Here is a 108,107-nt window from a genome sequence, read left to right as displayed (position 1 = left end):
GACATATGGTCCGCGAGGCCGGTGCGCGCCGCCGACTGGTTGTTGTTGCCCCACAGCGGTGTACTCAGCCGAGGAACCAGTACGAAGGCGGCAAGCGCCAATGGCAAGGAGGCACCCAACAACCCCAGCGCCGGCAGCAATTGGCGCGGCAGCGCGGGCGAAGCCTGCGTGGGTTCGAGCGAACGCCAGGTCGTCAATGCCGGCAGCAGGCCGAGCGCTACCACGAAGGTGGCCACCATGCCTTGACCGAACAGCAACGCGGCCATCAACAGGAAGCATGCGAAGGCGGCGGCGACGCGCGCATCGCGCGGCGCTTCGCTTTCGGTGAGCTTCAGGACGAGCAAGCCCGCGGCGAGCGCCGAACCGGGCTCGCGACCGAACAGGTTGCCGTAGCCAAGCACGACGGCGCCGACCAGCACGGCCAGCAGCGGCAGTTTCAACCAGCCGGGCACGCGTGCAGGCCGATAGCGGCGCTGCCACCAGCGCAGTGCAAGCGCCACGAACAGCCCCAGCGTCAGCCCGATGGGCAGATGGCTGGCGTGAACCGCCAGTACAAAGGCGGTAGTGATGCATAGCAGATCGAACGTGCGGTCGCTGATCCGCTCCTGCACATGAGGCTTGGCCTGCCGCCAGCGGATCATGGAATCACGGCCAGTGCGCTCATGCAGCGCGCGTAATGCGAGGGGCCACCGCCGATGCCGATCGCCTCGCTGGGCAACCACAGGCTCCATTGCCGCCCTTGCGCCTGGGCTTCGCCCAACCAGCGCGCGAGCCGCGCGATGCGCGCTTCGTTGTCGAGCCCGCGCAGGTGGCGCCAATCCAGCCGCCATTCCTGATTGCCCTGGGGTTGCTCGTAGTCTTTCACCAGCAGGTTTTCATGCCGAGCGCTGGCCTTCCATGCAACGTGGCGCATGGAGTCGCCGCTACGGTAATCGCGCAGCGAAGCGAGGTCTTCGCCACGATGCAGGCGCTGCCTGCGGTGGTCTTCCAGCGGCAATGCCGGAGCAGGACCGCCGATTTCCGGCCGTGGCCACACGAGCACCGCGTAATGCGGGTTCACCCAGCTCCATGCGCGAAACAGGCCCATCGGCCAGGTGGTCCAGATGCGCAGGCGCGGTATCGACAGCCAGCCGCGATGTTCGGTAAGGATGCTGACGGTGACGTCGGCACGGCCGTTCACATCGAAAGCCTGTGTCACCTCGCCGATATCCAGCCGCACGGCCTGGCGCTTATGCCGGGCTTCGACATCGAACGTCACGTCGATCGGATCGCCTGCCACGGCATGGCCCGCGCGCACGCCGCGTATGCGCAGACCGTTCAAGGTGCGAAACGCCACCAGCATGCTGATCGACGTCGCTGCACCAAGCAGGCAGGTAAGCAACAGCCCTGCGTTGTTCGAATAATTGAGGCTGCCGACCATCATCACCAGCAACAGCAGGGTGAACGCCATGCCGAATCCGGTCGGCACGATGTAGATGCGCCGGCGATGCAGTTCGATCGGCAGGTCTTCCTGGCGCCGATGCCGGGTCAAGGCTGGCAAGCGACGTTCGGCCCAATGCTGCAGGCGCTGCCACTCGGTTCGTATCGACATGTTTCCTCAGTCGACGGCGACTTCGTTCAACAGTGTACGGGCGAGGGTGTCGCCATTCGCGCCGCGGGCGGCTACCAGCCGGTGTGCGGCCAGCGGCACGAACAGTGCCTGCAGATCTTCCGGCAACACATGGCCGCGATCGCTGAGCATGGCCCAGGCACGCGCGGCGGCCAGCAACGAAAGACCGGCGCGTGGCGAAAGACCCACGCGAATCTCCGGATGGCGGCGGCTTGCCGCCAGCAGGGCCTGCAGATAATCGAGCAGGGCAGGGCTGGCGGTGATGGATTTCGACTGCCGATTCAAGGCAGCGAGATTGGCGGCATCCAGTTGTGGAACCAGATGGGTGAGCAGGTCGCGTCGATCGCTGCCGATGAGCAGTTCGCGCTCGGCGCTGGCGTCGGGGTAATCCAGCGAGACGCGCAGCATGAAGCGATCCAGTTGCGAATCGGGCAGCGGGAACGTGCCGGCCAGGTCGAGCGGGTTCTGCGTGGCCACCACGAAGAACGGATCGGGCAAGGCATGGGTCTGGCCATCCACCGTGACCTGCTTTTCGGCCATCGCTTCCAGCAAGGCGCTTTGCGTTTTCGGCGTGGCGCGGTTGATTTCATCGGCAAGCAACAGGCCGGCGAATACCGGGCCGGGATGAAAACGGAACTGTGCCGTCTCGCGCTCGTACATGCTGACCCCGATAATGTCGGACGGCAGCAGATCGCTGGTGAACTGCACGCGCTGGAAGTCCAGTGCGAAACTCGCTGCCAGCGCATGCGCCAACGTAGTCTTGCCGACGCCCGGTACGTCCTCCAGCAACAGGTGGCCGCCTGCAATCAGGCAGGTGAAAGCCAGCTTGACCTGGCGTGCCTTGCCGAGCAGCACTTTGTTGACTTGGGCGATGGCGGCGTGAAGGCGCTTTTGCAGGTTTTCATCACGAAGCGGAGTGATGGCTGACATGGGTTTGCGGGAACCGAGGACAGATGGGGAAGGCGATGCCAGTGTAGTCGCCAGTATCGCGCGCTGGCGAGCGGCTTTCGTCACAGTGTTCCTTGCTCTGTCGGTGGTGAAGCTGCTGCTTGTCCTGAGCGTCCAGCCGTTCGGGGACGAAGCGTTCTACTGGGAAGAAAGCCGCCACCTTGCCTGGGGCTACAGCGATCTGCCGCCGTTGACGGCCTGGCTGATCCGCCTGGGTGAGAGCGTGGCGGGGCATGGACTTCTGGGCATGCGCTGGCCGTTTCTGTTGTTGGGCGGTGCGTTGCCATGGCTGCTGGTGTTGTGCGGCCGTCGTGCCTTCGGTGCGCGGACTGGTTGGCAGGCTGGCTTGCTGTGCCTATGCCTGCCGTTGGCCGGCAGCCTGGGCGTGATGGCGATGCCCGACGTACCGCTTACCGTTGCGGGACTCGTTGCCATGTATGCGCTGCTGCGTGGGATGGATGAGAATCGATGGCGCGATTGGCTGCTATTGGGCATGGCCCTCGCATGTTGTTGGATGAGCCACTATCGCGCGGCCATGTACATGCTCGCTGGCCTGCTGTTGATGTTGTTGACGCCGCGTGGACGCATGCAATGGCGGCGAGAGGGTTTCTGGTTGGCGATGTTCATTGGAGCGCTGGGCCTGGTGCCCTTGCTGATATCCAATTGGCAGCAGCACGGCGCCGGTATTGCCTTTCAGTTGATCGAGCGCAATCCGTGGCGTTTCCACGCCGATGCGCTGGTGCAGCCGCTGGAGCAGGCGGTGACGTGTACGCCGCTGTTGTATGCATGTTTGCTATGGGCCGCGTGGCAATGCTGGCGTCGGCGTCGTGAAGGCGCTCCGTGGGATGTGCTGGCGTGGTTGTCGCTCACTTTCATCGTTGTTTATTTCGTGGCCGGATTGGTTGCCGACAACGAACGTTTTCGTGTGCATTGGCCGTTGCCAGGTTATTTGCCTTTGCTGGCGGCCTTGCCGGCGCTGCTGGATCGATCGACAGGTAGTCGCGCTTGGCGCGTGGTGGCGATATGGGGAGCGCTGCTTGCGCTGCTGGTGCAAGCGGCAGGATTGATTTGCCTGGGACTGACTGCGTTTCCAGATGCGGCAAAGACAACGGGTGCTGCCCGTATCGTGCCGACGGCTTTCGTCGGTTGGCATGAAAGCGCCAGCGTCGCCCGGCAGCAGATCATGCTGCAACCGGCCTTGCTGGTCGCAGACAATTTCATGATGGCTGCCGAGCTGGATTTTCAGTTCGACGGCAAGCGCGAGATCTACACACTCGACCATCCGCTCAACGTGAAATACGGACGCGCGCCGCAGCTTGCGATATGGGCGATGGATGAAACCGCGCTTCGCCGCGAACATGCTGGTGCTTCGATGCTGCTGGTGGTCGATGAAAACGCTGCACGCGGACGCGAGCGTGAGGCATGGCTGGATTCGCTATGTGCGCGTATCGATGACTTGCGGTTCGTGCAGCGTCTGAGTCTGCTGGATGGGCGCAAGCGTGTTGCGTTTTATCGCGGACAGGTTGCGCATGCTATGCATGCAACCCATGCGGGTGATTGCGTGGCATGGAAGGCCTACGCTTCGGACTTGTAGGCTGGATTTCCCCAACCTATGGAGGTGCTACGGCACATCAAGGCCAGCTTCGCGCAATAGTCTCGCTAGCGCCATCAACGGCAAGCCGATCAATGCGGTTGGATCGTCGTTCTCAATGCGCTCGAACAAGCTGATGCCGAGTCCTTCGCATTTGAAACTTCCGGCGCAATCCAATGGCTGCTCGCGCTCGATGTAACGGCTGATTTCTTTAGATGGCAGCACGCGAAAATGCACGCGCGTGAGATCGAGATGCGTGCGTTGCTGTGCGTTGGCGGTATCGAGCACGCATAGCGCCGTGTGAAAGGAAACGATGTGGCCGGAGCAACTGCCCAATTGCGCATGCGCACGCTCTACGGAGCCGGGCTTTTCCAGTAGCAGGCCCCCGAGTTCAGCAACTTGATCCGAGCCGATGACCAGGGCATCGGTCAAGCCGTTGCCCGCGTCCGTGGCTTTGGCGATGGCCAGCCGCATGGCGCGTGCGGCTGGCGCTTCTCCGGGCAGTTCGGTTTCAGACGTGCCCGGTGCCCGCTGTTCGAAGGGCAGGCCCAGTCGTCCAAGCAAGCCGGCGCGGTAGCGGGAAGTGGAGCCGAGCACCAGCCGTCGCTGGTGGCTCATGAATGCGAGTCCTGGCGGATGTGTTCGCGCATGGCGCTGTCCAGCTCGTCCTGTGCCTCGCCGAGGGCCTGCAGCAGCGGGCGGAGCCGATCGCGGGTCTGGCCCATGGCCTGCGCGGCGGCGTCCAGTTCTCTCAGGCTGGCGGTGGGGGCATGGTCGCGGATCCAGATGCGCTGCTGCAGCAAGGCACGCAGGCCGGCGTCCACCGCGTTGGCGGCTTCCTGCTCACTGGCGGCTGGGAGATCAGGGTTCGTCGACATCACCGCGTGGGCCTGCTTGAGTTTGGCCCGGCAGGATTTGAGATCGGCCTCGACTCGATCGGCAAGCTCGAGCAGGCGCCTGAGGCTGGCGTTGCGCCGGTTCAGCCGGCGCAGCAGAAAGGTGCCGACGAGGGCGACGGCCACCAGAATGAACAGAGCGATCAATCCGATCGTGAGGGAAGTGTCCAAGGGAGGGCCGGCGTAGGGCTTAGGATGCGCGCAGTCTGCCGCATGCGTTCGGTTCAGGCAAAGCACGCAGTCGGGCGATGTGATGGCTTGCGCGGTTGACTTAACCTCCGGGGAAACTTACTATTTCCCGGTTATGTCCGCGACACTGCCAGAGTCCGTGGACGCTTGGCGCATGGTTTCCGCGCGGCGTTCGTTCCAGGGGTCACTGCCCATCGCCGCAATGCCTCGCCTCAGCGAGGCGCTGGCGGATGATGCAGGTTTGGCCCAGTACCAGCTCGACTTCGGTCGGGACGAGTTCGGCACCGCCTACGTCGAAGTTCGCGTCCAGGCGCCCTTGTGGCTGGTCTGCCAGCGTACGCTCGATCCGTTCGTCATGCCCATTGCGGTGGATAGCCGTCTGGGCCTGATCCGTACGGAGCAGGAGGAGGCCGGGCTTCCCTCAGGGGTCGAACCCTTGCTGGTCGCCGAGGACGGCAAGCTGAATCCGATCGATGTGATCGAGGACGAACTGTTGTTGGCGCTGCCGCTGATACCGGTCAATCCGGACGCTGCATTGCCTGAAGAAGTCACACGCCCGCCGGCGGAAGCGATTCCTGCCGAAGAGCGTCCCGATAACCCGTTCGCGGTGTTGCGCGAACTCAAGAACAAATGATTTAGCTGGAGAAACCACCATGGCCGTTCAAAAGAGCCGCAAGACCCCGTCCACCCGCGGCATGCGTCGCTCGCACGACAAGCTGAGCACCGTGCAGTTGGCCACCGACCAGACCAGCGGCGAAGTGCATCGTCGTCACCACGTGACCGCCGATGGCTACTACCGCGGCAAGAAGGTGATCGACACCAACACCGCGGTGGTCGACGAAGACTGATCGGTCGAAACCTGTTGGTTTCGTTCGCAAAGCGGCGCGGCAACGCGCCGCTTTGCGTTCTGCTACGCCGGCGTGCCTATTGAATGGGTTCCCACGGCAACGTAACGTTGCGGGTCTGGGTGTTCGGGTCACCGTGCAAAGTGGGTGACATCAGGCACCTTCGCCCGCTGATGGATATTCAATGACCCAGATCTATTCCCGCATCGTCGGCACCGGCAGCGCCTTGCCGGAGCGTGTTCTTACCAATGCCGATCTCGAAAAGTTCGTCGACACCAGCGACGAATGGATTCGCGAACGCACCGGCATTCGCCAGCGCCACGTCGCTGCCGATGGGGAAACCACGGGAGATTTGTCCACGCTGGCCGCGCAACGCGCGCTCGATGCGGCTGGCGTCAAGGCATCCGAACTCGATCTGATCGTGCTGGGCACCACCACGCCCGACATCATTTTCCCTTCCACCGCATGCCTGGTGCAGCATCGCCTTGGCGCCAACGGTTGCGCGGCGTTCGACGTGAATGCCGCATGCTCCGGTTTCGTTTACGCCCTGGGCATTGCGGACAAGTTCATCCGTAGCTGCCAGTCGAAGAAAGTGCTGGTGATCGGCGCCGAAACGCTGACGCGCATGGTGCACTGGGAAGAGCGCGAAACCTGCGTGCTGTTCGGTGATGGTGCCGGCGCCGTGGTGTTGGAAGCCGCCAGTGAACCCGGTATTTACGCCACCTGCCTGCATGCCGATGGCGGCTACAAAGAGTTGCTCTGGAATCCGGTCGGCGTGTCCGTCGGTTTCAAGGATGACGAACCCAACCATGGCGTGCGCATCCGCATGGCCGGACGTGAAGTGTTCAAGGTTGCGGTGAAGACGCTCGATTCGCTGGTCGAGGAAACGCTCACTGCCGCCGGCATGGAGGCATCGCAACTGGATTGGCTGATTCCGCATCAAGCCAATTTGCGCATCATCGAAGCCACGGCAAAGCGTTTGAACATGTCGATGGAGCAGGTGATCGTCACCGTCGACAAGCATGCCAATACCTCTGCCGGCTCCGTGCCGCTTGCATTGGATTTCGCGGTGCGCTCGGGCAAGGTACGGCGTGGACAGAACCTGTTGCTGGAGGCCTTCGGTGGCGGATTTACCTGGGCCTCGGCCTTGTTGCGCTACTGATCCGAGCAAAGCAAAACTGCGTTGCCTATCTGCACACGCAGCCGAATACGGCTGCGTACGTCGTGCATTGATGGCACCATTTCGTTTTTCCTGATGGATTGCGCCTGTTCATGACCCGATCGTCCGCATCGCTCGCTTTCGTTTTTCCCGGCCAGGGTTCGCAGTCGGTCGGAATGCTGGCCGAACTGGCCGCGGCCCATGGCGAAGTGAAAGCCACGTTCGACGAAGCTTCTCAAGGCGCCGGCATTGATCTGTGGGCGCTCAGCCAACAAGGGCCGGAGGATCAACTCAACCGCACCGAGAACACGCAGCCGGCCTTGCTCGCGGCCAGCGTGGCGGTGTGGCGCGTGTGGCAGAAACTGGGCGGTGCACAGCCGTCGCAGTTGTCCGGTCACAGTCTTGGCGAATACAGCGCGCTGGTTTGTGCGGGCGCTTTGTCATTGCACGACGCAGCAGCGCTGGTGGCCGAACGTGGTCGTTTGATGCAAGCCGCAGTGCCGCCCGGCGTGGGCGCGATGGCTGCGATTCTTGGCGGCGACGATGCGCAAATCGCTGCGGTGTGCGAAGAAGTTGCGCAAGGGCAGGTGGTGGCGCCGGCCAACTACAACTCGCCCGGCCAGCTGGTGATTGCCGGCAACGCCGAAGCCGTCGATCGCGCGCTGGCGAAGCTCGCCGAGCAAGGCGTCAAAAAAGCGGTGAAGCTGGCGGTATCCGTCCCCTCGCATACCGCGCTGATGCGCGAGGCCGCCGACAAGCTGGGTGAGCGCATGGCATCCATCGCGTGGCACACACCGGCGATTTCGGTGGTGCAAAATGCGGAAGCACGCAGCTACGCCTCCGTGGAAGATATTCGCGGCGCCTTGCAACGCCAGCTTTACCTGCCGGTGCGCTGGACCGAATGCGTGCAGGCGCTGATAGCCGGCGGCGTCACGCAGCTTGCCGAATGCGGTCCAGGCAAGGTGCTGACCGGGCTGATCAAGCGCATCGACAAGAGCGTGGAAGCTCGCGCCATGGGTACGCCTGCCGATCTCGATGCCGTGCGCAGCGAGTGGGCCTGACGTTTTCTCTTCTTCGAATCACGCCTCACCGAAGGACACAAGCATGAGCACACTGCAGGGTGAAATTGCACTGGTTACGGGCGCCAGTCGCGGCATTGGCGCGGCGATCGCCGACGAACTTGCTGCCATGGGCGCCACCGTGATCGGCACGGCCACCAGTGAAGCCGGCGCCGCCGCCATCGGCGAACGGCTGGCTCCGCATGGCGGCCATGGACGTGTATTGAACGTCACGGATGCCACCTCGGTGGAGGCGCTGATTGACGATATCGCCAAGCAGCACGGCGCCGTATCGATCCTGGTCAACAATGCGGGCATCACGCGCGACCAGCTGCTGCTGCGCATGCGCGATGAAGACTGGCAGGCCGTTCTCGACACCAATCTCACATCGGTCTATCGCCTGTCCAAGGCGGTGATGCGCGGCATGATGAAGGCGCGCAAGGGCCGCATCATTTCGATCGCTTCGGTGATCGGTCTTACCGGTAATCCTGGCCAGGCCAACTATGCGGCGGCCAAGGCCGGCATCATTGCGTTCTCCAAATCGCTGGCTCGCGAAATCGGTTCGCGCAGCATCACCGTCAACGTGGTGGCTCCGGGCTTCATCGATACCGACATGACCCGGGGCCTGCCGGAAGAGTCCAAGCAAGCCCTGCTGGGCCAGATTGCGCTGGGCCGGTTTGGCGAAGCCAGCGACATTGCCAAGGCAGTGGGCTTCCTGGCATCGCCGGCGGCGGCGTACATCACTGGCGAGACATTGCATGTGAATGGCGGCATGTACATGCCGTAAGCGGTTGAGCCGAAAGGCCTGGCTTGAAAAGGGCGCGACCGGCTCAAGCTTGAGCTGTGTCGTGGCTCATCCCGTTTGAAATTGGTTACGGGCCGAAATCATCCGCAACAAAAAGTCGTCACGGGGGCCGTTTTGGGTGACAATCGCGGTTTCGCGCCGTGTGAAACCCGCGGCGGCTTGTATTCCTGGCATAATTGGCGGCTTCGCGGCTTAGCCACTACAATGCCGCAGACTTTGCCGGCGGAATCCGGCAAACGGACTAATTTCCCCTTGGGAGGCAAAGGCAACATGAGCACCATCGAAGAACGCGTCAAGAAAATCGTCGTCGAGCAGCTTGGCGTGAAAGAAGATGAGGTCCAACCGAACTCTTCGTTCGTAGACGATCTGGGCGCGGATTCGCTGGACACGGTTGAGCTGGTGATGGCGCTCGAAGAGGAATTCGAAACCGAAATTCCCGACGAGGAAGCCGAGAAGATCACCACCGTGCAGCAGGCTGTCGATTACATCAAGGCCCACACCAAGGAGTGATCTGCGTGGCGGGGCGCATACACTGTCGTCCCATGTACCACGTCGTGAATATCGGAAGCTGCGCCATCTCGGCGCAGTTTTCGTTTCTGCATTTTGCAACGTCCGATCCCGTATGGTGTGCGCGGTCGGCATGCATCGCGATAAGCCGGAAAGTGATGCCTAGGAGCCTTTCGGATTTGAGTGGTCGAGGCGAAAATTCGACTGCACGAGGCCAGGTTTTCGGCGATGTGCAGACCCATAGTGGTTCTATGGGTCAAGCATCGACGGAAATACGGACCGCGCAGGCGGATTTGCAGCCCGGCCAACTCAAGTCCGACCGGCCCCCAAACGCTGACCTTTCCCGAACCAGCTAGGAATTCGATCCATGAGCAAACGACGTGTGGTAGTGACCGGCATGGGCATCATTTCGCCGGTTGGCAACGACATCGCCACCGCCTGGAACAACATCCTCAAGGGCGTTAGCGGCATCGGCCCGGTCACGCACTTCGACGCGACGGCATATGCCACGCGCATCGCCGGGCAGGTGCGCGATTTCGATCCTGCGCAATGGATCGCGCCGAAGGAAATCAAGAAGATGGATCCGTTCATCCACTACGGCATCGCAGCGGGTACGCAAGCCCTGCGCGACTCCGGCCTGGAAGTGACGGAAGCCAACGCGCCACGCATCGGCGTGGCCGTGGCGGCAGGCATCGGCGGCCTCAACACCATCGAAGACACATCCATCGAGCTGCACGAAAAGGGGCCGCGCCGCGTGTCGCCGTTCTTCGTGCCGAGCTCGATCATCAATATGGTGTCAGGCCATCTGTCGATCATGTTTGGCCTGAAGGGGCCGAACATCGCCTGCGTGACGGCATGCACCACCGGTACGCACAATATCGGCCTGGCCGCGCGCATGATCCAGTATGGCGATGCCGACGTGATGATCGCCGGCGGTGCGGAATTCGCCACTACGGGTACCGCCATGGCTGGCTTCTGCTCGGCCAAGGCCATGTCCACCCGCAACGATGAGCCCACCAAGGCGAGCCGTCCTTGGGACAAGAGTCGCGACGGTTTCGTGCTGTCCGATGGTGCCGGTGTGCTGGTGTTGGAGGAATACGAACAGGCCAAGGCGCGCGGTGCGAACATCTACTGCGAGTTGGTTGGCTTTGGCATGAGCGGCGATGCGTACCATATCACCGCGCCCAGCGAGGGCGGTGAGGGTGCGGCGCGCTGTATGGCAGCGGCCCTGCGCGATGGCGGCATCAATCCCACTGACGTGCAGTACGTCAATGCGCATGGCACCTCCACCCCGCTAGGCGATCTGGGCGAAGTGCTGGCGGCCAAGAGCGTGTTCGGTGATCACGCCTACAAGCTGGCGATGAGCTCCACCAAGTCCACTACCGGCCACCTGCTGGGTGCCGCGGGCGGCGTGGAGGCAATCTTCAGCATTCTCGCCATGCGTGACCAAGTACTGCCGCCCACCATCAACCTGGATGAGCCGGGCGAAGGCTGCGATCTGGATTTCGTGCCGCACACCGCGCGCGACGCGAAGATCGACATTGCCATCTCCAACTCGTTCGGCTTCGGCGGGACCAACGGCACGCTCGCTTTCCGTCGACTCTGACCTATCGAGTGGGCTGCGTCATTCGCACCTTTGCCGGCCGGCGCGACCTTCTCGCGCCGGCCGCTGCATTTCCGGAGCGTTATCCGGCATTGCTGGAAAGCGTGACGCGCGCGAATGCGCACGCGCGCTACGACATCCTGTTTGCGTTTCCGCAGTCCACGCTGATGCTGGCTTCCGATGGCCTGGTGCACGAACCGGATGGACGCGTGCACGCTGGCCGCTTCCTTGATGCGCTCGATGATGCATGGCGTGCGGAGCGCCTGGCGCAAGGCATCGATGACGGATTGCCGTTCCACGGCGGCTGGGTGATGTTGCTGGCGTACGAACTGGCGGCGCAAATCGAGCCGACGCTGCGCCTGCATTATTCGCAGCAGTTGCCGGTGGCGCTGGCGCTGCGTTGTCCGGCGGCGATCATCGTCGACCATCTGCGCGAGCGCACCATCCTGGTTGCGGAAGCAGGGCGGGATGCATTGCTCGACGCAATGGAAGCCGATCTTTCCGTCACGCCGGAGATAGCGCCGCTGGCAGTTGCCGAAGGGATCGAGGAAGACGCGCCGGCGCGTTTCCTCGATGGCGTGGCGCGCGTGCACGAACACCTGCGTGCCGGCGATCTGTTCCAAGCCAATCTTTCGCGCGCATGGCGTGCCCGTTTTGCACAAGCGCCATCCGCCGCCAGTCTCTACGCCGCCCTGCGCCGCGCCAACCCCGCGCCGTTCGCAGGCTTGTTGCAGCAGAGGGGTTGGGCGGTGGCCAGCTCGTCTCCGGAGCGTCTGGTCGAAGCACGCCGCGGCATGGCGCAGACGCGCCCCATTGCCGGCACGCGGCCACGTGTGGACGGTGACGATGACCTGGCGCGCATCCGCGAGCTTGCCGCGCATCCCAAGGAACGCGCCGAACACGTCATGCTGATCGACCTGGAGCGCAACGACCTGGGTCGTGTGTGCAAGCCGGGCACAGTGGAAGTGAACGAGCTGATGGCGGTGGAAAGCTACGCGCACGTGCACCACATCGTCTCCAATGTGCGTGGACGGTTGCGCGAAGGCGTCACCCCGGGCCAAGTGATCGCGGCGACATTCCCGGGCGGCACCATTACCGGTTGCCCCAAGGTGCGCTGCATGGAAATCATCGCCGCCCTGGAAGATGCGCCGCGTGGCGCTTACACCGGCGCACTGGGCTATCTCGATCGCAACGGCGATCTGGATCTGAATATTTTGATCCGCACGCTGAGCTTGCATGGCAAGGAAGTCAGCCTGCGCGCGGGTGCCGGCATCGTGGCCGATTCCGATGCAGCAAAGGAACTCGATGAAACGCGCGCCAAGGCACGTGGCATGCTGCGTGCGCTCGGGGCGGCCGGCTGATGATGCTGATCAACGGTCAATCGGACGATAGCGTCTCGGTGCTCGATCGCGGCTTGAGCTATGGCGATGGCCTGTTCGAAACGATTCGCTTCGAGCAAGGCAGGGCGCCGTTATGGGCCCGGCATATGCAACGCTTGGCATGGGGATGCGAGCGTTTACGCCTGCCTGCGCCCGATACCGCGCTGCTTTGGCAAGAAGCACGCCAAGTGACAGGTGCGCAGGCGCTATGTGTTTTGCGCATCACCATGACACGCGGCCTTGGCCAACGCGGTTACGCATTGCCGGTGCCTGTTTCCCCCACACGGATTGTTGCTGCGTTTCCCATGCCAGCCGTCTGCGGCACTCTCTACACCCACGGCATGCGCCTGCATCGCTGTCGCACCACGCTTGCCGATCAGCCTTTGCTCGCCGGCATCAAGCATCTCAATCGTCTAGAGCAAGTGCTGGCACGCGCCGAATGGAGCGATCCGGATATCGGCGAAGGCTTGGTCTGCGACAGCCATGGGAATGTGATTTCCACGACGGCTGCCAATCTTTTTGCTGTCATCGATGGCATGCCCGTGACGCCCGCGGTGGATCGTTGTGGCGTGGCGGGCGTAGCTCGCGCGGCCATGCTGGACGCCTTTCCCAACTGCCAGGTGAGGGATTTGTCCTTGGACGAGGCCATGCGCGCCTCGGAGCTCTTCCTCAGTTCCAGCGTTCGCGGCATCCTGCCTGTTCAGGCCGTGGGCGATACCGTGTACGCTCCCGGTCCGGTTGCTCGTGCGATGCAGCAGCATTGGCGCGAGTTGGGTTTCGCGGTGGAGTGCGCATGAGTCGAGGCGATACACAAAGGGGGCGCGTATCGTGGCGCCTGCTGCTGGTGGTCCTGCTGCTGGCGCTGGTGAGTGCCGCGGGATGGTTCTGGCACGATTTCTCGCGCTTTGCCGTCACGCCGCTGCGGGTCAATGCCACGAGCGAGAGCGTCGACATAGGGCGCGGAACCAGCTTCAAAGACATCGTGCATCAATTGCGTGCGCAACATCTCACCACGTCCTCGCCGCTGTACTGGCGTCTGCTGGCTGAAAAAATGCACGTCGCCGGCCGCCTGCACGCTGGCGAATATGCTGTCACGCCAGGCATCACGCCGGCGCAACTGCTCACCGCCATGGCGCAAGGCAAAGTAATGCTGCGCGACGTCACCATCGTCGACGGCTGGACTTTCCGTGAAGTCCTGCAAGCCCTGGACAAGGCCGACAAACTCAAGCATGAAACCGATGGTCTCGACGACGCGGCCATCATGCAGAAGATCGGTGCGCCCGGCGAAAAACCGGAAGGACGTTTTCTGCCGGAAACCTACGCCTACGTAAAAGGCGACAGTGACATCGACATACTCCGCCGCGCCCACGAGGCGATGAGCAAAACGCTAGCCGCGCAATGGGCGCAACGCGCGCCCAATCTGCCGCTGGCCACGCCGTACGATGCATTGATTCTCGCCTCCATCGTGGAAAAGGAAACCGGACGAGCGGATGAGCGTCCACGCGTGGCTGGTGTGTTCATCCGACGCTTGCAAAAGAACATGCTGCTGCAGACCGATCCCTCGGTAATCTACGGCATGGGCAGCAGCTACGCCGGCAACATCCACAAAAGCGATCTGGCAACAGATACGCCATACAACACCTATACACGCCCGGGCCTGCCGCCCACGCCGATCGCCATGCCTGGCAAGCCAGCGATCGAGGCGGCGTTGCATCCGGCCGCTGGCGATGCGCTGTATTTCGTAGCGCGCGGTGATGGCACGCATGTGTTCGCCAGCACGCTGGAAGAACAGAATCGCAATGTTGCCTGCTATCAATTGAAGCGTTGCCAATGAACCGACGCGGACGTTTCATCTCCCTGGAAGGCGGCGAAGGCGCGGGCAAGAGCACCTTGCTCGGCGGCCTGCGCGACTATCTGCAGCAACATGGTGTGCAACTGCTGCAGGTGCGCGAGCCGGGTGGTACGCCGCTAGGCGAGGCGATTCGCTCGCTGGTACTCGATCCGGCGCATGCGTCGCTCAGCGCGGAAAGCGAATTGCTGTTGATGTTCGCCTCGCGCGCGCAATTGGTGCGCGAGCGTATCCAGCCGGCGTTGGAGGCAGGGCAATGGGTGCTGTGCGATCGCTATGTGGATGCCAGCTATGCCTACCAGGGCGGCGGGCGTGGCCAGCCGGTCGAGCGCATTGCGGACCTGGAACGCTGGGCGTGCGATGGCGTGAAGCCGGATCTCACGTTGCTGCTCGATCTGCCGGTGTCGACCGGACGTGCGCGTGCGGCAGGGCGGGGTGCCGCTGACCGCATCGAGACGGAGGCCGACGCGTTCTTCGAGCGCGTGCGTCAGGCGTATCGCGATCGTGCACATGCAGAGCCGCAACGTTTCCGCGTGATCGATGCCAGCCTGTCGCCGGACCAAGTACTGCAAGCGGCGATCGCGGCGACGACGCACCTGTTGGAGGCAAGCCGATGAGCCATCCTTCCTGGCATGCCGAACATTGGGCGCGCCTGCAGGCGCGCCGCCAGCGCGATGCCTTGCCGCATGCGTTGTTGCTGTGCGGCCCACAAGGCTTGGGCAAACGCGATTTTCTTCGCCGCTTCGTACGCGGTCTGCTTTGCCAGCATCCGCAGGAAGGCGATGCCTGCGGTACGTGCCGCAGCTGTCTGTTGTTCGATGCCGGTACGCATCCGGATGTCGTCGCGCTCAGTTACGGTCTTCGCAAAGATGGCGTGCAGCGCCAGGAGATCGTGGTGGATCAGATTCGCGAATTGTCCGCGCGTCTGGCCACCGCCAGTCAGTTTGGCGGTTGGCAGGTCGCCAGCATCGATCCGGCCGATGCGATGAACGCTGCTGCGGCCAACGCCTTGCTGAAAACGCTGGAAGAACCCGCTTCGCAAACCATGCTGATGCTGATCGCAGATGCGCCCTGGCGGATGCCGGCGACGATCCGCAGTCGCTGCCAGCGCATCGAATTCCAACTGCCCAAACATGAAGAATCCCTCGCCTGGTTGCAGGGCGTTGGCCTGCGCGATGCCGAAGCGGCTCTGGCCGCGGCGGGCGGCAATCCCGGTCTCGCACGGATGTGGGCGGAAGAGGGCGCGCTCGCGCAGCGCCAGGACGTTCGCAAGGATCTTGCCGCGCTGGCATCGGGTCGTGGTGATGCCATCGCGATGGGCAAGCGCTGGCTCGACGATGCGCCGGAGCAGCGACTGTGGTTTGCCGCGCAGGCCGTGGCGGAGGAAATGCGTGCACGCGCTACGACGCAAAACCCGCCGTTGTCGAGTTCGCTGGATGGCGAAGGGCTGATGGCGTGGTACGACGCCGCCAACCGCGCGCGCGAGGCGCTGCGCGGTCCGCTGCGCGGCGACCTGTTGCTCTTGGAGCTGCTGGGGCGCTGGCGCTGATGCAGCAATCGCTCGTCTGCGCGCAAACCCGCCTGCTGGTGGTTGCGCCGCATCCGGACGACGAGACACTGGGCTGCGGAATATTGCTGCAGCAGGTGCTGGCTGCTGGTGGCGAGGTGTGCGTCTTGCTGCTGACGGATGGCGACAATAATCCTTGGCCGCAGCGGTATGTGGAGCGTCGCATCTCGATTGACGATGCAGCACGCCAGCGCTGGGGCGCACGGCGCCGCGAGGAGGTGATGCACGCGCTGGCGCGCCTGGGCGTGCCGGCGTCCGCGGTGCACGCGCTAGGCTGGTGCGACATGGAGATAACCAGCCGCCTGCGTGATGAGGCGACCAAATCGACAGCTTCGATGCGTGCCGTCATCGAGGCATTCCAGCCCAATCTGGTTTGCGGTCCGGCACTGCGTGACAGTCATCCGGACCACGGCGCCGCGCATGTGCTGTGCCGGTTGACGCTGGCGGGGATGGAGTCGGCGCCCAGATTGCTTGCCTATCCCGTGCACGGCGGTGACACGTCGGATTGCACGCTATCCGTCGGCGCCACCGCGGAGCAGCGGCAGCGCAAGCTGGCGGCGCTCGGCGAGCACCGTACCCAGATGGCACTCAGCCGCGGACGCATGCTGCGCCTGGCAGATAGTCCCGAGCGTTATATGCCTGCGGACGGCAGGGGTGGGGATGGGCGTTTGCCCTGGCAGCCATCGGCGATATTGCAACCGTGGTTGGGATTGCTGGTGGCGACGCCTGCCGGCGTGAAGGACTGGTCATGGCCATCGGCACCACTGGCACGCGGCGCCGACGGGACGTTCCGGCTGCAGGAGCGCGAGGCGCAACCGACCTTCGTGAAACTGCACCTGGATTGGCCATCGCCCTGGATTTTCGATCACTGGGGCTGGTGGGAAGTTTGATGTCCACGCAGGCCGGGACGAAAATCCTGGCTTTCTCTGCAAGCCTTCGATGCTGGAATAGCCGCCTGGCCTGCGAGCTGCGCATCACGTCTTTGCGCACACCCGGCGGCATGGTTAGGATGTACCTCCACCACTCGCCGCCAGCGCTGTATCAAGGGGAGCAGGCATGAACCCGGTCGCCGCCCGCCAGGGCATCATCTCGTTGAAATTCAAGGACACGGCGTCGCTGTACAACTCGTACATGCCGTTCCTGAAGCATGGCGGCCTGTTTGCACCTACGGCACAGCGCTATTCGCTGGGTGACGAAGTGGTGCTGTTGATCAGCCTGATCGATGAAAGCGAACGCCTGTCAGTGGCCGGCAAGGTGGTGTGGATCACGCCGATCGGCGCGCAGGGCAACCGCACCGCCGGCATCGGCGTGCAGTTCAATGATTCTTCCGATGGGGCGGCGGCGCGTGCCCGCATCGAAGCCTTGCTGGCAGGCGTGCTGAATTCCGAGCGCGCCACGCAGACGATGTAGACAAGCGCTACCGTCGGCTCTTTGGCCTTTGGCAGGATTTTTTGCGTACAGGACGCGTGGTGCGTCCGTGCAGCGTTGTTGCACGCCCTGGCGACTGTAGGTTTATTGCAAGAAACATCCCATGGTGCACCACACAAGGCTTGTCGGCCCACCCATGCCCGCTGATACAATGTCGTGATCCCCGGGCTCGCCCTGAGGAACGTCGAGCGCCCACATCTGCCTCCACAGAGCTGGACAGCCCGCTGATTTGAACTTCCAGACCGGTTGCCCCCAACGGTCGCTGATGCACTCATGTGGTGCGGAGGTAAGTTAAACCGTGCTTGCCGAATATTGGCCCGTTCTCCTGTTCCTTGGCGTTGCCACAGGGCTGGGTGTCGTACTCCTCATCATCGGTCTGCTGGCCGGTCCCCGCCGCCCGGAGTCGGAGAAACTCTCGCCGTACGAGTGCGGCTTCGAGGCCTTCGAGGATGCGCGCATGCAGTTCGACGTGCGCTACTACCTCCTCGCCATCCTCTTCATCATTTTCGATCTGGAAATCGCCTTCCTGTTTCCGTGGGCGGTGGTGTTCCAGCACATCGGCATCGTCGCGCTGATTGAAATGGCGCTGTTCCTGCTGCTGCTGGTGGTCGGTTTTGCTTACGTGTGGAAGAAGGGAGCACTGGAATGGGAGTGATCTCCTCCATTGACCGGGTGATGCACAACCCGCAGCCGTTGAACCTGGTGGATGACATTCTGCGTCCGGCAGGTGACAACCCGGTTCTTCGCCACGGTGCCGTGACCACCACGGTCGATGCTCTGATGAACTGGGCCCGCACCGGTTCCATGTGGCCGATGACGTTTGGTCTCGCCTGCTGCGCCGTGGAAATGATGCACGCCGGTGCCGCGCGTCTCGACCTTGACCGCTACGGCGTAGTGTTCCGTCCAAGCCCACGCCAGTCCGACGTGATGATCGTGGCCGGCACGCTGGTCAACAAAATGGCCCCTGCGTTGCGCAAGGTCTACGACCAGATGCCCGACCCGAAATGGGTCATCTCCATGGGTAGCTGCGCGAATGGCGGCGGCTACTACCACTACTCGTATTCCGTCGTACGCGGCTGCGATCGCATCGTGCCGGTGGACATCTACGTGCCGGGCTGCCCGCCCACGGCCGAGGCGTTGATCCACGGCATTCTGCAATTGCAGAAGAAGATTCGTCGTACCAGCACCATCGCGCGTTCCTAAAAGGCGCAGTCAGTCATGAGCGATACGCAAACTAACTCGCTGGCCGAGCGGCTTGCCGCGCGATTCGGCGACAAGCTCGCCGTTTCCACCAGCCATGGTGCTGTGACGGCAGTGGTGGATGCAGCCAACCTGCTGGCTGTTGTCACCGCACTGCGCGACGAAGCGGGCTTCCGTTTCAGCGAACTGGTCGACTTGTGCGGCGTGGATTATCTCGGCTACGGCCAGACCGAGTGGGATACCACTGACGTATCCGGCAACGGCTTCTCGCGTGGCGTCGAGGGCGAGGCGATCGGCCGCTTCAGCTGGGATGACCGTCCGCGCGAGGTGTCGATCCCGAAGCGCTACGCGTCGGTTTTCCATCTGCTGTCGATCGAGCTCAATCAGCGTTTACGCGTGCGCGTGTTCTGCGACGATAACGATCTGCCGGTGGTGCCGTCACTCACCGGCATCCATCCGGGTGTGAACTGGTTCGAGCGAGAGGCGTTCGATCTGTTCGGCATCATCTACGAAGGCCATCCGGATCTGCGCCGTATCCTTACCGACTACGGTTTCGTCGGCCATCCGTTCCGCAAGGACTTCCCGCTGATCGGCAACGTGGAAGTGCGCTACGACCCCGAGCAAAAGCGCGTGATCTATGAACCCGTGTCGATCGAGCCGCGCGTGCTGGTGCCGCGCGTGATCCGCGACGACGCCGACCTGATGCAAGCGAAGGCGGAAGCCGCCGATCATTGGCGGGAGAACTGAGCATGGCGAGCCAAGAAATTCGCAATTACACGATGAACTTCGGGCCCCAGCATCCGGCCGCCCACGGCGTGCTGCGCCTGGTGCTGGAAATGGATGGCGAAACCGTCGTCCGCGCCGATCCGCATATCGGCCTGCTCCATCGCGGCACCGAGAAGCTGGCCGAATCCAAGCCGTTCAATCAATCGATCGGCTACATGGACCGTCTCGACTACGTGTCGATGATGTGCAATGAGCACGCTTACGTACGCGCCATCGAGACCCTGCTGGGTATCGAGGCGCCGGTTCGCGCGCAGTACATCCGCACGATGTTCGACGAGATCACCCGCATCTTGAATCACCTGATGTGGGTCGGTTCGAACGCGCTCGACCTGGGTGCGATGGCGGTGTTCCTGTACGCCTTCCGCGAACGCGAAGAGTTGATGGACTGCTACGAAGCAGTTTCCGGCGCGCGCATGCATGCCACCTACTATCGTCCTGGCGGCGTCTATCGCGATCTGCCGGGAAAAATGTCGCAGTACCGCGAATCGCCCTGGCATAAAGGCAAGGACCTGCAGCGCCTCAACAGCTGGCGTGAAGGTTCCATGCTCGACTTCCTCGACGCCTTCACCGCCGACTTCCCCAAGAAGGTCGACGAGTACGAAGAGTTGCTCACCAACAACCGTATCTGGAAGCAGCGTACCGTCGGTATCGGCGTGGTCTCGCCCGAAATGGCCCAGCAGTGGGGCATGACCGGCGTGATGCTGCGCGGCTCGGGCATTGCCTGGGACCTGCGCAAGAAGCAGCCGTATGCCAAGTATGCCGACGTGGATTTCGACATCCCGGTCGGCGTCAACGGCGACTGCTACGACCGTTACCTGGTGCGCATCGAAGAAATGCGCCAGTCCAACCGCGTCATCAAGCAGTGCGTGGACTGGCTGCGCGCCAACTCCGGTCCGGTGATGGTGGAGAACTTCAAGGTCGCGCCCCCCAAGCGCGAGGCCATGAAGGAAGACATGGAAGCCCTGATCCATCACTTCAAGCTGTTCACCGAAGGCTACGGCGTACCAGCCGGCGAAACTTATGCAGCGATCGAAGCGCCGAAGGGCGAGTTCGGCTGCTACCTGGTTTCCGACGGTGCCAACAAGCCGTTCCGCGTGCACCTGCGCGCGCCGGGTTTTGCCCATCTTTCGTCGATGGATGTCCTCGTACGCGGCCACATGCTGGCCGACGCGGTGGCAGTGATCGGCACCTATGACCTCGTGTTCGGCGAAGTCGATCGCTGAGCGGAAGAGGATAAGCACACATGAAAGCCACCGGAAATTACGAGCAGGTCAAGCACGTCGACCCGCTCGCCGTGCTCACCGAGCACACCCGCCATCACATCGATCATTGGCTGACCAAGTTCCCGCCGGATCGCAAGCGCTCCGCGCTGATCCAGGCGCTGTTTGCCGCGCAGGAACAGAACCACGGTCATCTCACCGACGAGCTGATCACGGCGGTCGCCAAGTACATCGATGTGCCTGCAGTGTGGGCCTACGAAGTGGCCAGCTTCTACTCGATGCTGGAAACCGTGCCCGTGGGACGCAACAACGTTGCGATCTGCACCAACATCTCCTGCTGGCTCAATGGCGCCGAAGACCTCGTGCGCCATTGCGAGAAGAAGCTCGGCATCAAGCTGGGTGAGAGCACGCCGGACGGTCGCGTGTATCTGAAGCGCGAAGAAGAATGCATTGCTGCGTGCGTATATGCGCCGGCGATGACGGTCAATGGTCATTACCACGAGCGTCTCACGACTGAAAAGGTCGATGAGATTCTCGACGGTCTCAAGTAAGGGCAGGGCAATGGCAGTCGGACCCGCACCCCAAGAGCATCAGGTCGTCTACACCACGCTGCATTTCGACAAGCCGTGGTCGATGGACAGCTACCAGCAGGCGGACGGTTACAAGGCGTGGCGAAAAATACTCGCCGAGAAGCCCGATCCTGCTTCGATCGTCGAGATCGTCAAAAGCAGCAACCTGCGCGGCCGCGGCGGCGCAGGCTTTCCCACCGGCTTGAAGTGGTCCTTCATGCCGAAGGGCAACATGCAGAAGTACATCCTCTGCAATTCCGACGAGTCGGAACCCGGCACGGCGAAAGACCGCGACATCCTGCGCTATAACCCCCACTCGGTGGTCGAAGGCCTGGCCATTGCTTGTTATGCCACCGGTTCCACCGTGGCGTACAACTACCTGCGCGGCGAATTCCATCACGAGCCCTTCGAGCATTTCGAAGAAGCGCTGAAGGAAGCCTACGCCGCAGGCTTGCTTGGCAGGAACATCCAGGGTAGCGGCATCGACGTGGACATCTACACCGCGCTCGGCGCCGGTGCATACATCTGCGGCGAAGAAACCGCACTGATGGAATCGTTGGAAGGCAAGAAGGGCCAGCCGCGCTTCAAGCCGCCGTTCCCGGCCAACTTCGGCCTGTACGGCAAACCCACCACCATCAACAACACCGAGACCTATGCCTCGGTGCCGGCAATCCTGCGCAATGGCGCCGAGTGGTTCTTGAATCTCGGCAAGCCGAACAACGGCGGCCCGAAGATCTTTTCGGTGTCCGGTCACGTCAATAAGCCCGGCAACTTCGAGATTCGCCTTGGCACGTCCTTCAAGGACCTGCTCGAGATGGCCGGCGGCGTGCGCAACGGCAACAAGTTGAAGGCCGTGATTCCCGGCGGTTCCTCGATGAAGGTGCTGCCTGCCGACATGATGATGGAATGCACCATGGACTACGACAGCCTGCAGAAGGCAGGGTCGGGCCTGGGTTCGGGCGCCGTGATCGTGATGGACGACACCACCTGCATGGTGAAGGCCTGCCATCGCATCTCGCGCTTCTACTTCAAGGAGTCCTGCGGCCAGTGCACGCCGTGCCGCGAAGGCACCGGCTGGATGTACCGCGTGTTGACGCGCATCGTCGAAGGCAAGGGTACGCAGGACGACTTGCATCGCCTCAAGGCCGTGGCCGGCCAGATCGAAGGCCATACCATCTGCGCGTTCGGTGAAGCAGCCGCGTGGCCGGTGCAGGGCTTCCTGCATCACTTCTGGAACGAATTCGAATACTACGTGCAGCACGGCCGCTCGATGACCGAGGACCGTCTCGCCGACACCCGTGGAGTTGCTGCATGAGTGCGCAGCCAGCCAATACCGCACCTGACGTCGTCAATATCGAGATCGACGGCAAGCCCACGCAGATCCGCAAGGGCGCCATGATCATCGAGGCGGCCGACAACGTCGGCATCGCCATCCCGCGCTTCTGCTATCACCGCAAGCTGCCGATCGCCGCCAACTGCCGCATGTGCCTAGTGGACGTGGAAATGGGCGGCCGCATGATGCCCAAGCCGCAGCCGGCTTGCGCCACGCCGGTGGCCGAAGGCATGAAGGTCATCACGCGTTCGGACAAGGCGCTGAAGTTCCAGCGCGACGTGATGGAATTCCTGCTGATCAACCATCCGCTCGATTGCCCGATCTGCGATCAGGGCGGTGAGTGCGAACTGCAGGACATCGCGCTGGGCTACGGTCGCAGCGTGTCGCGCTACACCGAGCGCAAGCGCACCATTGCCGACGAAAACCTCGGCTCGCTGGTCGCCACCGAAATGACCCGCTGCATCCAGTGCACGCGCTGCGTGCGCTTCACCAGCGAGATCGCCGGGACCTACGAACTCGGCGGCATGAGCCGCGGCGAGAACCTGCAGATCGGCACCTACATCGGCAAGGCGCTGGAAACCGAACTGTCGGGCAACGTCATCGACGTCTGCCCGGTCGGCGCGCTCACCAACAAGCCCTTCCAGTTCAAGGCGCGCGCCTGGGAACTGATTGCCAAGCCTTCCGTCGCTTATCACGATGCGCTCGGCTCCAACCTGTGGTTGCATACGCGCCGCGGCGAGGTGCTGCGCACGGTGCCGCGTGATAACGAAGCCATCAATGAATGCTGGCTCTCCGATCGCGATCGCTACAGCCACGAAGGCCTGTATGCCGCCGATCGCTTGCATGCGCCGGAGGTGAAGCGTAACGGTCAGTGGCAGAAGACCACCTGGGACGACGCGCTTGCCGTCGCCGTCGAAGCGCTGAAGAGCGTACCGGGCAGCGAACTCGGCATGTTGGTGCACCCGGCCACGACCAGCGAAGAAGGCGAGCTGCTGGTTCGCCTCGCGCAGGGCCTGGGCAGTGCGCACATCGACCATCGTCTGCGCCAGCTCGACTTTGCCGACAACGCCACTGCGCAAACCTTCGCCATGTCGGTTGCCGACGTGGACAAAGTCAAGGCGGCGCTGCTGGTCGGTTCCGACCTGCGTTACGAAATGCCCTTGCTTAACCATCGCATCCATCAGGCGGTGAAGAAGGGTGCGAAGGTCTACGCCGTCAATCCGGCTGAATTCAACTTCAATTACAACCTGGCCGGCGAAGCCGTGGTGCCGCCGCACCACCTGGTCGACTCGCTGCTGGTGCTGGCCAAGGTGTTGATCGAAAGTGGCGTCGCGCAGCCGGGCTTCATCTCGGGTGAATCGCTTGCGCCTTTGCAGGTGAGCGACAAGGCGCGCGAAGCCGTCGAAGCAATGAAGTCCGGCCACGCCGTGATCATTCTCGGTGAAGCGGCGGTGACGCATCCGCAGGCGTCCTGGCTGCGCGCCGTGGCGCGCTTCATCGCCGAAGCAACGGGCGCTGGCTACAACGAGCTGCCGGTTGGCGCGAATGCAGTGGGCCTCACCAAGGTCGGCGTGCTGCCGGGCAACGGTGGCTTGAATGCACAGGCCATGCTGGCGCAGCCGCGCAAGGCTTACCTGTTATACGGTCTGGAATTTCCGCACGACTTTGCTGATGGCGCGGCTGTTACCAGCGCGCTGACTGGCGCGCAGCACGTCGTTGCCTTCAGCGCGTTCGCCAACGCAGCGTTGCGTGAGGTGGCCGATGTGATCCTGCCGATCGGCCTGCTGCCGGAAATCGCCGGCACGCTGGTGAACGTGGATGGCCTCCTGCAACGCGTGGAAGCAGGCGCCAAGGCACCGGCCGAAGCACGCGCGGGCTGGAAGGTGTTGCGTGCGCTGGGCGGCCTGATGAAGCTGGCCGGCTTCGAATTCGACGACATGGCTGGCCTGCGCGAAGGCATGACCGAGCGCAAGCCTGCAACATTGCAGAGCCTGGCCGAGCGCAAGCCGGCCCAAGGTCTGAGCCGTCTTGCCACCTTGCCGATCTATCGCAGCGACGCGGTGGTCCGCCGCGCGAGTTCGTTGCAGGCACATCCGCTCAACCGCGCGCCGGCCATCCGCTTGAACGCGAGCGAAGCACAGCGTCAGGGACTGGGCGAGGGCGACAAGGTCAAGCTCGCGAATGCGGTCCTGCCGCTGGCCATCGATGCCACGTTGCCCGACGGCGCCGTGTGGATCGAGGCCGCTCACGACCAGACCGCGACGCTGCCACCCTATGGCGCAGTCATCACCTTGAGCAAGGCGTAACCCATGGGCGATCAACTTATCCATCAGCTCCTGCTACCGCTCCTCTACACGATTGCGGTCGTATTGCCGCTGGTTATCGCAGTGGCCCTGTACGTGTGGTGGGAGCGCAAGGTCATCGGCTGGATGCACGTCCGCATGGGACCCAATAAAGTGGGACCGTTCGGTTTGCTGCAGGCCTTCGCCGACGTGGTGAAGCTGTTGTTGAAGGAGGTGATTCTCCCCAGCAACGCAAACAAGGCGCTGTACTACCTCGCGCCACTGATCGGCCTGGTGCCGGCGCTCGCTGCATGGGCCGTTATCCCGTTCGACAACAAGGTGGTGCTGTCCAACGCCAACGCCGGCCTGCTGTATTTGCTGGCGATGACCTCGCTGGGCGTGTACGGCATCATTCTGGCCGGTTGGTCGTCCAACTCACGCTACGCGCTGCTCGGCGCTATGCGCTCGGCGGCGCAGGTGATCTCCTACGAACTGGCCATGGGCTTGTGCCTGGTGTGCGTGCTGGTGCTGGCGGGTAGCCTGAACCTCACCGACATCGTGCAGGCGCAGGGTGGTCACAAGGGCATCGCGGACTGGTTCATGTGGCCGTTGCTGCCGGTGTTCGTCGTCTACTTCATCTCCGGCGTCGCCGAAACCAACCGCGCACCGTTCGACGTGGCGGAAGGCGAGTCGGAAATCGTGGCCGGCTTCCACGTGGAATATTCGGGTTCGGCGTTCGCGCTGTTCTTCCTGGCCGAATACGCCAACATGATCCTGGTCAGCTTCCTGGCCTCGATCCTGTTCTGCGGCGGCTGGCTGAGCCCGTTCCCGGACAGCATCCCCGTCCTGGGCGCCGCCAACCCGGTGTGGCTGGCGATCAAGGTCTTCGTGTTTGCCACGCTGTTCCTGTGGTTCCGTGCCACCTTCCCGCGTTATCGCTATGACCAGATCATGCGCCTGGGCTGGAAGGTGTTCATTCCCATCGGCATCGTCTGGGTGCTGGTCGCCGGCTGCATGAAGTACTACGGCTGGGTCCACGTCGGCACGGGAGGCTAAGGAAAAACCATGTCCCGCGTTACCAATTATTTCAAGAGCCTGCTGCTCATCGAGCTGCTCAAAGGCATGGCGCTCACGCTTCGGTACATGTTCCTGCCGAAGTACACGATGCGCTACCCGATGGAGCACATCCCCAAGTCCAACCGCTTCCGCGGCCTGCATGCGCTGCGCCGTTACGCCAACGGCGAAGAACGCTGCATCGCCTGCAAGCTGTGCGAGGCAGTGTGCCCGGCCTTGGCGATCACCATCGATTCCGCGCCGCGCGAGAGCGATGGCCAGCGCCGTACCACGCGCTATGACATCGACTTGTTCAAGTGCATCTACTGCGGCTTCTGCGAAGAAAGCTGCCCGGTGGACTCGATCGTCGAAACGCACATCCACGAATACCACTTCGAACATCGCGGTGAAAACGTGGTGACCAAGCCTCAGCTGCTGGCCATCGGCGACCGCTTCGAAGCGGACATCGCGGCGGCCCGCGCCCAAGACGCGGCTTACCGCTAAGGACATCCCATGATCGACACGTCCTTATTCCAACTCGTCTGTTTCTATGCCTTCGCCGCGGTCACCGTGATCGCGGCGCTGTCGGTGATCACGCTGCGCAACTCGGTGCACGCCGTGCTGGCATTGGTGCTCACCTTCTTCAGCACGGCCTGCATCTGGATGTTGGCCGAGGCGGAATTCCTCGCCATCGCCTTGATCGTGGTCTATGTCGGCGCCGTGATGGTGCTGTTCCTGTTCGTGGTGATGATGCTCGACATTGACCAGGAAAAGCTGCGCGAGGGCTTCGTGAAGTTCCTGCCGGTCGGCCTGGTCGTCGCGGTGGTGATGCTGGTGGAAATGCTCGGACTGATCGGCGTGCGCGTGATGCACGTGCAGACCATGGGCGAGAACCCGGCCACCGCCGCAGGTTTGTCCAACACCGCATGGCTGGGCATGGCGCTCTACACGCAATACCTGCTGCCGTTCGAGATCGCTGCGCTGATCCTTACCGTCGGCGTGATCGCCGCCGTGGCGCTGACGCTGCGTCACCGCACCGGTGCGCGCAAGCAGCATCCGAGCGAGCAGGTGGCCGTCAAGGCGACCGATCGCGTGCGCATCGTCAAGATGGCGGCGGAGCGCCCGGTTGAAACCCAACCCGCCGCGCCGGCCCAGGAGCCCAAGCCATGATTACGCTTTCGCATTACATCGTGCTGGGCGCGATCCTGTTCTGCATTTCGGTGGCCGGCCTGTTCATCAACCGCAAGAACGTGATCGTGCTGCTGATGGCGATCGAGCTGATGCTGCTCGCGGTGAACATCAACTTCGTGGCGTTCTCCCGTTTCGGCCACGACGTGGCGGGGCAGGTCTTCGTGTTCTTCATCCTCACCGTGGCCGCGGCGGAATCCGCGATCGGCCTGGCGATCCTGGTCCTGCTGTTCCGTAATCGCAGCACGGTCAACGTTGCCGAAATCGACAGCATGAAGGGCTAAGCAATATGGAACTTTCCTCCTCCATCCTGTTGACCATTGCGCTGGCGCCGCTCGTCGGCTGCTTGTTTGCGGGCTTCCTTGGCAAGCAGATCGGCCGCGCCGGTGCGCACAGCGTCACCATCCTCGGCCTGCTGATCTCCTGCGGCCTGTCGTTCTACGTGCTGTACCAGATCGTCTTCGCCGGTGCTCCGGTCTACAACCACAACATCTACACCTGGTTCGAGATCGGCAAATACACCGCCACGGTCGGATTCCTCATCGATCATCTCACCGCGATGATGATGGTGGTGGTGACCTTCGTGTCGCTGCTCGTGCATGTGTACACCATCGGCTACATGGCGGACGATCCGGGCTACCAGCGCTTCTTCAGCTACATCTCGCTGTTCACCTTCTCGATGTTGATGCTCGTGATGAGCAACAACTTCCTGCAGCTGTTCTTCGGCTGGGAGGCGGTGGGCCTGGTGTCGTACCTGCTGATCGGCTTCTGGTACAAGCGCCCGACGGCGATCTTCGCCAATCTCAAGGCATTCCTCGTCAATCGCGTGGGCGACTTCGGTTTCCTGCTGGGTATCTCGGCCGTGCTGTTCTTCCTGGGCACGCTGGATTACGCCACCGCATTTGCCACGGCGCCGACCTTGGTGGGCAAGACGCTGACGCTCACCCAGAACATCCACTGGGATGCGGCCACGGTGATCTGCATCCTGCTGTTCATCGGCGCGATGGGTAAGTCCGCGCAGGTGCCGCTGCACGTGTGGCTGCCTGACTCGATGGAGGGCCCCACCCCGATCTCCGCACTGATCCACGCCGCGACGATGGTGACGGCCGGCATCTTCATGGTGGCGCGCATGTCGCCGCTGTATGAGCTGTCGGAAACCGCGCTGAGCGTGGTGTTGGTGATCGGCGCCACCGGTGCGCTGTTCACCGGCCTGATCGGTATCGTGCAGAACGACATCAAGCGCGTGGTGGCGTACTCCACGCTGTCGCAGCTGGGCTATATGACGGTCGCGCTGGGCGTGTCCGCCTATGCCGGCGCGGTGTATCACCTGATGACCCATGCGTTCTTCAAGGCGCTGCTGTTCCTGGGCGCAGGCTCGGTGATCATTGCCATGCATCACGAGCAGGACATGCGCTACATGGGCGGCCTGCGCAAGTACATGCCGATCACCTGGATCACGATGTGGATCGGTGCGCTCGCGCTGTGCGGCGTGCCGTTCTTCTCGGGTTTCTACTCGAAGGACGCGATCATCGAGGCCGTGCAGCATTCGCATCGCTGGGGTTCGGGCTACGCCTACTTCTGCGTGTTGCTCGGTGCGTTCGTCACGGCGACCTATACATTCCGCCAGATGTACCTGACCTTCCACGGCAAGGAGCGCTTCCGCGTCGAGCATCACCATCACGATGCGCATGGGCATGATCAAGGCAAGGACACGCATGCGCACGAGCATCCGCTGCATGCCGACGTCCATGCTCCGCACGCGCATGCGATGACGGACGATCCGGCCAAGCATGGCGGTCACGGTGGCCATGAGCCGGGTGTGCTGGAACATGCGCCGAAGGAGTCGCCGTGGGTGGTCACGCTGCCGCTGATCCTCCTGGCGATTCCGTCGCTGGTGGTGGGCTGGTTTACCGTCAAGCCGATGCTCTACGGCGGCTGGTTCGGTGGCGCCATCCACGTCAACGAATCCAACGACGTGCTGGGCGAGATGGCAAAGGAGTTCGATGGCTGGGCCTCGGCCGGCCTGCATGGCCTTACTCAGGTGCCGTTCTTCCTGGTGCTGGCGGCCTTTGTCATCACGACCTACATCTACCTCTTCAATCCGTCGCTGGCCGGCAAGATCAAATCCGCGCTCAAGCCGTTCTGGGTCGTCCTTGACCGCAAATACTGGGTCGATGACATCTACTTCGCGATCTTCGCGCGTGGTGGCGTGAAGCTGGGCCGCATGTTCTGGAAAGGTGGCGATGCGGCCGTGATCGACGGCGTGCTGATCGACGGTTCGGCCAGCCTGATCCAGCGCATTGCCGCAGGCGTGCGCCGCGTGCAGTCCGGTTATCTGTATCACTATGCGTTTGCGATGATCCTTGGCCTGATCCTGCTTTTGGGCGGGTATTGGCTGGTCGGGCAGCACTAAAGGGAAGCGCTCCATGTTCAATCACTTGCTCAGCCTGCTGATCTGGCTGCCCATCGTTGGCGCGGTGCCCGTGTTGCTGGCCGGTTCCGGCCGTCCCAACGCGGCGCGCTGGATCGCCCTGTTGATGGCCATCCTCACCTTCGCCATCAGCCTGTTCCTCATCCCGCAGTACAACGCTGACGTCTCCGGCATGCAGCTGGTCGAAAGCCATGTGTGGATCGAATCGCTCAACGTCCACTATGGTCTCGGCGTCGACGGCATTTCCGTCGCGCTGATCCTGCTGACCACCTTCGTGGGCATCCTGGTGATCATCGGCGCCTGGGAAGTGATCCAGGACAAGCCGCACCAGTACATGGCCGCCATGCTGGTGCTCGAAGGCCTGATGATCGGTGTGTTCTGTGCCACCGACGCCTTGCTGTTCTATGCCTTCTTCGAGGCGATGCTGATCCCGATGTTCATCCTCATCGGCATCTGGGGCGGCCCGCGTCGCGTCTACGCCACCCTGAAGTTCTTCATCTACACGTTCTTCGGCTCGATCTTCATGCTGATCGGCCTGATCTACCTGTACCTGAAGGCAGGCACGTGGGATCTGCACGCGCTGCAGGCGCTGCCGCTGTCGCTGACCGAGCAGAGCTGGCTGTTCTTTGCCTTCCTGATTGCCTTCGCGGTGAAGGTGCCGATGGTGCCGGTGCACACCTGGTTGCCGGATGCGCACGTGGAAGCGCCGACCGGCGGTTCGGTGGTGCTGGCGGCGGTGATGCTGAAGATCGGCGGATACGGCTTCCTGCGTTTCAGCCTGCCGATCGTGCCGGATGCCTCGCATCAATTCGCATGGGTCGTGATCCTGCTCAGCCTGATCGCCGTGGTCTACATCGGCTACGTGGCGCTGGTGCAGGAGGACATGAAGAAGCTGGTGGCGTATTCGTCCGTGGCGCACATGGGCTTCGTTACCCTCGGTATTTTCATCGCCTTCATGCTAGTGCGCGACCAGGGCAATACCGATGCCGCGCGCCTGGGCATGCAGGGCGCCATGGTGCAGATGATTTCGCACGGCTTCGTCTCGGGCGCGATGTTCTCGTGCATCGGCGTGTTGTATGACCGCCTGCATACCCGCCTGATCAAGGACTACGGCGGCGTGATCAATGTGATGCCGTGGTTCGGTTTCTTCTACGTGCTGTTCGCGATGGCCAACTGCGGCCTGCCGGGTACCAGCGGATTCGTGGGCGAGTTCATGGTGATCCTGGCCAGCTTCAGCGCCAATCCGTGGATCGCGCTGTTCGCCGCCTTCACCCTGATCATCGGCGCGGCGTACACGCTGTGGCTGGTCAAGCGCGTGCTGTGGGGCGAGGTGACCAATCCGCACGTGGCCGAGATGAAGGACATCAACGGCCGCGAGTGGCTGGTGCTGGGTGCGTTCGCTGCATTGACACTGATCATTGGCGTGTGGCCGGAACCGCTGACCCACCTGATGAACACCTCGGTGAACCAGCTCGTGCAAGTGCTGGCCATTCACAAAGTTTGATCGAGAACGACCATGCCGACTATCAACGACATTCTCATCATGCTGCCGGAATTCTTTCTGGTTGCCGCGGCGTGCGTTCTCCTGCTGGCCGACGCTTTCATGAAGCCGGCCGAGCGCGTGTACCTGCACTGGCTCTCCATCGGCGTGCTGGTGGTCACCGGCTACCTGGTGCTGCGCTATCAGCCCGAAGGCGCGGTCACTGCGTTCGGTGGCATGTTCATCCGTGACGGGCTGAGCACGATCCTCAAGCTGTTCGCGATCCTGTCCACCATCCTGGTCTTCATCTACGGCCGTCCGTACATGGTCGACCGCAAGCTGTTCGTGGGCGAGTTCTATACGCTCATGCTGTTCGCGGTGATTGGCGTGATGTTGCTGGTGTCGGCCGGCAGCCTGGTGATGGTCTACCTGGGCCTGGAATTGCTGACGCTGTCGTCCTACGCACTGGTGGCGCTGAACCGCGATTCCAGCTTGTCGTCCGAAGCCGCCATCAAGTATTTCGTGCTGGGTGCGTTGTCGTCGGGCCTGCTGCTGTATGGCATGTCGATGATCTATGGCGCCACCGGCACGTTGGGCCTGGCGCAACTGCATGAAGCCATTCCCCACAGTGCGATGCCGCATCTCCTGATTTTTGGCCTGGTGTTCCTGGTGATCGGCGTGGCGTTCAAGCTGGGTGTGGCGCCGTTCCACATGTGGATTCCGGATGTCTACGAAGGCTCGCCTACGTCAGTGACCGCCTTCATCGGTTCGGCTTCCAAGCTCGCCGCGTTCGGCATGGCGTTCCGCCTGCTGGCTACCGGCATGGGTGATTTCTCGCAGCACTGGCAGATCATGCTGGCCGCGCTGGCGGTACTGTCGCTGGCTATCGGCAACATCGTGGCCATCGTGCAGAGCAACCTCAAGCGCCTGCTCGCCTATTCGACCATCTCGCACATGGGTTACCTGCTGCTTGGCTTGGTCAATGCAGGCCCGGAAGGTTATTCGGCCGCGATGTTCTACGCAGTGAGCTATGCGCTGATGTCCACCGCAGCCTTCGGCGTGATCCTTGCGCTGAGCCGCACCGGTTTTGAATGCGACAACATTGATGACTTCAAGGGTCTCAACCAGCGTGCGCCGTGGATGGCGTTCCTGATGATGCTAGCGCTGTTCTCCCTGGCCGGCGTGCCGCCGCTGTTCGGTTTCTTCGCCAAGCTGCTGGTACTGCAGGCTGCGATACACGCCGGCATGTTGTGGCTGGCGATCGTGGGTGCTGTGTTCGCCATCATCGGCCTGTACTACTACCTGCGCGTGGTGAAGGTAATGTACTTCGACAAGCCGGATGCCGGCACCGAAGTGCGCATCCAGCCCGATTTCACGCTGCGTCTGGTGTTGTCGCTGAATGCGTTGGTGCTGCTCGGACTTGGCTTGTACTGGGGGCCGTTGCTGAGCTGGTGCAAGCAGGCATTCGTGGGTTGAGAAAAAATTTCTTCCGCGAAAGAGAAAAAAATAGCGATCATGGTCTTGCAAGAATTCGGCCAAGTCGCTAACATTCTCGGACTCTGATGCGGGGTGGAGCAGTCTGGCAGCTCGTCGGGCTCATAACCCGAAGGTCGTAGGTTCGAATCCTACCCCCGCTACCATGTTCATAAAAAAAGCCAGCGATCGTCGCTGGCTTTTTTTATGCCTATGGGAAATCCGCGCCTGATGACAGCGATGGGTTGTTTGCATGGCGGGAAGGGCGATAAATCATTGCGTTGCACCGTCCTGTTACGTATACTTTCCGAACTCTGTAGCGGTCAGAAGCGCGTCATACAGGCGTGAATCGGCAGGCGACCAGATCTTTCTTGGACAAGAAAGCCTCCTTGCGAGGCTTTTTTGTTGGGCGCAAGGATGCGTATGCGTCGTGCCGGGTGATAATCACCGGCTTGGGACGCACGGAAAGGCTCTGGTAGAGCGGGACATCGGCAAGGTAAGGGAATGGGCCGTCAGAGCCCATTTTTTGTTTCCGGCAACGGTATCGAGAGAGAGTGGACACACAGGCGCTAGCACAACGCTTCACTGACGTTTTGGCGGATCTCCAGCTGGAATGCATCGGCGTGGAATTCAGCCCTTCACTGGGTCAGAGCACGCTGCGCGTCTATATCGATACCGAAGGGCGCGAGGTCACCCTCGACGATTGCGAGGCGGCAAGCCGCGAACTCTCGGCGCTGCTCGACGTGGAAGACCCCATTCCTGGTCATTACGTGCTGGAAGTGTCCTCGCCAGGTATCGATCGCCCGCTGTTCACTGCCGCACAGTTCGCCAAAGTGACCGGGCAGGAAGTGAAGGTTCTGCTGAAGGCGCCATTGGAAGGACGCCGCCGTCTGCGCGGCAAGATCGTTTCGGTGGAAGGCGAGCAGATCAGTCTGGAAACGGAAGGCAAAGTATTTCAGTTCGAGCACGATGCGGTGGAAAGCGCGCGCATCGTGCCGGATTGGGCCGCGCTTGGTTACGTGCCGCAGCCCAAACCCGGCGGTCGCAAGCTGGGCGGGAAAAAGGGTAGAACTTAAGGTCAATCTGTGATGGAACGCTGGACAGCGTTCACGGAGTGGTTGCAATGAGCAAAGAGCTTTTGCTGGTCGTAGATGCGGTTGCCAACGAAAAAGGTGTGTCGCGCGATGTGATCTTCCAGGCGATGGAAGCTGCGTTGGCGTCCGCTGCAAAAAAACGTTATCCGGATGAAGACCCGGATATCCGCGTCAGTATCGATCGCAACTCGGGCGACTACGAAACCTTCCGTCGCTGGGAAGTCATCGCTGACGACGGCGAAATGGAATCTCCGTTCCGCCAACTGCGCCTGATGGATGCCGAGGACGAGCGTCCCGGTGCGCAGATCGGCGAATTCGTCGAGCAGCAGATTGAAAACGCCGAATTCGGCCGTATTGCTGCGCAGGCCGCCAAGCAGGTGATCGTGCAGCGTGTGCGCGAAGCCGAGCGCCAGCAAGTCGTCGATGCGTTCAAGGATCGCGTGGGTGAGTTGGTTACCGGCATTGTCAAGCGCGTCGAACGTGGCAACGTCTACCTCGATCTCGGCGGCAATGCCGAAGCCTTCATTCCGCGTGACAAGACCATCCCGCGTGAATCGCACCGCGTCGGTGACCGCGTGCGTGGTTATCTATTCGAAGTGAAATCCGAAGCGCGCGGCCCGCAACTGTTCGTGTCGCGCGCCGCACCGGAATTCATGATCGAGCTGTTCAAGCTCGAAGTGCCGGAAGTAGGCCAGGGCCTGGTCGAGATCAAGGGCTGCGCTCGCGATCCGGGCGACCGCGCCAAGATCGCCGTGGTGGCGCACGATAGCCGCACCGATCCTATCGGTGCCTGCATCGGTATGCGCGGTTCGCGCGTGCAGGCGGTATCGAACGAGCTCAACGGCGAGCGCGTGGACATTATCCTGTGGCACGAAAATCAGGCCCAATACGTGATCAACGCGATGGCGCCGGCCGAAGTGCAGTCCATCATCATGGATGAAGACAAGCACTCGATGGACATCGCAGTGGCCGAGGACAAGCTGTCCCAGGCTATCGGCCGCGGCGGCCAGAACGTGCGCCTGGCCAGCAAGCTCACCGGTTGGCAGCTCAACGTGATGACCCAGGACCAGGTCGCCGCCAAGAGCGAGGCCGAGCAGGAGTCCGCTCGTCAGCTGTTCATGGACAAGCTGGAAGTGGACCAGGAAATCGCCAACATCCTGGTGCAGGAAGGCTTCTCCAGCGTCGAGGAAATTGCCTACGTGCCGAGCGCAGAACTGCTGGCCATCGAAGGCTTCGACGAGGACATCGTCGAAGAGCTGCGCGCCCGCGCCCGCGACTCGCTGCTGACCGAAGCGCTGGCCGTCGAGGAAAATCTCGACGAGCACCAGCCTTCCGAGGAACTGCTGAACATGGACGGCATGGACGAAGCGACGGCTTACGCGCTGGCTGAGCGCGGTGTCGTCACGATGGACGATCTGGCCGATCTCGCGGTCGACGACATGATCGACATCGACGGCATGGACGAGGATCGTGCTGCGGCACTCATCATGGCGGCACGTGCGCCGATGATTGCGCGGCTGGAGAAGGGCGGCTAACCGCGGGCGGCAGCGTCCCGGATGGGCGCGCCGGGAGACCGATTTTGGTCTCCACCAAGGACGGAGGTGGCCGTGCAAGAACATGCCTCATAGACAGGTTTTGTACGGACGATAAGCGCGGGAACGGCGGAGAAAGAATCACGATGTCGGACGTCACAATCAAACAACTCGCTCAGGTTCTGGGCATGCCCGTCGACCGGCTGCTGACGCAGCTCGGTGAAGCCGGTATGAAATTCTCGAACCCGGAGCAGGTCATCAGCAGCACCGAGAAGGTGAAGCTGCTGGGTTTTCTGCGCCGTACGCACGGCAAGGCAGATGCCACCGTCGAAGCCGAGGATTCCTCGCCGCGACAGATCACGCTCAAGCGCCGCAAGATCAGCGAACTGAAGGTTTCCACGCCGGGCGGCCGCGGCACCTCCAGCGCCAAGACGGTGAACGTGGAAGTGCGCGCCAAGCGCACCTACGTCAAGCGCAGCGTGATTGCCGAGGAAGCAAGCACGGATACCGAGCGCGAAGAAGCGCTGCGTCGACTACAGGAATCGCAGCAGCAGCGCGAGCACGAAGAACACGAGCGCGTCGAAGCTGAACATCGGCGCCAGGAAGAAGCGCGTCAGCATGCTGAAGAAGAAGCTGCGCGCCGTGACGCCGAAGCAGCCGAACGCGCACGTCAGGAAGAAGCGGCTGCGCAGGCCGCCGCCGAAGCGCAGGCCGCTGCACAGCAAACGCAGCAGCAAGCCCAGCCTGTCGAAGCACAACAAGAGCCGGTACGCGTTCCCGAGCCGGTGGTTAAACCCGAGGAAGAAAAAGTGGCCGAATCCCCGGCCGTGCAGCGTATCGATCCCAACTCGCTGGGCATGATCCTGCCGCGCATCCATGAACCACGTAAACGTGAGAAGAAGCCCGTGGCGGCGGTGCCTGCGCCGGCCCCGGCCCCCGCTCCCGCTCCCGCGCCGACCCCTGCGCCGAGTAGCGGCGCCGATCGCGGCAAGACCAAACATGGCGGCGGCTTTCGCGATCGTGAAGACGTGGCCGGTGGCAAGCGCTTCGCCGCCGGTGAACTGCATCTGTCCGATGCCGACCGCGCGCGCCGCTCCAAGCGTGGCAAAGCGAGCAGGTCTGCGGTGCGTGAAGCACCGCGTGGCGGCGCGCCGTCCGCCGGTCCGCACGGCTTCTCCAGGCCCACGGCGCCGGTCGTGCGCGAGGTCGTGGTGAGCGACGCCAACGTAGTCGCCGAGCTTGCGCAGAAGATGGCGGTCAAGGGTTCCGAAGTGGTCAAGGCGCTGTTCAAGATGGGCGTGATGGCTACCATCAACCAGACCATCGACCGCGATACCGCCATGCTAGTGGTGGAAGAACTGGGCCACAAAGCCGTGGAGGCCAGCGAGCAGGGCGCCGAAGCCGCGCTGGCTGCGCACACGCAAAGTGCCGAGCTGGAAGGCGAGCGCACACCGCGCCCGCCGGTAGTCACCATCATGGGTCACGTCGATCACGGCAAGACCTCGCTGCTCGACTACATCCGCCGCACCAAGGTGGCGGCTGGCGAAGCGGGTGGCATCACCCAGCACATCGGCGCGTACCACGTGACGACGCCGAAGGGCGTGATCACCTTCCTGGATACGCCCGGCCACGCCGCGTTCACGGCGATGCGCGCACGCGGCGCGCAGTCCACCGACATCGTGGTGCTGGTGGTAGCCGCTGACGACGGCGTCATGCCGCAGACGCAGGAAGCCGTGCAGCATGCGCGCGCGGCCAAGGTGCCGCTGATCGTCGCGATCAACAAAATGGACAAGTCCGACGCCAATCCGGACCACGTCAAGCAAGGTCTCGGCAATCTCGAGGTGATTCCGGAAGAGTGGGGCGGCGACACGCCGTTCATCCCGGTATCGGCCAAGACCGGCATGGGCGTGGACACCTTGCTTGACGCCATTTCGGTGCAGGCTGAAATCATGGAGCTGACGGCGGTCGAAGACGGCCCCGCTTCAGGCGTGGTGATCGAATCGAGCCTTGATCGCGGCCGTGGTCCGGTGGCGACCGTGCTGGTGCAGCAGGGTACGCTCAAGCGCGGCGACTTCGTGGTCTGCGGCATCGAATACGGCCGCATGCGCGCGCTGATCGACGAGACCGGCAAGACCGTGCAGGAAGCCGGCCCTTCGATTCCGGTACAGGTGCTCGGCTTGTCCGGCGTGCCGGAAGCGGGCGACGATTTCGTGGCCGTGGCCGACGAACGCCTGGCGCGCGAAGTGGCGGCAGAGCGTCAGTTGAAACGGCGCGAGACGCGCATGGTCAGCAAGGCCAATCGCCTGGAAGACATCATGGCGCAGATGGGCCAGGCCACCGAGCAGCAGACGCTCAACATCCTGGTCAAGGCCGACGTACAGGGTTCCGTGCAGGCTTTGCGCGATTCGCTCAGCCAGATCGGCAACGAGAACGTGAAGGTGAACGTGATTGCGGCCGGCGTCGGTGGCATCACCGAATCCGACGCCACGCTGGCGGCCGCATCGAAGGCGCTGATCATCGGCTTCAACGTGCGAGCCGACGCGTCGGCTCGTAAGGTGATCGACACCGCCGGCCTGGACGTCCGCTACTTCTCGATCATCTATGACGTGATCGATCAGGTGAAGCAGGCCGCTTCCGGTTTGCTGGGCGTGGAAGTGCGCGAGGAAATCATCGGCATTGCTCAGGTGCGCGATGTATTCCGCAGTTCCAAATTCGGCGCCGTGGCCGGCTGCATGGTGACGGAAGGTATCGTCAAGCGCAGCAAGCCGATTCGCGTGCTGCGCAATAACACCGTGATCTTCCAGGGCGAACTGGAATCGCTGCGCCGCTTCAAGGAACTTGTGGACGAAGTGCGGGGCGGCATGGAATGCGGCATCGCCGTGAAGCAGTACAACGACGTGAAGGTGGGTGACCAGATCGAGTGCTTCGAACGTATCGAAGTCGCCCGCACGCTGTAATTCGCACCACCATGCCCTCTCTTTTCGAGGCGAGGGCAGCAGGGCCGCATAGGCTGGGATATCAATCCCAGCCGTCCGGTGATTTCCCTGTGCTGGGATTATCATCCCAGCCTACGCATTTTCCGTATCGGCGATTATTCATCCATGCCATCCCGCGATTTCAAACGCACCGACCGTGTAGGCGCCGAACTCCGCCGCGAGTTGGGTACCCTGGTGCACGCCGCCGTGCGCGATCACGGCCTGCCGTCGTGCAGCGTGTCGGACGTGGAGGTCACGCGCGATCTGGACTGGGCCACCGTGTGGGTTACCGCACTGCTGCCGCAGCAGTCCAAGGAAGCGGTGAAGGCGCTCAACGAACTGGCCATGGAATTTCGTCGCTCCCTGTCGCGCACCATGCGCCTTCGTCGCGTACCGGAACTGCGTTTCAAGTACGACGATTCAGTCGACAAAGGCGAGCGGATCGAGCAACTGCTGCGACAGAGTCCTCCGCAAGAAGCGGATCACAGCGAAGACTGACGCCTCTCTCCGCATAGGAGGGGCCGACTACTGCACACCATGAGCCGTCGCCGCCATCGCCCCGATGCCCGTGACCTGCACGGCATCCTGTTGCTCGACAAGCCGCTAGGCATGAGTTCCAACAAGGCGCTGCAGATGGCGATCGCCATTCTGCGCGCGGCAAAGGGTGGCCATACCGGGGCACTCGATCCGCTCGCGACAGGCTTGCTGCCGCTATGTTTCGGCGAGGCCACCAAGATTGCCGGCAACCTGCTTGGCTCGCGCAAGGCGTACTTGGCCGAATGCCGCCTGGGTATCACGACCACGACGGCCGACCTTGAGGGCGATGTGCTCGAGCAACGGCCGGTGCCAACCTTGGACGACGCCACTCTCGAAGCCGCATTGGCGACGTTGCGTGGCCGGATCATTCAGGTGCCACCGGTGTACTCGGCGCTGAAGCAAGGCGGTGAGCCGCTTTACCTCAAGGCGCGTCGCGGCGAAGCCGTGGAGGCGCCGCCGCGGGAGGTGGATATCCATCACCTGGAACTGGTTTCTCGCAGGGAAAATACCCTGTCGCTGTACGTGGAGTGCGGTTCCGGCACCTACGTGCGCAGCCTGGCCGTGGATCTTGGCGCAAGGCTTGGCTGCGGCGCGCACCTCAGCGCGCTGCGCCGATTGTGGGTGGAGCCTTTCCGCGCCCCGGTCATGGTGACCATGGATGAGCTGCGAGCAGCGGCCGAACAGGGCAGCGACGCCGCAGACCGGCTGGTGCTTCCGCTGTCGGCAGGCGTTGCCGACCTGCCGGCGTTGCACCTGGATGCCGCTGCCGGCCAAGCCGTCTCACAAGGGCGCCAGATCGAATGGCCAGCCGGCCACCCACGCGCGTATTCGGCGGCTTTCGCTGACGATGGATGCCTGCTGGCACTGGTCGACTGCGACGAGCAGGGCCGTATCCGTATCCTCCGTGGTTTCAATCTACCCACTCAATGCGCCCTCTCCCCTTCGGGGAGAGGGGTGGGGTGAGGGGGCAAATCTTCCCAGGCACTGTCGCAAGTGCAGCCCCTCACCTCAATTCTCTCCCCAAAGGGGAGAGGAGGCGAACGCAAAACGCCCAAATTATTATGGTCTTGTTGCAATCCACCGCCCCTCGGTACAATAACCCGCTTGATTCAGACTTTTCTCTCAACCTGCCGGAGCTTGCGCAACGTCATCAAGCGGTGACGTTGCGCAAGTTCCGCACCTGTTTTTTTAAGGAAGACACACATGTCCCTCACCGTAGAACAGTCCAGCAAGATCATTGCTGACTTCGGCCACGCGCCGAATGACACCGGCTCCACGGAAGTGCAGGTTGCCCTGCTTTCCGCCCGCATCGAACACCTCACCGATCATTTCAAGACGCATAAGCAGGATCATCACTCACGTCGTGGTCTGCTGAAGCTGGTTAACCAGCGTAAACGCTTGCTCGGCTATCTCAAGGACCGCGATTTGGCTCGCTACCAGAGCCTCATTGAGCGCCTTGGCCTGCGTCGCTGATCGGACGAGGACACCCAAAGTGGCGAAAGTAACCAAGTCATTCCAGTACGGTAATCACGAAGTCACACTGGAGACGGGCGAAATCGCCCGCCAGGCTTCGGGCGCCGTCATGGTCAGCATGGGCGGTACCGTGGTGCTGGTCACCGTGGTCGCCGCGGCCAAGGCGAAAGACGGGCAGGACTTCTTCCCGCTCACCGTCGACTACGTCGAGAAGTTCTATTCCGCCGGCCGCATCCCCGGTGGTTTCTTCAAGCGTGAAGGCCGTCCGACGGAGAAGGAGACGCTCACCTCGCGTCTGATCGACCGTCCGGTCCGCCCGCTCTTCCCGGAAGAGTTCAAGAACGAAGTGCAGATCATTGCCCAGGTGATCTCGCTGAACCCCGAAATCGATGGCGATATAGTCTCGATGATCGGCGCCTCTGCCGCGCTGTCCTTGGCGGGCATTCCGTTCAAGGGCCCGATCGGTGCCGCGCGCGTGGGCTACGCCAACGGCCAGTACCTGCTCAATCCCACCGTTACCGAGCTGAAGACCTCCGCTCTGGACCTGGTCGTTGCCGGCACCGCGAACGCCGTGTTGATGGTGGAATCGGAAGCCAAGCTGCTCAGCGAAGAAGTGATGCTGGGTGCGGTGATGCACGGTCACAAGCAGATGCAGGTGGTGATCAACGCCATCAACGCATTCGTCGCCGAAGCTGGCCGCAAGCCGTTCAAGTGGGAAGCGCCCGCCCGCAACGATGCGCTGTTCAACGACATCCAGGGTATCCTCGGCAATCGCCTGGAAATGGCGTTCGCCATCCGCGACAAGCTGGAGCGCCGCGATGCCATCGCCGCGCTGAAGGCCGACATCAAGACTGGTATCGCTGAAACCGCCGCGGCGCACGGCTGGTCCGACCTCGACATCAACAACGCCTTTGCCGAGATCGAATACCGCACCATGCGCGACGGCGTGCTGAAGACCAAGATACGCATCGACGGCCGCAAGCTGGACGATATCCGCCCGATCTCGGTGCGCGTGGGCGTGCTGCCGCGTACCCATGGTTCGGCGCTGTTCACCCGTGGCGAAACCCAGGCACTGGTCGTGGCCACGCTGGGCACCGCGCGTGACGCGCAGATCATCGACGCGCCGGAAGGCGAGTCGAAGGATCCCTTCCTGTTTCACTACAACTTCCCGCCGTTCTCGGTCGGTGAAGCTGGCCGCTTCGGCGCGCCGAAGCGGCGCGAGATTGGCCACGGCCGCCTTGCCAAGCGTGGCGTGCAAGCCGTGAAGCCGGCGATGGAAGAGTTCCCGTACGTGCTGCGCGTGGTGTCTGAAATCACCGAGTCGAACGGTTCTTCGTCGATGGCCTCGGTGTGCGGCTCCTCGCTGGCACTGATGGATGCTGGCGTACCGCTCAAGTCCCCGGTGGCGGGTATCGCCATGGGCCTGGTGAAGGAAGACAACGACTTCGTCGTGCTGTCCGACATCCTGGGCGACGAAGACCATCTCGGCGACATGGATTTCAAGGTGGCCGGTAGCGCCGACGGCGTCTCCGCGCTGCAGATGGACATCAAGATCGAAGGCATCACCGAAGAGATCATGAAGCTCGCGCTGGAACAGGCCAAGCGTGGCCGTCTGCACATCCTGGGCGAAATGGCCAAGGTGATCAGCCAGCCGCGCGCGGAAATGAGCGAATACGCACCGCGCCTGCTCACCATCAAGATCCATCCGGACAAGATCCGCGAAGTGATCGGCAAGGGTGGCGCCACCATCCGTGCCATCACCGAAGAAACCGGCACCACCATCGACATCAGCGACGACGGCACCGTGGTGATCGCCTCGGTCAATCGCCTGGCGGCCGAAGAGGCCAAGAAGCGCATCGACCAGATCGTGTCGGACGTCGAGCCGGGCCGCATCTACGAAGGCAAGGTTGCCAAGTTGATGGACTTCGGCGCGTTCGTGACGATCCTGCCGGGCAAGGACGGCCTGGTGCACGTGTCGCAGATTTCCAACGAGCGCGTCGAGAAGGTTTCCGACAAGCTCAAGGAAGGCGACATCGTCAAGGTGAAGGTGCTGGAAGTGGACAAGCAGGGCCGTATCCGCCTGTCCATGAAGGCGGTTGCCGAAGACGAAAACGCGAACGTGTGAGCGTTTTTCTGACAAGCTGATCCAACGAAAACGCCCGGTTCCATAGCCGGGCGTTTTCATTTTCGAAAGCTCGTATTTGATACGATCCGCGCTTCACCTCGAGGATGCAGGCATGCACGACCAGGCGAATGATTTTCTTAAGGACTACCAGGCTTTCGCACAACAATCCTGGGATACCTGGATGCGATATCTGCAACAGCAGCCAGGACAGTCGAATCCTTTCGGCATGGGGATGGGCATGGGTGCGGCAGCCATGCCGCAGAACGACCTGCTCACGCGTAGCCTCGCCAGCCTCCAAGCCTACGGCAGTTGGTTGCAGCAGGCCGCCACGGGAGTGGGGCTGGGGCAGCACAGCAATCCATGGCAGCAACCTGCCGCCATGCAGTCATTTCTTTCCGCTTTTACGCAGCCCTTTCAACAAGCCGTTGCGGGCATCGACAGTGCCTCCGCCTTCGGCATGGAGCATCAATGGCAGGCGTGGCTGCAAGCCATGCAGCAGGCTGGCATGGCGGCGGCCATGCCAAACGGCCAGATGGCGACCTTCGGCATTACCCGTGAATTCCAGCTCGACCAGCAGGCCCTGCAAGCGGCCATGCAGGAATACGCACAGACCAGCGCGCGCTACCATGCGCTGCTGCAGAAGGTGAACGCGCAAGGCATCGCCAAATTGCAGGCGATGCTGGGTCAGCATGGTGAGCCCGGCAAGCAGGTCCAATCGCTCAAGGCACTGTACGACCTGTGGGTCGACGCAATGGAAGGCGCCTATGCCGAAATGGCGCTTTCGGAGGAATACCGCGACGTGTTCGGTGCGTTGGTGAATGCGCAGATGCAGGTGCGCAAGCTGCAGCAACAACATACCGAACAGGTGTGCCGTGAGCTTGGCATTCCCACGCGCAGCGAAGTGAACAGCCTAGGCCAGCGCGTGCAAGAACTGCGGCGTGAATTGAAAGCGCGCGGGCATGTTGAATCGAATGTGGATGCTTCGCTGGTCGATTCACTGCAGGCCGAAATCGCTTCGTTGAAGCATGAGCTCGCGGCAAGCAAGGTGGCAAAAGTGCATCCGATCGAGCGCAAGAGCAACGGCGAAAACAGCAAAACCCCTTCGCAACGCACGAAAGCCACGCGCTCCGCCGCCGGCAAGCGGAAGTAAGGAACCAGCATGCAGAATCCTTTCCCTATCGATCCGCAGCAAGCCTTCAACGAAATCGCCGTGTTCCAGCGCAAGCTTGCTGCTGGCTTGCAGAACCTGCGTGGCCTGGGCGAACAGGACTACGCCAACACGCCGCGCGAAGCGGTGTATCGCGAAGACAAGCTCACCGTCTGGCACATGAAGGGCAACCACACGCCCACTGCTCGCGTGCCGGTCCTTGTCGTGTACGCGCTGGTCAACACGGTGTGGATGACGGACCTGCAGGAAGACCGCTCGCTGGTCCGCAATCTGCTGGAGCAGGGCGAAGACGTCTACCTGATCGACTGGGGCTATCCGGACGGCGCGGATCGCTGGCTCACGCTGGATGATTACCTCAATGGCTATCTCGATCGCGCTGTCGATGAGATCTGCCAGCGCCATGGCCTGGGTGCGATCAACCTGCTCGGTATCTGCCAGGGCGGTACATTCTCGCTGTGCTACACCGCCATGCATCCGGAAAAGGTCAAGAACCTGGTCACCATGGTGACGCCAGTGGATTTCCGCACGCCGGACAACATGCTTGCGCATTGGGTGCAGGGCATGGACGTGGATTTGTTCGTCGATACGCTGGGCAACATTCCGGCGGAATTGATGAACTGGGTGTACCTGATGCTCAAGCCGCTGCGCTTGAATCAGCAAAAATACGTCAGCATGGTCGACATTCTCGACAACCCCGCAGAACTGAAAAATTTCCTGCGCATGGAGCGCTGGATCTTCGACTCGCCCGACCAGGCCGGCGAAGCCTTCCGCGAATTCATCAAGGCATTCTTCCAGCAGAACAGGTTGATCAAAGGCGATCTGCAGATCGGCAGGCAGCCCGTGGATCTGGGCATGGTGACCCAGCCGGTGCTCAACATCTACGCCACGCAGGACCACCTCGTGCCGCCGGATGCCTCACGCGCGCTGCAACGCCATGTTGGCACGACCGACTACACCGAGCTGGCCTTCAAGGGTGGGCATATCGGCATCTACGTTTCCAGCCGTGCGCAGCGCGAAGTGGCGCCATCGATTCATCAGTGGCTGCGGGCACGTAGTTGACAAGCACAACGTGTGTACGCAGGTGGGGTTGACGAACGTAACCCAGCCTCCTTTGTCCCTTTCGTGACAACTCGCTCGAAAGGGTCTGCCAAACCATTGCTGCTAAACTACGGCGATGATTAGTCTCGCATCCGCTCACGACACCATCCGCGCCGTGCAATGGCGTGGCGACCATCTCCGCCTGCTGGATCAGCGCTTGCTGCCCGCCGAGGAAAAATGGCTGGATTGCCGCGACTACACGGCTGTCATCCACGCCATCAAAGATCTGGCCGTGCGCGGTGCGCCAGCCATCGGCATTGCCGCAGCCTGGGGCGTTGTGCTTGCTGCGCAGCAGGACGTAGCGATGGAGCCGGCCTTGGCGGAACTTCGTGCGGCACGCCCCACCGCCGTAAACCTGATGTGGGCGCTTGATCGCATGAAGGCGCACATGGCAGCAGGCGTCGATGCGGTCGCCCTGGAGCGTGAAGCGCAGCTCATCCAGGATGAAGATCTCGCCGCCAACCGCCATATGGGTGAACTGGGCGCGGCCCTGATCGCCCCGGGCTCCGGTGTGATGACCCATTGCAACACCGGTTCGCTGGCCACCTCCGGCTATGGCACGGCGTTGGGCGTGATCCGCGCCGGCGTCGCGGCAGGTCGTGTCAACCAGGTGTTTGCAGGCGAAACGCGCCCCTGGCAGCAGGGGGCACGGCTCACCATGTGGGAGTTGGTGCGCGATGGCATTCCCGCCAAGTTGATCGCCGATTCCGCGGCGTCGCATCTGATGAAGTCCGGGGCGGTGAAATGGGTCATCGTCGGCGCCGATCGCATTGCCGCCAACGGCGACACCGCCAACAAGATCGGCACCTACCAGCTCGCCATCGCCGCCCGCCACCATGGCGTGAAGTTCATGGTGGTGGCACCGTCCTCCACCGTGGACATGGCGACGGCGTCGGGCGAGGACATCGACATCGAATTGCGTGATGCCGCGGAACTGCTCAGCGTTGCAGGCCGCCGCACGGTGGTCGAAGGCGCACAAGCCTGGAATCCGGTTTTCGACGTCACGCCGGCTTCGCTGATCGATGCGATTGTCACCGAGCGTGGTGTGATCGAACATCCCACCCTCGAGCACATGCGGGCTGTATTCGCCGCATGAGGCTGCGCCATGAGGTGATGCTGTTTGCGATCGGTGGGGCGATCGGCTTCGTCGTCGACGCTGGCATCGTGCAGACGCTGGTCACTTTCGCGCACTTCAATCCTTATGCTGGCCGAGTGATTTCTTTCCTGGCGGCTGCCACGGTGACATGGTGGTGGAACCGTAGCCATACCTTCGCCGCACGCCATAGCGGGCGTTCACTAATTGGCGAATGGCTGCACTGGATGGCATTGATGAGTGGCGGCGCAGCGGTGAATTACGCTGCCTACGTCGCCTGCCTGATGGCATTTCCGAGCTGGCATAAGTGGCCCGTGTTCGCGGTTGGCGTCGGCTCGGTTTTCGCTGCCGTGGTCAATTTCGCGAGCGCCCGCATGCTGCTTTTTCGGCGTGCCAAAACTGGCTAGTAACTTATTGATTGAAAAGGCTAAATTTAAGCCTTTTCAAGTATCGCTGTGATACAATTGCCGCCTACCGCCTGACCCTCCAGGACACGCGCCCGGCGCGCCTGTCTCGGGGCTCTTATTTGCTACCAGGGAAGCCGATTGATGGCAGATCTCGCCAAAGAAGTCATCCGCGTCAATATCGAAGACGAAATGCGCCAAAGCTACCTCGATTACGCCATGAGCGTGATCGTGGGACGCGCCCTCCCGGATGTCCGCGATGGCCTGAAGCCCGTACATCGCCGCGTGTTGTTCGGCATGTACGAGGCCAACAATGTCTGGAACCGTCCTTATGTAAAGTGCGCACGCATCGTCGGTGACGTGATGGGTAAATTCCATCCGCACGGCGACAGCTCCATTTACGATGCGCTGGTGCGCATGGCGCAGGATTTCTCGCTGCGTTATCCCTTGGTCGACGGTCAGGGCAACTTCGGTTCGATCGACGGCGATGCTGCCGCGGCGATGCGTTACACCGAATGCCGCATGGAGCGCCTGTCATCCGAACTGCTGGCCGACATCGACAAGGAAACCGTCGACTTCGTACCGAACTACGACGAGAAGGAGCTCGAACCTTCCGTTCTGCCAACACGCGTTCCCAACCTGCTGATCAACGGTTCGGCCGGTATCGCCGTCGGCATGGCCACCAACGTGCCGCCGCACAATCTCAGCGAAGTGATCGCGGCGACCATCGCGCTGATCGACGATTCGTCGCTTTCGATCGACGACCTGATGCAGCACGTGCAGGGGCCGGATTTCCCGACCGCCGGCATCATCAATGGCGCAGCGGGTATCGTCGAAGCCTATCGCACGGGTCGTGGCCGCATCCTGGTGCGTGCGCGTACCGAGATCGAAACCGAATCCAACGGCCGCGAGACGATCATCGTCCACGAGCTGCCGTACCAGGTGAACAAGGCGCGCCTGATCGAGAAGATCGCCGAACTGGTGAAAGAGAAGCGCCTCGAAGGCATCTCCGAACTGCGCGACGAATCCGATAAGGACGGCATGCGCATCGTCATCGAGATCCGTCGCGATTCGATGGCCGATGTGGTGCTCAACAACCTGTTCCAGCAGACGCAGCTGCAGGTCACCTTCGGCATCAACATGGTGGCCCTGGTCGATGGCCAGCCGCGCACGCTCAACCTGAAGGAAATCCTCGAAGCGTTCATTCGCCATCGTCGCGAAGTGGTCACGCGCCGCACGATTTTCGAGCTGCGCAAGGCACGCGCTCGCGCGCACATCCTGGAAGGCCTGGCCGTCGCGCTCGCCAACATCGACGAGATGATCGAACTGATCAAGACCTCTGCCTCGCCGCAGGAAGCGAAGGAGCGCATGCTCGCACGCAAGTGGCAGCCGGGCTTGGTGTCCGCGCTGATGGGCGCGGCAGGAGCGGAAGATTCCCGCCCGGAAGACCTGGATCCGCGCGATGGGCTGAAGCCTGATGGTTATCAGCTTTCCGAAACGCAGGCGCAGGAAATCCTGGCCATGCGCTTGCACCGCCTGACCGGGCTGGAGCAGGAGAAAATCTCCGACGAATACCGCGAGATACTGGAAACCATTCGTGGCTTGATCCTGATTCTTGAAGATCCCGCACGCCTGCTTGCGGTGATCCGCGACGAACTCGAAGTGATCAAGGCCGAATTCGGCAACGCACGCCGCACCGAAATTCAGCCTTCGCAGGAAGACCTCAACGTTCTCGACCTGATCGCGCCGGAAGACGTGGTGGTCACGCTGTCGCACGCCGGGTACGTCAAGCGCCAGCCGATCAGCATCTATCGCGCCCAGCGCCGCGGCGGCAAAGGCCGTTCTGCTTCGGCCTTGAAAGAAGAAGATTTCGTCGAACAGCTGTGGGTGGTGAACACGCACGACACGCTGCTCACCTTTACCAGCACCGGCCGCGTCTATTGGGTCAAGGTGTACCAGATGCCGGAAGCTGGTCCGAACGCGCGCGGCAAGCCGATGGTGAACCTGCTGCCGCTGGCCGAAGGTGAGAAGGTGCAAGCCGTATTACCGGTGCATGAGTACAGCGCGGATCGCTATGTGTTCTTCGCCACCTCGCAAGGCACGGTGAAGAAGACGCCGCTTACCGAATTCGAATACCAACTGCAGAAGGGCAAGATCGCCATCAACCTGGATGGCGGTGATGCACTGGTCGGCGTGGTGCTGACCGACGGCAACAGTGACGTGCTGTTGTTCGCCTCGAATGGCAAGGTCGTGCGCTTCGACGAAAGCGAAGTGCGCCCGATGGGCCGTACCGCCACCGGCGTGCGCGGCATGAAGCTCACCGACGAGGCAAAGGTCGTGTCGCTGGTGGTGGCGCAGGAAGGTGACATTCTCACCGCCACCGAACGCGGCTACGGCAAGCGCACCGAGCTTGCCGAATTCCCGAAGAAAGGCCGTGGCACGCAAGGCGTGATCGGCATCCAGTGCTCCGAACGCAATGGCGCGCTGGTAGCCGCCATCCAGGTGAGTGATACACATGAGCTGATCCTGATTTCCAACCAGGGCACATTGGTGCGTACGCGCGCGATGGAAGTGTCGCAGCTTGGCCGCAACACCCAGGGCGTCACGCTGATCCGTCTGCCGGCGGAAGAAGCGTTGGTCAGCGTAGTGCGTGTGGATGCGGACGAAAGCAACGGTGACGACGCCGAAACGGATGAAGGCGAAACACCTACGCCAGAAGCACCCATTGATACATCGCCGAACGAGTAAATTCGGCACCATTGAACGAAAAAGCCTCGGTTCTTCCGAGGCTTTTTTCTTGGCGCTGACTGCAGTGATAGGCACATGCCACGTCACTGATAGCTTACGCTGACGAGCTTGGCGCCTGGTTTGGCGTATTGTGCGTAGTAGTCCAGCAGATCGCTGGCTAGCCGAGGCTGGGCCTGTGATAAAGGCTCGACAGTGGTATTCGTTGACGGATCGGCCTGAGCCGGCGTGGCCGCCATGACAGGCACGGAAGTAGGTCGCACGATCGAGCCGGTGAAGGTGATAACGCCACCGCTGCCGGATCTTGTGGCATGTGCAGGCGTTGAAGAAGCCTGGGTCGTCGATGACAAAAGACATGCCACCAGCAATGGCATGCAAATGTTGTGATATTTCACGAGGAATCTCCCGCACACCCGGTAGACGTGACGACGCTTCCGTGCGCGCGCCGGCTGGGCATGGCCGGGTTACCGGGTCGACTATGACGCCCTAGCGTCTAATTTGTAGGAGATTTCTTGTAGTTGATGTGATCTAAAGCTCGTAGTTTTGTAGGAATTACTGAGGCAGCGTTTCGAGCATCGCCTCGGCCGTGGTTACGCGCAGCTCGCCGGGGGATTCGACATGCAGCGATTTCACCATGCCGTTTTGCGCATACAGCGAAAAACGGCGTGAGCGCATGCCCATGCCGTAAGCGCTGCCGTCCATCTCCAGCCCGAGTGCTCTGGTAAGCGCCGCATTGCCGTCGGCCAGCAGCTTGAGTCCGGCCGGCACGTGCTGGGACAGCGCCCACGCTTTCATCACGTAGGCATCGTTCACGGCCAGGCAGTAGACGTCCACGCCATGTGCTTTGAAGGCCTCGTAGTGCCGGACGTAGCCGGGCAGGTGGCGTTCCGAACAAGTAGGCGTGAAGGCGCCCGGCACCCCGAACAACACCACCTTGCGGCCGGTGAAAAGCGGGGCGGTGGTGATGCGCTGGATGTCGGTGTCGCCGTCGATCACCGCGATCGGCATGTCTGGTAGAGCTTGCCCAATTTGAATGGTCATAAGGGTATCCACTTAAAGCCATGACAACGTCGGGCATGGTATCGCCGGATCTGCCTGCCTGTCGCCTTGAAACGTATCGGTGAGGAACCTATGTGGCTGTCAAGCGGTGAACGCACCGCAACTATTTTGAGGAATACAGCCATGCATCCCAGCCGAAATACCTTCTGGAGCAGCAGCACCTTGCCAGCCGATTTTCGCCAGGCGTTTGAGCGTTTCTTCCAGAACGAAGAAAGCGACGGTTCCAGCGTCGTCACCAGCCAGTGGGCGCCCCGTGTGGACATCAAGGAAGAAGAGCAGCGCTTCGTGATCTTTGCCGACGTACCCGGCGTGGACCCAGCCAACATCGAAGTGAGCATGGAAAAGGGCATTCTCACCATCAAGGGCGAGCGCACGGTCGAGAAGCAGGAACAGAACGGCCGCTTCACGCGCGTCGAGCGCACGCAAGGCAGCTTCCACCGCCGCTTTGCCTTGCCCGATAGCGCCGATGCCGACAGCATCAGCGCTACCGGCAGGCATGGCGTGCTGGAAATCGTGATTCCGAAGAAGGCGGAAAAAGCGCCGCGCCGCATTACCATCAACACGCAGTAAGCGCGCATCGTTCCATGTTGCGTTGACGGCTCGCCGCGGACCATGATCCGCGGCGGGCCATTTGCGTTGCGGCCGACATGTTGGGGCAGACATGAGCATCGGGCAATGCTGCTCGATCCATCCTGTTGAGGAGTGGCAGTGGAATTCAAAGACTATTACGACGTGCTGGGCGTCAAGCCCGATGCCAGCGAGGCCGATATCAAGGCCGCTTATCGCAAGCTTGCGCGCAAATATCATCCGGACAAGAACAAGGAAGCCGGCGCGGAAGAGAAATTCAAGGCGATCAACGAAGCCAACGAAGTGTTGCGCGACGGCGAAAAGCGTCGCGCCTACGATCAACTGCGCGCAGGCGGGTACCGTCCCGGCGAGCAGTTCCGGCCACCGCCGAACTGGGGCCAGGGGCAGGGGTTTGATTTCGGCGATACCGGCGACGGCGATTTCAGCGACTTCTTCGAAAGCCTGTTCGGCCGCGCTGGCGCGGGCGGGCGCCATGCGCCGCGCGCGCGCCGGGGCCGCGATGTCCGCGCCCAGGTGCAGATCGACCTGCAGACCGCTTTCAGCGGTGGCCGCACCCGCCTGAACCTGGACGACGGCAGCGGCCAGGAACGCGTGCTGGAAGTGAAGATTCCCGCCGGCATCCAGCCGGGCCAGGTGATCCGGCTAAGCGGCCAGGGACACCCTGGTGGAGGCGGCGGCCCGAATGGCGACCTGATGCTGGAAGTAGGCATCCGCGATGATGCGCGCTTCAAGCTGGACGGCCGCAATGTGCTGCACGTGCTGCCGGTCAGCCCGTGGGAGGCGGCGCTGGGTGCTACGGTACCGGTGCCAACGCTGGCGGGCACGGTGGACCTGCGCATCCCGGCCGGCACGCAATCGGGCCGCAAGTTGCGTCTGAAAGGTCGTGGCATGCCAGGCCCGGCGCCCGGCGATCAGCTGGTCGAAGTGTCGATCAGGGTGCCGCTGGCAGAGAACGATGCGCAGCGCCAAGCCTATGAAACGCTGCAGGCGCAATTTGCGCATTACGATCCGCGGCAGTGAACATGCTTGGGACACGGAAACAAAAAACGGCGCCGCAATGGCGCCGTTTTCTTGTTGAACACAACCTGCGGTTCGCCATCAGGCGGGCAGCAATTCCTTCAATACTTTCACCAGTTCATCTTCCTTGATCGGCTTGGTGACATACGCCTTCGCGCCCTGGCGCATGCCCCACACCTTGTCGGTTTCCTGGTCCTTGGTGGTGACCAGCACGATCGGAATATGCGCGGTTTCCGGATCCTTGCTGATGGTGCGCGTGGCCTGGAAACCGTTGAGGTTCGGCATCACCACGTCCATCAGGATGAGTGCAGGCTTTTCCTGCTTCGCCACCGCCACACCCGCGGCACCGTCCTCGGCGGTCAGCGTTTCATGGCCGAGCTTCTCGACGATGCGCTTGATACCGAGGAGCTGCGACGGCGAATCGTCGACGATCAGAATGCGTGCCATAAGGTGGGAATCCCCTAGTCGTTTCGTTAATTCTATGTCGCCGTGGCGACGCTTCCAAGCATAGCCTGCGTTAAACGTGATCCATGCGCACTATCGTGCGGCCGAAGGATTCGCCTGCCAGCATATGCTCGAAGACTTCCGGAAGCTGCGCCAAGGTAATTTCCCGCGTAGCGATGCGGTCAAGGTGGCGCGGCTTCCAGTCGCTGGCCAGATGGTGCCATACCCGCCCGCGAATAGCCCGGGCCGTGCCGGCCGAGGCAATGCCCAGCAGACTGACGCCGCGAATGATGAACGGCATCACCGTGCTTTCCAGGCCAATGCCGCCAGCGTTGCCGCAGATGGCAACGTTGCCGTAAGGGGTGATCAATGGCAGCAGGCCAGCCAGCATCGCGCCCCCAACGTTGTCCAGCGCGCCGCCGAAGCGCGCCGAATCCATCGGCTTGCCGCTGACAGCCCATTGGTGACGATCGATGCATTCGACAGCACCAAGACTGCGCAGGAAATCGAAATGTGCCGCCTTGCCGCTGATCGCGTGCACGTCATAACCGGCGCGCGTGAAGATATCGATCGCCAGCATGCCCACGCCACCGCTGGCGCCACTGACGGCGATAGGGCCGAGCGCGGGTGTTTGGCCGTTGTCCTGCATGCGCAGCAGCGCCAGCGCGGCCGTAAAGCCGGCTGTTCCAAGGATCATGCTTTCGCGCAGGCTCAACGCATCCGGTAGCGGAATCGCCCATTGCGAAGGCAGGCGAATGTATTGGCCGTAACCGCCATCGCGCGTTTCGGAAAGGCTGCTGCCGGTGCACAGAACCTTGTCGCCTTCCTTGAACAGCGCATCGGCGGAAGCGGCCACCACGCCTGCTGCATCGATACCGCCGTTGAGCGGATACTGCCGAAGAATCTTGCCTTTGCCGGTGCCGGCCAGCGCATCTTTGTAGTTCACCGACGAGTAGGCCACTTTCACCAGCACTTCGCCCGCACTGAGTGCATCGGTGTGCATGGTTTCGATGCCGCCACGATAACCGTGGGCATCGTTGTGAATGCGGAAGGCTTGGAACGTCGTCATGGTGGGAGTCTCATGCCTTGATGCTGGACGCATCGACGACGCGTGGCGTGACGGCGGCGTCGGAGTGAGCTGTCCAGTCGAACAGCTCGCTGATGGATTCGCCGAACCACACACTGTCGCGCCGGCCTGGTGCCACGAAACCTTCGGCAACCATGTGGTTCATCATGCTGCGCAGGTGACTGTAGTAGCCATGCGTATTGAGGAAAGCGCACGGATAGCGATGCAGACCGAGTTGCGCCCAAGTGAGCATCTCGAACATTTCATCCATGGTGCCGAAGCCACCGGGCAGGGCGACGAACGCGTCGGAGAGTTCGTACATCCGCGTTTTGCGCTGATGCATGGTGTCGACCACCACCAATTCGGTGAGGCCTGTGTGCGCCACCTCGCGATCGACCAGCTGTCGTGGAATCACGCCGATCACTTTGCCGCCACCGGCGAGCGCAGCGTTGGCCACCGTGCCCATCAAGCCGACCTTGCCGCCGCCGTACACCAGGGCAATGCCGCGGCGCGCCAGTTCCAGGCCGAAGGCATGGGCGGTTTCGACGTAGATGGGGTGTTGGCCGCTTTGGGAGCCGCAGTAGACGCAGAAGGCGGTGGGTTGGGGCATAGGATTGATGGGCTCGCTTTGGGCCCGTCGTGCCGGCGAAGGCCAGCATCCAGTTCAAATACGCGTCCGAAGGACACAAAAACTATCCTGAGTGCTTCGCACAACACATTGAAACTGGATTCCGGCCTTCGCCGGAATGACGGTGGTGAGAATTGCGGGTCGTTGAAACCAAACGGCCCGCCCATGTCGCCACGAGCGGGCCGTTCTTCACATGATGGCACGAGGCCTCAGTTGCCCTTGTGAATCGCGCGCTTGTCCACCGACAGCGCCGCTTCGTGCACAGCTTCCGAAAGTGTCGGATGGGCGTGGACGATGCGGGCCAGGTCTTCGGCGGAGCCCTTGAACTCCATCGCCACCACGGCTTCGGCGATCAACTCGGACACGCCCGGGCCGACCATGTGCACACCCAGCAGGCGGTCGGTCTCGGCATGGGCGAGGACCTTCACCTGGCCGATGGCCTCGTTCATCGCCACGGCGCGGCCGATGGCGGCGAACGGGAAGGTGCCGACCTTGTACGGAATGCCCAGTTCCTTCAGTTCCTTCTCGGTCTTGCCGGCCCAGGCAATTTCGGGCTCGGTGTAGATTACCCACGGCACCGTATCAAGGTTGATGTGGCCGGCCTTGCCGGCGATCCACTCGGCCACCGCCACGCCTTCCTCGGAGCCCTTGTGCGCCAGCATTGGGCCGCGCACGGCGTCACCGATCGCCCACACGCCGTCCACGCCGGTGTGGTTGTGCTCGTCCACCACGATGCGGCCACGCTCGTCCAGCTTCACGCCGGTGTCGCCGGCCAGCAGGCCTTCGGTGTAAGCCCGGCGGCCAACGGCCACCAGCAGCTTGTCGACGGTGAGTTCGTGTGCACCGTCCTTGTCTTCGTAGGTGAGCGCGACTTCATTCTTCTTCACCTCGGCATTGGTCAGCTTGGCGCCGAGCTTGATGGTGAGGCCCTGCTTCTCGAATTCCTTCTTGGCGATCTTGGCGACGTCCTGATCGGCGACTGCGAGGAAATCCGGCAGTGCTTCGAGAATCGTCACCTGTGCGCCCAGGCGGTTCCACACGCTGCCCAGTTCCAGGCCGATCACGCCGGCGCCGATCACGCCCAGGCGCTTCGGCACTTCAGTGATGTCGAGCGCGCCGGCGTTGTCGATGATGTTCTTGCCATCGAACTTGGCGAACGGCAACTCGATCGGCACCGAGCCGGAAGCGAGGATCACATTGGTGGCGCTGATCGTCTGCTTGGTTCCGTCGTTGCCGGTGATCTCGACGTTGTTGCCTTTCAGCAACTTGCCCTTGCCGAAGAACGGCGTGACCTTGTTGGCCTTGAACAGCTGGCCGATGCCGCCAGTGAACTGCTTGACGATCTTGTCCTTGCGGCCGATGAAGGTGGCCATGTCCACTTTGGCGTTCTCGACGCTGATGCCGTGTGCCGGCAAGTTGTGCGAGAGGTTGAAGTACTGCTTGGACGAATCGAGCAGCGCCTTGGACGGAATGCAGCCCACGTTGAGGCAGGTGCCACCGAGGGCTTGCTTGCCGTCCTTGCCGATGAAGGCGTCCACGCAGGCGGTCTTGAGGCCAAGCTGCGCGGCGCGGATCGCGGCCACATAACCGGCAGGGCCGGCGCCGATGACGATGACGTCGAATTTGTCGCTCATGGTTTGAGTTTCCTAAGGCGCGGAATCGTGCCGTATATGGCGGCGCGTGAGGGATTTCGAAAGAGGGGTGGCCAGGGCTGCAGCGAGTGCACCCTGGCCGGTGGGCGATTACATGCCCAGCAACATACGTTGCGGATTTTCCAGCTGGTTCTTGATGTCGACCAGGAACAGCACCGCATCCTTGCCATCGATGATGCGGTGATCGTAGGAGATCGCCAGATACATCATCGGCGCGGCGATCACCTGGCCGTTCTCGACGATCGCACGCTCCTTGATGGTGTGCATGCCGAGGATCGCGCTCTGCGGCGGGTTGACGATCGGCGTCGACAGCAGCGAACCGAAGGTGCCGCCGTTGGTGATGGTGAAGGTGCCGCCTTGCAGGTCATCCAGGCCCAGCTTGCCTTCGCGCGCTTTCTTGGCGTAGTTGGCGATGCCTTTTTCAACATCGGCGAAGCTCATGTTCTGCGTGTCGCGCAGCACCGGCGTCACCAGGCCCTTGTCGGTGGCCACGGCGATCGAGATGTCCTGGTAGCCGTGATAGACGATGTCGTTGCCATCGACCGAAGCATTGATGATTGGATGACGCTTCAGCGCTTCGGCAGCAGCCTTCACGAAGAAGCTCATGAAGCCGAGCTTCACGCCGTTGGCCTTTTCGAACTGCTCGCCCAGCGTCTTGCGCATCTTGCTGACTTCGGCGAGGTTCACTTCGTTGAACGAGGTGAGCATCGCGATGGAGTTCTTCGACTGCATCAGGCGCTCGGCGATGCGCGCGCGGATGCGCGTCATCGGCACGCGCTCTTCCGGACGGGCACCCGGTGTCGGAGCAACCGACGGTGCAGCAGCGGCAGGAGCTCCGCCCTTGCCGTAGTTCACCAGGTCTTCCTTGGTGACGCGGCCATCGCGGCCGGTGCCGGCAACCTTGGAGACGTCGATCTTTTCTTCGGTAGCGACGCGCAGGCCGGCAGGGGAGAGGTTTTCCGAGCCCTTGGCAGCGGCCGCCTGAGGGGCCGCAGCGGCAGGCGCCGGAGCCGCGGCGGCCGGTGCGGGAGCGGGAGCAGCAGCGACAGCGCCTTCCTCGATCACCGCGATCACCTGCTGGCTGGTCACTGTGTCGCCCTGTTGGAACTTCAGTTCCTTCAACACGCCATCGACCGGCGCGGGCACTTCCAGCACGACCTTGTCGGTTTCCAGGTCGACCAGGTTTTCATCGCGCTTGACCGCATCGCCGGCCTTCTTGTGCCAGGTGGCGATGGTGGCGTCGGAGACGGACTCGGGCAGAACGGGGACTTTGACTTCGGTGGACATGATGTAAGGAATCCTGGGTAGTTATTCTGCTGAGTGATCGGAACCGACCGGAGCGACCAGCGCCTGTTCGACCAGCGCGGCCTGTTCGGCGACGTGATCGTTGAGGTGGCCGGCAGCGGGCGCGGGCGAGCGCGCACGACCGGCGTAGGAGAGGCTTTGCTTGGTGCCCACGCAAGCTTGCAGGTGGTGGCGGATCTGGAACCAGGCGCCCTGGTTCATCGGCTCTTCCTGGCACCACACCACTTCCTTGGCGGAAGGGTATTTCTCCAGTTCCGCCATGACTTCCGGGCGCGGGAACGGATAGAGCTGCTCCACGCGCACGATCGCCACGTCGCCGAGGCCGCGCTTGTCGGATTCTTCCAGCAGGTCGTAGTAGACCTTGCCCGCGCACAGCACCACACGCTTGACCTTCTTCGCCGCCAAGTCGCGATGCTCGCCGATCACCAGCTGGAAGCTGCCGTTGGCCAGCTCGTCCAGCGTGGACACCGCGAGCTTGTGGCGCAGCAGCGACTTGGGCGTCATCACGATCAGCGGCTTGCGCGCCGGGCGCAGCATCTGGCGGCGGATCATGTGGAAATCCTGCGCCGGCGTGGTCGGCACGCAAACTTGCATGTTGTCCAGCGCGCACAGCTGCAGGAAGCGTTCCAGGCGGGCGGAGGAGTGTTCCGGGCCCTGGCCTTCGTAACCGTGCGGCAGATACAGCGCCAGGCCGCACAGACGATCCCACTTCGCTTCGCCGGAGCTGATGAACTGGTCGATCACCACTTGCGCGCCGTTGGCGAAGTCGCCGAATTGCGCTTCCCAGATATTGAGCGTGTACGGGTCGGTGGTGGCGTGGCCGTATTCGAACGCCATCACGGCTTCTTCGCTGAGCAGCGAGTCGATCACTTCGACGTTCGCATCCGGACGCAGCGAGGCGAGCGGCAGGTAGGTGTGGCCGTCCTTCTGGTCATGCAGCACAGCATGACGATGGAAGAACGTGCCGCGGCCCGCGTCCTGGCCGACCATGCGCAAGTTGTGCCCTTCGTCGACGAGCGTGGCGTAGGCGAGATTTTCGGCAAAGCCCCAGTCGCCCGGCAATTCGCCGGCAGCCATCTTGCGGCGGTCGTCGTAGATCTTGTTGACGCGTGCGTGCAGGGTCAGGTCCTGCGGCAGCGTGAGAATGCGGTTGGCCAGCTCGACCAGCTTCGCCTTGTCGAGATTGGATGTGTAGCCGGTCGACAGCTTGCCGCCGATGAACTGGCTCCAATCCACCTCCACATCCTTGGTGAGCGACGGGTGCAGGTCGGTCATCGCCGCGCCTGCTTCCAAGCGGTTGCGGTATTCCTCGGCCAGCCTGGAAGCGTCCCCTTCTGCCAGCACGCCTTCCTTCACCAGCTGCTGCGCGTAGAGCTCGCGCGTGGTGGGGCGCTTGCGGATGATCTGGTACATCACCGGCTGCGTGGCGGCCGGTTCGTCCGCTTCATTATGGCCATGGCGGCGGTAGCACACCAGGTCGATCATGACGTCCTTGCGGAACGTCTTGCGGAATTCGTAGGCGAGACGGGTAACCTGGATCACTGCTTCCGGATCGTCGCCGTTCACATGGAACACCGGGCTGTTGATCATCTTGATCACGTCGGTGCAGTACAGCGTGGAGCGTGCATCCTGCGGATTGGAGGTAGTGAAGCCCACCTGGTTGTTCACCGCGATGTGCAGCGTGCCGCCGATCTTGAAGCCGCGCGCCTGCGACATGTTGAACAGTTCCATGTTCACGCCCTGGCCGGCCAGGGCGGCATCACCGTGGATCAGCACGGCGAACGACTTGGTGTGCTCGGTATCCTTGCGGCGGGCCTGGCGCGCATGCACGGAACCGGCCACCACCGGGTTGACGATTTCCAGGTGCGAGGGGTTGAACGCCAGCGCCACGTGCACGCCGCCCTTGGGCGTGCGCACGTCGGCTGAGAAACCCATGTGGTATTTCACGTCGCCGGAGTGGGCGGGGTCGTCCTCGTGATGTTCGAAGATGCCTTCGAATTCGTTGAACAAGGTCTTCGGCGGCTTGCCGAGAATGTTCACCAGCACGTTCAAGCGACCGCGGTGGGCCATGCCGATGACCACATCGCGAATGTTTTCGTCACCTGCGGCGCGCACGATGTCGTCGACCATGGGGATCAGGCTGTCGCCGCCTTCCAGCGAGAAGCGCTTCTGGCCGACGTATTTGGTGTGCAGGTAGCGCTCCAGGCCTTCAGCCCCGGTGAGGCTGCCGAGCAGGCGCTGCTTGGCGGCCTTGTCCAGTCCGGCATTGCCATTGGCCTGTTCCAGGCGCGAGTACAACCAGTTGCGCTGCGCATGATCGGAGATGTGCATGAACTCCACGCCGATCGTGCTGGTGTAGACGCGCTTGAGGCGCGCGAACAGCTCGCGCAGCTTCATGCGCTGGCCACCGCCGGCGAAGTTGCCGCAATCGAACTCGGTGTCGAGATCGGCGTCGGACAATCCGTGGAAGGGCAGATCGAGGTCCGGCGCGTGGATTTTGTGGGCCAGGCCCAGTGGGTCGAGGTTGGCAGCCAAATGGCCACGCGAGCGGTAAGCCGTCAGCAGGCGCAGCACGCCGGCCTGTTTGCGCGCATGTTCATCACTGGCGGGCGCGGTCGCAACGAAACTTGGGCCCCGTTTTTGCGCCGCCTCTATACGCGCAATGGCCGCGCCGTGGGAGACGTCTCCCGACTCGCGGCCCTTGAAGGTCTGGAAGTAGGTATTCCATTCGGCTGATACCGATGCGGGATCGGCTAGCCAGGCGTCATACAACGATTCGACATAATCGGCGTTGCCGCCTGCGAGTTGCGAGGATTCGGAAAACTCGCGGATCAGGTTTGTGCTCACGTCACCACCGGCAGGGAAGGGAAGCCTCAGCGGACCGCCTTGTGTCGAGGACCCGGGTTCGCTGGCGAAAAATCCTGTTAATTATAGCCTGCGGCTTCCGCACCGCGGCAAGCCGATCTACGGTGTCGCGGAGAGTTGCACGATGCGGCCGCGAAGGGCGCGAAGGCAGCGGGGACAAGATCTTGGGCGCTTCCGGTTGCCACGCTGGGTGCGGAAGTCGAAGGCCCCGCATGGATGGGTGTTCAGCCCGCGGTTTACAAGGCCAGCCCCTGGAGCTGCGTGGCCGGCATGGCGCGTTGCCAGATCTGTTCGAACTGCAACAGCAGGGGCGCTTGTCCTGGACCATCTTTGAGGGCTGCGCGCCCCTCCGAACGATCGGCATCGGGCAGGAACAAATAGCCGTTTGTATCGTTGAGCAACCAGCTGCTTGTTTCTGTCTCCGAACGGGTGTCTTCTTCGACCGGCGTGCGAATGCGCAGCACGCTGGGCATGCGCTGGGCCAGATCGATCAGGCGATGGCCGGTGCGCAGCGCCGCGGCTGGATCGCCGAGCACGATGCGGATTTCAGCCCCGCGCCCGGAGATGGCAATGCGACGAAGCTCGGCCAACTCGTCGGGACTGCTGAAAGCGTCTGCGGGCAGCACGGGCAAATGGATCGCCAGCTTGTGGCGGACGGCGGCCAGCAATGCCAGCCGCATCGCTGCAATGGCCTCGGGTCCGCTCACCGCGCGGATACCCTCGTCCGTCGAGGCAGGCGGTGTGCTCATGCGTTGCGCCCGCGCAGCCGACGAAGAATCAGGTAGCCGTCGTTGATCAGGGCCAGCAGCAAGGCGCAGTCCTTACCGGACATATCAAAGGGCGGCGAAATCGTGCGCTGCTCGCATAGCTGCGTGGCCCAGCGCGACGAAGCCGAATAGGCATGCCCGTTTGCGAACAGCGTGCAGCGTTTGCCAGCTTGCCCCCAAGCCATGCGGGACCAGGGATGACGCAGCAGCGATGCGCCGCCCTGCAATTGTTTCATCAATGCTGCCTCGCCTAGTGGCTTGGACGGCGCCAACGGCGCCTGGGCGGTGCGATAGCGGGTGATGAAGCGGCCGAACCAATCGAGCAGCGTGGCGTCGTCCAGCGTTTGGGTAAACGACACGGCGTCGCGCACGCGTTGCAGGGCTGCTTTGTCGATTTCGCCCGCGCGCTTGGCCGGCGACAGGTTCGGGTCGGCATAGCGCTGGTCTTCCGACAGATGCTCGGCGAGGTAGTCGGCCAGGTCGCCCACCAGCTCCGCTTGCGACGGTGCGCGCATGCCTACCGAGAAAGTCATGCAAGGGCCGCCGAACGCGACGCCGTCGTGCGGTACGCCAGGCGGCAGATACAGCATGTCGCCCGGTTCGAGCAGCCAATCGTGCGTGGGCTCGAAGTGGACGAGCTGCTTTAGCTCGACGTCGCTGCGGAAATCCTTCGGCGCGTGCGGATCGGTACTGACCGCCCAGTGCCGTTGCCCCAGCCCTTGCAGCAGAAACACGTCGTACTGGTCGACGTGCGCGCCAACCCCGCCGCCCGGTTCGGCATAGGAGATCATCACGTCATCCACGCGCCAGTTCGGCAGAAACGAAAAATGATCGAGCAGGGCGGCCACGTCCATGTCCCACTTGTCCACGTCCTGCACCAGCAGCGTCCAATTGGCGTCGCCCGTCTGGGCGAAATCGCTTTCCTGCAGCGGGCCGGCCTTCACCTGCCAGCGTTCGCGGTCTTCGTCGTGCTGGATAAGGCGCGCCAGGGCGCCTTCTTCGCAGGCCAGTCCGGCCAGGTCTTCCGGCGCGATGGGAGGGAGGAAGTCAGGAAAGGCATTGCGGATAAGCAAGGGCCGTTTCTGCCAGTAGTCGCGGAGGAACTGCGCGGCCGTCATGCCCATCGGCAACCGGGCCGAGCCTTGCACTTCGATGGGCAGGGATTTGCGGGAGGGGTGTGAAAGCGTCATGGGGCGGCATTGTATGGAATCCGCCGATCGAGAAGCGTAGGCTCGCCCAAACTGTCCATCCGGCTGGCACGGGAGGGGGAAAGCATGGCTGCGCTGAGACTGGCTGCACCGAAGTTCCTCGCGGTTCTGATCGGTGTCATATGGCTGCTGGGCATTGCCCTGCCAGCCGCCGCGGATCAGGGCTCCCCCGATCCCACCGCGGTCATGGCCGGGCCGCAGCATGATGGCTCGCATGATTTCGATTTCCTGATCGGTGACTGGAAAGCCCACGTCCGCCGCCTGCCGGATCGACTGGTGGGCTCGCATGCCTGGGTGGAGTACGACGGCATTTCCAATCACCACAAACTGTTCGATACCAATGCCAACCTCGAGCAGTTCGAAGTCACCAGTACCGACAGGAAAGAGCATCTGAGGGCGCAGACGCTGCGCATGTACAACCCGCATACACATCAATGGGCCATTTACGGTTTCGATGCGGACAACGCCGAGCTGGATCCGGCAGCGCCGGTCGTCGGTGAATTCCACGGCAAGCGAGGCGAGTTTTACAACCGCATCAGCTGGAATGGCCGCGTCGTGCTGGTGCGCTGGATGTGGCTCAACATCTCGCCGCACGCGGCGCGGATGGAGCAATCGTTCTCGCCGGACGGCGGCAGAAACTGGGAAGTGAACTGGATCTGCGAATTGTCGCGATAGGTTGGGTTAGCGCAGCGTAACCCGACATGTTCGCAGGGGCGGTGCGTGAGTCAGCGCAACAAGCGATAGCAGTTGTAGATACCGAGCGCCAACACCGTAAGCCCGGCCATCAGCGTGGATACGCGCGCTGGCAGGCGGCGTACCAGCCACGCACCGAACGGCGCCGCAATCACGCCACCCAGGATCAACCCCAGCACCACATGCAGTTTGCTTTCGCCGATGGTAAGCAAGAAGGTAATGCTGGCCGCCAGGCTGACCACGCACTTGGCCAGATGCACGCTGCCGATCACCAGACGCGGTTCCTGCCCGTGCGCCACCATCGTGGTGACCGTGAGCGCGCTCCATCCACCGCCGCCCGCCGCATCCAGGATGCCGGCCACGAATCCGAGCACGGCGGTGCCGCGCGGTACATCCTGCCGCCGATCCTTGCGCTTGGAGGTACGAAAGAGCAGGAACAGCCCCATGGCGAGCAGGTAGGGGGTGAGGAAATAGCGAATCCAGATCGGCGGCATATGCGCCAGCGCGGTGGCGCCGATCACGGCGCCGATCACACCTGGAATCGCCAGCAGCAGGAACAACCGACGCTGCACATTGCCGGCCCACCAGTGGCTGAGTCCGGATGCACCGCACGTGAAGGTTTCCGCGTAATGCACGCTGGCGCTGGCCATGGCTGGCGGCAGCCCGAAGCCCAGCAACATGCCGGCCGAGGTGACGCCGTACGCCATGCCCAATGCACCGTCCACCAGCTGAGCCAGTGCACCGATGCCGGTAAAGATCAGGAATTCGGAAAGGGGCGCCATGACGCTCGTGCAAACCGGACAAAGCGCATCATGACAAATGCACCCGTGATTGTCCGGTCTGGCGGATCAGACGGCCTTGGCCAGATCGGTGGCGAGGCCGATGTACGTGGCCGGCGTAAGCTCAAGCAGTCGTTGCTTGGCCTCTGCGGGCAGTGCCAGGCCGGCAATGAACTGGCGCATGGAATCGCGGGTGATGCCCTGGCCGCGCGTCAGTGCCTTCAACTGCTCGTAAGGTTCGGGCAACCCATAGCGGCGCATCACTGTCTGCACGGCTTCGGCCAGCACTTCCCAGCTTGCGTCCAGATCCGCGGCGAGGCGATCTGCATTCACGTTGAGCTTGCCCAGACCCTTCTGCAACGATTCCAGCGCAACCAGCATGTGGCCGAATGCCGTACCCAGCGCGCGCAACACGGTCGAATCGGTGAGGTCGCGCTGCCAGCGGCTGATCGGCAGCTTCTCGGCGAAATGGCCGAGCAGGGCATTGGCCAGCCCGAAGTTGCCTTCCGCGTTCTCGAAGTCGATCGGGTTGACCTTGTGCGGCATGGTGGAGGAACCCACTTCGCCCGCCTTCAACGCCTGCTTGAAATAACCGAGCGAGACATAGCCCCACACGTCGCGCGCCAGATCGATAAGGATGGTGTTGGCACGGCGCGCGACGTCGCAGTACTCGGCCACGCCGTCGTGCGGCTCGATCTGCGTGGTGTACGGGTTGTAATCCAGACCCAAACCGGTCACGAAACGCTGCGAGAACGCGCGCCAGTCCACGTCCGGGTAGGTGATCGCGTGCGCGTTGTAATTGCCGACGGCGCCATTGATCTTGCCGGGAATCTCTACATTCGCCAGCTGCTTGCGCTGGCGCTCCAGGCGCGCGACGACGTTTGCCAGTTCCTTGCCCAGCGTGCTGGGTGAAGCGGTCTGGCCGTGCGTGCGCGAGAGCATCGGCAACGCCGCGTTTGCATGCGCCAGTTCGCGCAGTTTGGCGATGACCTTGTCCAGCCACGGCAGCAGTACGTGCGTGCGCGCGTCGCGCAGCATCAATGCATAGGAGAGATTGTTGATGTCTTCGCTGGTGCAGGCGAAATGCACGAATTCCTTGGCCTGGGCCAGCGCAGCGTCGTTGCCGATGCGCTCCTTGATGAAATACTCGATCGCCTTGACGTCGTGGTTGGTGGTGGCTTCGATCGTCTTGATGCGTACACCGTCCTCAACACCGAAATCGCTGGCGATCGCTTTGAGCTTGGCGATTTGCTCCGGCGTGAAAGCCGGAAGCTCAGCGATAGCTTTTTCCGCGGCCAATGCCAGCAGCCATTCGATTTCCACCTGCACGCGGCGGTGCATCAGGCCGAATTCGCTGAAGATCGGGCGCAGCGCTTCGGTCTTGCCGGCGTAGCGGCCGTCCAGCGGAGAAAGGGCGGTGAGGGCGTGGGTGGACATCGGGCAGCTTCCGGGAGATCAGAGCCGGCCATTTTACATTGCTCCGCGGCCAACATCGGCGGGCTTATAGTCGGGCCTCTCCAAAAGTTATGAGATGCAGCCATGGCCGATTTCCGTATCGAGCACGACAGCATGGGCGAGCTTAAGGTGCCTGCCAAGGCGCTCTATGGCGCGCAGACCCAGCGTGCGATCGATAATTTCCCCATTTCCGGCCTGCATCTGCCGCGCCCTTTCATTCGGGCCCTGGGCTTGATCAAGGCTGCGGCGGCCGAAGCCAATCTCGCGCTCGGGCATCTGAAGAAAGGGCAGGCGGCAGCCATCCGCAAGGCGGCGCTCGCGGTCGCGGAGGGCCAGCACGACGACCAGTTCCCGATCGACATATTCCAGACCGGCTCCGGCACCAGCACCAACATGAATGCCAACGAGGTGATCGCGAATCTCGCCGCCAAGGCCGGCAACAAGGTGCATCCGAACGATCACGTGAACTACGGGCAAAGCTCCAACGACGTGATCCCCACCGCCATCCACGTCAGCGCCACGCTCACCACGCATGAGGAACTGTTGCCGGCACTCAAGCACCTCAAGCGCGCCATCGATCGCCGTGCCAGCGAATTGCGCAACGTGCCCAAGACAGGGCGCACGCACTTGATGGATGCGATGCCGGTGACGTTCGGGCAGGAGTTGTCGGGCTGGTCGGCACAGATCGAAGCGGCGATCCAGCGCATTGGCGACAGCCTGCATCGCATGCGGCAATTGCCGCTGGGCGGCACGGCGGTGGGCACCGGCATCAACGCCGACCCGACATTCGGGCCGAACGTGGCGCGTGAACTGAAGAAACTCACCGACGTGCGTTTCGATTCGGCCGACAATTATTTCGAAGGGATGGCTGCGCAGGACGCGGCGGTGGAACTTTCCGGGCAGCTGAAGGTGCTGGCCGTGGCGCTGATGAAAATTGCCAACGATCTGCGCTGGATGAATTCGGGGCCTCTCGCCGGCTTGGGCGAAATCGAACTGCCGGCATTGCAGCCGGGTTCGTCGATCATGCCGGGCAAGGTGAACCCGGTGATTCCGGAAGCCACCGCGATGGTGGCCGCGCAGGTGATCGGCAACGATGCGGCCATCACGGTGGCCGGCCAGTCCGGCAATTTCCAGCTCAACGTGATGCTGCCGCTGATCGCCTACAACCTGCTGCAGTCGATCCAGACACTTGCGAATGTGTCGCGCCTGTTGGCCGACAAGGCCATTGCGGGTTTCCGCGTGAATGCCGATCGCGTCAACCAGGCGTTGGCGATGAACCCGATCCTGGTCACGGCATTGAATCCCGTGATCGGCTACGAAAAGGGCGCAGCGATCGCCAAACAGGCCTACAAGGAAAAGCGCCCCATCATGGATGTGGCGCTTGAACAATCAGGGCTGTCGAAAGACGAGTTGAAGAAGCTGCTCGATCCGCGTGCGCTGACCAAGGGTGGCATCCATGGCGGCGGCGCTGGCGGCGGTTGATGCCGCCGAGTCAATCCTTTTCGCAATCGGCAACACGTTTGGTCGAGATCTTCGCGTAAGGCTTGAACGCCGGCAGTTGCGCGGCAAGCTGGTCTTGTATATCCGTGATGCTGGCCTGGTCCTGGCACATCTTGAGGCCAAGCGTCTTCAACCGCTGGCCGCCAGCCTCGGCGTCCTGGTCTTTTTCGCCCTTCGATTTGCCGTCGAGTGAATCTTTGATGGCCTTCATGCCCATGCCCGCGCCGATTTTTCCCATGGCCAAGCCCGTCTGACGCACATCCGAGACATTCTGGAAATAGAGCATCAGCAGGCCGTGCTGCGAAGGCGAGACGGTTACAGGCTTGTCGCCGATCACCAGCGCACCGTTGGCGTCGATCTGCGCATCGGGCGCGCCATCGACGTGCAACGTAACGATATTGTCCTTGAGCGTGATGCCACCGTTTGCCAGTGTGGTATCGGCGGTGTCGCAGGCGCTGATGGCGGCGCAAAGCGCCAGCAGCGTTATCGTCCGTGTGTACTTCATGAGTCGTCCCCCTCGCAAGTCGTAGGATCAGTAACGTAGGTTGGTTTAGCGCAACGTAAACCAACGATGTTGCCCGAATAGGGCGTTGTACCGCGCGTCTCAAGATGGACTCAATGCACGGTGGCGTTCCTGGTCATTAGTCGTTGTCCTTGATGCAATCTGCTGTACTGCGGTCACGGAAGATGCCCACATACGGCTTGAAGGCGGGAACCTGCGCATTGAGCTGATCTTGAACCGCCTTGAGGTTGGTCTCGTCCTGGCACATCTTCACCGTGAGCTGATGTGCTTGCGACGCCACGGTATCCTTGAGCTTTTGTTTTGCACCTGCATCGGGCTTTGCAACGAAAGCGTTCTTGGCGGCAGCTATCCCCGCCTTCATGCCGTTGGCTTGCTCGCGAATATCCGCTGCGCCCTGGTAATAAAGCACCAGCAGGCCGCGTTGTGCGGGCGTAAGCGCTACAGCTTTACCGTCGACGGCGAAATCGCCGGCGGACCCGATCGTTGCATCGGGCACGCCATCCGCGTGCACGGTGAGCACATTGCCATCCAAGGTGAACTTGCCGTTTGCGCCGCTGTAACTGAAGTCAGGCATGTCGCACGCTGCAAGGCCGGCGATCAAGGCCAAGAGCAAGAGCGTCCTTTGATGCTTCATCCCGTGTCCCCTTCAGATGATCGATGTGCGGGCCGATTGCGCTGTTTCTTAGCTGTCGTCGCGCCAGCGGCGGAACCACACGGAGCCGGCCAGCATGGCGATACCTGCTGCTGCGCCGATCCAGATCCCCGGTGTCGCCAGTACTGCATAGGAATTGGAGAGCAAGAAGTTACCGATGTGCCCCGGATTGTCGCCCAGTTGCTGTGCGGCCGTGTCGTGCAGCCAACCGCCCGGGAATACGCTGAACAGGATGCGGACCAGGATCTCGCGCCAATACCAGCCACTTCTGAAACCAGCCGATTGAAGCAGGTTGAACCAGCTGATGATCACTCCCACCGCGACGGGGATGACCACGGCCCAGAGGAACGGCTTGCTCTTGGCCCAGGACGAGCACAGCATCAGCCAGCCGACCGCAGGCAAGGCCCACAGCAGATAGAGCGGAATGCTGCCGATCAGGAAGCCGATCAACTGGAACGGATGCGACAGCGTCAGCAGCCACCACACGCTTACGCCATGCATGGAGAGGGTGAAGGCGAACATCAGCAGCATGATCAGGCCGGTGAGCAGGCCGCAAAGCATGGCAATGATCGGCGCGGCCAACGTAGCGGCAATGACCTTCGAGACGACGGTGGACGTGTCGGAAACCGGCAGCGATTTCCAGAACAGAAAACTCCGGTCGCGGCGGTCGTCGTACAGAGTGCCCAGGCAGTAGAAGAACACTACGAAGCCGAAAACCACACCCAGCAATCCACTGGTGGACAGCATGACGACATCCAGTGCATCGCCGACTTTTCGGATGCCATCGGCGTCGAGCGAATGAAGCTTCAGGGCTTCCAAGGTATGTCCGTCAAGATCGATGGTGCCCATATGCATGCCGAACTTGCCGGTCACTTCACCGGCCGCGATCGCCATCAGGTTCAGCACCAGGAATACGGCGCTGGTGATCACCGGCGCCCAGAAGAAGCCGCCGCGATGCTCCCAGAACTCGCGCTTGACCAGCCAATAAATGTTTTTTGCGTTCATGCGTAAGTTCCCTTCATGGTGGCGACGAACAGGTCGCTGACCGAAGGCCGGCGGATTTCGCCCAATGCTTTCAGTTGCGCCTGATCGATGCCGTCGAACAGGAAAATGCTCTTGCCGAACACCTGGCGCTCGTCCAGCGGCTTGAGCTGGCGCGCGGCAGCAGCCATGTCCGTGCTCACCATGACTTCGGCGAAGCGCTCCCCCATGCTTTCCATGTCGGTGTTCAGCACGATCCTGCCGTCGCGGATGAACATCAGGTCGGTGAGGATGTGTTCGATCTCCTCCACCTGATGGGTGGTGACGATGATCGTCTTGTTCTCGTCGAAATAATCTTCCAGCAAGTTCTGGTAGAACTGCTTGCGGTAGAGGATGTCCAGGCCGAGCGTGGGCTCATCCAGTACCAGCAGCTTGGCGTCGATCGCCATCACCAGGGCCAGATGCAGCTGCACGATCATGCCTTTGGACATCTGCTTCACGCGCTGATCGGGCGTGAGCTTGGTGCGTGCAAGGAAGGCTTCGCATTTGGCGCGGTTGAAGCGCGGATGGACGTTGGCGACGAAGTCGATCGCCTCGCGTACGCGAATCCAGCGCGGCAGCACCGCCACGTCGGCGATGAAGCACACTTCTTCCATCAGCCGGTCGCGCTGGCTGCGAGGGTCGAACCCCAGCACGTTGAGCTGGCCCTGGAAACCGGTCAGGCCCAGGATGGCCTTCAGTGCAGTCGTCTTGCCGGCGCCGTTGGGGCCGATCAGCCCCACGATGCGTCCGGCGGGAATCTGGAAGCTCAGGTTGTCCAGCGCAAGCATGTTCTTGTAGCGCTTGCTCAAGCCATTGGCGGTGACGACCGCATTCATGACGGGTTCTCCGCATCCTTCGGCGCTTCGCGCATCAGGGTTTTCAGGTCCAGACCGAGGCGCTGCAAGCGTGCGTACAGCGCCGGCCATTCTTCGCGCAGAAAGCGCTCGCGTTCTGATTTGAGCAGCGCCTCGCGCGCTCCATCGGTGACGAACATGCCCAGCCCCCTCCTTTTCTCTACGAGTTGGTCGTCGACCAGTTCCTGATACGCCTTGGAAACCGTGAGCGGATTGATCTGAAAATCCGCTGCCACCTGGCGTACTGACGGCAGCGGGTCGCCCTCGTGCAAGGCGCCGTCCAGGATCATCGCCACCACGCGTTCGCGTAACTGGCGATAGATCGGGACGCTGTCGTTCCAGGTGATGGCCATGAAGTTATTCCTTGCTGATGCTGGCGAACTTGGTGGAGCCAAACGAATAGTAGGGCATGGCCAGTTGGGCTCCGAGCAGGCTTGCCGCGCTTTCGGTCCTGTTGGCCAGCGGCGAGTTGGCGATGGTCAGGCTGGCTTCGCTCAGCAGCGAGGCGGCGCGTCGATCTTCGGCGGTGGGGCGCACTTCGATGCCAGGCAGGGTGAAAACCTTGGCACCCTCGCTCGGAGCGGCTGGAAGCTTGGGGGCGTGGGGATTCATGGCGATCAGGCCGACCGTGGTGAACAGAACCGCGGCAGTGATGGCGATGGGGTTCGGCGCTTTCATGTCTGCTCTCCTTTAGTGCTGTCGTGGACCGGTGTTGTAGTGAACTATAACACCATATTCGAAACTGTCAATGACGGGATGGCCATGACTCATGGCCTAGAGGATCGGGATGGGTTGTGGGCCGGTTCCAGCATGGCTCGGATGCCAAGGGTCCCGGCAGCGAACGTCGTCAGGAATTGCATCTGACAGACATCACCCTGGGGCCAACGCAACCAGTGGGCTAAACTCGCCGATCCCTTTATGAGGAGCGCCTGTTATGTGGTACGCCATCATCGGTACGGACCATCCCGGAACGCCGGAACGCCGTGTGGCCGCCCGCCCAGCCCATTTGGCGCGCCTGCAGCAACTGCAAGCAGAAGGGCGGCTGCTGCTGGCAGGACCGTTTCCCGCGATCGATGCACAACAGCCCGGCCCGGCTGGTTTCACCGGCAGCCTGATCGTGGCTGAATTCCCTTCGCTGGCCGAGGCCGAGCGATGGGCCGAGGCGGACCCCTATGTGGAAGCCAACGTATACGCCAACGTAAGCGTCAAACCATTCCTCAAGGCGCTGCCCGCATGACGGCAGCGATGGTCGAGGAAATCCGCCAGCGCCTGGCGACGGCGCTCCAGCCGGTCGAACTCGAGGTGGTGGACGAGGGCTACAAGCACGCCGGCCACGCCAATGAGGGGAAAGGGCACTACCACGTACGCGTCGTGAGCGCCGCCTTTGCCGGGCAGTTGCCGATCAAGCGGCACCGGCTGGTGTACGCGGCGCTGGGCGAATTGATGGATCACGGCATCCACGCGGTGTCGATCGACGCCAAGTCGCCCGATTGATCGATCCGTTGATCAAGCACCATCGGCTTTGCCGCAGGCCACTGGGTCATCCGCCACGCATTGCGGCGCTGTCGCGCGTTTGGCACAGTGACCCGTCGCCCGCGCCAGCGGGCCATCACACCTTGAGCACCTGAATCTGCATGCGCCTAACCACGATCAAACTTGCCGGATTCAAATCCTTCGTCGATCCGACCACCTTGCATCTGCCCACCAATATGACGGGTGTGGTGGGGCCCAATGGTTGCGGCAAGTCCAACATCATCGATGCCATCCGCTGGGTGATGGGCGAAAGCGCGGCCAGCCGCCTGCGCGGCGATTCGCTGACGGACGTGATCTTTTCCGGCTCCAATGCGCGCAAGCCGGTGGGGCAGGCGAATGTCGAGCTGATCTTCGACAACTCCGACGGCACCATCCAGGGCGAATATGGCCAGTACGCCGAGATTTCGGTGAAGCGCCAGGTGACGCGCGACGGGCAGTCGTCGTATTTCCTCAACGGCGCGCGCTGCCGCCGCCGCGACATCACCGACTTGTTCCTTGGCACGGGGCTGGGGCCGCGCAGCTACTCGATCATCGAGCAGGGCATGATCAGCCAGATCATCGAGGCGCATCCGGAAGAGTTGCGCACGCATCTGGAAGAAGCCGCCGGTATCTCCAAATACAAGGAGCGCCGCAAGGAAACCGAGAGCCGCATCAAGGCCACGCGCGAAAACCTCGACCGCGTGCGCGACGTGCGCGACGAGGTGGACAAACAGCTCGAACACCTCAATCGCCAGGCGCGCGCCGCCGAGCGCTGGAAAGCCTACAAGGAAGAACAGACACGCAAGGAAGCGGAGCTGCGCGCGCTCGAATATCGTGGCCTCAAAAGCCAGCGCGATGGCGAAGGGCAGGGGCTTTCCGCTGCCGAAATCGAAATCGAGAAGCGCCTGGCCGAGCAGCGCCAGATCGAATCGCAGATCGAAGGCGTGCGCGAGCGCCATACCGAAGCCAGCGAACATTTGAACGCCGTGCAGGCCGAGGTCTACAAGGTCGGTTCGGAAATCGCACGCGTCGAACAGCAGGTGCGTTTCAACAAGGAAACGGCCGATCGCCTGCAGCGTGCACAACAGGATGCCGACCGCGAACACACGGAGTTGGCGGCGCACATCGCCACCGATCGCGAGCAAGTGGAAACCTTGCGCATGGCCTTGGCGGAAGGCGAGCCGAAGCTGGAATCCCTGCAGCAGATGCAGGACGACACCTCCGAAAGCCTGCGCCAGACCGAAACCAAGCTGGCCGATTGGCAGCAGCGTTGGGATGCCTACACGCGCACCGCCGGTGAAGCCAGCCGCGCCGCCGAAGTGGAGCGCACCAAGCTGGCTTATCTCGATCGCCAGGCGGTGGATCTGTCCAAGCGCAAAGAGGCTCTGGAAACCGAGCAAAAGGCCACCGATGTGGTTGCGCTGGATGCCGCGGCCGAGCAATTGCATACCGAACACGACACGCAGCGCGAGCGCGTGGAATCGCTCGGCAGCATGCTCGACCAGCACAAGCTGGCGTACGAGAAAGTGCTCGACGAAGAGCGCCAGGTGCAGAGCACGCTCAACGATGCGCGTCAGCAATTGCAGACGGCACGTGGCCGTCTCGCCTCGCTCGAAGCCTTGCAGCACGCCGCGCTGGGGCAGGAAGAAAGCGCGGCCAGTACCTGGCTGGCACAGTTTGGCCTGGACGAGAAGCGCCGCCTCGGCGAAGCGCTGGAGGTGGAAGCCGGTTGGGAAACGGCGGTCGAAACCGTGCTTTCCGGCTTTATCGATAGCGTACTGGTCGACGGTGCGCACGACTTGGCGAAAGAATTCCATGCGCTGAGCAACGCGGACGTCGCCTTGCTCGATGCAGCGGAAGGGGGCGCCGCCACCGCCGGCACGCTGGCTGCGCATGTGCGCGGTCCGGCTGCGGCCATCGCCATGCTCGGGCATGTGCTGACCGCGGAGAACATCGACGAAGCCCATCAGCGCGTTTCCGGCCTGGCTGCGCTGGCGCCGTACCAATCGGTGATCACGCGCACGGGCGAATGGCTGGGCCCTGGCTGGGCCAGCGTGCGTCGCGCGCAGGGCAATCAGCTGGGCGTGCTGGCGCGCGAGCGCGAGATCCGCACGCTGACCGAACAGGTCGAATCGCTGGAAGGCCGCATCGAGGAAGCCACGGCGCGCCTGGATGATCTGCGCACCAGCAAGTTCGAAGCCGAACGCGCGCGCGACGATGCACAACGCGAGCTGTACAACGCGCACCGCCGCCAGTCGGAACTGGCCGGCCAGCTGCAAAGCCATCGCGGCAAAGTCGAAACGGCGCGTGCGCGTGCCGAAAAAGTCGCTGGCGAATTGTCGGCGCTGCTCGAACAACTGGACGAATTGCAGACACAGACACGCGAAGCACGCGCGCGCCTGGACGAATCCGTCAATAACATGGGTGATCTGGAAGATCAGCGCCGTGACCTGGAAAACGAACGCCGCGCCTTGCTGGAAGCCCGCGAGGAAGCGCGCATGAACGCGCGCGAAGCCGCCGACCAGGCGCACGCGCTGGCGCTGAGCATGGAATCGAAGCGTTCCTCGCTCGCTTCGCTGGAGCAGGCGCTGGCGCGCATGGACAACCAGATCCGCCAGATCGAAGCGCGCCGCACGGAAATCGCCGAGCAACTGGCCGCCGGTTCTGATCCCATCGCCGAGCTGGAAGCCGAGCGCCAGACCTACCTGGACCAGCGCCTGCTGGTGGACAAGCAATTGGTGGAAGCGCGCCGCGCGCTGGAAGACTGCGATATCGCCTTGCGCAAACTGGAACAGCAGCGCCACAACCTGGAGCAGGATCTGTCCGGCCTGCGTGAAAGCCTGTCCGAGAAGAAGCTGGCTGCGCAGGCATTGCAGATGCGCGCCGAACAGCTCGCCGAAGCGATTGCCGCCTCAGGCCTCGATCTCGAAACCTTGCTGGCCGAGCTGGCTGAAAACGTCGACGCGGCGCAATGGCGCCAGCAGCTGGCCGATCTCGCGCAGAAGATCGCGCGCCTGGAACCGGTGAACCTGGCGGCGATCCAGGAACACGCCGAGCAGAGCGAGCGCAAGACATATCTCGATAACCAGCTCACCGACCTCACCAGCGCGATGGAAACGCTGGAAAACGCGATCAAGAAGATCGACCGCGAGACGCGCCAGCGCTTCAAGGAAACCTTCGATCGGGTCAATGCCGGCGTGCAGGAGCTGTTCCCGCGCCTGTTCGGTGGCGGTCATGCCTACCTGGAACTCACGGGCGACGACCTGCTCAGCACCGGCGTGTCGATCATGGCGCGGCCGCCCGGCAAGCGCGTGTCCAACATCATGCTGTTGTCGGGCGGCGAGAAAGCGCTGACCGCGGTATCGCTGGTGTTCGCGATCTTTGCGCTCAATCCTGCTCCATTCTGCTTGCTCGACGAAGTGGACGCCCCGCTCGACGAAGCGAACGTCGGCCGCTTCTCGAACATGGTGAAAGAGATGAGCGAGAAGGTGCAGTTCATCTTCGTCTCGCACAACAAGGCCACCATGGAGGCGGCCAGCCAGCTCTGCGGCGTTACCATGCGCGAAGCGGGCGTTTCTCGCCTCGTGCAGGTCGATCTTGCCGAAGCCGCGAAATTGGCCGGAGCTGCCTGAGGTAGAGGCTGCCTGACGTAGAGGACGTACATCATGTTTGGAACCGAATTGGCTGTTGCGTGGAACCCGTGGGTCGGCATTCCGTTGGTGGTGGTCGGCGTGGTCGTGTTGGTGCTGGTGTGGTTGTTCGGTGAGCCGAAGAAGGAGCAGGGCAAGCGACGCCTGGTTCCCGAACCCGCCGCCGAGCGCCGCGAACCGACCTTGGGCGAGTCGATTGACGAGGGTGAAAGGTTCGATGGCGATCCGCTCGATCGCAGCGATCCTTTGTTCAGACAGCCAGAGCCGCATCAGGGCGAACTGGACGTCGACCTGCGTGCCGAGCTCGAAAAGCTGGGTGCCACCTTGGCCGACCAGCGGCATGAGACGGTCCATCATCCCAAGCCAACCGGGCAATCTGCTTCCATCGTGGAAATGTTGCGCTCGCCCTCCCAGCCGGAACCGATGCGCGCGGCAGCGGTTGAGCAAGCTCCCCTGGCGCCAGCTCCGGCGCCACCCATACACGCCACCGCGCCAGGGCAGACACCCGCCGCTGCACCGCGTGTTCCTCCGCGTTCCGACCTGGGCAAGCGCCCCACGCAATTGCCGGTGGAACGCATCGTGAGCCTGTTCGTGATGGCGCGTGAAGGTCAGGCGTTCAACGGCACGGACCTGATCGTCGCGGCCGAAAAGGCCGGGTTGGAATACGGCGACATGGGCATTTATCACCGCTTGGTGGACGGCCGGCGCGAAGCGGGCCCGATCTTCAGCGTTGCCAACATGCTCAAGCCCGGCAGTTTCGACCTGACGCGTCTGGATGCCTTGCGTACGCCGGGACTCAGCTTCTTCATGACCCTGCCAGGACCGGTCACGGCACTCGATGCATGGGATGCCATGCTCCCTGCCGCACAGCGATTGGCCGAGCTGCTTGATGGGCAGGTGCTGGATGAAGAACGCAACGCCCTGGGCCGCCAACGCATCGCGCACATTCGCGACGAGCTGCGGGGCTGGGATCGCGATCATGATGGCGGCGAGATCCGCTTCGGCCGCTGATCGTTATTTGACCTGCAAAAAAACAGAGCGCCCAGCGAGGGCGCTCAATATACCGGAGTGAGGGAGCCGCTCTATCAGGCAGCTTTTGCGCCCAGGGCCATGAGGCCGATGGAGTGGTGGGCTGAAGCGATCGCTTTCGCTTTGTGCTCCGCACTCATGTTCACCCCCTCGGCGCGAATGAATTGAATATCGTCGATGCCGATGAAGCCGAGTACGGCGCGCAGGTAGTTTTCCTGGAAATCCATGCCTGCAGCCGGGCCTGTGCTGTATACGCCACCGCGGCTGGACGCGATGATCACGCGCTTGCCACCGGCAAGCCCTTCAGGACCCGCCGGGGTGTAGCGAAAGGTCTTGCCGGCCACCACGACGCGATCAATCCAGGCTTTGAGCTGGCTGGGAATGCCGAAGTTGTACATGGGCGCGCCGATCACCACGACGTCGGCTTCCAAAAATTCATCCAGCACCGCCTGGCCGAGCTTGGCCGCGTCGCTTTCGGCATCCATCACCGGCGTCCAATGGGGCAGGTTATGGGCGCTCAGGTCGCGATAGGTGATTTGCAGGGAGGGGCTTTCCTCGGCGAGCTGGTTCACGATGGCGGAGGTCAGTTCGCGCGAGACGGAGTGCTGGCCCAGGATGCTTGCGTCAAGATGCAGGAGTTTCATAGCGGTATCTCAGTCCAAGTCGGCGAGCCGACGTTGGAATTAAAGATAAAATTGGAACAAACGCCCGATAAGATGGGGCTTTCGGAACTTATCGTTCCCTAAAGGAAACGACGATGAATGCACTGCCAGGTGCCATGCAGGACCTGAACGACTTGTACTTCTTTGCCGCCGTGGTCGAGCAGGGGGGCTTTTCGGCGGCCGGGCGCGCTTTGGGAGTGCCTAAATCCCGGCTCAGCAAGCGCATTGCGCAGTTGGAGGACCGCCTGGGCGTAAGGCTGCTGCAGCGGACGACGCGCCGCTTCGTGGTCACCGAGGTGGGCGAGCGTTTCTACGGCCATTGCCGCGCCGTGCTGGAGGAGGCGCGTGCCGCGCAGGAGGCGGTGGATGAATTGCGCGCCGAACCGCGTGGCGTGGTGCGCCTGAGCTGTCCGGTTTCGATCGCCCAAACCGTATTGGCCTACATCCTGCCGGAGTTCATGGCCAAGTACCCCAAGCTGCAGGTGCGAGTGCTGTCGAACAACCGCCGCGTGGACCTTATTGGCGAGGGCTTCGACCTTGCCATTCGCGTGCGCACCAAGCTCGACAGCGACGCCAACATGATCATCCGCAGCTTTGGCCAGGCGCGCGTGTTCCCGGTCGCCAGCCCGGGCTTGCTCAAGCAATACGGCCACCCCGCACATCCGGAAGATCTTGCACGGCTGCCGGCCGTGTCGATGCAGGAACATGAAGGCGCGCAGATCTGGGAGCTGTTCGATGCCAATGGCGAACGGGTCAGCGTGGAAGTTCAAGCACGCGTTATCACCGGCGACTTCGCCGTACTGCTGGAAGCAGCACGTGCCGGCATCGGTGTGGCGCTGTTGCCGGAATCGGTTTGCGCGCCCGCCATCAGCAGCGGCGAACTGGAAATTCTGCTGCCCGAATGGAGCGCGCCGCAGGGCATCATGCATTTTGTCTATCCAAGCCGGCGCGGCATGATGCCGGGCGTGCGTGCGCTGGTGGATTTTCTGGCCGAACGCTTGCCGGAAGCGGCGCGCATCAGTCATGAGGAGTGCTCGAGGCGATCACTGCCAACGCGGGCTACGCTCGATCAGCCATCCGCATGACCGTGCTAGTCTTCGCGTTTAGCCTTCCAAACCGCCGCCTATGACCATCGAAACCAAGCTTCCGAAAGTAGGGACAACCATTTTCAGCGTGATGAGTCACTTGGCCTTGCAGCACAAGGCGGTGAACCTAGGCCAGGGCTTCCCCGATTTCGAACCGCCGCAGGCGCTGCGCGATGCAGTGATCCGTGCCATGGCCAAAGGCCTCAACCAATATGCGCCGGGCATCGGGACGGCCGCGCTCCGCGAGCAGATTGCGCTCAAGACCGAACGGCTTTATGGGCATAAGGTCAGTGCGGATAGCGATATCACCGTGACATCCGGTGCGACCGAAGCGCTGTTTGCCGCCATTGCCGCTGTCGTGCGCGCGGGCGAAGAAGTGATCGTGTTCGATCCGGCGTATGACTCCTACGAGCCGGCGATCGAATTGCAAGGCGCGCGCGCCGTCCATATTCCCCTTACCGTGCCGAGCTTTTCGATCGACTGGCAGCGCGTACGTGATGCGATCACGCCGCGCACGCGCATGATCCTGATCAACAGCCCGCACAATCCTTCTGGTGCCGTGCTGTCGGCGCAGGATCTCGATGCATTGGCAGCGATCGTGCGCGATACGCCGATCGTGGTGTTGTCGGATGAAGTGTACGAACACATCGTTTACGACGGTGCTGAACATCAGAGCGTGTTGCGCCATCCGGAATTGGCTGCGCGCAGCATCGTGGTTTCAAGTTTCGGCAAAACCTATCACTGCACCGGGTGGAAAGTCGGTTATGCAGTGGCGCCAACGAAGCTCTCCGCGGAATTCCGCAAGGTGCATCAGTACCTCACGTTCTGCACCTTCCATCCGGCACAAGTTGCGTTTGCCGAATTCCTGGCCAGCACGCCGGAGCATTACCTGGAGCTGCCAGCCTTCTACCAGGCCAAGCGCGATCGTTTCCGCCAGCTGCTGGCGCCGTCTCGCTTGAAGCTGCTCGATGTGCCGGGCGGATATTTCCAGTTGGTCGACTACTCCGCCATTCGCAACGAGGACGACGTTGCATTCTGCGAGTGGTTGGTGAAAGAGGGTGGCGTGGCGGCCATTCCGTTGACGCCGTTCTACGAAAAAGCACCTGGCACGCGACTGGTGCGACTGTGCTTTGCCAAGAGTGACGCCACCATGGAAGCTGCCGCGGAGCGTCTATGCAAACTTTGAATGTGACGCTCGTGCAGGGTGCCACGCGCTGGCACGATGCGCCCGCCAACCGCGACTACTATGGCGCGCTGGTGCGACGTGTGGCAGGGCAGAGCGATCTTGTCGTACTGCCGGAAACCTTTCTTTCCGGCTTCAGTAACGACACCCGCGCCAGCGCGGAAGGCATGGATGGCCAGGGTCTTGCGTGGATGCGCAAGCTGGCTGGCGAGGTGGGCGCGGTGGTCACCGGCAGTCTTGTCATTCGCGAAGGGGACACGGTTTATAACCGCCTGGTCTGGGCCCGTCCCGACGGCAGTTACGCGCAATACGACAAACGGCACCTGTTCCGCATGGCTGGCGAACACACGCGCTACGGCGGCGGCTCTGAGCGTTTGATCGTGGAGTTGAAAGGTTGGCGCATCCTGCCGCAGGTCTGCTACGACCTGCGCTTCCCGGTATGGCTACGCAACCGCCGGCTGGAATCGGCGGCAGGCGGCATGGACTACGACTTGGCGCTGTTCGTCGCGAACTGGCCAGCGCCACGCCGGCAGCCGTGGCGCACGCTGCTGCGCGCGCGCGCGATCGAAAATCTTGCCTACGTCATCGGCGTGAATCGCGTAGGCGTGGATGGCAATGATCTGCCGTATGCCGGTGACAGCGCAGTGATCGATCCGGTCGGCGAGGCGCTGGTTGAACTCGGTGCGCAGGAACAGCTGGTTAGCGTGGCGATCGATCCGGCACCTTTGCAGCAGCATCGCGAACGCTTTCCTGCGTGGATGGATGCCGACGACTTCATGCTCAGTGGTCTGTGAACGGAAACGCGCGTGCGCTGACACGGCGTTTCAAAAAAACTTCACAAAGAGTATTGACGGCCGCGCCCAGTACCTGAATAATTCCGCTTCTTGCTTCGGCGCCTTTCGACTTTCGGGCGGTAGCCAGGGTAAAGTAGGTGTCACCACGCGCCCGTAGCTCAGTTGGATAGAGTACCAGGCTACGAACTTGGTGGTCGGGAGTTCGAATCTCTCCGGGCGCGCCATATTTAGACAGGCATGATGTTGGTTCAAGTCGTGTCTGCATTGCAGGCAAAGCATCGTTTGCGATGAAACCGGACGAAAGAAGTCCGGCGTGTTCGATACGGATTGACGGGCCAGAGTGTCACCCGTAGCATTTCCGGGCTCAAGTTTGCGAAAGCTGACTGGGTTTCGAAAACGGGGTATAGCTCAGCCTGGTAGAGCGCCAGCTTTGGGAGCTGGATGTCGTGGGTTCGAATCCCTCTGCCCCGACCAGCAGGTGTTCTGCTTTTCGTCAAAGCGCCTGTAGCTCAACCGGATAGAGCATCGGCCTTCTAAGCCGACGGTTGCAGGTTCGATTCCTGTCGGGCGCGCCAGCTTCGGTGATTACGGTGGGCGTAGCTCAGTTGGTTAGAGTACCGGATTGTGATTCCGGTTGTCGTGGGTTCGAGTCCCATCGTCCACCCCAATTCAAGCAGTTCTGGGCCGTTAGCTCAGCTGGTAGAGCAGTTGACTCTTAATCAATTGGTCGTAGGTTCGAATCCTACACGGCCCACCAGCTAAAACAGGCACTTAGGTCAAACCTGAGTGTCTTTTTCTTTGGCACCGTAAAAATCACCGTAAAAATATCCACTGCCAACATCACTTCGAGTGCTTGCCAGCTGGCTCCACAATGGGCACTTCGTGATCGTAACGATCGGTCATCTGCGTCGTTCTGTGCCCCGCTCCGAGTCGCTTGGCTTCCTTGCCACCTTCGGTGTCGGTAATGCCGCGGTGCTTGAGGCCGTGCATCGTGAACCGCTGCTCAGGCGTGATGACACCGTCACGCATCGCCATCCGAATGAAGCGCTGCCAGGCTGTGTCGAAGGCAGAGCGTGTCTCGATCTCCCCTTTTTCGTTTAGTCGCGCGAGCGTTTCGCCGCCCTGGTTGACGAGCAGCGGCCGATCCTCCGGCCGAATGGGTTCTGCCTTCTTCAGGCGTGCCCACACCTGCCGGCGATAGTCGATAGCGACAGCCCATGCCTCTTCCAACTCGGGAGACCACTTCGTGATGTTGTCATCCGATCCTTTGCGCCGACTGGTATAGATCCCATCCTTGTGTTTGTCAGCGTCGCGAAGCAGTAGCGCTTCAATGCCGCGCTGGCGGCAGCGGTAGGTCAGCACCATCGCCGGCCATATGTAGGCTGGGCAGCTGCCGCGCGTATGGGGCTTGAGCGCACCACGCTCGCGAGCGAATGCCATCACCCTCTCCATCACCTGTGGCGTAGGGACCTTGGCGGAGCTTTTCTCTTTGGCTGCATCAAGACCATGGGCCGGGTTTTCGCGGTCTGCCATCCGGCCGCGCTGCATGCCCCAGACGAACAGGCGCCCGAGCCAGCGCTTGATGTGGTTGGCCATGGCCGGCGTCTTCTTGCCGATCTCATCTACGATCAGTTGCACGTCGGACTTGCGAAGTTTGTTCACCAGCAGCAGGTCGGCGGTACCCATCCGTGTTTTGAGCTTGGCCAGCCTGGCCAGGCAGTTTTGATAATCCCTCTGCGTGGCAGGCACCAACTCCTTCCACTGATCCGACTTTTCGAATTCTTCCTGAAGCCATCGAATGGATCCAGGTTGGTCGCCGTCCTTAAGTTCCTGGACCAAGCGATGCAGATCGGCCAGGGTGGCGGTGTTGCGCGCCAGAAGCCTCCGCTGCTGCTTGGCGCCTTTCCTGACCAAGGTGTACCACACCTGGTCACGCGCATCCCAAAACGCGCCCTTGGGAAGCTTCTGCTGATCGATGTGCTTGGGGACCGTAGGGTCGAACTTGCGGGGACGTCCTCGGCTCACAGGATATTCCCCTGGTACAGGCCGTCGTCGTTTTGGGCCAGCACCTTCAGGCCGCCGGCGGCGTTGATCAGGCTGATTGTCGTCCACGGTCGACCATTCTTCCCCGGAAACCATCTGATCCCCGCCTGCGTCAAGGCGCGCTTGAGCGCAGCGTCCTGGTCATAGCCCGTTACCTGGGCCAGCTCGTCGGCGGTGATGAGGGCGTCGTGTATCACGGCTCAGCGACCCTCGGCAATGCTCGGGAGCATATGGTCACCACCCCAGCGCGGTGAAAAGGCCGCTGACGAAGGCTCGACGACGCTCGTCGTTCAGCGAACGCTGCTGCCCAGGAAGGAAAGCAGCTTCGAGCAGCAGGGCCGTCTCTTCGTCGCCGGTGAACAGCAACATGTGTCGCAGGCCATCCTTGATGATCCATTCCGCGCGAATGCGCACCGTCCACGTGCGGATTGAAAGGTCTTCGTCACCGGGCTTGTAGCAGACCGGTGGAATCGGAGGTTTAAGCGCCAACATCAGGCATTGGTGGTCATGCAGCATTTTCTCTGCCCACGGTTGCAGCGAAAACACCGTGATCGGCTGCATGTCTTCTGTGTAAATCACGTGCCTCATGAGGCGCGGCCTCCCGTGATTACCTTCAGGCGCGGATCAAACAGGTCAGGGTGGACTTGCGCCGCAAGCATCGGGCGAGTACGTAGCTGACACAGCACCACTCCACCAGGAAGTTCTTTGCTAACAGGGACGACGAACTGATAGACCGTTGTTTCTTCGATCTCTCCGTCCATCATCCCGCGGGTGATCTCGTAGCGCAGTTCCTCGAGTATTCGCTCGATGCGCTCCATGCGGAGGTTGCTAGCCATGATTGGCGCGCTCCTTCACGATGGCAGCATCGATGGCTTGATCGAGGGCAACTCCGATCACGGGACCTACATACAGCATCCCATCAGGTTTCCTTACCTGGTTGCAGACGATGGGATGGGTCCATTGACCGGCTGAGTGATCGCGCAGCCAACGAAACCTTGCCGCGTCGAGCTCCAGGTTGAGCATGTAGGTCTTTCCCGATCGCCTACCGCCAACCACGATCACTGGCTCAGGTTCTTTGAAAAGCGGCAACCAACCATCACCAACTGGTGGATCGCACCCGGGCACGCATTCTTCGTCGTACTCATGACCGTCGGGCGTGTGAGTGGTATGACCTTTAATCCACCCAGTTGGGCGAGCGTAACCCGTACCTGCTTCTCTCAGTGCCGCAAGCAGCACTGGGATCAGCCTGATCATTTTCTCGCCTGCAGCCGCATATTGAACAAAAGTTCCGGCCTTCTTTGCTTCATCCTGGATGGCGCGAAGCTTGGCTTCGAGAGTGTCAGTCATGTGCTGGTGCCTGGTTGTAGGTATCGAGGATCACCCATTGAAGGATGCCGATGAACTCGCGCAGCCACAGCCCGGTGTCATCCAGGTTCTTCACGTGAATGCAGCCATCGTTTGCCGATTCGATAAGCAGGATGATCCGCTTGGGATTTAGCATCGAGTCCGTGTCGTGCTTCTCTTCGATCTGATCGGCAAGCGTGCGCAGGCGCCGGGCGAAATCGGCCGGGCTCACGCAGCGGTTGTTGCCGATGTGGGTGACCTTAGGCATCGTGGCGCTCCGTGGCTGCTGGATCTGATAGATAGGCTTGCGCAAGCCACTTCACGATCAGGCGTTTGTCCGATAACGGATCGGGCGGACCGCTGAAAAAATGAGTGAGCAGGTATTCGCACCCATTGAGCGCTTGCACGTACCTCGTTGCCGGCTCGCAGAGCGGAACCGAGATAGAAATCGGCTCTGGCTTGCGGTCCGCAACGATGTAGTCGGGCGCAGTGCCCAATGGCGGCTTCCACCGTTCGCCGCCGCAATAGGTGTAGTTCAAGTGTTTCAGCGTCTTGATGGCCGCGTCGCTCTCGCGCTTGCGCAACAAGTGTTGCTTCAGAATTTCCCAGCAGGTATTAACACCTGGATACGCGCCTGGTTGGCTGAGCAATTCGTCGAGCTCTTTGAATGCTTGATCAAAGTCTGGGATCGGCATCACGCATTCTCCAATCGCTTGTAAGACACCACCCACACCCACGGATCTTCCTTGAAGGAACCGATGCCATTGAGCTGCTCCCACAGTGCTTCGAAGAGGCGGCGCGGAGAAGGTGGGTTCGGTATCGAACGCTCCCCGGCACTCGCAGCAGCCATGCGCTCGCGGTGGTCGGTGAAGTGGTCGTTGATCCACTGCGCTGGCAACGTCGTCACGCCTTCGGCAATGGCATCGGGCGTGCTGATGGACTGCAGGCGCTCGATGCGGGTGTCGGTGATCTCCAGCACAGTGCGTGCTGCCCAGCGGGGCATGAAGCGGGCATGGCGGTAGCGGCCAGGTTTAAAGGCTTCGTTATTGTCGTCGAACAAGACCCACCACTCTGGCTCGTGCCGCCAACCATCAGCAACATACTCAATCGGACATATGGGATCCGTATACCCAGCCGCGATGCGCTTGTCGTCGATTTCTTTGCCAGAAAGATGATCAAGGCCTGCAGGCACACGCCACGCTTCGCGCACCCAAAGGCGGTCACCAATCTCGCCATAGGGACATGTCCAACTTCCAGCCTCTGGCACTTCGCCTGCTTGAACGCCAGCGCGCCAGACGTCGTTCATATCGCTGCAGATCCAATCGATTACTCCGACCGGTTGGGGCCTTAATATCCTTCGGGTCTGCGTCTTGATGTCAGCCAGGGTCGGGCGCACCATCATGGGAGACATGGGGATAGGGGATTCACGCATCGATCTTTCCCTCATCGCTGGAGGGTGACGGAAGCAACTTCTGGCGCTCGGCGTATTCGATCACCGTCATTCCGCTCGGCAACATGATGTGCGACAAAAAGGCCGCTTCGAAGCTCATCATGCCGATCTCGATCGCTGTGACCTGACCCTTCACCCAGTCCCGCAAGATCGAATAGACGGCCACGCTTCCAACGCTGAGCGCGTGGCTTTCATGCTCTGTGCGGGACTTGCGAGTGCGTGAACTGTATGGATGTTCCTTCAGCCATGCCGCTGCATAGCCGCGCGCGCTTGCCTTCAGCTGCACCTGGCGGCCGCGGTGTTCGAACTGGATGAATATCTCGCCGTTGTCGTAGTCCTCGCCTGTGGCGAACTTGGCGCATCCGAACTTGCGGAGCATCTTCTGTATGTCGTTCAGCGCGTTGGCGCCGCTGGTGGCGTTTTCGTAGGGAAGGCTCATGCCATCGCTCCATTTCGCTTCGCGCGTACAAGCAAAGCTGTCTCGCGCATGGTGATTTCCTTTGCACCGTACTCGATAGCCAGGGAGCGTTTTGACATGGCAATGTCGTAATGGCTGCGCGGCGTGCCGGGGTATTGGTGCCATTTGCGCGCCACGCCGATCTTGTCTGCCATGGCGTTAAGCTCTTCTTCGGTATCAGCGGTCATGTGGCACATCTTCATGCGCCCGAACTGACCGATCGGCGTGAGGTGCATATCGTCAACGTAGACGGCCATGTCAGTTCACCCGCATATCTTTCATGGTTAAAAAGCAAGGTTGCTTCAATTCTTCCTGCGCGCCTTCGATGAGCCCGCGCACGAAATCATCTTGCTTGCCGCCATCGCGTAGCAGCATGAAAGCAACCTGCAGAACCGACACCAGGTAAGGGATAACCTGGTCCGGTGGCAGCTTGGTGATATGGAGCATCGTTTCGCGCATCGCCGCGGCCGTAGGCTCTCTGCTGACTTCTTCCAGCTTTGTCATGCCCGTTGCTCCGGAAAACCGTTGTGTTCGACGCCATCGAGCAGGCGCCCGGCTTTGCGCTTACCCACCTTGTGGGCGTAATGCACGCGTTCGCCATGGAAACCATGTCCGCCGGCGAGATTGATCCAACGCCCCGGCAATCGATCGGCGCGGCCGCATTGGCGGAAATCCGGGTCATCGCGATCACGGTCGAACGAAAGGTCGAACTCTCCCCATTGCTTGAAGAAGAACGGCACGCCGGCGCTGGCGCACTGATCGCGCAGGGAGCGAGCCCAGTCAGGATGCATGGGGCGAGCACTGGGCCCTGATTCGCCGCCGGCGACTACCCAGTCGATCGCCCACTCGTCACCGATGCCGGTGTAGTCGCATCGTTTGCAGCACTCATAGGCACCCGTGGTGGGATCCATACGCATCTGCTGAGCATTGCGGCACGGGTGGCACACCAGGCCGTCAAGGGTAAGGTCTACGCGTCCCAGCAGCGGCTCACATGACAACCAGCGCACAGCGGCTGGGCATTTGAGTAATGCCGGGACGCGGTCGTCGGCGGCTTTCTGATCCTCGACACTCACGCCCAGCCAGACGTTCGGCAGTGGCCATGGACCATCGTTGATGGCAGGTCGGCGCGGGTGCTTGTAGCCCATTAAACCTTTCGTGCTTTCGTGCAGCACGCCGCGGGGCTTCTGCCAACCCATCCACTGGAACCATTTGTGCATACGCGCGGGACGCTTCGTCAGCACCTGGAAGGTGTGCTGCGGGCACGCGGCCATGATTCCGAAGATGCCGGCGATCGTGACGTCGTTGACCGACTCGTGGAACAGGTCGGACATGCTGTTGACGAATATCCGCCGCGGCCGCGTCCAGCGCAGCGGATGGTCGAGTACCTCATGCGCAATATGTACCTCGCCGTTCCATCCGTGGGTGCTGGGATGGATGAGCCGCTCATAAGCCATACCCGGTTTGGTGAAGCGAGCAGCGACCTTTTCGGCGTAGCAGTTACGGCATCCCTCAGATACGCGCGAACAACCGCGCAGTGGATTCCACGTAGCGTCGGTCCATTCGATCTTGCTGTGATCAGCCACGGCGAAATATCCCCCTTACGCGCGGATCGGATTCGTAGATGGTTGTGCGCTGCTCTTTGTTCGGCCAGGTCGGCGCCTTCTTCATGCAGCGTTTGCAGGGCGGGAAGTTGCCAGCGCCTAGCGGTGGCGTTTTGTCGGCTGACGTGCCGAACACTCCGCAGAGCGATCGATAGAAGCGCACATCCGCCGGCAAGCTTTCCAGTAGATCGGGCGTCAATTGCTTCTTGAGCGCCTCGGTGTCATCGCGCCAGTAGTGCGGCTTCTCGCCGACGAAACACAGCTTGGCCCAGCCGCCAGTGAAGTTTTCGATGGGCCCACCGGAGAACATGGCGACGCGGTATTCCGCATTGATCTTATCCATCGCTGCGCTCCTTCTCTGGATGGCCCATGCATCCGTTCTTGTAGTCGAAGTTGTCGCACTGGCCGAATGGAATAAATTCCCGACCCTGTGCGAGCTGATCGAGGAGGTAATCCTTTGCTTCCGCTGCAGATAGCCTCGTGCCATCGGCTCGCTTAAACATGCGCGCCAGATTTCTCTTGGTGATGCGTTTTATCGCGCCACGAACATCTAAGCAGGAACAGTACATGGTCATATGTGCACCCTCACGCAGATCCCTGCGCAGCCGATGCACATCAGCAGCACGCCCACCCAGAACACGAGCTGCCAAGCACGGAAGAGCAATGGGCGCTTCAGGTATTCCCGGTAGTCGGTAAACACCCACTGGATGTAGCCGACCATGGTGAGGGTGATGCCGAAGACTATGGTCACGAGCCAAATCATGCGTGTCCAGCCTCTTGCATCAAGCTAACTTCCATCGACATGTCCGGCGCGCACTGCGGCTGACGCGGTCGAACGACAGCTGCCATTGCTGGAACGTTGACGGTGAATGCATCACCCAAGAACTGGGCAAGCTTCTCCGCGGCCGCGAGCGGCCTGGCGAGAATGATCTCGAAGTCCAAGTAAAGCGCTGGTCCGGCGGGCAATGCCGCCTTTGTCACGCGCGTGTCTTTGATCACGGCGTCCAGAAGCCGATTGCGGCGTGTGCTGTTGGGCTTCGGCATGCCGGCCACAAGCACCATCATCTTGGTGATCGACACGGCTTGTTCGCTCGGGCGCCGATTCAACCAGACAACGCGCACGGGCACGTTATCGGGAATGATGTTGATGTGCGGATCCAGCACCTTGACTGCTTGGCCACGCAGCGTTTCGAACCATTCGCGATCGATAGCTTGCTGCGGACCGGCGCGATCATCTTCGAAAGACGGGTGAGTGCCAGCGCACGGAATGCCACCGGCGGCAAGCATCTGCATGGTCAGGCTTGAGCCGCAGCGGCCAAGTCCGGAGACCACGATGACGGGTTTATCGGTCATGCGCGTGTGCCTCGAAATGAAATGGGGTGACCTTCAAGTGCCGGATGAAACCGCAGCTTTCCCGAGAAGCGCGCCACACATGGATGCTTGGCAAATAACTTCACGCTGATGCGCTGCGCATTGGCGTGCTGCAAATGGCCTTGGTAACTGGCCACGATGGATGCCAGCTGCCTTACGTCAGCTGGCTCTGCAACGAAGCCGACGGAAACGGCGTGCTTTCGTTCCCACGCGTGCAGCGCCTCTGCTGCATGCTGCAGCACGCGCTTGCGCACACGAGTATGGGTGGGATAGACGACGTAACCCAGAAAGTCGATACCGCTGCTGAGCGGCCGCAGGCGCACGTCTGCCTTGAGCTTCAAGCCCAACCTATCGGCCAGGAACGTCTCGATCTGGACCTTCCAGCGTTCAAGCTGGGAACGGTCATGGTGGACCAGAACGAAGTCGTCTACATAGCGCAGATACCGCTTCGCTTTCAGCTGGTGCTTGACGAACTGATCCAGAGCGTCGAGGTAAACGTTGGCGAAGAATTGCGACGACAAGTTGCCGATGGGTAACCCGCAACCCGGCGCCGCATTCTCCAGACGCTTGTGCGGCGGTACGAGCGCGCGTTCCGCAGCGGTCGACCGATAGATAATGCCCTGGCTCTCCACAGGCCGGCGTAGTAGCGCGTGCACGGAACGCATGGCAACGTGGGGTAGGCCAGCGCGAGTCAGGCGTGCCTTGAGCATCCGGTAAAGCGTTGGCCGGTGGATGCTGTTGAAGAAGTTGTGCACATCAAGCTGCAGGTACCAGCCCCCACCCTGGCCGGCATGCACCTGGCGCACGAACTGTTTCAGGCGATTGACTGCCTTATGCGTGCCTTTGCCGCGGCGGTTGGCATAGGAGTCGTGAATGAACGTCGGCTCGTAGATCCGCTCAAGCTGCGGTACAAGCCAGTGATGCACCACGCGATCCGAGAAGTCCGGTGCGTGGATCTGGCGTGCCTTGGGCCGTTGCGCGATAAAGCAGGTTGCTGGCGCCGGCGACCAGGTGCCAGCGGTGAGATGGCTCTGCAGCGCGATGAGGTTTTCAGCCCAGTGCGCCTCAAACTGCAACTGGTTACGGCTTGGTCGTTTCCTGCGTCGTGCAGACCGCCATGCATCATGGAGAGCCCGTAGGCTCACTTCACCCCGACACTCACCGGCCGGCGCCGCGACCCGCACCGGCCGCGCGCGAAACTTGTTGTTGGCGTTGTTGTTGTTCACGTTGCCGTTGTTCATGTTGACGTACCAAAACGAGCGGGAATCGCCCGTATCCCCAGGCACTTGCAACCCGGCAACGCATCCGTGTGGTAGCGCAGCTTCGTCATGAATTGACCTCACATTTCGAGGTGTCCTGGGTACTCAGTGTCTTGGCGCGCTGTCCACGCGCGTGCGCGTAGCCATTCTGGCCTTTAGGGTGAATCTGCTTGTGCCATCCACCGACTTGCTGACCCAATTGGATGGCGTTGCGCATCAGCTCGGAAAACTGACCGAAGCTGGAAAACAATCGAAGGTTCTGACCCTGCTGGATTGCGAGCTTCAGATCGTCAACCTGATCCACCAACTGCTCTAAGAGCGCACTGCGTTGCGCCGGCTTGCGTGCGGCACGATTCGCAGTGGTCAGGACATTCCAGGCGTGCTTGCGCAGCTCTGCGCCGAACGTATAGCGATGTGCGCGCTGGAACCTGGCCGCGGCCTGCTCGATATCCCGAGCGAGGCCTTCGGCCAGCCTGACGGCGGGTGGAAGGTTGAAGGTCATGTCAGCTGCTTATTGGCCAAGAGCCAAGAACTGACCGGCCGGCGCCGCGACCCGCACCGGCCGCGCGCGAAACTCGTTGCTGGCGAGGTCGTTGCCCACGTAGCCGTAGTCCATGCCGACGGACCAAAACGAGCGGGAACCGCCCGTTTCATTCAGGGTCCACTGCGTTTGCTGGCACAAGTACCAGTCGGAGACAGCGTCCGGATAGAGATTGGGATCAGCAGCCGGCCCGGTGCGGGTGTAGTCGACAGCATGCACGGCCTGCGGGACGTCGGGAATTGACCAGTCCTGGTAGCCCGCGAAATCCAATTCCTTCGCGCGCTTGATCAGCGTGTCCGGCTTGGCGCTCTTATCGAAGCCCGGAGCGTTGATCGCTTCCATAAGTCCCGTAAGCGGGTCGTAGACGATGGCATGATCGGTCGCATCGGCATCCAGCTGCACAAGTGCGGCACTGTATTTCGCGCGGTCCTTGTAGAGCTTTGAGAAGTCAACGACCAGGCCGTCTCGAGTGGTGACGATCGTGCCACTTGCGGCGGGTGCCGAAGTTTCAGCAACTGCGTTCATGAGATTTCCTTGTGTGTGAGTTGCGCGGCTCAATGAACCGTGTTTACAAAGGAGCGATTACTGACCGGCCGGCGCCGCGACCCGCACCGGCCGCGCGCGAAACTCGCCGTAGGCGCTGAGGTCGTACACGTAGCCGTTGAGCAAGTAGACGGACCAAAACGAGCGGGAATCGCCCGCTTCGCCTTCGGTCCACTTCGTTTGCGTGGACGTCCAAACGTATTCGCCATGGGTTTTAAAGATGCTCGGCAAGCACGGGTTATGCAGCTTGCGATCAACAATGGTCAGCATCTGCTCGTCAGATGGCATGAACCAATCGGAGAAGCCGCCGACCGTGATGCTCTTGCAGAAGAGATCGGCTTTGTCCCAATCCAGCTTGTCGGATTCATCGTTCCACCACATCAGTCCTGTGCGATGGTCCATGACCGCCTGACCGTCCAGAACGAGTTCGAAGCGCTCTGCGGGCTTGATCACTTCGTTGGCCGACACGTCGATGATCGACGCCGGCAAACCATTGGGCGCCACCCTGATGATGGCCTTTTCGATGTGAATCGAGATGTTCGAAGGATTCATGTGTCTACGTCCTGGTGGTCGGCACACCGGTGCCGAACCTCTGGATAGTGGTAGCCGTGTCCGAGCTTGCACGTGCCCATGCCGGCGAAAGGGTTGTGGTTGTCGCGGATGAAGAACTGGCAGTTGCTGCAGGTGACGCCGTATTGCTGTTGGCTTTGCTTAGCCACCTTTGCGCTCACGCGATCAAGATCCAAGCACCACTCGGCAAGCTGTTGATCGTGGTTGCGTGAGCGCAGCATCTGGTTACGCGGCGATCGGCGCCGGCGTGAAAAGGGAAATGCGTTCCTGCAGCACATCGGCGTAACTCGACATGCACATGTACTGCTGCTCGAGCAGAAGCTTGGTGTGCTCGTCACGGTGCTTGAAGGTGTCGCACTGCATGAACATCGACAGCTTGCCGATCTTGTCTTTCAGTTCCACGAGTTCGGCGACGACACGCTGCTGCCACGGTTCCAGGTGACTGATATCGCCAAGTGGCCGGTAGGCTTCCTCGAAGGTGTCTTTCGGCGACCAGCTTTTGTAGCCGTCCGCGTACTTCACGGCGTAACCATCACGACCTTGCTGGTTTTCCGGCCATGCAGTGACGATCTTGGTACCGACATACTGCTGCGTCATGGAAGTTCCTTTGCCGGCGAGCGCCGGCGCATTGTGTTGGGTATACGGCAGTGAGTTTTCTTGAGTGGCTCGGGACACGACGCACAAACAAAAAACCGGGCTCTCTCACTGCGGTTAAGCACGTCGCACGCATTGCTGCGCAACTCACTGCCGTACAAGGAAGCCGCCTGATGTGGTTTCCATCCACCCATAGCAAGGTAAGTTCCATCACCAAGCGGCTCGCTTGTGTCCTCTCTATGCCCAGGAAGGGACTGCTGGGTGATGGCCTACCGAGGTATTGCCAGATGCTCCGTCGGAGGTGCCGGTATCCATCACTGCCGGGGTTATTGGCGCCACTGGCCGGCTGGGCGCATCGCACCGTCGAAGCGACTACGACGGTGCGGACGATGCTTTGCGGCGGCGGACGTTGCCGGGGGCTTTGTCGTTGCGGGGACCATGCTTGATCACGTGCCGACTTCCGCTCTTATCGGCGTGACTGATGACGCCCGCTTCTGCCATAGCCTCAATCAGCCATGCGGAACGGTTGTAGCCGAGCTTCAACGCACGCTGCAGAGCAGAGATGCTGGCCTTTCCAGACTCGCGCACGAAATCGACAGCCTTGGCGTACAAAGGATCGTCGGCGCCGAGACCCGTAGGTTTCGTTTCCGGCACCATTCCTTCCGGCGCGTCTTGCTTCTGCATGTGCAGCGGCGCATCCACCTTCAACCCAAAGACCTGCTCGAAGGCCGACAGCAAGCGCTGTAGCTCTAACGTCATCAACGCGAACTGCGCGTCATAGAGCGAGAGCGTGTCTTCGTGGCTGTCGCCCAGTTCTTCGTGGACCACATCCAGAAACCGCAACTTGCGCACCACCAGGTCATCACCCAGCACGAAGCTGATGCGCTCATCGAACACCAGGCCAAGCTGAAAGACCTGCTTGCCGTTGCGCAGGTGTTCCTTGACTTCCTCGCTATCGAGTTCCTGGCGCGAGCACTTGGCGATGGCACCACTACTGGTGGCCGGATCGCGCAGCAAGCACTCGTCACCGAGCGCAAAGCCGCCGGGTAGGTCGCCGCTGGCCAGCCAATCGGTCATCAGCACGCGCGGGCTTTCCTCCGGTGCCAGCAGCACTACGGGAAAGCTACCCAGCGCTTCGCGTACCAGATGCACGACATGCTCCGCGTGCTTGGCCGTCGGCGTATCAATCACAAGCCATCCATGCTTCACATTCGCATAGGCGCGCGTACGGCTATGGCGAACGAAGGCGCGCGGCAGCAGTAGGGTGAGCGTGTCTTCCTTGATGCGCCGCCGCTCGCGGCCGCCGACCGTGCGACCTTCTTCCTCGGCGATCTGCTGCACCTTGCGCTGCACTTCGTCGTTGACCACCACCGCCGGCAGCAGCTTTTCGTTCTGGCCGCGCGCGAAGAGGATGCAGTCACCCACGATGTGCGTGAACGCATCTTCGACGCTGGCGCCGAGCGGCGCGACTGATCCGAAGGTACCTGTCTCCATGGGGCCGACATCGCGCAAGGGGTGGTTATCCAGCTCGAACGTGATGCGCTTGATGTCGGCGGCGACATCCGGGTGCATGCGGTAAAGGAACAGGTTACGGAAGAACATCCGTCATTCCCCTTGGGATTCGATAGGCAACTGCGCTTGCGGCGCAGGCACGTGGACTTTGCGTGGCAGCTTGACCGGCTGCCGCCCGAACATCGCCGCGATGCGATCCGACCAGGGCCTACGGTGCGGATACTTGGTGAGCACCGCCCGCGCGCGGCCGCCGCGATCACGATGTGCTGGAGCCATTTCCCAGCGTCGCCGCGGGCTGCCTGCCGGATGCTTGCCACGCCTGCGCCAGTGATCGACGACGGCGTACCAGCCAAGCACCGCACGCATCGCGCGGTTCTCGCGACGCAGCCGGAGTAATGTCCGGAAGCCCGGCATCAGGCCGCCACCGGCGTTGCGCGTGGAACGATCGCCAGGACATCGCGGACAGCCCATGCATCGGCAGCGGGCTGCATCGCGCGGAACTTTGCCGTCCGCACACCGCATGCCGCACATTCGACGTGATACAGCTGCGCGTTGTTGCCGCTGGAAAGGATCATCTTCGCTTGGTGCCCCGGGAAGCACACCTGCAGCGGCGGGTGCTCTTTCACTTGCTGCTCGATCATCGCGGGATCCTCCGCGTGGGAAAGAAAGGTGTGGCCGTCGCAAACCGTGGACGTACAGGGGGTGACATCCACGTGGGAGGCAGCCGGGCAAGCGGCTGGCGACGGCCACAAAACTGAAAAGGGTGCATGCAGCCAACGCTCGAAGGCCTCCGCACTGGCGTGCGCGACATCGGCCTGATGCATGGCGGACATGTCGGCGAGGCAGAGCGTGGTCATGACTGCGCCTCGCTGAGCTTGATGCCGCAGAAAGGGCAGTAACTCATGATCACGTCCGGCGCCTTTTTCGAGCGCACGCTTGCATCGACCTTCTCGGTGCGCACGAAGTAGACGAGCGAGATCTGCGATAGGTCTTTGGCCACACCGAAGCCCGTCGCGATCTTCGCGTTGAACGGCTCCAGCTTCTTGTTCATTTGCTCGAAGCAGGTGCACTTGGTCATGGCGCAGCTCCGAATACCCGAATAATTGCATCGGGATTCCAGTGGGCTTCGGAACGAAGCTTCCTTAGCGCACGCGCCCTTGACATGCCAGCCTTGCTAGCGAAAGACAGAAGATGATCATCGGAAAGCGATTCAACGAGGTGCTTCGCCATTTCTCTCATCTGGCGGCGCTCTACTGCGAGCAAAGCCAAGACTTTGCGCTCTTCTTTGCGCGCACCTCGCTTATAAGCATCAAGCTGAGCATCGATATTGCCGCGCTTGCGAAGGGGAACGTTGACGATTGCCATATCTTTGGTCATGGCGCAGCTCCGAAGCGGGCACCGACCTCGCTAGACCAACGAATCAGACCTAGGCTTGTTATCCCTGAATCAACCATCGCGAGCAGTGCTTTTTGCGAATGGATCAACTCAGCGAAATCTGCCCTCGCCTGCAGCAAGTTCTCAACATGCCCGGTATCGCCACTCGCGCGTAGGTCGGCGATGACGGCGTCAAGGACTGCCAATTGATTTGCCCTTTCGTCCGGCCGACTCATGACACATCTCCGGAATCGCGAACCAATGTCGTTGCTTCGACTTTTCCCGGCATTGGAATACCGAAGAACTCCGCGACCTGGGCGACCTGTGCTTCTGGAAGGTCGATGCAGGTGTTTCCAAACCAGATAGCTTGATAGCCTTGCGCAGCACTATGAATACGCAAATCCGTAGGATTGATCACGCTGAAGCCCAGCGAACGGTGCAGATGTTCGTGGTGACGCAAGTCACCTGAAAAACAAGTGCCCCACTCTGTTTCGTGTCGCGCAAGCATGAGTGTGATCTGCGGCAGGATTTCCAGCTCAAGAGATGTTTTGCTCACAGCGCACCCCCGAACTGCCCCACCAGCACGATGACCGTGCCCAGCACCACCATGGCCAAGCAGAGGTTGAACACCGGGCGGCTGACGGACTGCTCCGCGAGCTCAGGCTCATCCAGCACTACCGGCAGTGGGGTAGGGATCGGCACCTCGACGGGCGTTTCATACCTGTCGTGGCATTCGTTGACCGGTAAACAGGCATCCGTGAACATCGGATCGCATTCCCCAAGCGTTGGCTTGAGGGCATTACAACAAATGTTGTTTCTTGTTGTCAACAAATGTTTTCGATGTTTCGTTGCCTTTGTTGTAAGTCGTTGAAAGTTGACAACCTATGTTGCATTGAAGGGCGTTAAGGTCGCCATTCAGGCTGCTGGCGCCTATCCCGTTTTCAGGAGACAACCATGGATCGTGCAGTGAAGGGGAGTTTGATTGCCTTGGCTTTGGCTACTGCGTTAGGAGCGTCTGCGCTCGTATTTGCAGGGGATTCGCAGGATCTCGGTTCGAATCTGCCGGCGCGGCCCGACGTAAGCGCAAGTCCGCAGTTCCACGTGTATCAGTGGTTGCGCAACGGGGTCACCTACATCCAGGTGAACGACATCAACAACAACGTGGATTTCGCCGTCGCGACTGGTGGTGGTGAAGTGTTGGTGCTACCGATTGGCCATCCCGAGCTGGTGAATGTTGCTCAGTCTGCTTCGGCCTCTGGCCAGTCGATCTACGCCAGCACTGCGGTGACCATCAGCCAAGTAGCGGGTAGCTTCATGGTCGTGGCGGGAACGCCAACCACGTCCAGCGCACCGATAGCCACGGCCCCAACGATGACGACGGACGCGCTTTGCAGCAATCCTGCTGATTGCTCACAGGCAGTCGCCAGTCCAACTCATTGATTTTAGATACCGCGTAGCGTGATGCCCACTGTGGGTCGTAGCTTTTTGCGGTGATCGTGGAAAATCCCTTTATAGGTTTGGGCGAGGCCTCGGACCTGATCAAGTTCACTGTTGGGAGGTGGGAGCGGAGGTAGATTCCCCGCTCCAGCCCATACGCGTACGACCAGCGATACATTGCGGATGGCTCCGTTCCGAACACGCAAGCGCATAGCCACTCGGTAAGCGCGGTTATCGCGGCACATCAGCATCACCAGGTCATACGCCACGCGATAAATCAGCACCTCGATCTCATGAGGGAGTTCCACTGTCACGCGTGGCATCCTCACGGCGTACGAGATGTTTGCATCATGGAGCGCCTGAGCGATCGGACCCGAGGCCAGAGCCATGTACAGACCGTGTGTTTCGAGCGGCCTGATTTCCATACCTGAGATGATTTCGCGCACTTCCCTGCGAACCATACCGGTGCCTTGCCATCGGAGTAGGGCGCTGGCGGATGGCTGCTGTTCGACCTGCAGGAGATCGGCGGCCTGCTCGGTATAGGCCTGCAGGACCATAAAGGCACGCTCCACCTGGGATGCCGCGCGGCGCACCCGGCTTTCGCCCCACAGCAGGTTTTTGCGCGCCAGTGTCTCGAAATGCTTACTCTCACCGGCGAGAGCATGCGATCTGTTTCGATGCTCGGTCAGTGACGCACCAAGGATCAGCATGGCGGTCGTTACTAGCGCCATCAGCACCTGGGATTCCAGCAGATCGGTGTCAGTCGCCCTGGGCATGCTGCCTTCCAGTGCGAGATTCGCCAGCACCGTGGTCACCACGGCGCCGGTCCATCCATGGCGGACGGTGATCCATACGCACGGCGCGAACATCAGCAAGCAGACGATCGTATGGACTTCGCGGGAACCTGTGAGCCAGTTAATCGCGAGGAAGGCTCCAAGAATCCCTGCAGTCGCCACTGCCAACTGTTGCACGTGCTTAAAGTCGAATTGAAGATCCAGCACGATCCGCATGCCGCGGCGCCGGCGCGACAGTGACCACGTGACGAGGGCCGGTACGATCAACAAGATGCCCAGGTAGGTCCCAAGTATGAACACGGACGCCCACCATACATTGCCCTGGGGCAATGGCTTCACCTTGTCAGAGTAGGTGATCAAGCCCATGGTAACGATGCCAGTAACGCCGTTCAGTACGGACGCAAGGCCAGCGGTACGGAGCAGTTTGTTGATCAGTCTGGAAAGGCTGATGTCGCCACCGAGTTGCCCGTCGAACCGGAACATCGCAGCGGGCGCCAGAGTACTGAGGGGAGGGAACACCATGGCTGCGGCAAACCAGGTCCAGCCTAGATCGTGAATGGCGCCTTCGCGGTAATACAGAGAACCCAGCGCGTCGCCGGCCAATATGTAGGGCCACAGACGGGTAGGGAGCAGCAAAAGAGCTGCTAAGCGCATGCCAGCCGGTAGCTGGCCGTAAATCACGGACGGGTCGGCGTGGATTACCGAGCATTCGCGCACGGCAACGTACAAAAGAGCGTAACCAATGGCTAGCAGCAAATCCTTCTTGCCAATCGTGCGCATACCTGATCCGGTCGTGGCGCGCGAATTGTGAGCTGCGCGATTAGAACGAGGTTCTTCCTATGCGCCCCACAACTCGCCCCCCTATTTGCAAGCTGTCTAATTTCGCCTCTGCAAGCTCGACCGAGTATTGATTGCCGGTCAGGCGAACAGCTCTATCCCCTAAGTTCGTGACCCGGCGCACCATGGGAATTCTCCCCAACTTGCACACGTAGAGCCCATCGACGTCGGTGTCCTTGACGTCAGTGTCCACGAACACGAGGTCCCCTTTTTCCACTTCGCCTCGCATGATGTCGTCCGGGTTGGTGTACACCCGTATCCCGCTGGACATCAATTTCGCAGTGCTATCACCCAGTAAAATCGACGGAATGTCAATGAAGCGTGTATTTTCTTTTGAGAAGTCGGGCAGGTAGAAGAAGCGGACGGAGTCGCCCACCGCCGCAGGTGCCTCGCCCTCGCCCGAGAGCCAACTCACCCCGGTCGGCTCGCGAACAGCTGGCGCCACCACGCGCGCTTTCCCTTTGAAAGGAGGCGCCCCCTCGCCAAGGTTGATCCACTCGTACGTCAGGCCTTCCACGCCCTGCTCGGATGCCCAGTCCTGGAGCAGGTTAACGGCCCGGTGCGTGAAAGCTTGATCCCGGTAGAGCCAGTTCGTGATCGATGACGAGCTGATGCCCGGGTATTTGGATACGTCCTTCCGTTCCTTGCCGGCCAGGCCGAGCAAGTAGTTCCAGCGATCAACAAGGGTCAGTTGGCGTTGTGGTGACGTCATTTGTTGATTTTTGTTGACGTCACCCCACGGGTGCAAGGAAACATTTGTTTCGACGATTGCATTTGTTGACAACATTTGTTGTATGCTCCGCGGCATGAACCCCATTGAACGCGTCATCGTCATTTTCTCCACTCAGATCGCCCTTTCCCGGAAGGTCCCCTGCAGCCCGCAGGAGATCAGTCGCTGGAATGCGGCCGGGAAGGTGCCCCGGAAGCGGGCGCCGGCGGTTGCGAAGGCTGCGCTGGAAGAAATTCCGGCAGCGCTGGCGCGCGGGATCGATCCCGACATAGCACGCCCGGTTTCGGTTGAAGCGCTCGTGAAGGGCTTCGAGCAAGCCGCTGGGCAGCCGTACGAGAAGGCTGCGCAGGTAGCCGCGAACGGCCAGGACTACGGGTAAGGGCTCGGTCGGCAGCGGACTCGATGGCCGGGTGGGTTTGTTGTTGCGGCACGAGTCCGAGAAGCAAAGGAAGGGTCCAGATCACAGGTTTACGACGGTGGGCGGCCGTAACAACCGCCCTTCAGGGGAATAAAACATGCATGTCTCAACCCTCCGCAATCCTCAGATACAGGAAGAGGCGAGTAGCGAATCGCTAAGTCGGCAGCCCGCAGGACAGAATGATCACGACCTCCGCTGCTTTGCTTCGTACGAACTCTTAGCAGTCGCAACCAATTCAGAAAATCGCTCGGTTTTGCTGCGGGCAAAGTATTCGAAGGTTTCGTTGCGTTGGTGGGCATCGATTGCCGCCTCAATCTTCCGTTCCGTAACTTCCCACCAGTTTTCAAGTTCCGCTCCATTCGGATGGGAGCGGATGAGCATCACAACGATTTCTTCCAGCACGGCGACTCTTGCTTGGAGCGCTAAAACTGCGCGCTCATACCCGGCAACAAATTTTGCAGCGTCCATGACTCCCCCTCGTGGTGGTGTGGTTGATTCGCACCTTTCACGCTACCACGGGGGAGGGGTCACCCACAGGGAAGGGTGGCATGGAGGGTATGCCCATGCGGCGTAAGGCATTCCCTCAGGTGGAGCACTGTGCCGAGCTGGCGGCGGACAAGATGCGCCGCCTGTTTCAGCTCACGGAAATAGTCGGAGCCATGCGTCCGCTTGCTGCTGCAAGGCCTCGATTGTTCCTTGTGTCATCTCAGGGGGAGTCTGATCCCGGTATCCCAGATCACCCAGAAATAGCAACCGCTGTGAAAGGGCTGCTTGAAACTGCCGCTTTAGCAGGTCGGGTTGGGGGTGCGAAGCAATGAGTGCTTGCACGAAGCAATCCAATGCAACGTTGGTGCCCTGCAGTTGCAGGACGGTTTCCATAACGACCGTCAGCGACTGCAGCGACGAATGCGGCAAATCCTTCGAATCCTTTTCCATGGTGACCTCTGATGGCTGGGTGAGTGCCTCGCAACCACAAACCTACCATCACGAGGTCACCGCCTCACGCCGAGAGGAATGCCGTCGGCTTGCGCTGGGACTTATGGAGCGCCGGCGGCAGGCGGAAGTGGCGGCGTGCCTGGCGCGGTGGAGGGCGGCGTCGTGAAAGCTGCAGAGATCAGGGCTCTCTTTCCGGATGAGGCGTCGCTATGCGACATGTTCATCCGCGACATGCGCACCATGGGCGGCTGGACCATTTATCCGGAAACAGCAGACTTCGACATTTTGCTGGTGCGCGACGCGACTGGCCATCAGCTCGGCGTTGAAGCGAAGCTGCAGCTCAATGCGAAAGTGGCTAGTCAGATTCTTCCAGCTGACCGAATGGGCCATCCGGGCCCGGATTTCCGCGCCGTCATCGTGCCATGCATCACCGAATCGAACGTAGGCATTGCCGAGATGCTTCGCATCCTTGGCGTGCAGGTATTCGCACCCGACACGCGCTACCTCGGGAAGATGCAATTTACCCTGACCCGCCACTACGGACAAAAGGACGCGCGAGCGTTCGATTCGACCGCTGGCAAACTCATGGACTGGGATCTGGCATGGCATGACTGGAACCCGGCGAAGCGCTGCGAACTGCCCTCGATAGTTCCTGATGTCCGTGCGGGCGTTCCAGCACCGCTTCGCCTGACGCCATGGAAGATCGGCGCACTTAAGGTGCTTGCCGACCTTGAACTCGATGGCTTCGTCACGGCCAAGAGTGTACGAGATCACAACGTTGATGCGCGGCGCTTCTGTGCATCGGACGGCTGGCTGAAATCGCTCGGCAATGGCCGCTGGGGACGCGGGACCGTTCCTGCTTTTGATCAGCAGCATCCCGAGGCATACGCACAGATTCTTGCTGACGCCAAGGCAAAGCGAGAGCAATCCGCATGAACACTCCCCGTCGGAGGCCCCATGCCAAAAGGCCGTAAGCAGCACGAACTACCTGCGCAGGTGCTCGCCATGCGCATCTTGCTGGACGTGCAGCAGCACGCAAAGCGCCATCCCGATTTCTTCCTTGCGGAGCTGGCGGCCAAACTCTCCGCTAAGTACACGATCAGCCGCGCACAGGCCTGCAGGTTGACCTGGTGCGCCATGGACGTGCTGTGCCTTCCGTACGTGCCGTGGATGGAGCGCCGGCGGCGGTTTGGTGAGTTGCTGGCCAATCGCAAAGCAGAGGCGCGCGGGCGTCGCCAGGTAGTTCGAGGTGCATATGTGGCGTGACCTTCTCTTCCCAACGTTCCGCATCAGAAAGCTGCAGCGCGAGCTTCGGCAGGCCCAATCGCTGGCGCTGCACTACCAGCAGAAGTACCTGGCGAAGATCGACCAGGAGTTGGCGGAAACGTACCGCGCCCTCTTGGGCGTCCTGGGCAACGCCAAGATGCGCTCCGCCATCGCACCGAATGAAGGCGTTCGCGCGGACTGGGAGCGCATCGCCGCCAAATGCCAATCAGAGATCGATCGCTGCGAGCAGCGTCGCCGCGAGATCGCAAACGTGCTCCAGCAAGCGGAGGACATCCATGTGGCTTGATACCGAATGGCAGCAGCACGGCCTGGACGCGCTGCGCGCGACGCTGGACGTCGACACACGCCAGCGCAATGAAATGATCCAGTTCCTGATGGACGAAGGCTTCTGGGACGCGGAGAAGCTGTCCTGGGATGGCGCCATCGCACGCTGGAACGATTGCCTCAACCCGGGCAAGAACAGTTTCTTCAAGATCGGCGAGTTGTGGGCGCTGACAAAGCGCTTCGGCCGTCACGATCTGTTCCTGGCAATGGCCGAAGACCTGGGGTACGAAGTGCGCCTGCGCCCCACGGAAGAGCGCCGGCAAGCGCTGGTGGCGCAGCTGGTGGACGTGCTCAAGCGCAACGAGGCGGCAATCAGCGCGGCCCGCTCCGAGCTCTCCAGGCTGCACAGCGGCGATACACCGTCACCGGGTACGCGTGGCTCCAACAGCGTCGTGCGTTTCCGCCAGACCGACGACGACAGCATGCCGGGGAGTTTCTGATGGCAGAGGAATGGATCAAGGTGCGCACGAAGCTGGCGCGCGACGGTCGCCTCAATGTCATGTCACGCACGCTGCGTAACATATGTAACGCTCTCGGCGTTACATCCAACGTTGCATGGAGCACAGCGATGCTCGGATCGCTGGTGAAGTTATGGATGCTGGCGGACGAACATGCCGACGAGAGCGGAGTTATCCACGGCTATACCTCCGAGGACGTGGACAACTATGTCGGGTTCGATGGCTTCTGTGCAGCGCTCCCGCCGGAGTGGATCAACCTCACCGGCGAGTGGGTGCAACTGCCTGATTACACGGAACATAACGGCAGTACCGGCAAGACGCGTGCGCAGACGCAGAAGCGCGTCAAGAAGTCGCGTAACGGTAGTGGTGCTACGAATGTAACGCACGAAGCGTTACAGAATGATCGTGCAGAGCGTTACAACGGTAACGCTGACACCGTTAGCAAAACCGTTACCAGAGAAGAGAAGAATAGAGAAGACTCACTAGGTAACTCTTCTACGAGAGCAGAGATCCCTGAACACACGGACGCGAGTGCGCGCGCTGTGGTCGAAGCCTGCAAGGTGCTTCGCAAGCTGGGGATGCTCGACGTGCAGCCACAGCGTCCCGAGCTGCTCGACCTGGTCGGTCGTGGGTGCACCGTGGAGCAGATGGCGCTCACCGCCGCCGAACTGGCGCTGAAGTCCGCAAATTTCTTCAACGACACCGACCTACACCCGGAGCTGCTGGAACTGTTCGCCAGCGGCGCCACGCAAGCGCAGATGCTCATGACCCAGGAGCAATACACCCGCCTTCGCAACTGCGTCCCGAAGCTTCCCTACCTCGCTGCCACCCTGATCGGCCGCGCCAAAGACGCGGCGCGCCTTGGAGAATCCCATGGATCAGCAACGACAAGCACCGCCTTTCAAGCCGCGCACGCAGACCTTCAGCGCGGTGGGCAACGTGGTCGACCGGAGTCTGCCGCAAGCCGGGCTGAGCGCGCACGACGGGAAGGTGACGCGCGTGACGAAGCAGCCGTCCAGCGATCTGCGGGATTCGAATCTGCGTAGCGGCGAAGCACCGGAACCGCTAACGAATCGCACGATCCGCCACCTGTGGTCGAAGATGGTGTCGATCTACGGTCACCGCTGGGTGTGCAACTACAGCGATTTCGCCGAGCATCCGGATGGCACGCTCACGGACGCTGGGAAGGTCTGGGCGGTGGGCCTGGCCGGCATCACGCCAAAGCAGGTCGACGCCGGTATCACAAGTGCGCTGATGGGAGCGTACCGCTGGCCACCGACGCTCCCGGAATTCCGCGCACTGGCGCTGGGTGTTCCGACACTCGCCCGCGTGCAGCTGGTGATCAGCAAACCAGATCTGCAGACGGAAGACGTGGCCGCATTCTGTCGCCTCATGTGGCGCTTCATAGATTCGCACCGGCTGGCGCGCGCGGACATCGGCAAAGCGACGCGGATGATCTCCGATGCATACGACTACGCACTGGAGTACCGCATGAACCTTGGCGAGCTACCGCCGCCACCAGCGGCATCGATCACCCGCCAAGCGCCAGAGCGACCGACTCGCGCGAGCGCAGAAACTGCCGAAGCACACGCGGATCGCATCCGCCAGATCCTGGGCATGCACGACCCCGAAACCACCGACGAACCGACACAAACCGAGGCGACGCCCAATGAGTGAACTGCGCAACCAACTCGTCCTCGCCGCGGTGCGCCGTGCGGGCAAGAGCGTCACCAGCGTGGAGCTGCTGCCGTTGATCGAAGGCTTGGCGACCAACGCCGGCTGGCAGGAACACCAGCTGCAGGATCTGACGTTGCGTTCGATCGGGCGCCGCTTGGCCAATCTTCAATCGCGTGGCGAACTGCGGGCATGCGGTACCGGCCTGGACGCGCGTGGCAACGCTACCACTCCGTTGTACGAACCCGCCGATGGTGTCTACAACCCGGAAGCACCAATCCCTGAGCCGCCTGGCCAAGGTGAGGCAGAAGCAACCATGCCAGCTGCTCCGACAGCCGTCGCAACATCCACTGCAATGAGTGACGAATCGCCATTTGCCGACAAGGATCATCGCCAACTGCTGGAGGTATTGGAGGTGCAAGACATGGCACTCGCATGCGTTGCCCGTTTCATACGGGACATGCAGGCGATCAGCGAGCAGGCGCGCCGGCGATTGCTGGCGGCTGGACTGGAGCCGCAGTCATGAGCACTTTGGACAATCCAAACACATTTTTCGGCGAGCTGTGTCGAAGCGTATTTACGTCGACAGATCAGCGCATTGTTGGAACTTTTCAAGCACAAGAGAGGGAGGCAAACGTATTCATAGCGATGGGCTGGAAGGACACAGGAAAGGCAAGATTTGGGCGTGACATGAAAGTAAAAGTTGTCCTCCGGTGGCCAACATGAGTGTCATCCCAAAGCCACGTCTAAAGCCCGAAGGAAGCCGATGGAGAATTACTGGCCCCATAGGTAGCAGACACACATCTTTCACGGATATTGATCCAGAGCGACTTTATTGCCGCTGGTTGGCAATCGCCGCGACTTGCCGGGTGCACGAAATATCCAATTTCACCCATCACGACAACGTCTATGGGTTAGTTCCGCATGCGTAACGTTCGCGCCCGCAAAGACGACAACCATGACGAGATCGTCACAACTTTCCTCGCCACCGGCTGCTCCGTTGCGGAGACGATCGCCACCGGCATTCCTGGCTTCCCTGATCTAGTAGTGGGCTGCATGGGCGTTGATCACCTGGTGGAAGACAAAAACCGCAAGACGCGCTACGGCCGCGCCGGGCTCAACGCCAACCAGCGCAAGTTTGCCGACAGTTGGCGTGGCGGAAAGGTGGAAGAGGTTGGCACGCCCGACGACGTGATCGCGCTGGTGCAGAAGTGGAGAAAGCCATGCTGAAGCGAACACCACTCAAGCGCGTCACGCCGCTACGCACGAAGATGCGCTGGGTAAGCCGCAAGCGCCATAGCTCACCGCCACCTGCGCCGCACGATGAGCTGCGCTTCGCTCGCATGCGCCGGATCGGTTGTCTGGCCTGCCGCATGAACCACTTGCGCGGCATCGCGACAGCCACATTCCGGAAATCGGACATCGAGATCCACCACATTCTCAGTGGCGGCCGGCGCATCGGCCATGAAGCCACCATCTGCCTGTGCCACTACCATCACCAGGGAAAGCGCCTGCCGTTTCGGCACGAAGGCTACAAAGCGCAGGCCGAGATATTCGGACCTTCCATGGAGCGCGATCCGCGCTGGTTCCGCGCCATGTACGGCAATGAACTGGATCTGCTCGAGCAACAGAACGCGCTGCTGGCGGGAGAGCTATGTCCTGCGTGACCACCTTCGACACGTATGTCCGCCGCCGGCTCGATGCGTGGGGTACGGAGTTTCGCCTGAATCGTGACGGCGACTTTCTGGGTTACCCCAGCAAGAACATCCTGCAGATCCTGCGCGAGCACGCCGGCGAAGTGCCGGAACGCACGACCGGACGCAAGCCGCTTCTGATCCCTGCGCTCGAATGGCAGATGGAAACGATCGTGCATGACCTGCACGTCGACTACCCGCATCTAGGTTGGACGCTACGCGCGTATTACTGCGGCAGCGGCCGTGTTGGTGTAGAGCGGCTTGAGGCCCTGGAAGCGATGCTTCAACGCAAGGTCGGCAAGCGTGCGTTCTTTGCGTATCACAACATCGGCTTCCATGCGGTAGCCGGATCACTGCGCGCAATCGCCAAGAATTTTTCGTGAGGTATTGAGTGCGCACTTTTTTCCATGTAACTTGTTCACCGTGACGTTGCTCGCTTAAAGCACAGGTTTACCACTATGTAAGCCACAACTTCGCAGACTTCTACAGAATTAAGCAAAATTCAGCAGAATTAACCCCAAAAGCCCTGAGCGCATCGCGCTGGGGCTTTTTCATTTCTGGAGCATCCATGGAAACCACGAACGAAAATGCTGGCGCTTCGCCCCTGCATCAAACCGAGGTCGAAGCCAAAGACAACGTGCACGCCGCTGGCACCGACGTAGCGGCTGCAGCGAAGGATGCCGTCGAGGTTGGCAAAGACGTTGCTGCTGGCAATGTCGGTACGGCCACTGCGGATGCCCACGGCGTGCTGACCGAGATCGAAAACGCATGGCATGCGCTGGAGAATGTGCCGGCGGAAGTCGGATCGTGGTTCAAGACCAAGTTCGAAGAGCTGCGCGCGAAGCTCTGACCCATTTGCGGCGCATGCACGCGCACATTCGGCCCTGTCGATAGACACTGCCGCGCCTTGGTGAAAGGTAACTATTCCCCTACCGCTGGCGCTCAAGCGCCCACCTCGCGCACGCCGCAATCTTATCCGCACGCATGAACGAATACATCGACCTCATTGAGCACGCGATGCACGTGCTCAATGACTTCCTGTCGACGCCAACCGGCTTGCGTGCGCTCGTATTCGGCCTGGTGCTCAGTTGGCTGGGGACTCAACTGATCAAGTTCGCACCGACGATTCAACAGCTGGCAGACCGGGATAACCGACTGGGCGTGCGCGCGATCGCGTTCGCCATCGGATTCATCACGGTGTTGGCGCTTTGGCCAGCGCCATGGGCGCCACGCATTGGTCTCGCCTGCATCGTCGGCCTTGCATCGCCGCTGATCTACAAGGTCCTGGTGCTGGGCGCCTACCACTTTGCGCCTTGGCTTGAACCGAAGCTTTCGGGCAAGCCAGGAGAGCCGACTCATGATCCGGAGCTATAACCATGTCGAAGCTCACAGCCGAACAGCGGCATCACATGAAGTACTCGGAGTTTGCGCTGCCAGGCGACCGATTCCCCCTCAACGACCAGAGTCACGACCGCGCGGCCATCAGTGGTGCTTCCCGGGCCTATCACGCCGGCAACATCAGCAAGGCACAGGAAGAAACCGTCGACCGCAAAGCACGCGCGAAGCTCAAACACCCGCGATTCAAGTGATCGGATCGAAACAGGGGGCTTGCATGGATCCAGTCAACGACGCGGCCAACAGACCGCTTACGTCGGGCCAAGTGCGTGAACTGGTGAATACACCACTGGTGCAGATCATGTTGCACGTCGCCAAGGTGCTGGCCGGCGCGCTGATCACGGGTTCGATCTGCCTTGGTGTCAGCTACATCAAAGAAATGCGCGACGACCTCAAGCAGGGATCGCAACAAATCCAGGTTGAGGCCAAAGCCCAGGCCATTACCGAACACGACGTGCAGGACCTGAAAACGGTCACGAACGAAACAGCCCAACTTCTGCGCACGGTCAGTGACCAGACGCTTCACAACACGGACGACATCAAGGTGCTCCAGGAACGCATGGTAGATCGAGATAGGAAACGATGAACACGCCTGATTTACGGCCGCGAGGCGTCCGCAACAACAATCCAGGGAACTTGGAGAAGGGACAGAAGTGGCAGGGACTTGCACCAGCATCGCAACAGACGGACCCGCGATTCTGCGTATTCACCGCGCCGGAATGGGGTATTCGAGCCATTGGCGTGTGCTTCCAGACGTACCAACGCCGCGAGGGTCTCAAAACCCTCCGTCAAATGATTTCACGTTGGGCACCTGATAACGAAAACGACACGGACGGCTATGTCCAGGATGTAGCCAGGCGAACTGGAGAAGATCCTGACAAGCCCATCAATGTCTTGGACCTTTCGATTCTCAAGGGAATCGTGCTGGCCATCATCTGGCACGAGAATGGTGAGCAACCCTACTCGCAGAACCTGATAGATCAGGCCATAGCGCTCGTGGTGGGCGGGTGATGCTTCTCCGCGCCGACACTCAACCATTCGCTTCCTTCGCGCTGCGCGATCCTGATACGGGTGTGATACGTCTTGGCCATATCGCCGCCACCCGGAGCGAAGCGGAGAAGTTACTGGCGAAGCAGCGTATCCATATGCCGCACCACGGCCACCTCGAAATCATACCCATCGAGATCACGGTAAAGGAGAAGCGCGCATGAGCACCGCAACCTGGTGGCTTGTCGCAATCCTGTTTGCGCTCATCGCAGGCATGGGCATCGGTTACGAGATCGGCTCGGGTATCGCCGCCAAAAAGGAAGTGGCCACGGCGAGCAAGGAAACGAAGGCCGTAGTGAATGACGTCGACAAGCAGGCCGCTGCGCAGCACGCCGACGAAGTGGCTCAGCAGCAAGCGTCCCAGCAGTTAGCCGTGGATCAAAGCAGCCTGACGGATTGGGACCACACGCTCCACGTGGAGATCGACAATGCCCAGTTTCAATCGAAAGACTTGCCACCGCAGGTGGGTGTCGTACCCGTTTGTTCGGCTCCTGATCCTGTCCACACTCCTGATTTTGTGCGGCTGTACCACGCAGCCACCCTTGGTGAAAGTCCCCCAGCTACCGCCTCCACCGGCGCCCGCTGAGTGCACGAAAGCGGAGATCGAGCTCTACCCGTTGGTGCTGAGTGATCTTCCGCTGGATTTCCTTGACCTGACTCTGAAGCAGCAAGCGCAGGTCATGCTTAAGAATAAAGCAGACGACAGTACTGAGTATCTGAAGCTTCGCGCGACGGCCATGCGCTGCGCGCGTTGACCACCTGACATTCCCGAACATGGCCAAAAAGGCGACCAAACCGGCTAAGAAGGCGCCGGTGAAGGCGGCTGCGCGGAAGAAGGCAGTAAAGCGGGAGACAGGACGTCCGTCGCTCTATAGCGACAAGATGGTCGCCGCGATCTGCGGCTGGATCATCCAGGGCTACACGCTTCGGCAGATATCCGAACTGCCTAACATGCCAGACAAGTCGACGATCATTCGCTGGCTCGGCGACCACGAAGACTTTCGCGACCAGTACGCACGCGCGAGAGAGATTCAGGCGATGCTGATGGAGGACGAGATCCTGGAGATCGCCGAGGACAGTCGGAATGACTGGGTGGAAAGGGAAGGCAAGGATGGAAAGACGGAACTGGTCTTCAACGATGAGCTGGTGAAGCGGGCCCGGCTGCGCATCGACGCCAGAAAGTGGCTGATGGGCAAGATGGCACCAAAGCGGTACGGCGAACGCGTGGCGGTAACCGGCAAGGACGGCGGTGCCGTGAAGCACGAGCACGCGATCGCTTCCGTGCTGGACGAGATCGATGGCGAAGGCACAGGCATCCGCCATGGCCGCGGAGCTACCTGACGCCGATAAGGAGCGCCTTAAGCAGCTCCTGAGCGACCGCAATTGGCGGTTGCGCAATCTGTACTACATCCAGGACAAGTACGGAGAAACGATTCGGTTTAACCCGAATCCCGTGCAGCAACGGTTCCTGGACACGATGCACAACAGGAACATTGACCTTAAGTCACGCCAGCACGGCATGACGACGCTGGGTTCACTGCTCGCACTCGACACGGCGCTGTTCCGGAAGGGAACGCGGTGCGGCATGGTGATGCACCAGCAGAAGGAGCTTGAAAAGGTCTTTCGCGGCAAGATCATGTTCGCGTACGACCGGTTGCCGGACTGGCTGAAATCGGTGCGGCCGATCAAGCGGCTGGATATGTCGGGTGAAGTGGAGTTCACCAACGACAGC

131 protein-coding genes, 6 tRNA genes and 1 pseudogene (2 of these 138 cut by a window edge) are annotated in these 108,107 nt (G+C 61.6%); 80 read left to right on the top strand and 58 right to left on the bottom strand.

The features are described 5' to 3' along the window. The 3 genes in view from V7M64_RS03080 to V7M64_RS03070 are tightly spaced (at most 12 nt apart) and all read right to left on the bottom strand, a layout consistent with a single transcriptional unit that may run on beyond the window. Positions 1-641 carry the 5' end (the start) of a DUF3488 and transglutaminase-like domain-containing protein gene (locus tag V7M64_RS03080; protein ID WP_333676944.1) on the bottom strand. 1,330 nt of this gene lie to the left of the window's left edge, so the window shows 641 of its 1,971 coding nt (coding positions 1-641); the start codon lies at positions 639-641; its stop codon lies beyond the left edge, outside the window. Continuing rightward, complete coding sequence (locus V7M64_RS03075) at positions 638-1,585, bottom strand: DUF58 domain-containing protein (RefSeq protein WP_333676972.1); 948 nt, start codon at positions 1,583-1,585, stop codon at positions 638-640. Before V7M64_RS03075 ends, V7M64_RS03080 begins: the two co-directional genes overlap by 4 nt. Before the next feature lie 12 nt (positions 1,586-1,597). Then, positions 1,598-2,539, bottom strand: coding sequence for an AAA family ATPase (locus V7M64_RS03070; protein WP_333676943.1), 942 nt, complete (start codon positions 2,537-2,539; stop codon positions 1,598-1,600). Here V7M64_RS03070 and V7M64_RS03065 point away from each other — a divergent pair. After that, the gene (locus tag V7M64_RS03065) at positions 2,529-4,151 is read left to right on the top strand and encodes a glycosyltransferase family 39 protein (RefSeq protein WP_333676942.1); all 1,623 of its coding nucleotides are present in this window, start codon (positions 2,529-2,531) and stop codon (positions 4,149-4,151) included. The genes V7M64_RS03070 and V7M64_RS03065 overlap by 11 nt on opposite strands. Before the next feature lie 27 nt (positions 4,152-4,178). Here the strand turns inward: V7M64_RS03065 and V7M64_RS03060 are convergent, their stop codons facing one another. Then, a complete protein-coding gene (locus V7M64_RS03060; protein WP_333676941.1) occupies positions 4,179-4,766 on the bottom strand; it encodes a Maf family nucleotide pyrophosphatase in 588 nt (195 codons plus the stop codon). Beyond that, positions 4,763-5,215 carry a hypothetical protein gene (locus V7M64_RS03055; protein WP_333676940.1) on the bottom strand — a complete coding sequence of 151 codons (453 nt, stop codon included), beginning with the start codon at positions 5,213-5,215 and terminating at the stop codon, positions 4,763-4,765. The genes V7M64_RS03060 and V7M64_RS03055 overlap by 4 nt, the downstream gene beginning before the upstream one ends. Before the next feature lie 172 nt (positions 5,216-5,387). Between V7M64_RS03055 and V7M64_RS03050 the strand changes: the two genes are divergently transcribed. From V7M64_RS03050 to gyrA, 41 genes are all read left to right on the top strand, one after another. Next, the gene (locus V7M64_RS03050) at positions 5,388-5,867 is read left to right on the top strand and encodes a YceD family protein (RefSeq protein ID WP_333676939.1); all 480 of its coding nucleotides are present in this window, start codon (positions 5,388-5,390) and stop codon (positions 5,865-5,867) included. A gap of 19 nt (positions 5,868-5,886) precedes the next feature. Beyond that, complete coding sequence (gene rpmF, locus V7M64_RS03045; protein ID WP_324147248.1) at positions 5,887-6,081, top strand: 50S ribosomal protein L32; 195 nt, start codon at positions 5,887-5,889, stop codon at positions 6,079-6,081. 181 nt (positions 6,082-6,262) lie between these two features. After that, a complete protein-coding gene (locus V7M64_RS03040) occupies positions 6,263-7,240 on the top strand; it encodes a beta-ketoacyl-ACP synthase III (RefSeq protein ID WP_333676937.1) in 978 nt (325 codons plus the stop codon). 110 nt (positions 7,241-7,350) lie between these two features. Then, the gene (fabD, locus tag V7M64_RS03035; RefSeq protein ID WP_333676936.1) at positions 7,351-8,298 is read left to right on the top strand and encodes an ACP S-malonyltransferase; all 948 of its coding nucleotides are present in this window, start codon (positions 7,351-7,353) and stop codon (positions 8,296-8,298) included. A 43-nt stretch (positions 8,299-8,341) separates the two neighbouring features. Next, positions 8,342-9,082, top strand: a complete 741-nt coding sequence (gene fabG, locus V7M64_RS03030; RefSeq protein ID WP_333676934.1) for a 3-oxoacyl-ACP reductase FabG — start codon at positions 8,342-8,344, stop codon at positions 9,080-9,082. Positions 9,083-9,370: 288 nt separating this feature from the next. Then, positions 9,371-9,610, top strand: coding sequence for an acyl carrier protein (gene acpP / locus V7M64_RS03025; protein ID WP_233843052.1), 240 nt, complete (start codon positions 9,371-9,373; stop codon positions 9,608-9,610). 364 nt (positions 9,611-9,974) lie between these two features. Next, positions 9,975-11,213 (top strand): beta-ketoacyl-ACP synthase II, encoded by a 1,239-nt coding sequence (fabF, locus tag V7M64_RS03020; protein WP_333676931.1) that lies wholly within the window; start codon positions 9,975-9,977, stop codon positions 11,211-11,213. A gap of 8 nt (positions 11,214-11,221) precedes the next feature. Further along, positions 11,222-12,571: an aminodeoxychorismate synthase component I gene (locus V7M64_RS03015; protein ID WP_333676930.1), complete on the top strand. Its 1,350-nt coding sequence runs from the start codon at positions 11,222-11,224 to the stop codon at positions 12,569-12,571. Then, complete coding sequence (pabC, locus tag V7M64_RS03010) at positions 12,571-13,386, top strand: aminodeoxychorismate lyase (RefSeq protein ID WP_333676928.1); 816 nt, start codon at positions 12,571-12,573, stop codon at positions 13,384-13,386. The genes V7M64_RS03015 and pabC overlap by 1 nt, the downstream gene beginning before the upstream one ends. Then, a complete protein-coding gene (gene mltG / locus V7M64_RS03005) occupies positions 13,383-14,423 on the top strand; it encodes an endolytic transglycosylase MltG (RefSeq protein WP_333676926.1) in 1,041 nt (346 codons plus the stop codon). The genes pabC and mltG overlap by 4 nt, the downstream gene beginning before the upstream one ends. Next, entirely contained in the window at positions 14,420-15,055 is a 636-nt protein-coding gene (gene tmk / locus V7M64_RS03000) for a dTMP kinase (RefSeq protein WP_333676924.1), read from the top strand. Before mltG ends, tmk begins: the two co-directional genes overlap by 4 nt. Beyond that, positions 15,052-15,987 (top strand): DNA polymerase III subunit delta', encoded by a 936-nt coding sequence (gene holB, locus V7M64_RS02995; RefSeq protein WP_333676922.1) that lies wholly within the window; start codon positions 15,052-15,054, stop codon positions 15,985-15,987. The genes tmk and holB overlap by 4 nt, the downstream gene beginning before the upstream one ends. Continuing rightward, positions 15,987-16,895 (top strand): PIG-L deacetylase family protein, encoded by a 909-nt coding sequence (locus V7M64_RS02990; RefSeq protein ID WP_333676920.1) that lies wholly within the window; start codon positions 15,987-15,989, stop codon positions 16,893-16,895. Before holB ends, V7M64_RS02990 begins: the two co-directional genes overlap by 1 nt. Positions 16,896-17,061: 166 nt before the next feature. Continuing rightward, the gene (locus V7M64_RS02985) at positions 17,062-17,415 is read left to right on the top strand and encodes a PilZ domain-containing protein (protein ID WP_333676918.1); all 354 of its coding nucleotides are present in this window, start codon (positions 17,062-17,064) and stop codon (positions 17,413-17,415) included. A 316-nt stretch (positions 17,416-17,731) separates the two neighbouring features. Then, positions 17,732-18,088 carry an NADH-quinone oxidoreductase subunit A gene (locus V7M64_RS02980; protein WP_126682813.1) on the top strand — a complete coding sequence of 119 codons (357 nt, stop codon included), beginning with the start codon at positions 17,732-17,734 and terminating at the stop codon, positions 18,086-18,088. Then, positions 18,079-18,636: an NADH-quinone oxidoreductase subunit B family protein gene (locus V7M64_RS02975; RefSeq protein ID WP_333676915.1), complete on the top strand. Its 558-nt coding sequence runs from the start codon at positions 18,079-18,081 to the stop codon at positions 18,634-18,636. Before V7M64_RS02980 ends, V7M64_RS02975 begins: the two co-directional genes overlap by 10 nt. A 15-nt stretch (positions 18,637-18,651) precedes the next feature. Then, on the top strand, positions 18,652-19,380 hold the full coding sequence (locus V7M64_RS02970; protein ID WP_333676914.1) for an NADH-quinone oxidoreductase subunit C: 729 nt from the start codon (positions 18,652-18,654) through the stop codon (positions 19,378-19,380). Between the two features lie 2 nt (positions 19,381-19,382). Further along, positions 19,383-20,642, top strand: coding sequence for an NADH-quinone oxidoreductase subunit D (locus V7M64_RS02965; protein WP_333676912.1), 1,260 nt, complete (start codon positions 19,383-19,385; stop codon positions 20,640-20,642). 20 nt (positions 20,643-20,662) lie between these two features. Then, entirely contained in the window at positions 20,663-21,190 is a 528-nt protein-coding gene (gene nuoE, locus V7M64_RS02960) for an NADH-quinone oxidoreductase subunit NuoE (RefSeq protein WP_333676911.1), read from the top strand. Between the two features lie 10 nt (positions 21,191-21,200). Continuing rightward, positions 21,201-22,523 (top strand): NADH-quinone oxidoreductase subunit NuoF, encoded by a 1,323-nt coding sequence (gene nuoF / locus V7M64_RS02955; protein ID WP_333676910.1) that lies wholly within the window; start codon positions 21,201-21,203, stop codon positions 22,521-22,523. Next, positions 22,520-24,847, top strand: coding sequence for an NADH-quinone oxidoreductase subunit NuoG (nuoG, locus tag V7M64_RS02950; RefSeq protein ID WP_333676908.1), 2,328 nt, complete (start codon positions 22,520-22,522; stop codon positions 24,845-24,847). Before nuoF ends, nuoG begins: the two co-directional genes overlap by 4 nt. A 3-nt stretch (positions 24,848-24,850) precedes the next feature. Beyond that, the gene (gene nuoH, locus V7M64_RS02945) at positions 24,851-25,879 is read left to right on the top strand and encodes an NADH-quinone oxidoreductase subunit NuoH (protein WP_333676906.1); all 1,029 of its coding nucleotides are present in this window, start codon (positions 24,851-24,853) and stop codon (positions 25,877-25,879) included. A 9-nt stretch (positions 25,880-25,888) separates the two neighbouring features. After that, positions 25,889-26,380, top strand: a complete 492-nt coding sequence (gene nuoI, locus V7M64_RS02940) for an NADH-quinone oxidoreductase subunit NuoI (protein WP_333676905.1) — start codon at positions 25,889-25,891, stop codon at positions 26,378-26,380. Positions 26,381-26,389: 9 nt separating this feature from the next. Beyond that, positions 26,390-27,046, top strand: a complete 657-nt coding sequence (locus tag V7M64_RS02935; RefSeq protein ID WP_333676903.1) for an NADH-quinone oxidoreductase subunit J — start codon at positions 26,390-26,392, stop codon at positions 27,044-27,046. Next, positions 27,043-27,348 (top strand): NADH-quinone oxidoreductase subunit NuoK, encoded by a 306-nt coding sequence (gene nuoK / locus V7M64_RS02930; RefSeq protein WP_325364855.1) that lies wholly within the window; start codon positions 27,043-27,045, stop codon positions 27,346-27,348. Before V7M64_RS02935 ends, nuoK begins: the two co-directional genes overlap by 4 nt. Positions 27,349-27,353: 5 nt before the next feature. After that, positions 27,354-29,477, top strand: a complete 2,124-nt coding sequence (nuoL, locus tag V7M64_RS02925) for an NADH-quinone oxidoreductase subunit L (RefSeq protein WP_333676898.1) — start codon at positions 27,354-27,356, stop codon at positions 29,475-29,477. Positions 29,478-29,490: 13 nt separating this feature from the next. Then, positions 29,491-30,999 (top strand): NADH-quinone oxidoreductase subunit M, encoded by a 1,509-nt coding sequence (locus tag V7M64_RS02920; RefSeq protein ID WP_333676896.1) that lies wholly within the window; start codon positions 29,491-29,493, stop codon positions 30,997-30,999. Between the two features lie 12 nt (positions 31,000-31,011). Continuing rightward, positions 31,012-32,451, top strand: coding sequence for an NADH-quinone oxidoreductase subunit NuoN (gene nuoN / locus V7M64_RS02915; protein ID WP_333676894.1), 1,440 nt, complete (start codon positions 31,012-31,014; stop codon positions 32,449-32,451). Between the two features lie 87 nt (positions 32,452-32,538). Continuing rightward, positions 32,539-32,615: transfer RNA gene (locus tag V7M64_RS02910), tRNA-Met, on the top strand. A gap of 387 nt (positions 32,616-33,002) precedes the next feature. Next, on the top strand, positions 33,003-33,524 hold the full coding sequence (rimP, locus tag V7M64_RS02905) for a ribosome maturation factor RimP (RefSeq protein ID WP_333676893.1): 522 nt from the start codon (positions 33,003-33,005) through the stop codon (positions 33,522-33,524). A 47-nt stretch (positions 33,525-33,571) separates the two neighbouring features. Next, the gene (gene nusA / locus V7M64_RS02900; RefSeq protein WP_333676891.1) at positions 33,572-35,077 is read left to right on the top strand and encodes a transcription termination factor NusA; all 1,506 of its coding nucleotides are present in this window, start codon (positions 33,572-33,574) and stop codon (positions 35,075-35,077) included. Positions 35,078-35,220: 143 nt separating this feature from the next. Beyond that, a complete protein-coding gene (infB, locus tag V7M64_RS02895; protein ID WP_333676890.1) occupies positions 35,221-38,031 on the top strand; it encodes a translation initiation factor IF-2 in 2,811 nt (936 codons plus the stop codon). A 144-nt stretch (positions 38,032-38,175) separates the two neighbouring features. Further along, positions 38,176-38,547, top strand: a complete 372-nt coding sequence (gene rbfA, locus V7M64_RS02890; protein ID WP_333676889.1) for a 30S ribosome-binding factor RbfA — start codon at positions 38,176-38,178, stop codon at positions 38,545-38,547. A gap of 39 nt (positions 38,548-38,586) precedes the next feature. Continuing rightward, positions 38,587-39,549: a tRNA pseudouridine(55) synthase TruB gene (gene truB, locus V7M64_RS02885; protein ID WP_333676887.1), complete on the top strand. Its 963-nt coding sequence runs from the start codon at positions 38,587-38,589 to the stop codon at positions 39,547-39,549. Positions 39,550-39,789: 240 nt separating this feature from the next. Then, positions 39,790-40,059 (top strand): 30S ribosomal protein S15, encoded by a 270-nt coding sequence (rpsO, locus tag V7M64_RS02880; protein ID WP_333676885.1) that lies wholly within the window; start codon positions 39,790-39,792, stop codon positions 40,057-40,059. A gap of 19 nt (positions 40,060-40,078) precedes the next feature. Next, positions 40,079-42,184 carry a polyribonucleotide nucleotidyltransferase gene (pnp, locus tag V7M64_RS02875; protein WP_333676883.1) on the top strand — a complete coding sequence of 702 codons (2,106 nt, stop codon included), beginning with the start codon at positions 40,079-40,081 and terminating at the stop codon, positions 42,182-42,184. 112 nt (positions 42,185-42,296) lie between these two features. Then, the gene (locus V7M64_RS02870; protein WP_333676881.1) at positions 42,297-43,334 is read left to right on the top strand and encodes a poly(R)-hydroxyalkanoic acid synthase subunit PhaE; all 1,038 of its coding nucleotides are present in this window, start codon (positions 42,297-42,299) and stop codon (positions 43,332-43,334) included. 9 nt (positions 43,335-43,343) lie between these two features. Further along, positions 43,344-44,411, top strand: coding sequence for a class III poly(R)-hydroxyalkanoic acid synthase subunit PhaC (phaC, locus tag V7M64_RS02865; protein WP_333676878.1), 1,068 nt, complete (start codon positions 43,344-43,346; stop codon positions 44,409-44,411). Between the two features lie 115 nt (positions 44,412-44,526). Next, positions 44,527-45,546, top strand: coding sequence for an S-methyl-5-thioribose-1-phosphate isomerase (gene mtnA, locus V7M64_RS02860; RefSeq protein WP_333676876.1), 1,020 nt, complete (start codon positions 44,527-44,529; stop codon positions 45,544-45,546). Beyond that, positions 45,543-45,950, top strand: a complete 408-nt coding sequence (locus V7M64_RS02855; protein WP_333676874.1) for a GtrA family protein — start codon at positions 45,543-45,545, stop codon at positions 45,948-45,950. The genes mtnA and V7M64_RS02855 overlap by 4 nt, the downstream gene beginning before the upstream one ends. A 141-nt stretch (positions 45,951-46,091) precedes the next feature. Beyond that, positions 46,092-48,695 (top strand): DNA gyrase subunit A, encoded by a 2,604-nt coding sequence (gene gyrA / locus V7M64_RS02850; protein ID WP_333676872.1) that lies wholly within the window; start codon positions 46,092-46,094, stop codon positions 48,693-48,695. An 83-nt stretch (positions 48,696-48,778) separates the two neighbouring features. On the opposite strand, the gene V7M64_RS02845 is transcribed toward gyrA, so the two are convergent. After that, on the bottom strand, positions 48,779-49,087 hold the full coding sequence (locus tag V7M64_RS02845; protein ID WP_333676870.1) for a hypothetical protein: 309 nt from the start codon (positions 49,085-49,087) through the stop codon (positions 48,779-48,781). Between the two features lie 157 nt (positions 49,088-49,244). After that, entirely contained in the window at positions 49,245-49,733 is a 489-nt protein-coding gene (locus V7M64_RS02840; protein WP_333676868.1) for a peroxiredoxin, read from the bottom strand. 141 nt (positions 49,734-49,874) lie between these two features. On the opposite strand from V7M64_RS02840, the gene V7M64_RS02835 reads away from it, so the two are divergent. Then, positions 49,875-50,321 carry an Hsp20/alpha crystallin family protein gene (locus tag V7M64_RS02835; protein ID WP_333676866.1) on the top strand — a complete coding sequence of 149 codons (447 nt, stop codon included), beginning with the start codon at positions 49,875-49,877 and terminating at the stop codon, positions 50,319-50,321. Between the two features lie 138 nt (positions 50,322-50,459). Beyond that, entirely contained in the window at positions 50,460-51,359 is a 900-nt protein-coding gene (locus V7M64_RS02830; protein ID WP_333676864.1) for a DnaJ C-terminal domain-containing protein, read from the top strand. Positions 51,360-51,437: 78 nt separating this feature from the next. Here the strand turns inward: V7M64_RS02830 and pilH are convergent, their stop codons facing one another. From pilH to V7M64_RS02790, 8 genes are all read right to left on the bottom strand, one after another. After that, positions 51,438-51,803, bottom strand: a complete 366-nt coding sequence (gene pilH, locus V7M64_RS02825) for a twitching motility response regulator PilH (RefSeq protein ID WP_324150953.1) — start codon at positions 51,801-51,803, stop codon at positions 51,438-51,440. 70 nt (positions 51,804-51,873) lie between these two features. After that, on the bottom strand, positions 51,874-52,869 hold the full coding sequence (locus tag V7M64_RS02820; RefSeq protein WP_333676860.1) for a YhdH/YhfP family quinone oxidoreductase: 996 nt from the start codon (positions 52,867-52,869) through the stop codon (positions 51,874-51,876). A 10-nt stretch (positions 52,870-52,879) separates the two neighbouring features. After that, positions 52,880-53,476: a TIGR00730 family Rossman fold protein gene (locus V7M64_RS02815; protein WP_333676858.1), complete on the bottom strand. Its 597-nt coding sequence runs from the start codon at positions 53,474-53,476 to the stop codon at positions 52,880-52,882. 227 nt (positions 53,477-53,703) lie between these two features. Continuing rightward, positions 53,704-55,128 carry a dihydrolipoyl dehydrogenase gene (gene lpdA, locus V7M64_RS02810; RefSeq protein WP_333676856.1) on the bottom strand — a complete coding sequence of 475 codons (1,425 nt, stop codon included), beginning with the start codon at positions 55,126-55,128 and terminating at the stop codon, positions 53,704-53,706. A 108-nt stretch (positions 55,129-55,236) separates the two neighbouring features. Then, on the bottom strand, positions 55,237-56,433 hold the full coding sequence (gene odhB, locus V7M64_RS02805; protein ID WP_333676855.1) for a 2-oxoglutarate dehydrogenase complex dihydrolipoyllysine-residue succinyltransferase: 1,197 nt from the start codon (positions 56,431-56,433) through the stop codon (positions 55,237-55,239). Between the two features lie 21 nt (positions 56,434-56,454). Continuing rightward, positions 56,455-59,298, bottom strand: a complete 2,844-nt coding sequence (locus tag V7M64_RS02800) for a 2-oxoglutarate dehydrogenase E1 component (protein WP_333676853.1) — start codon at positions 59,296-59,298, stop codon at positions 56,455-56,457. Positions 59,299-59,552: 254 nt separating this feature from the next. Continuing rightward, a complete protein-coding gene (locus V7M64_RS02795) occupies positions 59,553-60,065 on the bottom strand; it encodes a hypothetical protein (protein ID WP_333676852.1) in 513 nt (170 codons plus the stop codon). Next, positions 60,062-61,273, bottom strand: a complete 1,212-nt coding sequence (locus V7M64_RS02790; RefSeq protein ID WP_333676851.1) for a cupin domain-containing protein — start codon at positions 61,271-61,273, stop codon at positions 60,062-60,064. Before V7M64_RS02790 ends, V7M64_RS02795 begins: the two co-directional genes overlap by 4 nt. 84 nt (positions 61,274-61,357) lie before the next feature. On the opposite strand from V7M64_RS02790, the gene V7M64_RS02785 reads away from it, so the two are divergent. Beyond that, on the top strand, positions 61,358-61,966 hold the full coding sequence (locus tag V7M64_RS02785) for a hypothetical protein (protein WP_333676850.1): 609 nt from the start codon (positions 61,358-61,360) through the stop codon (positions 61,964-61,966). A gap of 50 nt (positions 61,967-62,016) precedes the next feature. Here V7M64_RS02785 and V7M64_RS02780 read toward each other — a convergent pair whose 3' ends face one another. Together V7M64_RS02780 and purB are read right to left on the bottom strand one after the other, a co-directional pair. Further along, a complete protein-coding gene (locus tag V7M64_RS02780; RefSeq protein WP_333676848.1) occupies positions 62,017-62,766 on the bottom strand; it encodes a sulfite exporter TauE/SafE family protein in 750 nt (249 codons plus the stop codon). Positions 62,767-62,832: 66 nt separating this feature from the next. Continuing rightward, positions 62,833-64,200, bottom strand: a complete 1,368-nt coding sequence (purB, locus tag V7M64_RS02775) for an adenylosuccinate lyase (protein ID WP_333676846.1) — start codon at positions 64,198-64,200, stop codon at positions 62,833-62,835. Positions 64,201-64,302: 102 nt separating this feature from the next. On the opposite strand from purB, the gene V7M64_RS02770 reads away from it, so the two are divergent. Next, positions 64,303-65,700 (top strand): class II fumarate hydratase, encoded by a 1,398-nt coding sequence (locus V7M64_RS02770; protein ID WP_333676844.1) that lies wholly within the window; start codon positions 64,303-64,305, stop codon positions 65,698-65,700. Between the two features lie 10 nt (positions 65,701-65,710). On the opposite strand, the gene V7M64_RS02765 is transcribed toward V7M64_RS02770, so the two are convergent. The 6 genes from V7M64_RS02765 to V7M64_RS02740 all read right to left on the bottom strand — a co-directional run bounded on the left by V7M64_RS02765 (position 65,711) and on the right by V7M64_RS02740 (position 69,448). Further along, positions 65,711-66,223, bottom strand: coding sequence for a hypothetical protein (locus tag V7M64_RS02765; RefSeq protein ID WP_333676843.1), 513 nt, complete (start codon positions 66,221-66,223; stop codon positions 65,711-65,713). A gap of 136 nt (positions 66,224-66,359) precedes the next feature. Further along, entirely contained in the window at positions 66,360-66,875 is a 516-nt protein-coding gene (locus V7M64_RS02760) for a hypothetical protein (protein ID WP_333676842.1), read from the bottom strand. 48 nt (positions 66,876-66,923) lie between these two features. Then, the gene (locus tag V7M64_RS02755) at positions 66,924-67,898 is read right to left on the bottom strand and encodes a hypothetical protein (protein WP_333676840.1); all 975 of its coding nucleotides are present in this window, start codon (positions 67,896-67,898) and stop codon (positions 66,924-66,926) included. Continuing rightward, positions 67,895-68,752 carry an ABC transporter ATP-binding protein gene (locus V7M64_RS02750; RefSeq protein ID WP_333676839.1) on the bottom strand — a complete coding sequence of 286 codons (858 nt, stop codon included), beginning with the start codon at positions 68,750-68,752 and terminating at the stop codon, positions 67,895-67,897. The genes V7M64_RS02755 and V7M64_RS02750 overlap by 4 nt, the downstream gene beginning before the upstream one ends. Continuing rightward, positions 68,749-69,123 carry a GntR family transcriptional regulator gene (locus V7M64_RS02745; protein ID WP_333676837.1) on the bottom strand — a complete coding sequence of 125 codons (375 nt, stop codon included), beginning with the start codon at positions 69,121-69,123 and terminating at the stop codon, positions 68,749-68,751. The genes V7M64_RS02750 and V7M64_RS02745 overlap by 4 nt, the downstream gene beginning before the upstream one ends. A 4-nt stretch (positions 69,124-69,127) precedes the next feature. Next, on the bottom strand, positions 69,128-69,448 hold the full coding sequence (locus V7M64_RS02740; RefSeq protein WP_333676836.1) for a hypothetical protein: 321 nt from the start codon (positions 69,446-69,448) through the stop codon (positions 69,128-69,130). A 256-nt stretch (positions 69,449-69,704) separates the two neighbouring features. On the opposite strand from V7M64_RS02740, the gene V7M64_RS02735 reads away from it, so the two are divergent. From V7M64_RS02735 to zipA, 4 genes are all read left to right on the top strand, one after another. Next, positions 69,705-70,007: a YciI family protein gene (locus tag V7M64_RS02735; RefSeq protein WP_333676835.1), complete on the top strand. Its 303-nt coding sequence runs from the start codon at positions 69,705-69,707 to the stop codon at positions 70,005-70,007. Next, positions 70,004-70,264, top strand: a complete 261-nt coding sequence (locus V7M64_RS02730) for a BolA family protein (protein ID WP_333676834.1) — start codon at positions 70,004-70,006, stop codon at positions 70,262-70,264. Before V7M64_RS02735 ends, V7M64_RS02730 begins: the two co-directional genes overlap by 4 nt. A 140-nt stretch (positions 70,265-70,404) precedes the next feature. Further along, the gene (gene smc / locus V7M64_RS02725) at positions 70,405-73,914 is read left to right on the top strand and encodes a chromosome segregation protein SMC (protein WP_333676832.1); all 3,510 of its coding nucleotides are present in this window, start codon (positions 70,405-70,407) and stop codon (positions 73,912-73,914) included. A 33-nt stretch (positions 73,915-73,947) separates the two neighbouring features. Beyond that, the gene (gene zipA, locus V7M64_RS02720; protein WP_333676831.1) at positions 73,948-74,943 is read left to right on the top strand and encodes a cell division protein ZipA; all 996 of its coding nucleotides are present in this window, start codon (positions 73,948-73,950) and stop codon (positions 74,941-74,943) included. A 74-nt stretch (positions 74,944-75,017) separates the two neighbouring features. Here the strand turns inward: zipA and V7M64_RS02715 are convergent, their stop codons facing one another. Continuing rightward, positions 75,018-75,605: an FMN-dependent NADH-azoreductase gene (locus tag V7M64_RS02715; protein ID WP_333676830.1), complete on the bottom strand. Its 588-nt coding sequence runs from the start codon at positions 75,603-75,605 to the stop codon at positions 75,018-75,020. Positions 75,606-75,718: 113 nt separating this feature from the next. On the opposite strand from V7M64_RS02715, the gene V7M64_RS02710 reads away from it, so the two are divergent. The 8 genes from V7M64_RS02710 (at position 75,719) to V7M64_RS02675 (ending at position 79,442) form a co-directional block, all read left to right on the top strand. Then, positions 75,719-76,708, top strand: a complete 990-nt coding sequence (locus tag V7M64_RS02710) for a LysR substrate-binding domain-containing protein (protein WP_333676829.1) — start codon at positions 75,719-75,721, stop codon at positions 76,706-76,708. A 40-nt stretch (positions 76,709-76,748) separates the two neighbouring features. Further along, positions 76,749-77,894: a pyridoxal phosphate-dependent aminotransferase gene (locus V7M64_RS02705; protein ID WP_333676828.1), complete on the top strand. Its 1,146-nt coding sequence runs from the start codon at positions 76,749-76,751 to the stop codon at positions 77,892-77,894. Further along, positions 77,882-78,685: an amidohydrolase gene (locus V7M64_RS02700; protein ID WP_333676827.1), complete on the top strand. Its 804-nt coding sequence runs from the start codon at positions 77,882-77,884 to the stop codon at positions 78,683-78,685. The genes V7M64_RS02705 and V7M64_RS02700 overlap by 13 nt, the downstream gene beginning before the upstream one ends. A 147-nt stretch (positions 78,686-78,832) precedes the next feature. Next, a tRNA-Arg gene (locus tag V7M64_RS02695) sits at positions 78,833-78,909 on the top strand. 173 nt (positions 78,910-79,082) lie between these two features. Further along, positions 79,083-79,159: transfer RNA gene (locus V7M64_RS02690), tRNA-Pro, on the top strand. Between the two features lie 24 nt (positions 79,160-79,183). Then, a tRNA-Arg gene (locus tag V7M64_RS02685) sits at positions 79,184-79,260 on the top strand. 15 nt (positions 79,261-79,275) lie between these two features. Then, positions 79,276-79,352: transfer RNA gene (locus V7M64_RS02680), tRNA-His, on the top strand. A 14-nt stretch (positions 79,353-79,366) separates the two neighbouring features. Beyond that, positions 79,367-79,442: transfer RNA gene (locus tag V7M64_RS02675), tRNA-Lys, on the top strand. Between the two features lie 83 nt (positions 79,443-79,525). Here V7M64_RS02675 and V7M64_RS02670 read toward each other — a convergent pair. The 20 genes from V7M64_RS02670 to V7M64_RS02575 all read right to left on the bottom strand — a co-directional run bounded on the left by V7M64_RS02670 (position 79,526) and on the right by V7M64_RS02575 (position 89,846). Continuing rightward, on the bottom strand, positions 79,526-80,710 hold the full coding sequence (locus V7M64_RS02670; protein WP_333676826.1) for an integrase: 1,185 nt from the start codon (positions 80,708-80,710) through the stop codon (positions 79,526-79,528). Beyond that, a complete protein-coding gene (locus V7M64_RS02665; protein ID WP_333676824.1) occupies positions 80,707-80,925 on the bottom strand; it encodes a DUF4224 domain-containing protein in 219 nt (72 codons plus the stop codon). Before V7M64_RS02665 ends, V7M64_RS02670 begins: the two co-directional genes overlap by 4 nt. A 37-nt stretch (positions 80,926-80,962) precedes the next feature. Next, positions 80,963-81,289, bottom strand: coding sequence for a hypothetical protein (locus V7M64_RS02660; protein ID WP_333676823.1), 327 nt, complete (start codon positions 81,287-81,289; stop codon positions 80,963-80,965). Positions 81,290-81,312: 23 nt separating this feature from the next. Then, positions 81,313-81,564, bottom strand: coding sequence for a hypothetical protein (locus V7M64_RS02655; RefSeq protein WP_333676821.1), 252 nt, complete (start codon positions 81,562-81,564; stop codon positions 81,313-81,315). Further along, positions 81,557-82,075, bottom strand: coding sequence for a hypothetical protein (locus tag V7M64_RS02650; RefSeq protein WP_333676819.1), 519 nt, complete (start codon positions 82,073-82,075; stop codon positions 81,557-81,559). The genes V7M64_RS02655 and V7M64_RS02650 overlap by 8 nt, the downstream gene beginning before the upstream one ends. Next, a complete protein-coding gene (locus V7M64_RS02645) occupies positions 82,068-82,340 on the bottom strand; it encodes a hypothetical protein (protein ID WP_333676817.1) in 273 nt (90 codons plus the stop codon). Before V7M64_RS02645 ends, V7M64_RS02650 begins: the two co-directional genes overlap by 8 nt. Next, the gene (locus V7M64_RS02640) at positions 82,333-82,767 is read right to left on the bottom strand and encodes a hypothetical protein (protein ID WP_333676815.1); all 435 of its coding nucleotides are present in this window, start codon (positions 82,765-82,767) and stop codon (positions 82,333-82,335) included. Before V7M64_RS02640 ends, V7M64_RS02645 begins: the two co-directional genes overlap by 8 nt. Next, positions 82,767-83,378, bottom strand: a complete 612-nt coding sequence (locus tag V7M64_RS02635) for a hypothetical protein (RefSeq protein WP_333676813.1) — start codon at positions 83,376-83,378, stop codon at positions 82,767-82,769. The genes V7M64_RS02640 and V7M64_RS02635 overlap by 1 nt, the downstream gene beginning before the upstream one ends. A gap of 118 nt (positions 83,379-83,496) precedes the next feature. Continuing rightward, positions 83,497-83,961: a hypothetical protein gene (locus tag V7M64_RS02630; RefSeq protein WP_333676812.1), complete on the bottom strand. Its 465-nt coding sequence runs from the start codon at positions 83,959-83,961 to the stop codon at positions 83,497-83,499. Then, the gene (locus tag V7M64_RS02625; RefSeq protein WP_333676811.1) at positions 83,958-84,236 is read right to left on the bottom strand and encodes a DUF4031 domain-containing protein; all 279 of its coding nucleotides are present in this window, start codon (positions 84,234-84,236) and stop codon (positions 83,958-83,960) included. The genes V7M64_RS02630 and V7M64_RS02625 overlap by 4 nt, the downstream gene beginning before the upstream one ends. A 1-nt stretch (position 84,237) precedes the next feature. Further along, a complete protein-coding gene (locus V7M64_RS02620) occupies positions 84,238-84,483 on the bottom strand; it encodes a hypothetical protein (RefSeq protein WP_333676810.1) in 246 nt (81 codons plus the stop codon). Beyond that, positions 84,480-85,562 carry a phage Gp37/Gp68 family protein gene (locus V7M64_RS02615; RefSeq protein ID WP_333676809.1) on the bottom strand — a complete coding sequence of 361 codons (1,083 nt, stop codon included), beginning with the start codon at positions 85,560-85,562 and terminating at the stop codon, positions 84,480-84,482. Before V7M64_RS02615 ends, V7M64_RS02620 begins: the two co-directional genes overlap by 4 nt. Then, entirely contained in the window at positions 85,555-85,923 is a 369-nt protein-coding gene (locus V7M64_RS02610) for a hypothetical protein (RefSeq protein WP_333676808.1), read from the bottom strand. Before V7M64_RS02610 ends, V7M64_RS02615 begins: the two co-directional genes overlap by 8 nt. Beyond that, positions 85,916-86,155: a hypothetical protein gene (locus V7M64_RS02605; protein WP_333676806.1), complete on the bottom strand. Its 240-nt coding sequence runs from the start codon at positions 86,153-86,155 to the stop codon at positions 85,916-85,918. Before V7M64_RS02605 ends, V7M64_RS02610 begins: the two co-directional genes overlap by 8 nt. Further along, positions 86,152-86,331 carry a hypothetical protein gene (locus tag V7M64_RS02600; protein WP_333676805.1) on the bottom strand — a complete coding sequence of 60 codons (180 nt, stop codon included), beginning with the start codon at positions 86,329-86,331 and terminating at the stop codon, positions 86,152-86,154. The genes V7M64_RS02605 and V7M64_RS02600 overlap by 4 nt, the downstream gene beginning before the upstream one ends. 8 nt (positions 86,332-86,339) lie before the next feature. Further along, on the bottom strand, positions 86,340-86,873 hold the full coding sequence (locus V7M64_RS02595; RefSeq protein ID WP_333676804.1) for a hypothetical protein: 534 nt from the start codon (positions 86,871-86,873) through the stop codon (positions 86,340-86,342). Between the two features lie 56 nt (positions 86,874-86,929). Continuing rightward, positions 86,930-88,192 (bottom strand): RNA-directed DNA polymerase, encoded by a 1,263-nt coding sequence (locus tag V7M64_RS02590; protein ID WP_333676803.1) that lies wholly within the window; start codon positions 88,190-88,192, stop codon positions 86,930-86,932. Between the two features lie 85 nt (positions 88,193-88,277). Beyond that, positions 88,278-88,712: a four helix bundle protein gene (locus V7M64_RS02585; RefSeq protein WP_333676801.1), complete on the bottom strand. Its 435-nt coding sequence runs from the start codon at positions 88,710-88,712 to the stop codon at positions 88,278-88,280. Positions 88,713-88,721: 9 nt separating this feature from the next. Then, positions 88,722-89,276: a DUF1566 domain-containing protein gene (locus V7M64_RS02580; protein WP_333676800.1), complete on the bottom strand. Its 555-nt coding sequence runs from the start codon at positions 89,274-89,276 to the stop codon at positions 88,722-88,724. Positions 89,277-89,333: 57 nt separating this feature from the next. Next, positions 89,334-89,846 (bottom strand): DUF1566 domain-containing protein, encoded by a 513-nt coding sequence (locus V7M64_RS02575; RefSeq protein ID WP_333676799.1) that lies wholly within the window; start codon positions 89,844-89,846, stop codon positions 89,334-89,336. A gap of 56 nt (positions 89,847-89,902) precedes the next feature. Between V7M64_RS02575 and V7M64_RS02570 the strand changes: the two genes are divergently transcribed. Beyond that, positions 89,903-90,076: a hypothetical protein gene (locus tag V7M64_RS02570; RefSeq protein ID WP_333676798.1), complete on the top strand. Its 174-nt coding sequence runs from the start codon at positions 89,903-89,905 to the stop codon at positions 90,074-90,076. A gap of 13 nt (positions 90,077-90,089) precedes the next feature. Here V7M64_RS02570 and V7M64_RS02565 read toward each other — a convergent pair whose 3' ends face one another. From V7M64_RS02565 to V7M64_RS02520, 10 genes and pseudogenes are all read right to left on the bottom strand, one after another. Next, positions 90,090-90,461 carry a hypothetical protein gene (locus V7M64_RS02565; RefSeq protein WP_333676797.1) on the bottom strand — a complete coding sequence of 124 codons (372 nt, stop codon included), beginning with the start codon at positions 90,459-90,461 and terminating at the stop codon, positions 90,090-90,092. A gap of 369 nt (positions 90,462-90,830) precedes the next feature. Next, complete coding sequence (locus tag V7M64_RS02560; protein ID WP_333676971.1) at positions 90,831-91,115, bottom strand: DNA translocase FtsK; 285 nt, start codon at positions 91,113-91,115, stop codon at positions 90,831-90,833. A gap of 48 nt (positions 91,116-91,163) precedes the next feature. Then, positions 91,164-92,060: pseudogene (locus V7M64_RS02555) on the bottom strand (recombination-associated protein RdgC); the annotation flags it as partial. A 3-nt stretch (positions 92,061-92,063) separates the two neighbouring features. Further along, positions 92,064-92,384 carry a hypothetical protein gene (locus tag V7M64_RS02550; RefSeq protein WP_333676796.1) on the bottom strand — a complete coding sequence of 107 codons (321 nt, stop codon included), beginning with the start codon at positions 92,382-92,384 and terminating at the stop codon, positions 92,064-92,066. Further along, on the bottom strand, positions 92,384-92,827 hold the full coding sequence (locus V7M64_RS02545) for a hypothetical protein (protein WP_333676795.1): 444 nt from the start codon (positions 92,825-92,827) through the stop codon (positions 92,384-92,386). Before V7M64_RS02545 ends, V7M64_RS02550 begins: the two co-directional genes overlap by 1 nt. After that, positions 92,824-93,021: a hypothetical protein gene (locus V7M64_RS02540; RefSeq protein ID WP_333676794.1), complete on the bottom strand. Its 198-nt coding sequence runs from the start codon at positions 93,019-93,021 to the stop codon at positions 92,824-92,826. Before V7M64_RS02540 ends, V7M64_RS02545 begins: the two co-directional genes overlap by 4 nt. 23 nt (positions 93,022-93,044) lie before the next feature. Next, a complete protein-coding gene (locus tag V7M64_RS02535; RefSeq protein ID WP_333676793.1) occupies positions 93,045-93,347 on the bottom strand; it encodes a hypothetical protein in 303 nt (100 codons plus the stop codon). Next, the gene (locus V7M64_RS02530; protein ID WP_333676792.1) at positions 93,344-93,580 is read right to left on the bottom strand and encodes a hypothetical protein; all 237 of its coding nucleotides are present in this window, start codon (positions 93,578-93,580) and stop codon (positions 93,344-93,346) included. Before V7M64_RS02530 ends, V7M64_RS02535 begins: the two co-directional genes overlap by 4 nt. Next, positions 93,577-93,900, bottom strand: a complete 324-nt coding sequence (locus V7M64_RS02525) for a hypothetical protein (protein WP_333676790.1) — start codon at positions 93,898-93,900, stop codon at positions 93,577-93,579. Before V7M64_RS02525 ends, V7M64_RS02530 begins: the two co-directional genes overlap by 4 nt. After that, entirely contained in the window at positions 93,897-94,109 is a 213-nt protein-coding gene (locus V7M64_RS02520) for a hypothetical protein (RefSeq protein WP_333676789.1), read from the bottom strand. The genes V7M64_RS02525 and V7M64_RS02520 overlap by 4 nt, the downstream gene beginning before the upstream one ends. 189 nt (positions 94,110-94,298) lie before the next feature. On the opposite strand from V7M64_RS02520, the gene V7M64_RS02515 reads away from it, so the two are divergent. After that, positions 94,299-94,784, top strand: a complete 486-nt coding sequence (locus tag V7M64_RS02515) for a hypothetical protein (RefSeq protein WP_333676788.1) — start codon at positions 94,299-94,301, stop codon at positions 94,782-94,784. 2 nt (positions 94,785-94,786) lie between these two features. Here V7M64_RS02515 and V7M64_RS02510 read toward each other — a convergent pair whose 3' ends face one another. Further along, positions 94,787-96,355, bottom strand: coding sequence for an MASE1 domain-containing protein (locus V7M64_RS02510; protein ID WP_333676787.1), 1,569 nt, complete (start codon positions 96,353-96,355; stop codon positions 94,787-94,789). Positions 96,356-96,395: 40 nt separating this feature from the next. Continuing rightward, a complete protein-coding gene (locus tag V7M64_RS02505; protein ID WP_333676785.1) occupies positions 96,396-97,199 on the bottom strand; it encodes a hypothetical protein in 804 nt (267 codons plus the stop codon). A gap of 19 nt (positions 97,200-97,218) precedes the next feature. On the opposite strand from V7M64_RS02505, the gene V7M64_RS02500 reads away from it, so the two are divergent. Further along, positions 97,219-97,521, top strand: coding sequence for a hypothetical protein (locus V7M64_RS02500; RefSeq protein ID WP_333676784.1), 303 nt, complete (start codon positions 97,219-97,221; stop codon positions 97,519-97,521). 222 nt (positions 97,522-97,743) lie between these two features. On the opposite strand, the gene V7M64_RS02495 is transcribed toward V7M64_RS02500, so the two are convergent. Both V7M64_RS02495 and V7M64_RS02490 read right to left on the bottom strand, forming a co-directional pair. Next, positions 97,744-98,028: a hypothetical protein gene (locus V7M64_RS02495; protein WP_333676782.1), complete on the bottom strand. Its 285-nt coding sequence runs from the start codon at positions 98,026-98,028 to the stop codon at positions 97,744-97,746. A gap of 171 nt (positions 98,029-98,199) precedes the next feature. Continuing rightward, positions 98,200-98,496, bottom strand: coding sequence for a hypothetical protein (locus tag V7M64_RS02490; RefSeq protein WP_333676781.1), 297 nt, complete (start codon positions 98,494-98,496; stop codon positions 98,200-98,202). Between the two features lie 162 nt (positions 98,497-98,658). Between V7M64_RS02490 and V7M64_RS02485 the strand changes: the two genes are divergently transcribed. The 19 genes from V7M64_RS02485 to V7M64_RS02395 all read left to right on the top strand — a co-directional run. Beyond that, positions 98,659-99,432: a hypothetical protein gene (locus tag V7M64_RS02485; protein WP_333676780.1), complete on the top strand. Its 774-nt coding sequence runs from the start codon at positions 98,659-98,661 to the stop codon at positions 99,430-99,432. 21 nt (positions 99,433-99,453) lie between these two features. Further along, positions 99,454-99,762, top strand: a complete 309-nt coding sequence (locus tag V7M64_RS02480) for a hypothetical protein (RefSeq protein WP_333676778.1) — start codon at positions 99,454-99,456, stop codon at positions 99,760-99,762. Further along, positions 99,752-100,069, top strand: coding sequence for a hypothetical protein (locus V7M64_RS02475; RefSeq protein WP_333676776.1), 318 nt, complete (start codon positions 99,752-99,754; stop codon positions 100,067-100,069). Before V7M64_RS02480 ends, V7M64_RS02475 begins: the two co-directional genes overlap by 11 nt. After that, positions 100,059-100,547, top strand: a complete 489-nt coding sequence (locus V7M64_RS02470; protein ID WP_333676775.1) for a hypothetical protein — start codon at positions 100,059-100,061, stop codon at positions 100,545-100,547. Before V7M64_RS02475 ends, V7M64_RS02470 begins: the two co-directional genes overlap by 11 nt. Next, on the top strand, positions 100,547-101,611 hold the full coding sequence (locus tag V7M64_RS02465; RefSeq protein ID WP_333676774.1) for a hypothetical protein: 1,065 nt from the start codon (positions 100,547-100,549) through the stop codon (positions 101,609-101,611). The genes V7M64_RS02470 and V7M64_RS02465 overlap by 1 nt, the downstream gene beginning before the upstream one ends. Further along, on the top strand, positions 101,565-102,242 hold the full coding sequence (locus tag V7M64_RS02460) for a hypothetical protein (protein WP_333676773.1): 678 nt from the start codon (positions 101,565-101,567) through the stop codon (positions 102,240-102,242). Before V7M64_RS02465 ends, V7M64_RS02460 begins: the two co-directional genes overlap by 47 nt. Next, the gene (locus tag V7M64_RS02455; protein ID WP_333676772.1) at positions 102,235-102,765 is read left to right on the top strand and encodes a hypothetical protein; all 531 of its coding nucleotides are present in this window, start codon (positions 102,235-102,237) and stop codon (positions 102,763-102,765) included. Before V7M64_RS02460 ends, V7M64_RS02455 begins: the two co-directional genes overlap by 8 nt. A 398-nt stretch (positions 102,766-103,163) precedes the next feature. Beyond that, positions 103,164-103,469 carry a hypothetical protein gene (locus V7M64_RS02450; RefSeq protein WP_333676771.1) on the top strand — a complete coding sequence of 102 codons (306 nt, stop codon included), beginning with the start codon at positions 103,164-103,166 and terminating at the stop codon, positions 103,467-103,469. Further along, a complete protein-coding gene (locus tag V7M64_RS02445; RefSeq protein WP_333676770.1) occupies positions 103,463-103,906 on the top strand; it encodes a Ref family recombination enhancement nuclease in 444 nt (147 codons plus the stop codon). Before V7M64_RS02450 ends, V7M64_RS02445 begins: the two co-directional genes overlap by 7 nt. After that, positions 103,903-104,316 carry a hypothetical protein gene (locus V7M64_RS02440; protein WP_333676769.1) on the top strand — a complete coding sequence of 138 codons (414 nt, stop codon included), beginning with the start codon at positions 103,903-103,905 and terminating at the stop codon, positions 104,314-104,316. The genes V7M64_RS02445 and V7M64_RS02440 overlap by 4 nt, the downstream gene beginning before the upstream one ends. Positions 104,317-104,501: 185 nt before the next feature. Next, positions 104,502-104,783 carry a hypothetical protein gene (locus V7M64_RS02435; protein WP_333676768.1) on the top strand — a complete coding sequence of 94 codons (282 nt, stop codon included), beginning with the start codon at positions 104,502-104,504 and terminating at the stop codon, positions 104,781-104,783. Positions 104,784-104,917: 134 nt separating this feature from the next. Further along, positions 104,918-105,307 carry a hypothetical protein gene (locus V7M64_RS02430; protein ID WP_333676767.1) on the top strand — a complete coding sequence of 130 codons (390 nt, stop codon included), beginning with the start codon at positions 104,918-104,920 and terminating at the stop codon, positions 105,305-105,307. 2 nt (positions 105,308-105,309) lie between these two features. After that, positions 105,310-105,522, top strand: coding sequence for a hypothetical protein (locus V7M64_RS02425; protein WP_333676766.1), 213 nt, complete (start codon positions 105,310-105,312; stop codon positions 105,520-105,522). Positions 105,523-105,545: 23 nt separating this feature from the next. Continuing rightward, positions 105,546-105,914, top strand: a complete 369-nt coding sequence (locus tag V7M64_RS02420) for a hypothetical protein (protein WP_333676765.1) — start codon at positions 105,546-105,548, stop codon at positions 105,912-105,914. Next, on the top strand, positions 105,911-106,339 hold the full coding sequence (locus tag V7M64_RS02415) for a structural protein (RefSeq protein WP_333676764.1): 429 nt from the start codon (positions 105,911-105,913) through the stop codon (positions 106,337-106,339). The genes V7M64_RS02420 and V7M64_RS02415 overlap by 4 nt, the downstream gene beginning before the upstream one ends. Then, on the top strand, positions 106,339-106,539 hold the full coding sequence (locus V7M64_RS02410; protein WP_333676763.1) for a hypothetical protein: 201 nt from the start codon (positions 106,339-106,341) through the stop codon (positions 106,537-106,539). The genes V7M64_RS02415 and V7M64_RS02410 overlap by 1 nt, the downstream gene beginning before the upstream one ends. Next, entirely contained in the window at positions 106,536-106,961 is a 426-nt protein-coding gene (locus V7M64_RS02405; protein ID WP_333676762.1) for a hypothetical protein, read from the top strand. Before V7M64_RS02410 ends, V7M64_RS02405 begins: the two co-directional genes overlap by 4 nt. A gap of 188 nt (positions 106,962-107,149) precedes the next feature. Further along, positions 107,150-107,716, top strand: a complete 567-nt coding sequence (locus V7M64_RS02400) for a terminase small subunit protein (protein ID WP_333676760.1) — start codon at positions 107,150-107,152, stop codon at positions 107,714-107,716. Beyond that, a protein-coding gene (locus V7M64_RS02395) for a DNA packaging protein (RefSeq protein WP_333676759.1) crosses the window boundary here: on the top strand, positions 107,697-108,107 show its 5' portion. 1,158 nt of this gene lie beyond the right edge of the window; the window shows 411 of its 1,569 coding nt (coding positions 1-411); its start codon is at positions 107,697-107,699; its stop codon lies beyond the right edge, outside the window. The genes V7M64_RS02400 and V7M64_RS02395 overlap by 20 nt, the downstream gene beginning before the upstream one ends.

It is taken from the genome of Dyella sp., assembly GCF_036746095.1.
Taxonomy (GTDB): Bacteria; Pseudomonadota; Gammaproteobacteria; order Xanthomonadales; family Rhodanobacteraceae; genus Dyella_B.
The sequence above is the reverse complement of the archived record's forward strand: the minus strand, read 5'-3'. Positions and strand labels throughout refer to the sequence as shown.

What these genes read in the sequence shown, in the direction of transcription:
- V7M64_RS03065 (WP_333676942.1), top strand. Translation starts at nt 2,529, where the DNA reads ATGGCTGACATGGGTTTGCGGGAACCGAGGACAGATGGGGAAGGCGAT.
- V7M64_RS03070 (WP_333676943.1), bottom strand. Translation starts at nt 2,539, where the DNA reads ATGTCAGCCATCACTCCGCTTCGTGATGAAAACCTGCAAAAGCGCCTT.
- V7M64_RS03060 (WP_333676941.1), bottom strand. Translation starts at nt 4,766, where the DNA reads ATGAGCCACCAGCGACGGCTGGTGCTCGGCTCCACTTCCCGCTACCGC.
- V7M64_RS03050 (WP_333676939.1), top strand. Translation starts at nt 5,388, where the DNA reads ATGGTTTCCGCGCGGCGTTCGTTCCAGGGGTCACTGCCCATCGCCGCA.
- rpmF (WP_324147248.1), top strand. Translation starts at nt 5,887, where the DNA reads ATGGCCGTTCAAAAGAGCCGCAAGACCCCGTCCACCCGCGGCATGCGT.
- V7M64_RS03040 (WP_333676937.1), top strand. Translation starts at nt 6,263, where the DNA reads ATGACCCAGATCTATTCCCGCATCGTCGGCACCGGCAGCGCCTTGCCG.
- fabD (WP_333676936.1), top strand. Translation starts at nt 7,351, where the DNA reads ATGACCCGATCGTCCGCATCGCTCGCTTTCGTTTTTCCCGGCCAGGGT.
- fabG (WP_333676934.1), top strand. Translation starts at nt 8,342, where the DNA reads ATGAGCACACTGCAGGGTGAAATTGCACTGGTTACGGGCGCCAGTCGC.
- acpP (WP_233843052.1), top strand. Translation starts at nt 9,371, where the DNA reads ATGAGCACCATCGAAGAACGCGTCAAGAAAATCGTCGTCGAGCAGCTT.
- fabF (WP_333676931.1), top strand. Translation starts at nt 9,975, where the DNA reads ATGAGCAAACGACGTGTGGTAGTGACCGGCATGGGCATCATTTCGCCG.
- pabC (WP_333676928.1), top strand. Translation starts at nt 12,571, where the DNA reads ATGATGCTGATCAACGGTCAATCGGACGATAGCGTCTCGGTGCTCGAT.
- mltG (WP_333676926.1), top strand. Translation starts at nt 13,383, where the DNA reads ATGAGTCGAGGCGATACACAAAGGGGGCGCGTATCGTGGCGCCTGCTG.
- tmk (WP_333676924.1), top strand. Translation starts at nt 14,420, where the DNA reads ATGAACCGACGCGGACGTTTCATCTCCCTGGAAGGCGGCGAAGGCGCG.
- holB (WP_333676922.1), top strand. Translation starts at nt 15,052, where the DNA reads ATGAGCCATCCTTCCTGGCATGCCGAACATTGGGCGCGCCTGCAGGCG.
- V7M64_RS02990 (WP_333676920.1), top strand. Translation starts at nt 15,987, where the DNA reads ATGCAGCAATCGCTCGTCTGCGCGCAAACCCGCCTGCTGGTGGTTGCG.
- V7M64_RS02985 (WP_333676918.1), top strand. Translation starts at nt 17,062, where the DNA reads ATGAACCCGGTCGCCGCCCGCCAGGGCATCATCTCGTTGAAATTCAAG.
- V7M64_RS02975 (WP_333676915.1), top strand. Translation starts at nt 18,079, where the DNA reads ATGGGAGTGATCTCCTCCATTGACCGGGTGATGCACAACCCGCAGCCG.
- V7M64_RS02970 (WP_333676914.1), top strand. Translation starts at nt 18,652, where the DNA reads ATGAGCGATACGCAAACTAACTCGCTGGCCGAGCGGCTTGCCGCGCGA.
- V7M64_RS02965 (WP_333676912.1), top strand. Translation starts at nt 19,383, where the DNA reads ATGGCGAGCCAAGAAATTCGCAATTACACGATGAACTTCGGGCCCCAG.
- nuoE (WP_333676911.1), top strand. Translation starts at nt 20,663, where the DNA reads ATGAAAGCCACCGGAAATTACGAGCAGGTCAAGCACGTCGACCCGCTC.
- nuoF (WP_333676910.1), top strand. Translation starts at nt 21,201, where the DNA reads ATGGCAGTCGGACCCGCACCCCAAGAGCATCAGGTCGTCTACACCACG.
- nuoG (WP_333676908.1), top strand. Translation starts at nt 22,520, where the DNA reads ATGAGTGCGCAGCCAGCCAATACCGCACCTGACGTCGTCAATATCGAG.
- nuoH (WP_333676906.1), top strand. Translation starts at nt 24,851, where the DNA reads ATGGGCGATCAACTTATCCATCAGCTCCTGCTACCGCTCCTCTACACG.
- nuoI (WP_333676905.1), top strand. Translation starts at nt 25,889, where the DNA reads ATGTCCCGCGTTACCAATTATTTCAAGAGCCTGCTGCTCATCGAGCTG.
- V7M64_RS02935 (WP_333676903.1), top strand. Translation starts at nt 26,390, where the DNA reads ATGATCGACACGTCCTTATTCCAACTCGTCTGTTTCTATGCCTTCGCC.
- nuoK (WP_325364855.1), top strand. Translation starts at nt 27,043, where the DNA reads ATGATTACGCTTTCGCATTACATCGTGCTGGGCGCGATCCTGTTCTGC.
- nuoL (WP_333676898.1), top strand. Translation starts at nt 27,354, where the DNA reads ATGGAACTTTCCTCCTCCATCCTGTTGACCATTGCGCTGGCGCCGCTC.
- V7M64_RS02920 (WP_333676896.1), top strand. Translation starts at nt 29,491, where the DNA reads ATGTTCAATCACTTGCTCAGCCTGCTGATCTGGCTGCCCATCGTTGGC.
- nuoN (WP_333676894.1), top strand. Translation starts at nt 31,012, where the DNA reads ATGCCGACTATCAACGACATTCTCATCATGCTGCCGGAATTCTTTCTG.
- nusA (WP_333676891.1), top strand. Translation starts at nt 33,572, where the DNA reads ATGAGCAAAGAGCTTTTGCTGGTCGTAGATGCGGTTGCCAACGAAAAA.
- infB (WP_333676890.1), top strand. Translation starts at nt 35,221, where the DNA reads ATGTCGGACGTCACAATCAAACAACTCGCTCAGGTTCTGGGCATGCCC.
- rbfA (WP_333676889.1), top strand. Translation starts at nt 38,176, where the DNA reads ATGCCATCCCGCGATTTCAAACGCACCGACCGTGTAGGCGCCGAACTC.
- truB (WP_333676887.1), top strand. Translation starts at nt 38,587, where the DNA reads ATGAGCCGTCGCCGCCATCGCCCCGATGCCCGTGACCTGCACGGCATC.
- rpsO (WP_333676885.1), top strand. Translation starts at nt 39,790, where the DNA reads ATGTCCCTCACCGTAGAACAGTCCAGCAAGATCATTGCTGACTTCGGC.
- V7M64_RS02870 (WP_333676881.1), top strand. Translation starts at nt 42,297, where the DNA reads ATGCACGACCAGGCGAATGATTTTCTTAAGGACTACCAGGCTTTCGCA.
- phaC (WP_333676878.1), top strand. Translation starts at nt 43,344, where the DNA reads ATGCAGAATCCTTTCCCTATCGATCCGCAGCAAGCCTTCAACGAAATC.
- mtnA (WP_333676876.1), top strand. Translation starts at nt 44,527, where the DNA reads ATGATTAGTCTCGCATCCGCTCACGACACCATCCGCGCCGTGCAATGG.
- V7M64_RS02855 (WP_333676874.1), top strand. Translation starts at nt 45,543, where the DNA reads ATGAGGCTGCGCCATGAGGTGATGCTGTTTGCGATCGGTGGGGCGATC.
- gyrA (WP_333676872.1), top strand. Translation starts at nt 46,092, where the DNA reads ATGGCAGATCTCGCCAAAGAAGTCATCCGCGTCAATATCGAAGACGAA.
- V7M64_RS02840 (WP_333676868.1), bottom strand. Translation starts at nt 49,733, where the DNA reads ATGACCATTCAAATTGGGCAAGCTCTACCAGACATGCCGATCGCGGTG.
- V7M64_RS02835 (WP_333676866.1), top strand. Translation starts at nt 49,875, where the DNA reads ATGCATCCCAGCCGAAATACCTTCTGGAGCAGCAGCACCTTGCCAGCC.
- pilH (WP_324150953.1), bottom strand. Translation starts at nt 51,803, where the DNA reads ATGGCACGCATTCTGATCGTCGACGATTCGCCGTCGCAGCTCCTCGGT.
- V7M64_RS02820 (WP_333676860.1), bottom strand. Translation starts at nt 52,869, where the DNA reads ATGACGACGTTCCAAGCCTTCCGCATTCACAACGATGCCCACGGTTAT.
- V7M64_RS02815 (WP_333676858.1), bottom strand. Translation starts at nt 53,476, where the DNA reads ATGCCCCAACCCACCGCCTTCTGCGTCTACTGCGGCTCCCAAAGCGGC.
- lpdA (WP_333676856.1), bottom strand. Translation starts at nt 55,128, where the DNA reads ATGAGCGACAAATTCGACGTCATCGTCATCGGCGCCGGCCCTGCCGGT.
- odhB (WP_333676855.1), bottom strand. Translation starts at nt 56,433, where the DNA reads ATGTCCACCGAAGTCAAAGTCCCCGTTCTGCCCGAGTCCGTCTCCGAC.
- V7M64_RS02795 (WP_333676852.1), bottom strand. Translation starts at nt 60,065, where the DNA reads ATGAGCACACCGCCTGCCTCGACGGACGAGGGTATCCGCGCGGTGAGC.
- V7M64_RS02790 (WP_333676851.1), bottom strand. Translation starts at nt 61,273, where the DNA reads ATGACGCTTTCACACCCCTCCCGCAAATCCCTGCCCATCGAAGTGCAA.
- V7M64_RS02785 (WP_333676850.1), top strand. Translation starts at nt 61,358, where the DNA reads ATGGCTGCGCTGAGACTGGCTGCACCGAAGTTCCTCGCGGTTCTGATC.
- V7M64_RS02780 (WP_333676848.1), bottom strand. Translation starts at nt 62,766, where the DNA reads ATGGCGCCCCTTTCCGAATTCCTGATCTTTACCGGCATCGGTGCACTG.
- purB (WP_333676846.1), bottom strand. Translation starts at nt 64,200, where the DNA reads ATGTCCACCCACGCCCTCACCGCCCTTTCTCCGCTGGACGGCCGCTAC.
- V7M64_RS02770 (WP_333676844.1), top strand. Translation starts at nt 64,303, where the DNA reads ATGGCCGATTTCCGTATCGAGCACGACAGCATGGGCGAGCTTAAGGTG.
- V7M64_RS02765 (WP_333676843.1), bottom strand. Translation starts at nt 66,223, where the DNA reads ATGAAGTACACACGGACGATAACGCTGCTGGCGCTTTGCGCCGCCATC.
- V7M64_RS02760 (WP_333676842.1), bottom strand. Translation starts at nt 66,875, where the DNA reads ATGAAGCATCAAAGGACGCTCTTGCTCTTGGCCTTGATCGCCGGCCTT.
- V7M64_RS02755 (WP_333676840.1), bottom strand. Translation starts at nt 67,898, where the DNA reads ATGAACGCAAAAAACATTTATTGGCTGGTCAAGCGCGAGTTCTGGGAG.
- V7M64_RS02750 (WP_333676839.1), bottom strand. Translation starts at nt 68,752, where the DNA reads ATGAATGCGGTCGTCACCGCCAATGGCTTGAGCAAGCGCTACAAGAAC.
- V7M64_RS02745 (WP_333676837.1), bottom strand. Translation starts at nt 69,123, where the DNA reads ATGGCCATCACCTGGAACGACAGCGTCCCGATCTATCGCCAGTTACGC.
- V7M64_RS02740 (WP_333676836.1), bottom strand. Translation starts at nt 69,448, where the DNA reads ATGAAAGCGCCGAACCCCATCGCCATCACTGCCGCGGTTCTGTTCACC.
- V7M64_RS02735 (WP_333676835.1), top strand. Translation starts at nt 69,705, where the DNA reads ATGTGGTACGCCATCATCGGTACGGACCATCCCGGAACGCCGGAACGC.
- V7M64_RS02730 (WP_333676834.1), top strand. Translation starts at nt 70,004, where the DNA reads ATGACGGCAGCGATGGTCGAGGAAATCCGCCAGCGCCTGGCGACGGCG.
- smc (WP_333676832.1), top strand. Translation starts at nt 70,405, where the DNA reads ATGCGCCTAACCACGATCAAACTTGCCGGATTCAAATCCTTCGTCGAT.
- zipA (WP_333676831.1), top strand. Translation starts at nt 73,948, where the DNA reads ATGTTTGGAACCGAATTGGCTGTTGCGTGGAACCCGTGGGTCGGCATT.
- V7M64_RS02715 (WP_333676830.1), bottom strand. Translation starts at nt 75,605, where the DNA reads ATGAAACTCCTGCATCTTGACGCAAGCATCCTGGGCCAGCACTCCGTC.
- V7M64_RS02710 (WP_333676829.1), top strand. Translation starts at nt 75,719, where the DNA reads ATGAATGCACTGCCAGGTGCCATGCAGGACCTGAACGACTTGTACTTC.
- V7M64_RS02705 (WP_333676828.1), top strand. Translation starts at nt 76,749, where the DNA reads ATGACCATCGAAACCAAGCTTCCGAAAGTAGGGACAACCATTTTCAGC.
- V7M64_RS02700 (WP_333676827.1), top strand. Translation starts at nt 77,882, where the DNA reads ATGCAAACTTTGAATGTGACGCTCGTGCAGGGTGCCACGCGCTGGCAC.
- V7M64_RS02660 (WP_333676823.1), bottom strand. Translation starts at nt 81,289, where the DNA reads ATGCAGCCGATCACGGTGTTTTCGCTGCAACCGTGGGCAGAGAAAATG.
- V7M64_RS02655 (WP_333676821.1), bottom strand. Translation starts at nt 81,564, where the DNA reads ATGGCTAGCAACCTCCGCATGGAGCGCATCGAGCGAATACTCGAGGAA.
- V7M64_RS02650 (WP_333676819.1), bottom strand. Translation starts at nt 82,075, where the DNA reads ATGACTGACACTCTCGAAGCCAAGCTTCGCGCCATCCAGGATGAAGCA.
- V7M64_RS02645 (WP_333676817.1), bottom strand. Translation starts at nt 82,340, where the DNA reads ATGCCTAAGGTCACCCACATCGGCAACAACCGCTGCGTGAGCCCGGCC.
- V7M64_RS02640 (WP_333676815.1), bottom strand. Translation starts at nt 82,767, where the DNA reads ATGCCGATCCCAGACTTTGATCAAGCATTCAAAGAGCTCGACGAATTG.
- V7M64_RS02635 (WP_333676813.1), bottom strand. Translation starts at nt 83,378, where the DNA reads ATGAACGACGTCTGGCGCGCTGGCGTTCAAGCAGGCGAAGTGCCAGAG.
- V7M64_RS02630 (WP_333676812.1), bottom strand. Translation starts at nt 83,961, where the DNA reads ATGAGCCTTCCCTACGAAAACGCCACCAGCGGCGCCAACGCGCTGAAC.
- V7M64_RS02625 (WP_333676811.1), bottom strand. Translation starts at nt 84,236, where the DNA reads ATGGCCGTCTACGTTGACGATATGCACCTCACGCCGATCGGTCAGTTC.
- V7M64_RS02620 (WP_333676810.1), bottom strand. Translation starts at nt 84,483, where the DNA reads ATGACAAAGCTGGAAGAAGTCAGCAGAGAGCCTACGGCCGCGGCGATG.
- V7M64_RS02610 (WP_333676808.1), bottom strand. Translation starts at nt 85,923, where the DNA reads ATGGATAAGATCAATGCGGAATACCGCGTCGCCATGTTCTCCGGTGGG.
- V7M64_RS02605 (WP_333676806.1), bottom strand. Translation starts at nt 86,155, where the DNA reads ATGACCATGTACTGTTCCTGCTTAGATGTTCGTGGCGCGATAAAACGC.
- V7M64_RS02595 (WP_333676804.1), bottom strand. Translation starts at nt 86,873, where the DNA reads ATGCAGATGCTTGCCGCCGGTGGCATTCCGTGCGCTGGCACTCACCCG.
- V7M64_RS02590 (WP_333676803.1), bottom strand. Translation starts at nt 88,192, where the DNA reads ATGAACAACGGCAACGTGAACAACAACAACGCCAACAACAAGTTTCGC.
- V7M64_RS02585 (WP_333676801.1), bottom strand. Translation starts at nt 88,712, where the DNA reads ATGACCTTCAACCTTCCACCCGCCGTCAGGCTGGCCGAAGGCCTCGCT.
- V7M64_RS02580 (WP_333676800.1), bottom strand. Translation starts at nt 89,276, where the DNA reads ATGAACGCAGTTGCTGAAACTTCGGCACCCGCCGCAAGTGGCACGATC.
- V7M64_RS02575 (WP_333676799.1), bottom strand. Translation starts at nt 89,846, where the DNA reads ATGAATCCTTCGAACATCTCGATTCACATCGAAAAGGCCATCATCAGG.
- V7M64_RS02565 (WP_333676797.1), bottom strand. Translation starts at nt 90,461, where the DNA reads ATGACGCAGCAGTATGTCGGTACCAAGATCGTCACTGCATGGCCGGAA.
- V7M64_RS02560 (WP_333676971.1), bottom strand. Translation starts at nt 91,115, where the DNA reads ATGGTGCCGGAAACGAAACCTACGGGTCTCGGCGCCGACGATCCTTTG.
- V7M64_RS02550 (WP_333676796.1), bottom strand. Translation starts at nt 92,384, where the DNA reads ATGCCGGGCTTCCGGACATTACTCCGGCTGCGTCGCGAGAACCGCGCG.
- V7M64_RS02545 (WP_333676795.1), bottom strand. Translation starts at nt 92,827, where the DNA reads ATGACCACGCTCTGCCTCGCCGACATGTCCGCCATGCATCAGGCCGAT.
- V7M64_RS02540 (WP_333676794.1), bottom strand. Translation starts at nt 93,021, where the DNA reads ATGAACAAGAAGCTGGAGCCGTTCAACGCGAAGATCGCGACGGGCTTC.
- V7M64_RS02535 (WP_333676793.1), bottom strand. Translation starts at nt 93,347, where the DNA reads ATGACCAAAGATATGGCAATCGTCAACGTTCCCCTTCGCAAGCGCGGC.
- V7M64_RS02530 (WP_333676792.1), bottom strand. Translation starts at nt 93,580, where the DNA reads ATGAGTCGGCCGGACGAAAGGGCAAATCAATTGGCAGTCCTTGACGCC.
- V7M64_RS02520 (WP_333676789.1), bottom strand. Translation starts at nt 94,109, where the DNA reads ATGTTCACGGATGCCTGTTTACCGGTCAACGAATGCCACGACAGGTAT.
- V7M64_RS02515 (WP_333676788.1), top strand. Translation starts at nt 94,299, where the DNA reads ATGGATCGTGCAGTGAAGGGGAGTTTGATTGCCTTGGCTTTGGCTACT.
- V7M64_RS02510 (WP_333676787.1), bottom strand. Translation starts at nt 96,355, where the DNA reads ATGCGCACGATTGGCAAGAAGGATTTGCTGCTAGCCATTGGTTACGCT.
- V7M64_RS02505 (WP_333676785.1), bottom strand. Translation starts at nt 97,199, where the DNA reads ATGTTGTCAACAAATGCAATCGTCGAAACAAATGTTTCCTTGCACCCG.
- V7M64_RS02500 (WP_333676784.1), top strand. Translation starts at nt 97,219, where the DNA reads ATGAACCCCATTGAACGCGTCATCGTCATTTTCTCCACTCAGATCGCC.
- V7M64_RS02495 (WP_333676782.1), bottom strand. Translation starts at nt 98,028, where the DNA reads ATGGACGCTGCAAAATTTGTTGCCGGGTATGAGCGCGCAGTTTTAGCG.
- V7M64_RS02490 (WP_333676781.1), bottom strand. Translation starts at nt 98,496, where the DNA reads ATGGAAAAGGATTCGAAGGATTTGCCGCATTCGTCGCTGCAGTCGCTG.
- V7M64_RS02480 (WP_333676778.1), top strand. Translation starts at nt 99,454, where the DNA reads ATGCCAAAAGGCCGTAAGCAGCACGAACTACCTGCGCAGGTGCTCGCC.
- V7M64_RS02475 (WP_333676776.1), top strand. Translation starts at nt 99,752, where the DNA reads ATGTGGCGTGACCTTCTCTTCCCAACGTTCCGCATCAGAAAGCTGCAG.
- V7M64_RS02470 (WP_333676775.1), top strand. Translation starts at nt 100,059, where the DNA reads ATGTGGCTTGATACCGAATGGCAGCAGCACGGCCTGGACGCGCTGCGC.
- V7M64_RS02465 (WP_333676774.1), top strand. Translation starts at nt 100,547, where the DNA reads ATGGCAGAGGAATGGATCAAGGTGCGCACGAAGCTGGCGCGCGACGGT.
- V7M64_RS02455 (WP_333676772.1), top strand. Translation starts at nt 102,235, where the DNA reads ATGAGTGAACTGCGCAACCAACTCGTCCTCGCCGCGGTGCGCCGTGCG.
- V7M64_RS02450 (WP_333676771.1), top strand. Translation starts at nt 103,164, where the DNA reads ATGCGTAACGTTCGCGCCCGCAAAGACGACAACCATGACGAGATCGTC.
- V7M64_RS02445 (WP_333676770.1), top strand. Translation starts at nt 103,463, where the DNA reads ATGCTGAAGCGAACACCACTCAAGCGCGTCACGCCGCTACGCACGAAG.
- V7M64_RS02435 (WP_333676768.1), top strand. Translation starts at nt 104,502, where the DNA reads ATGGAAACCACGAACGAAAATGCTGGCGCTTCGCCCCTGCATCAAACC.
- V7M64_RS02430 (WP_333676767.1), top strand. Translation starts at nt 104,918, where the DNA reads ATGAACGAATACATCGACCTCATTGAGCACGCGATGCACGTGCTCAAT.
- V7M64_RS02425 (WP_333676766.1), top strand. Translation starts at nt 105,310, where the DNA reads ATGTCGAAGCTCACAGCCGAACAGCGGCATCACATGAAGTACTCGGAG.
- V7M64_RS02420 (WP_333676765.1), top strand. Translation starts at nt 105,546, where the DNA reads ATGGATCCAGTCAACGACGCGGCCAACAGACCGCTTACGTCGGGCCAA.
- V7M64_RS02415 (WP_333676764.1), top strand. Translation starts at nt 105,911, where the DNA reads ATGAACACGCCTGATTTACGGCCGCGAGGCGTCCGCAACAACAATCCA.
- V7M64_RS02410 (WP_333676763.1), top strand. Translation starts at nt 106,339, where the DNA reads ATGCTTCTCCGCGCCGACACTCAACCATTCGCTTCCTTCGCGCTGCGC.
- V7M64_RS02405 (WP_333676762.1), top strand. Translation starts at nt 106,536, where the DNA reads ATGAGCACCGCAACCTGGTGGCTTGTCGCAATCCTGTTTGCGCTCATC.
- V7M64_RS02400 (WP_333676760.1), top strand. Translation starts at nt 107,150, where the DNA reads ATGGCCAAAAAGGCGACCAAACCGGCTAAGAAGGCGCCGGTGAAGGCG.